The organism is Bartonella sp. CL71SXKL, assembly GCF_042194935.1.
Classification (GTDB): Bacteria; Pseudomonadota; Alphaproteobacteria; order Rhizobiales; family Rhizobiaceae; genus Bartonella.
Genome location: NZ_JBHINI010000005.1, coordinates 1 through 115,343, shown reverse-complemented (window position 1 = coordinate 115,343; position 115,343 = coordinate 1). Strand labels below are relative to the sequence as shown.

Below are 115,343 nucleotides of genomic sequence, written 5' to 3'. Positions count from 1 at the left end.
CCGTATCTCACAAACATGGCTTTAAGGCGCGCTTAGAGTTGGATATTGCGGGAAAGAATGGCACTGTGAGCCGCAAAACAGTTACAGTGAGACAAGGCGATGATCTGTATCGCGTTACGGGCGGGCGTGAGCTTTATAGGGGTTATATTGTTTCGGGTATCAATTGCATGGCGGGGGATGAAGCTGTTGAGTTTTCTGATACTGAAATTGTCAAATTTGGCCACGCCCTTGGTGATGTGAATACAATAGAGCTTAAACGCGCGCAAATTTATCGCACTATAGAAACACATTTAGATAAAGAATTGCGGCTTGCGCCTTTAGGGATTAAAGTTTTATCACTTTTTTTTATTGATGAGGTGGCTAAATATCGTAGCTCTGATGAAGAGCCAGCACTTTATGAGCGTATGTTTGAAGAATGTTATGAAGAGCTGTTGGCGAAAAAGAAATATGCCTCCTTGCGAACTAAGTTTGCACAAAATGTTCGAAACGTGCACGGCGGTTATTTCTCGCAAGACAAAAAAGGCGTCTATAAGGATACAAAGGGCGACAGCCAAGCTGATGATGACACTTATAACACGATTATGCGTGATAAGGAGTGGTTATTATCTTTTGCATGCCCCTTGCGTTTTATCTTTTCGCATTCGGCCTTGAGAGAAGGCTGGGATAATCCGAATGTGTTTCAAGTGTGTATGCTGATTGAGCAAAAATCGAATTTTACCGTACGGCAAAAGATTGGTCGCGGTTTGCGCTTGTGCGTAAACCAACACGGTGAACAGGTAGAAGATAAAGATATAAATGTGCTGCATGTCATGGTGAATGAAAGCTTTGCTGAGTTTGTGAGTACATTGCAAAAAGAATTAGAGGCGGATATTGGTTATAAACTTGGTACATTGCAGATGGAGCATTTGGTTGGCCGTATTTATGAAGATGTAAAATATGTGGCCGCTAAAGTGGAAGTATCGCAAGCACAAAAAATTGTTAAAATACTTGTTGCAAAAGATTTTATTGATGAGGCAGGTGTCGTTAAAGTAGATCAAGATTTAGTAGCGAGCGAATTTGATGCTATAGGGGCGGAGGAAATGCCACGCGAATTGCGTCAAGAAATTGTGAAAAAAACTGATGCGGGCGCGCTTATTAATGTTGAGACGCTGCAAGATCTGATTTATATGACAACTGTGACAGAAACAAAAATTCTGTCTTCGCAAGAGGCTGCTGATATATTGGTTGAGTTGCGTGAAAAAGCCTTGCTTACATCAGCAGGAAAAATCACAGATACATTAAAAGCGCAATGGGCGACTGGGACGTTAGATTTAAGTGAACGTTTTAGTAAAGGGCAGAAGCAGGCTGTGCTGCAGGCGCTAGAAGCGAGCCAAGCCATGCCGATTATTCGTAATGCTACGCGCGAGGTGCGGGTTAAGCTTAAAAAGCAAACAGTGGCTTCACCAGAGTTTTTGGCCTTGTGGGAAAAGATCAATAAAAAGACCACTTATCGTGCAAAGCTTGATCGCACAGAGTTTGTTGCCAAAGCAGTGGATGCAGTGGAAAAAATGGCGCCAGTTGCGCCCGCGCATTTGGTTTATCAGACAGCAGAGATAGAACTGGATAGTGCTGGTGTGACCTATGAAGAGCAGTTATTAAAGCAGAGTGCGCTTGATTATAGTTTTTGTGCACTGCCGAACATTGTACATTATTTGACCTTAAAGCTGAAATTAACCACAAAGACAATTATTGGTATTTTGACAAAGAGTGGTCGTGAGCATGAGTTTGTAAAAAATCCACAAGCTTTTTTAGAGCGCATAGAAGAAATACTCAATAAAACCCATGTTAATCTTACAATTGATGGCATTAAATATTTAAAGCTGGTCGGGCAAGAATATAGTGTGCAAGAGCTTTTTACCAGTGAAGAGCTTGTGGCAAATTTAGAGCGTACAGCTGTTGTGAGTGAGAAGAGTGTGTATGATCATGTGGTTTATGAAAGCAGTGTGGAGAAAGAGTTTGCACAAAGTCTTGAAAATGATCCTGAAGTCAGATTGTTTTTTAAACTACCAAGAAGTTTTAAAATAGCCACTCCCATTGGTTCTTATACGCCTGATTGGGCAGTTTTTTTAGAGCGAGATGGCGAACAAAAGCTTTACTTTGTGCTGGAGACAAAAGGGGCAAACAGCGAGTTTGATTTGCGACTTAAAGAAATACTGAAGATTAAATGCGGCAAAGCGCATTTTGCTGCACTGCAAACGAGCGTTGCGTTTAACGACCAGCCGGTGATAAATTGGCGTGAATATAAGCGTACTTTGCCCGAAGGGGCGCATGAGTTTCCAAGTGCTGCGGTGGTTGTTACAGAATGATTGGAGCATGAAATACTTAAGGGGGAGGGGAGAAAAGCTTTTTATATCAAAATAATAAATTGATAAAAGGTAGTTATAATGTACACTTCATGTTGAATTTAATTGTTTTCATTTAATACAGGAGGTAAAGTTATGAAAACTAAAGATATGTATAAACCACTGAAAAAAAATTAAACGGGTTGATGTTGCTGCGCTCAAAGCCCGAGCAAGTGAGCAGAAAATGGCTGCTTGAGGCGCTTCTATGAATTGAAGTTTGAAAATATACAAAGCTGGCGGTAAAAAAAGCTGCCAGCTTTATAGCTTTTGGATATATTAATGACGATAGATTATGAAGTTAAAAAGTTGCTCTATGGCTGTGGGGCAATGAGCGGGGTTCGGCTGATTACAGGTTCCTTCCATGCTTTTTTTTTCTTGTCTATGGGCGTTAGTATAGCACAGTTAGCCTTATTGCAAATTGTGTTTAGCGCGGCTATTTGTATTTTTGAAGTGCCTTGTGGGATTTTAGGAGATAAAATCGGCGTTAAAAAAAATGTTATCTTATCATGTTTCTTTTTTTCGCTCTTCTTCTTTTTATGTATTTACGCGCCTAATCTTTCTGTCTTAATTCCGGCAGAAATTATATATGCTTTAGGCTTTGCTTTATGCTCTGGCGCTGATAGCACATGGATTAAAGGCTTAATCGACGGCGGTGGATACAAGGGTAGTTTGATCTACCACCAAGTAAACGTCTATAAGCGGGAACTGACGGCATTCATGAATATGGTTGCTGGTGCGCTAGGTGTTCTTATTGTTTTGTGTATGGATAATTATCAGTCGGCATATTATTTTTGTTCTTTCGGGTTTCTCATGCTTGTATTCTTGTTTAGTCGGGTGACGGGGATAGGTATTGCATCCGCTTCGGATAGTCAGTCAATAGACTCGGGTTCTTTGTTGCATGCAACAGAAGCTTTTACTTATTTAGTTACCTCAAAAATCGGGTTATATTATATATTGATATGTGGTTTTATTGTTGCTGCATTGCAGCCAATATTTCATTTTTGGCAACCTTTTATTTTGGGACAGACAGGAGTATTAGACAATGCGATAGGAAAGACTAAAATTCTTATTCTTGGCCTGTGCTTTGTGTCTTATACTCTCGTAAAATACTTATTTAATCGCTTTGTAATTAAATATCTTATGCAAAAATATGCTCCTATGGCGATAACTTTGTGCTCACTCGTCCTAAGTGCTGTTGTTATGCTTGCTCTGCTTCTCGTTGCAAACAGTTGGGCTCCTATTATTTTATTCACCGTATTTCACAGTTTTTTTTCTGTTCCTATGACGCAGTTTGAAGCAGAGTTTTTTAAACATATTCAACAAAAGAATGCAAATACGGTTTTATCCATGGTTAGTTTTCTTGCGCGTATTTTTGGTATTTTAGCGCTTGTGCTGATTGGTTGGTTGGCAAATAATGTTTGTATAGAAGCAGCTTTTTGTTTTGCCTTGGTTTGTATATGTTTAATTATCCCGCTTAATTTGGCTTGGCTTTATACTGATAAAAAGTTAATAAAAAACGAAGAGGTCTGAGAGTGAAGATACAGTTGAATAGGGCCTTGCCTGTGACTTACATAAAGACACAGGAAAAAATAGTGTGTGGGTCATCTTATATGGATTGAGTCGAAATTAATAGCTGTCCATCGTTTTTAGTAGAGATGCTTACCGATTTGAATGCGCCAAATGATTGTGCGGCTATTAGCCAGAAATATCGCGAACGAGCATATCAAGAGGATATGATATTGATGTGTTGTTAAATGAATACTTCAGATTGGATTCGGAGGTGGACAAAATTATTATTTTTGGAGAGGGCAATCATTCATATGAAGTCTCTATAGTTTTGTGATGTGGACATGGTGCGTATAGTTATAGAATGCTCTCCTAGTGAGTGCTAGATGGTGCTTTTGCGTCCGTAAAATATTGTGCGTTGGTTGTTGAACTAAAGTTTCATAATTTTAGATCGTAGAGCGGTGGGGCATCGAGGTGTCTTATGTATCATAAACGCTCTTTTTTAATTGGTGTATAGGCACAATGGATTGTAAAAATGCTAATGCCTGTGTTTTTTGACAACTTGGTCGGCTTTGTTTTTTTACGTATGTAAGCAGCGAGTAAGCAAAGGTTAGCACAGGTGTATTACTTGCAGTACCAAAAAGTTTGATTAAAAATACTAAAAATGGATATACAAGACGAACAAACGGCTCGCTGAGGATCTTTTATCAATGACTGTAGTTGCTTGGGGGCATAATATTGTACAAAAAAACGCATGGCATAAAGTCCAAAAAACCAATAAAGGTGCATTGCGCTTCTTTTTTAAGAACTGGGCATCTCCTCTTACCTTAATGCGTTCTCATTATGCATCCTTTACACAAGACTTGCGATGGAAAGACTTTACGGAAAAAATCAATGTGTTTTGTTTAAAAGATCCGAGCTTAATATGCCCTTCAATATGGAAAGATATTTCACAATGTTTGTTGTGATGAAGCAATTGCTCTCTCTTGGCATGCCTCTGGCTGTTGGGTTTATCTTTCAGATGATGATTTCCTTCACAGATGCAGCGCTTGTAGCGCATTTAGGCGTGCAAGCCTTGAGTGGTACAATGTTAGCTCTGAGTATATTTAGTTTTGTTATGTTGTTTGGGCTAGGTATTATTACCGCGGTTGCACCAAAACTTGCGGAAAGTTTTCGTAGACAAGATAGATATGCATTAAAGGTATGGTTTGATCAAGGAATATGGCTTTCCCTTGTGATTGGAATGATGAGTGCGATCATTTTACTCAACACGAGGAATATTTTGTGTTTTCTCGGCCAAGATGAGACAATTGCCAATATAGCGCAGGAATATAATAGTGGTGCTGCTATAGGAGTGGTGTTTTTTTATCTTTATGTGAATAGCCGGGGATTACTGTCAGCAATTGGTAATCCAAAGCCCTTAACCTGGGTTATGCTTGCGGCTATCCTCGTAAATTTTCTTATCTCTTGGCTGCTTATTTTTGGTATAGGTTCTGCAAGCGGATTAGGTGTCTTTGGTGCAGGAATTGCGAGCAGTTTGATCCGTATTTTAATTGTTATTGCAGCAGCAATAATATTGTCCCGCAATTCTGCTTTTCATTCTTTTCGCTTTAATTATTTGAGACCAAAGTTAGAGATTTCACGAATAATAAAATTGCTGCGAGTAGGGCTACCCATTGGTATACGTATTCTTATTGCGGAGGGTTTTCCTTCTGTTATTGCATTTATGATTACGGCTTATGGGGTCGAATCTTTGGCCGCGCATACGATAGGGATGCGTCTCGATATGCTTATTTCTGTGGTGGCTTTGGGGATTTCCAGCGCAGCTGCGACAATAGCAGCGTGGTATAGAGCAGATAGGAATAATATGGCTCTAAAACAGCTGCGTATGAGTGTCACAGTTTTTGCTGTAGCTTATGTCTTATTTTTATCAGTGGTTGTTTATCTCTCTTATGAATTTATCCTTACAACCATCTTTAATATTTCTGAAGACAGCGTTGTTGTTTTCTCTTGGAAGTTGCTTCCGTTCATCTTATTGTCTTTTGCTTTTGGCACTTTAGGAGCTATGCTCAATGGCATACTTGTGGGTTTGCTTGATACGTTTTGGTCAACAATTGTTGTAGCAATAAGTTATTGGGGGTTAGGCCTATTTGGGGGAGCGCTAATGGCGCATTTTTTTGAATATGACTTTATTGGCTATTGGCTTGGCATGATTGGTGCAAGCTTAATCGTTTCTCTCTTTAATTATATGCGCGTGGGTTATTTAATAAAATGCAATCCTATGTTTGGGGCAGAGTGAGTGTTATAAAAGCGCTTGTAAAGCACTAGCTGTGAAGGCTTAGCTACTCACCATCCATAGAGGCTGTTTTTACTTCTATGGAGATAACAATATAGGTTACAAAACTTGCTTAATATTGAAAAGAAGTGTCTTTGATTGTAGCCTCAATATTATTTGTTGAGTTTTTAAAATAATATGGGTTTATTAAAATCATTCGGCTACAATTTAAGAGTAAGTTCGGTAGATTGGAAGAGTTTAATACCTTAAAAAATGACGAGAAAAAACGTGCTTATATTCATACGCCGTTGAGGAGGCATTTAAAAAAGTTGTTGTTTTTATAAGTCATTACCATTGTGATGCTAAAACGCATGCATTTGTCAAAACAATCGCAGACGCTAACGATGTTATTCTTGCAAGCCCTGTTTATCACGGGTCTTATTCAGGGGGATTGAAGAATGCTCTTGATAATTTAGAGTATAATGCTTTTGGGATAAAGTTTTTGGTCATCTCTCTCATGACAATATAACCCAAAATGCGCACTGCCCTGTGTATATTTGGTACCAATTGTGCATACGCTTTATGGACAGGCGCTGCAATATCAAGTTGCTTCGGCTAAAGATGATTTTGCGTTTGAGAATGAAAACCGCACACGGAGACTTAGCAGCGTAAATGTACGGGCTTGCTGCGCACATCTTGCTGATAAAATGTACAATAAGGGTGGAGGATATGATCAAAAATGATAGGAAATACCGTTATTTAGTCATTGGTGGTGCAGGAATATTGGCTCCCTTCGCCGGTTATTAGGGCTGAACAACGTGATTATCGCAGCGCGTTTTCGTTCTCATCAATCCAAAATTGAGTTATTTCAGACAAGGGCTAAATGTATATTTTGGAGATTATTATAAGCCATAGGCACAATTTTTAAAAGGGGTACCCCTCTGGACAGGCTTGAAATATTGCATATTATGGGGGGGCATTCGCTTGCACATGCATTTTCGTGTAGGTTGAGATTGAGCGGTTGGCCTTCTTACCGAAGCCTCTGCGTATTGTTCATGTTTTTGGTTCTAATGCAGAGGATAAAATAATCTCTGGATGTGCGCATCACAATGAGATTGATCCCATATCTGTAAAATTAGGTCGGAAAAGGCGATCATATGGCCGGCGGTGGTCAATGAGAAGAGTGTATATGATCATGTGGGGTTTATAAGAGTAATATTGAGAAAGAATTTGCGCAAAATTAATGATAATGCCTCCGAAGTAAAATTATTTTTTAAATTGCCAAGGAGCTTTAAAATCGTGGCGCTCATAGGCTCTTACACGCCGGATTTGGGGGTGTTTTAGAGTGAGATGGCGCGCAAAAGCTTTATTTTGTACTGGAAACAAAAGGAACGAATAGCGAGTTTGATTTGCGCCTTAAAGAAATGCTGAAGATTAAATGTGGCAAGGCGCATTTTACCGCCCTTGAGACTGGTGTGGTGTTTAACGAGGCACCGGTGATGAGTTGGCGCGATTCTAAGCGGGGGATGGTGGTAGAAAGAGTGGGGGGCTGTGGTAGGAGTGGGCGGCACGAATGACGCTGTCTTTAATTGCGTACCGCCAAGCTAATTTTGTGCTTTGCGAAATTAGCCAAGGCTTTTGGACGTACCGCGTAAAATCTTATGAATATCATGCAGAAGGCGCGCAGAAATGGGGGATTGCGTGTCTAGCTTCCCAATGCCGTAATTAAGTACAGCCACAAATGAGATAGCTCTTCAATATCATCAGTCGCACTGATACTTGTTCTTTATTTTCAAACAATAATAGGTCAGATGGTAACGATTATGTCCTTTCTATCTGAGAAAAGAGTAGCACCGCTTGCGTATATGCACGAGTAAAAGTCAATCAACATTGGTCTGAGGTAAAAACAGCCAATTATTTCTAATACACCTAAGGATTTCATAGCTTGCTCTAACGGTTTATATAAATCCGCCCTTTTAAAAGGTGGATTGGGTGGAAAATTTATTGGGATATAGGCTTTATGAATCTCTCGAACTAAGCTTCCTACTATGCAGGCCCTAAGGCGTGATTGCATATATGGTCGCATCTGTTGCTCGTTGTGTAGGCAGAGATCCTAAATTAGGAAAGGAGGGCTGGTCTTTTAATTACAAAGGAAGAATACGGCGCGTAAGTGCAGCAAAATGTATTTTGAAGAGCAGTAAAGGGGTGAGGCATTTGATGTCCAGCGGGTGACGGATTAACTGGAGTATAAGTAGGCATTGCTAGGGCGGAGTTTTTAGTTAAGAATTGCACTTCGTACGCTATAAGCTCTCTGCATCCTTCATATAGGCGTTGAGATCATCGCCCAATCAACGTAAAGGGGCTGTTTTGTCTTTAGCGCTTGTTTGGCTGCTTCTATAGTGCCGCTGGCTCTATCAGCCATTATGGTGATAATTTTCTCGTCCAAAGAACAGATCAATCGATTGCGTAATAGGGTATGTGTGCCTTTTTTGACCGTGTCTTTTTTAAAGCAGCTGTTACCTCGTGGCAGGGTTGGGTATGTCTATATGATCAGCCTGCCAAAGAAAAGGAAGCGTTATCGCGATAGCCACCAATAGTAGTCCAGCGATAAAGGCGGCAGCAAACTGCAATGATATAAAAGAACCAAGGACGCCGACCAAAAAGCTTCCGACCGGCATTCCAGCATAGCCTATCACCCGAAAAGCAGAATTAGCTCGCCCGAGAAGTTGCTTTGGTGTGAGGCGCTGCCTGAAGGCGGTAACACCAATAAACCATAAGCTTGCTCCAACGCCAGCGATAAAGGTGACGCCCCATACGACGACAGCACTTTTTGAAAAGGCTGGAATCAGCAGCAAGACAACCGTTCCTAAACCGTCAGTGAGAACAGCTAGGCGCACCGGTGCATAACGTATACGCGGCGCAAATAGGGCACCTGCCATTGTACCAAGCGCGTAGGCTGCAAACATTACGCCATATTGGCTGCTATGTAGGCCCAGATACCGACCGTCGGTAACGAAGAAGATGAACGAGGTTAGGAATGCTCCAAATACCACCGATAGAAAGAATGTGAGTAATGTAAGGGAGGTAAGATGCCGATTTGAAAAAATGAAACGAAAGCCGGCAATAATATAACGGAAAGTGATGTTTTCTTTATCAAGTGTTGGCGATGTCGGAACAGCACGGCGAGCGGTAAAAATCAATGTGATAAAAAGCACGATTAACAAGCCAAGAAATAGCAGTGTGCCATGCCCTAAAATGCTGCTTGTTATGACAGGGGCAAGAAAATAGGAGACCCCGAAATCTAAAAACAAGACAATTGAGTAGAAGGTCATCAATCGCTCTCCCTCCATGATAAGTGGTGGAATCGTCATTATATAAGCTTCGGCAGAAACGACGATGAATCCAGCAATGGTTGCATAGAAGAAAATTTGTTCGGCTGGAGCAATCTGTATCATGAGCAGTACGAACAGGACAATATGCAGTAGCATGAAGATGAGGAGAGCTGTGGTGGCAAGTTTTATTTTGTCGCAGCGATCAAGTAAAGCGCCTGCAAGGATGCCGAAAATTGGCCACGCTAATGAGAAGAGACCTTGCGCCCAACTTACTCCGACTACGCCATATCCAGATTGTCTTGCTAATAGCGGGATGGCAGTGCGCAAAGCACCGCTGAGTAAGGCGAGCAGACTAACGGTTAGGCAAAAATAGCGTATGTTCCTGTTGGTAAAAAGCGTGAACATTCTTTTCTCCTTAAGATGCCATACAGGTTTCCGCTGTTCCATCAAGTACGGCGGTTGTATTCAGCATGTTTGCGACATAGCCGTCCAAGATATTCCTATCTGCCTGAGGTAGAAGAAAATACATAAGGTTGGAATACCATTGCCAACCACGCTGAGTCAGCTGGAGATCGTTATCACTTTCTACGATGAGACCTGCACCTATGAGCTGTTGTAGGTTATTGTATACGAAAGAGGGGAGTGCGGTCCAGTCAATTCTTTCTTTTTTGGCATAACCGTTATAAGGTAGCCTCATACACAAAGCCTTGGAGGCTTGTTGCTCCGCTGATACCCAATTGTAGTATACTTTGGATTTGCCTTTAAGTTGTATGTCGGTAATGTATCCGCTTCGACTGGGATTGGCTCGTGTGACGAGTGAGCCGAGAATCGACATTGCTGACGCCCCGAAGCCAACCACATAATCGTCATGATAACCATGCAAATATTTGTGATAGCGGAAATAATTAGCTGAACTCGTTTTAGCGAGCGTTAGAGGAGTGTTATTGGCAATTTTGATATAGGAATGCCCATTACACGGCGCATAGCCGCAGCTGCGCATAACGATATCGCTAAATAATCGAAGCATTTGTCGATGCTGTAGGCTGGACGGTTTTAGCCCTTTTTGTGCGTAAGACTTATGCAGTTGCGACGTGATAGCCAGATTGTTGATTGCATAGAGGTTGATGGTTTCAGGATGAAGCTCTCTGGCTTGCTTCAAATCGTATAATCGTTCTTCGGCTTGCTGGCTGTGCATGCCATATAGTAGGTCGAAACCGACATGTCCCAATTATCTCTTGTGACCAAGCCATGGTATTGTTGATTTGTTCACGTGTTGAGGTGAGGTTAAACAATGATCGGAAACGCTCAATGAAACTCTGTATACCGAAGCTGATCCGGTTAACGCCGATCTCACGGGCAGCATAAAGTTTATCACGTGTGACGCTCTTCGGTTTGCTTTCCAGTGTAAATTCGGCTAAGGAAGAGAGCTCAAATTCAGCATGCAATACTTTTCCGATGTGGCGGATATTATCTGCGGACAAGAGTGACGGTGTGCCGCCCCCCTATATAGATGCTGCGGATGGGCCCTCTAAGCGAGCGAATGAAATTTCCTTTGGTTCTGATCTCTGTGGTAAGCGCTGACATATAAGATTCGATTTGCTTAACGTGCTTGTAGGCCCCTTTCTGAAAGGGACAGAAGGAACAGATGGTTTCGCAAAAGGGAATATGCAAATAAAGAGAAATGGTACGCGCTTGTGGAATCTGCTTACTTTGCGCTAGTTTATTAAAGTCTAGGTAATCGTAAAATTCATTTGAAATAGTGCGAAATAACGGATATGTGAAGTTGTAAATCGTCTTGAGTTGGTCGAACTTCACAAAAGGATGATCCACGAGTTGCATAGCTTACCTCCCCCAATTTCTTAATTCGCACTATATTATTGACGGGCGACTGGTGACCCAATCACCCGAGTGTATTACCAAAGATTTTCACGGAACATAATGAATCCCCCTTTTGTAGAAGTTATATGTATTATACATATAACTTCTTATATGAACAGGCGAGCTTGTTTAAGAGGCAATGTAAAGATAAAAATATAAAAGAACTTTCTCTTGCAGCCTTATGGTCTGATATTGTAATTGGTATCCTGTTTTACGTGGTCGGGCTATGAATGCCTAGGGCGAGAAAAAGCAGGGTATTTTAATGGACGTGCGGGGCATCATTGTTATGTTGCTGGGACTTGGAATTTGCGTCTGGTTATGAAATATCATTAGTGCAAAAAGATGATTTTAAAGGTAGATATATATTTTTTGATATCCCTGTAAAACTTCGAGAAGAGATAGAATTATCTATTAGAAAACATATAAATGTCCAGTGTGATAATATTATCGAATTACATGACATCATCGCTCTTGCCCGCCATTTTGACATATTGCCTAAAATCTCATTGAGATTGTGCCATGTACTGGCAAACGGGGGATAGATCGCGTTTTGGTATGACTGCGGCGGAGTCACGTGCCGCATTATCTTTGCTAGAATCCAATAGGATTAGGCTTAATGGGGCGCCTTTGCATGTGGGCTCTAATTTGAATTCGACTGAGTTAATAGTATCCACCTTAACTAAGGCTGGAAAGGATATTTACGCATTGAAGGATCAAAAAAGTTTTATCAGTCTAGGCGGGGGATATCCGACTTCCACAGCATTCTGCGATGCCGTGACGATCAATGACGAATACTCTCGTAAAATTTATGAGGCATTATCACAATTGGGTTGTGATTTACATAAGCTTACGGTAATTATTGAATCTAGGCATATTATATCTGAAGATTATGGTTATTTATTTTCTATAAGAGAGCAGAGTGGTACGAACTTAATTACAATCTGGGCTCTGGGGATGTGTACTCAATCTGCACAGTATCACTAGGTCATAAGTCAAAGTATGTGAAAGCAACTGATACAAAAAAAAATTACGATGGTGGAAGATCGACGATGAAGGACTTTAGTTCAAAGGAAATTGATATTATTGTGTTCTCATATCCTGATTTTTTGGCTTTTTAGATATAAATAACACACCTCCTAGTGGGCTGGAGACTATCAAATGTTGGATCACGCATGGCGCAATTAGCAAAAATTCCTATCTATTGGATTTGGTATGCTCTACTGGATTCTCAGCTCTAAATATTGTGTGCGAAGTGCAATGTCAAGCGGTGGAAATTGATATAAGTGCAGAGTTTGTACCATTCGCTCAGAACAAGGTTGATAGCTCTGTTATGCAGGCGATGGTTAAGTTTCATGTCGGAAATGCTGAGCGTATGTCTTATCCTGAAAATACATTTACGCATATTATGGCAGGGTGAGTGTTTGTAAGCACAGCTGTAAAGGCTACTCACCATGACTAGGGTGTTTACTTCTATGTGGATAACAATAGAGTTACAAAACTTGCTTCATATTAAAAGAAAAGTTTCCTTTCTTTTAATTAAGCATTGCGACAACCAAAAGGAAATTAAATATCTCGCCTTTATTATTCTCACCAATGTTTGCTTATATATGATTATTTGAATCGGAATTAGTTTACGTACAATATGGTATTTCTCGCTGTTTTATATAAGGAGAAGGTTAGCACCGATGTATCGCGTGCAATATCATTTTTTTCACTATGGTGATAGGATAGCTTGTTGAGCGTAAAGTTCTTTTACCTTGATGGATCTTATAGTATTATTCAAAATATCAGTTGATAAATTTTTTTCGTGTCGTTTATGCATGGGCTGATACAATAAGAATAGGACTTGATTGTTTTTAAAGTTGGTATGTTATGGATGTAAAAAATGGTAAACAAACGAAAAGTAAGAATTTTAAACCTGTTTCTCGTTTTCTCAAAAGTTTACGTGGTGTGCACAATTGGGAACAAGTTTCACAATGGCTTGCTTTCCGTAAGGTAGAGGATATTGAATGTATTACGCCTGATCAAGCAGGGGTACCACGGGGCAAGATGATGCTTTCTAAAAAATTTACATCGGAAACATCATTGGCATTGCCTTCAGCAGTTTTTATGGCAACAATTTCAGGGGATTATCCGGAAGATGGTCATGGTTTTGAATATCCTAAAGCAGATGGTGATTTACGCCTTGAGCCTGATCTTTCTACGTTAAGCATTGTTCCATGGGAAGATGCTCCTACGGCACAGGTGATTTGTGATCTTGTGTATCAAAATGGTCAGGTTGTGGATTACACACCACGCAATGTTTTACGAACGGTGGTTCACTTTTACACAAAAATGGGTTTAAGCCCTGTTGTTTCACCAGAAATTGAGTTTTATTTGGTACAAAAAAATCCCGATCCTGATTATCCGTTAGTTCCACCGGTTGGTCGTTCTGGACGTTCAATTGGTGGTGGACAGGGGTATTCCATTGCTGGTGTGAATGAATTTGATGATTTGATTGATGATATTTATCAATTTTCAGAGGCACAAGGATTGGAAATTGATACCCTCATTCATGAAGAAGGAGCAGGACAGTTTGAAATCAATTTACGTCATGGTGATCCTATTGAATTAGCGGATCAAGTTTTTATGTTTAAACGAACAATTCGTGAAGCAGCACTAAAACATAATATGTATGCAACTTTTATGGCAAAACCCATTCAAGGGCAGCCGGGTTCTGCTATGCATATTCACCAATCGGTTGTTGATAAGAAAACCGGTATGAATATTTTTACACAGGAAAATGGTGAAGAAAGTATCTGTTTTCGCCATTTTATTGGTGGATTGCAAAAACATATGCCAGGGGTACTTGTGATGCTTGCACCTTATGTGAATTCTTATCGACGTCTTGTTCCTGATAATTCGGCTCCTGTTAATTTGCGATGGGGATATGATAATCGTACTACAGCTTTTCGAGTTCCCCGTTCTGCTCCTCAAGCGCGGCGTGTTGAGAATAGACTTCCTTCATCAGATGCGAATCCTTATTTAGCCCTTGCTGCTTCTTTAGCGTGTGGTCTTATTGGTTTGCAACAAAAAATTGAGCCGGATGAGCCAGCGACAAATAATGTAAACGCTGATAATATTGAGTTGCCGCGTGGACTCATTGAGGCAGTCAATTTGTTTGAACAAGATACAGTGATACGTGCTATTTTAGGGGATGTGTTTGTCAGTACTTATGCTGCAATCAAACGCCAAGAATTTGAAACTTTTATGGAAGTAATCAGTCCGTGGGAGCGTGAATATCTCCTGCTGAATGTTTAAATTTTATGACGATGATTGATTATAATTCAATTTCTCCAGGAATTTCTTGGTATGAAGATGCTTTAAGAGAACGTCCATCGTATCCTTCTTTTTGTGAAAACAGACAGTGTGATGTGGTCATTATTGGAGGCGGATTTACGGGTCTTTCGGCTGCTTATCATTTAGCCAAAGCTGGAGTAGATGTTGTTTTATTTGAAGCATCACGTTTTGGTGATGGTGCTTCAGGGCGCAACGGTGGACAGCTGGGAACAGGGCAACGGCAATGGGTAGAAACATTAGAAAAAAAGTATGGTTTTGAGCGAAGTAAGGCTCTGTTTGATTTGGCAGAAGAAGCTAAAAGAGATATTTTAGCTTTATGCGCAATGCCTAATTGTCCGTGTGATTTGATAGGAGGACAGCTTTCTGTAACTCATAAAAGGCGTGAGCTTCTCTCTTATCAACGGCATATTGAGGCGATGCAGCGTTATGGCTATCACGCGCTTACTTTTATGGATAAGGCTGAAACATTTGAGCGACTTGGATCAACTTTTTATTGTGGTGGTATTTATGATGCGGATACCGGTCATATAAATCCCTTAAAATTGATTATTGGGTTGGCAAAAAGAGCACAAGATGCTGGTGCTAAGCTTTATGAGAAGTCACAAGTAACGACCGTAAGGCGCAAGGGAGCACATTGGAAAGTAATAACAGAAAAAGGCAGTGTAACAGCAGAGCATGTTTTACTTGCAACAAATGGGTATAAACTTGGTCTGGAGCGTTTTATTGAAAAAAATATTGTTTCTATTCGCTCTTATATTGGAGCAACGGACCCATTACCAAAGCATAGTTCAATTCTTATAGGGGGGGAATCGGTTGATGATTCCCGTTTTATGGTTCGCTATTTTCGCAAAAGCATTGATAATCGTCTCTTATTTGGTGGTGTAGAAAGTTATGATAATAAGCATCCTCTAAATTTAGATGAACGTATAAAACGGCAAATTGTTGAAATTTATCCTCAATTACATTCTATCAATTTAAGCCATCGGTGGGGAGCAACGGTTGCCATCACAGTTGAACGCATGCCTTATGTTCGCCAAATTTTTTCAAGGATGACTTATTGTGGTGGTTATTCAGGGCATGGCGTTATGCTGGCTCCTTTCGTGGGAAAATTATACGCAGAATGGTTAACTGGAAAATATGAACGTTTTTCCTATTTCCAAGACTTAAAGATTTCATCTTTTCCGGGGGGAAGAGTTTTGCGTTATCCGCTTATATTTTTAGCAATGCGTTGGTTTTCTTTATTGGATCGCCTTTAATGGAAACATTGCTTGAAATGAAGAAAATTAATGGCTTATTTAGTATCTGTCTGCTTTAATGATGAAAGCTTTTATAAGTGATATGGGATTTCATAATCGAATAGAAAAATAAACAAGTTCATGGTGCGTAAAATTATTCCAGTTTCTTCCTTTGATTGTATTGTTTTTGGTGGCAATGGTGATCTGGCGTTGCGCAAGCTTTTGCCGGCTTTGTATCATTGTCAGTGTGCTGGGCAATTCAGTGAGCCAACACGTATTATTGGGGTTTCGCGCACTTCCTTAAGTCGTGAAGAATATCAAAATTTTGTCCGCAATTCTTTAGAAAAACATATCCATCCAAAAGATCTAAATTCAACAGAACTCAATCGTTTTCTTGCACGTTTAACTTACGTTTCTGTTGATGTTTCCTCAAATCGAGGGTGGGAGGATTTAGCCCTCCTTCTGTCACAAGATTCAGCGGATATTCGAGCTTTTTATTTGGCTGTTGGTTCGTCACTTTTTGCTGATATTGCGATGAAGTTGGAAAAAAATGATTTGGTGACACCACAAACACGGATTATCATTGAAAAACCAATTGGTTGCGATGTAAAAACAGCGGTTTCACTTAATGATGTATTTGCAAGCGCCTTTAATGAAGAGCAGATCTTTCGTATTGATCATTATCTTGGGAAGGAAACTGTTCAAAATTTAATGGCATTGCGGTTTGTTAATACACTTTATGAACCGCTATGGAACTCCAATTATATTGATCATGTTCAAATAACCGTTGCTGAATCTTTAGGGTTAGAAGGGCGTACAGAATATTATGAAAGCACTGGTGCTTTACGCGATATGGTTCAAAACCATATGCTACAATTACTTTGTTTGGTTGCGATGGAAATACCATTTACCAACAGTGCTAATGCTGTGCGTGACGAAAAACTTAAAGTTTTACATTCTTTAACACCGCTTGATGTCCATAATGTAGGGCAGCATACTGTACGTGGGCAGTATCTTTCTGGTCTATCAAATGGTATATCTGTAGAGTCTTATTTTGATGATTTGGGAAGAGTGAGTAAGAGCGAAACATTTGTAGCCCTTAAGGTTAAGATTGATAACTGGCGTTGGGCTAATACGCCTTTTTATTTACGAACAGGTAAGCGCATGTTCACGAGAATGTCTGAAATTGTTGTGGTTTTTAAACCTATTCCTCATAATATTTTTAATGTGGATTTAGATGAAATTTTTTCTAATCGGCTTGTAATTCGTCTCCAACCTGATGAAGGTGTAAAACAATGGTTGATGATTAAGGATCCAAGTTATGGCGGTATGCGGTTTCGTCACATTCCATTAGACATGAGTTTTGCTTCCGCATTTTCTGAACGTAATCCTGATGCTTATGAACGTTTATTAATGGATGTTATTCGTGGAGATCAAACACTGTTTATGCGTCGTGATGAAGTTGAGGCTGCTTGGCGTTGGATTGATCCAATCATTGAGGGGTGGGAAGTAATAAAACAGCCTGTTCACAGTTATAATGCTGGTTCGTGGGGGCCGTCTGCTTCGATGAGCCTCATGGAACGTGATGGGCGTATATGGAACAATTTAGTTTAGAGCAATAAGTATGTATAGAATGAATATTGACCGTTTAGATTTTGAAACCCCTCAGACTTTAGCCTTGGCATTGGCAGATCGAGTAGCCGCAGAGCTTAGTGTATCTGTTCTTGAGCGCAAGAGAGCAGTTTTAGCGGTGTCTGGTGGTAAAACACCAGCATTGTTTTTTCATTATTTGTCAAAAGCGGATATTGATTGGCAAAATATTATTATCACTTTGGTCGATGAACGTTTTGTCCCTACACACGATGAACGTTCAAATGAACATATGGTACGGTGTCATTTGTTACAAAATTTTGCCGAAAAAGCACGTTTTGTAGGGCTTTATCATAAAGCAATTACTGCTGAACTTGCTGCTTTTTCAGCGGCGAGTCGTGTTAATACTTTGCCTAAACCCTTTGATGTTGTTGTTTTAGGAATGGGGCAGGATGGACATACGGCTTCTTTTTTTCCTGATGCTGATCGTTTAAAGCAAGCGCTTGATTTACGAACACAAGCACTTGTTTTACCCCTTCATGCTAAGAGTGCTGTTGAGCCAAGACTCTCACTAACTTTGCCAGTTATTATGCAATCTCGTTGTATTATTCTCCATTTTGAAGGTTTTCAGAAACGCGATTGTTTTGAAGAGGCTTGTCAAGACGGGTCTGAAATAGAAATGCCTATTCGGGCAATTTTGCGTAATTCCCCTCATCTCGTTCAGGTTTATTGGTCGCCTGCAGAAAATGAAATAAGTGAATCAAAATATGCGACACAAGGTGAATAAAAACGTAATCTCTCTCAATGAATGAGGGGCAGCAACAATGAAAGGGGGAGAGAAATATGGCACTTTCCAAGACAATTGCCACAGTTACACGAAGGATTTATGAACGGTCTCAATCAACACGAGAAATTTACTTAGATCGTATTGCAAAAGCACAAGTTCATCGCCCCAAACGGAGTTTTTTAGGATGTGCCAATCAGGCGCATGGCTTTGCTGCTTGTGGTGCAATAGATAAAGAGCGTTTGAAGGGAAATATTGTTGGGAATATTGGCATTATCACGGCATATAACGATATACTTTCAGCGCATCAACCTTTTGAAAAATTTCCTCACTTAATTAAAGAGTCGGCCCGTATGGTTGGTGGTGTTGCACAGGTTGCAGGTGGTGTTCCCGCGATGTGCGATGGTGTTACGCAGGGAAATGCGGGGATGGAGCTTTCCCTTTTTTCGCGTGAAGTAATTGCAATGGCGACAGCTATAAGCTTATCACACGATGTCTTTGATGCAGCATTGTATCTTGGGGTGTGTGATAAAATTGTACCAGGTTTATTGATTGGTGCACTAACATTTGGTCATTTACCAGGAATTTTTATAGCAGCTGGTCCCATGACGAGTGGTCAAGGTAATGATGAAAAAGCGAAGATACGTCAACTTTACGCGGAAAATAAAATAGATCGCCAAACACTTCTAGCATCAGAAGCACGTTCTTATCATGGGCCAGGAACATGTACATTTTATGGAACAGCTAACTCTAATCAGGTGATACTGGAGATGATGGGGCTTCATATGCCTGGAGCTTCTTTTATTAATGCTAATACACCGTTGCGTGATGCTTTAACAAAAGAAGCTACGAAACGTGTACTTGAAATGACAGATCTTGGTGATCATTATAGTCCACTTGGTATGATCATTGATGAGCGTTCTTTTGTGAATGCCATTGTAGGATTAAATGCAACAGGAGGTTCTACCAATCATGCGATTCATTTGATTGCTATGGCTGCTGTTTGCGGTATTAAATTGACATGGCATGATATTGCAGAAATTTCATCCGTTGTGCCTCTTTTAGCGCGCATTTATCCTAACGGTTTAGCAGATATTAACCATTTTTATGCTGCGGGGGGAATGGGATTTATTATTCGCGAGCTTATCGAGGCAGGCTTGGTCCATGAAGATGTTTCTACGGTTTTTGGTAAAGATCTCAATGCTTATGCAATTGAAGCAAAGCTTTCTGCTGATGGTCATGTGGTGCGTGAAGCGGCTCTTAAGGAAAGTGGTGATCATAAGGTGTTAGCAGGGTGGAGAAAGCCATTTCAGTCTGATGGTGGTCTTCGTGTTTTATCAGGAGATTTGGGAACAGCTATTATAAAAGTTTCCTCTGTTAAACCAGAGTATTGGCAGATTAAAGCACCAGTCTTTGTTTTTAATGATCAAGAGGAACTACAAAAATCTTTTAAATCTGGAGTGTTGCATAATAAAGACTTTATCGCTGTTATTCGCTATCAAGGACCAAAAGCCAATGGTATGCCAGAGCTTCATAAATTAACGACCATTTTAGGCGTTTTACAAGATCGCGGTCAAAAGGTAGCATTGATAACCGATGGGCGTATGTCAGGAGCGTCAGGAAAAATTCCTGCTGCCCTCCATGTGACACCAGAAGCAGTGGATAATGGCCCCATTGCACGTTTGCAGGATGGTGATATTGTTTTTCTTGATGCTCATGAGGGTAAATTAACTCTTTTGGAGGATTTAGCAAAATTTAACGCGCGACAAATCATACCTCCAGATCTTTCAAAAAACGAACATGGTGTTGGACGCGAACTTTTTCATGTTTTTCGTCAATCCGTTAATCGTGCAGATCAAGGGGCATCTGTTTTTATGACATGAAAAATGCAAAAATAATAAGCTGAATCATATACAATGAAACCATATACAAGGAATTGTTACAATTCTTAGAATTTTGGTATAGGCAGATTGTGTGATCGCGCAGCAGCTTTGAGTGTATTAACCATAAGCATGGCAATTGTCATTGGTCCAACGCCTCCTGGAACAGGGGTAATCGCAGCAGCTTTTTCTTTTACGTTTTCAAAATCGACATCACCAACAAGACGTGTTTTCCCTATACCTTTTTCTGGTGCAGCAACGCGGTTAATACCGACATCAATAACAATTGCACCATCTTTTATCCAGTCTTTTTTAATCATTTGTGGACGGCCTACAGCTGCTACTAGAATATCAGCGCTTCGACACACATCATCAAGGTCACGGGTACGACTATGGGCAATTGTCACAGTAGCATTAGCTGCTGTTAAAAGGGCAGCCATAGGTTTTCCAACAATATTAGAGCGTCCAACAACGACAGCATCAAGTCCAGATAAATCTTGCCCACAATGTTGTTCAATCATCATCATGGCACCAGCTGGAGTGCAGGGAATAATTGCATCTTCAAGTGCATTTGCCGCGAGTTTTCCTACATTAATATAATGAAAACCATCAACATCTTTTTGGAAAGCAACGGCTTGTGTTATGCGATTTGTATTCATATGAGCAGGGAGAGGCAGCTGTACCAAAATACCATGAATTTTGGGATCAGAATTTAATGTTGCAATAAGTTGAAGGAGTTCTTTTTCTTGTGTTTCTTTGGAAACGGCATGTTTGATTGAAAGAAACCCACATTCTTCGGCTTTTTTATTTTTTGAGGCGACATATACTTGACTTGCAGGATCATCTCCAACGATAATAACAGCGATACTAGGTTGTATATTATAGTGATGGCGGAGCTTTGCTGTTTCGGCCTTAACTTTCACAATAATCTCTTCAGCAAGTTTTTTTCCGTCGATAATATTATTCATTCAGAGATCCTTTCGGTAAGGCTGTTTGTTTTTTTGTAAAGCATTTTCTAATAATACGATAGAGTTTTATAGCAATATTCATATGCGAACAGTAAGAATGGTTTTATAATGTTGTGGATTTATAGTTTTGAAGACTTTTAAATAATTGCTTTATAAAGAAGCAGCAACATTGCTGTTTGAATAAATTTTGGATAAAGAACAAAAATAATGAAGATACAAAGTGGATATAGTGAATTATAGGGTTATAAAAACTTTTTATGATCATTTAAGTTTGTTTTTAATCTGTTATAGGGGGATAAGTATAGAGGGATATTGTGCGCATCAGAATAATAAAACTTTTGAGCGGAATTTTTATTACAATTATCTTTTTATTGGGAGTGGGGATTCTCGTTTTACCTTATCTTATCTCTACAGATGCGATTCGTATTCGTTTAGCGCAGGATTTGAGTGCATGGACGGGTTACAATGTGCAATTGCGTGATCCACCGCGGTTACATCTTTTTCCTTATCCTAAAGCATTTCTTTCTGGCGTTACTTTAACATCAAAAATGGATGATGTTGCGCCATTAATGGAAGCTGAATCAATAGAAGTTGATCTTTCTGTCGTCGATCTTCTTTGGGGACATATTTCTTTTTCAGAGACGCGGATTATGCGTCCTCAATTTGTTATGGAAAAGCCTGTTAAAACAATAGCAGATTTTTTTGATCGGTTTTCTCGCTCACAAGGTGCATTAGGGTTGGCAATACGTAATACGCGTGAAATATTAAAACATAATCCTGAACATCCAGAGATAGAGCAACTTTTAAAACAACCTTTTGGGCGGATTGTCATTAAAAATGGTGTTCTTGTGTATCACGATAGTTTTTCAGGAGCAGCAGAAAAAATAACAGGATTAAATGCAACTTTAGATTGTCCGAAATCAACTCAGGAAGTACGGTTACGCGCAGATGCGCGTTGGCGTGGAGAATTTACAAAGTTATCAATTGATGCTTCTCAAGCATTGTTGCTTCTTGCAGGAGGCAAAAGTCATATTAGGGCAAGTCTCAATTCTGTACGTGGGGGAATAACTTTTACAGGAAAGGCTCGGTTATCTGAATATTATATTTTTGACGGAAAAGTATCGATGCGTTCTCCTGGATGGAATCAGACATTGTCTTGGGTTGGTGGAAATCAGTTTTGGGGACATAAATTAAAAATACCCATTGTATGGGAATCTCATTTTTTAGCGCAGCCAATGCATATCCAAATGAACAATGTTACATTTACGATGGGAAAAGCCAATGCGCGAGGAGCTTTAAAACTCGATTTTCAAGATTATGTACCAAATGTCATGGGCTCTTTAGCTTTTGATAACCTAGACCTTAGCCTCTTGAGTTCAATATTTTTTTCAGGCAAAAAGAAAAATGCCTGCTTTGACATGAGAACTTTTGATCGTATTGGCGTGGATATACGACTTTCTGCGCCACAAGCTAAAATAGGAAATATTTCACTCACAAATTTAGCTGCTGCAATACAAATAAGAGATGGGCATGGTATTTTTGATCTTGGACATGCTAATATTTTTGGTGGATCCGTGCAAAGTAATATTGAAGTTACGTCAGCTGGACAGAGAGTGCGTATTGGAGGAAATATTTCAGGCGCTTCTATTGATATGCAGGAGACTTTAGAAACCTTGGGATTTATTCCATTTATACAAAGCAAAACGAATTTTACTGCAACGGTACGAACACTTGCTGATTCTTGGCCAGAAATTTTCACGAAAATGCAGGGTGAATTAACACTGAAGATGTCTTCTGGTCGGCTATTAGGGTATGATCTGAATGAATTACAAACAAGACTTTCAAATAAACAACAATTTCTTTTAATGAATAATGATACTTTTTCAACAACATTTGATCACTGGGATATTCAGACAAGCTTTTCAGAAGGTATGATGAAGGTGACAGAGTCATTAATGCGTACAGCAGACTTGAGCTTATCCATTCAAGGAACCATTGCAGCTGCTATTGCGCAAGGGAAGCAAAATGAACTGATATTACAGGCACAACTAGACAAAAACTATAGATCAGAAACTTTATGTAAAGACGTCCAATGTCTTGCTAATAGCCTTGCATGGCCTTTTACATTTTCTCTAAGCTCTAAAGGACAAAATCATGGTAATTTTTGGGTTACAAAAGACATTGACGCAGATTGAGTATCGTTTTTCATCTGTATAATATTCTATCCTATAATGGTAATTCGTTTTTTTGCAACTTAAAATTGTCTTTTAAATTTAAATCAGAGCTCCCATTATCGAAAGATTCTCTCATTTTAAGTCCGTTCGTCGTGAAGCAGTAAAAACCGTCCTCTCCGTCATAATAAATGTGGTTGATATAGATAAATGACTGAAGAGAAGAATAAAAATCCTTCTTATGGAATCTCTCAAATACAAGTGATTCATAATATTGATGCAAATCTCAGAAAAGTTGCTAAAAAACATTAAAATTTTAAGGAGGATGTTGGCCAGTGCTTATTGAATCGCAGAAGAAATACCATAGCCATCTTTGGTAATTGTATGCTTCCCGTCTGCTCCAACAGAACCAATTCCCACTGTAATCAAAATAAAGGCTAAGAGGGTTGTAATCGTAATAATTGTAGCTTTTTTAGCAGACATATTTTTCCTCCACGGATGCATCAATGACTGAATGCAAAGATGAATGGTGCATTATTTAAACTTTTATGAAAGCAGAATCACTTAAGGATCTATAAGTTCCTATTATTATCTCATAAAGCTAAAAAAACTCTATAATTCTTTAATATATTATAGTTCTATAGATATAATTTTTTCTTTTTGCTATATATTTTTCTTCATTTTCTCGATGACGATAGTGAGCTTTGGCAAAATTTTTATGCGCATAAATTATAAACTTAAAAGATTATTTATCAGACAGACATTGGCTTTGAATGAAGAAATAAAGATAGAGGGGGCACAAGCTTCTTATCTTGTGCATGTTTTGCGTATGAAAGAAGGAGCAGAAATTTTACTTTTTAATGGACAGGATGGTGAGTGGCTTGCTAAACTTATCGCTATTAAGAAAAAATTTGTTGTGGTTCAGCTTATCCATCAAGAAAGATTACAAACGACGCATTCCAATCTTATTTATTGCTTTTCTCCACTCAAAAACGCGCGGTTGGATTATATGGTGCAGAAAGCTGTTGAAATGGGGGTGTCGATTTTGCAGCCTGTTATGACGCATCATACGCAGGTTACGCGTATCAATATGGCGCGTATGGAAGCCAATGTTATTGAAGCTTCTGAACAGTGTGGAATTTTATCTCTTCCTGAATGCGTCTCTGCTCTATCATTAGCAGAACTTTTAGCACGGTGGGATAAGACACAGCCTTTATTCTTTTGTGATGAAGAGCATAAATCGCATAATCCATTAGCTTCTTTTAAAAAGCGTGACGTTACAACACCTGGTATTCTTATTGGACCGGAAGGTGGCTTTAGTGAAGAAGAGCGGAGCTTTTTAAAAAAACATCCTTTTGTGGTTCCAATATCATTAGGTCCGCGTATTTTACGCGCTGACACTGCCGCTGTTGCTGCTTTGGCTCTTCTTAATGCTACCGTGGGGGATTGGGCAATGGATTGAGAAATCTGTAAAATCATTCTAAACAATTCATTTAAGATGATGATACCAATTATAGGATACGATGAGTTATGGCGCTTGATATAACTGATGAAAGTGAAATTTATAACTTAGATTCTTTGGTTAGCTATTTCCAAGGGGGGTATAAAGCAGAAGATGATTGGCGCATTGGTACAGAACATGAAAAATTTCCGTTTTATAGAGATGGTTTTCACCCTGTTCCTTATGAAGGAGAGAGGGGAATCCGAGCGCTTTTAGAGAGGATGCAAAGCGCCTTAGGATGGAAACCTATTTTAGATGAAGAGAATATTATTGGGCTCGTAGGATCCGTTGATCAGGGAGCCATTTCTTTGGAACCTGGGGGACAATTTGAATTATCTGGTGCACCATTAAAATCAGTAGGCCATACATATTACGAGTTGATGGAGCATTTAACTCTTCTCAAAAAAATTGCAGAACCATTGGGTATAGGTTTTCTAGGTCTTGGAGCTAGTCCAAAGTGGACTTTAGCTGAAACGCCGCGAATGCCTAAATCACGTTATCAGATTATGACTGATTATATGCCTAAAGTGGGGTATAATGGTCTTAATATGATGTATCGCACATCAACAGTTCAGGTTAATCTTGATTTTTCATCTGAAAGTGATATGCGGCGAAAAATGCAAGTGTCCATGAAGCTACAGTCCATTGCAACAGCATTATTTGCAAGTTCACCTTTTACAGAAGGGCGCCCAAATGGCTTTTTGTCGTGGCGTTCTGAAATTTGGCGTAATACGGATAATCAGAGGACAGGCGTTCTTCCCTTTATATTTTCTGAGCGTTTTGGTTTTGTTGATTATGTTGAATGGGCCCTTGATGTTCCAATGTATTTTGTTGTGCGTGATGGTCGTTACTATGATTGTACACACATAACGTTTCGTCAGTTTATGAATGGAGCATTAAAAGGACAAGTTGCAAATTCAATTCCAAACATGGGAGATTGGATTAATCACTTATCAACGTTATTTCCTGAAGTCCGCTTAAAAAGATTTTTAGAAATGAGGGGAGCTGATTGCGGTTCTTGGAAGCGCATTTGTGCGTTGTCGGCTTTTTGGGTTGGGCTTCTTTATGATAGGGAAGCACTTAATGAGGCAGAGGCTTTGACAAAAGATTGGTGTTTTGAAGAAGTTTTAGAGTTGCGCCAACGCGTTCCTAAAGAAGGGTTAAGAACTCCTTTTCGTCAAACTATTCTTTTAGAGTTAGCACGTCAATCTCTCGCTATTGCTCGCAAAGGCTTAAAAAATCGCAAACAGTATGATACGAATGGTTTTGATGAAACAAATTTTCTTAATCCTCTAGAAGAGGTTGTTGCAATGGGACAAACAGATGCTGAAAAATTTTTGTCCCATTACTATTCTATTTGGAATGAGTCGGTAGAACCTTTATTTTTAGAATGTGCCTATTAAATTTGAAGCAAAGATACTTCCTACTTTTTTAAAAATGCATATAACCGTGGTGGTTCATTCACTCATTTGCTCTAGAGAGCATATCCTACCTTGCTTTTAACATTTCTCATAACGGAAAGGATACAATACAAAAATCTCTTGGGCAGTGTGATTTTTATACCCAATAATATCACGATATTTCCGTAATCGTAATGTTGTCCTTTTGTACTAAAGATAGTTCATAAGAGATAAAGCTTATTATCAAACATTTTTTATTCACTTGGCTCATCTACTTATGAATAGGTCTGAAAATAATATTTTTCACTTTTAAAAGGGATAAAAAAATATAATTTGCGGTTAATAGTCAATTATTATAATTCAATATACGATGCTTATATGAAAGAGCATTTTATTATACAAAAATTATGATATCAATCTTTCAGTGCGCTAAAAAGACAGTAGAAAAAATACCGATAGATCTATGTATGTATAACTCAAGCTTATTTTTATAGAAAAAAGAAATATATTATATAAATAGATAGAAATAAAGATGATAATATATAGAATGAATGTGTTAATTACATCATTAAATATTAATAAATAAAAATATTATCTTCATAGGGTTATATGAAATTATAAGCTATTCATAGATAAGAAATAACTATTTGTATGCAAAGGGGTTATTATATTAAAATACTATTATTCTTGATAAAGATGAAAGAGATAAAGAGATTGAGCTTGTAACGAATGAGTGTTTGAATACGCATAAAAATTCAAAAAAGAACAACATTTCTATAGCAGAATAATTTTTATCAGTATGAGCGCAATTTATTATAGACGATTAATTATCTCCCATATATTGTAAATTTACTTTAAAGCTTCTTTTAATGCTTTATAACTGTACTATTCATAAAATTTATAATATTTGTAGGCTTAAAGCCTCTCATTTTAATCATATACCCTCAGTCTTTTCCATTGTTTTCATTATCTAGAAATTTGTAACCGCCTTTGTTATGCTCTCACTAGGATAAGCAGCTTTAAAGTGCATCCGTAATGGCATCACGCCTCTGTAAACCAGCTGTTGTGTTTTCTTCTGTAGAATTTGTAAATAAAAGGGACTGTTTCTCATCACGATCAGTTACAGAGATTCAACGTTTTTATAAAGATACCGTGGAAAGCATTGACCTGTATCTATTGCATCTATATTAGGCAAATTCTTAGCTATCAACACAGAAAAAACGCTTCGTGCTCCTATGCCTATAATTTGTATTACTCTATTTTCTACTACTGGCACCATAGGGAATATATGTGGTATCTGAAAACTCCATCATTGAAGATACAACTATAATAAAGCCATTGTCGTGTAAAAGGGCGATACGAACTTTGCGTGAGGCATGCCTCTTCAAATTCAAAAACCTTCCTCTTATTAGTCCTTGCTTAATATTATAACTCCAACTTATCTTTTTTTGTATCTAAAATGACAAAATTATCTACAGCACGTGCACGTGTTGTTCGATCAGCATATGAATAGGTATCGTTAAAAGTTTTACTGCGCTATTATAAAAAGCAATCATATTATTTATATTTTCTGCTCAAGCTCCGCCCTTCAATGTTTTGACAACTCTTGCATTAAGACGTTTCATAAGAGGTATTTCTACTCCTTTCTTATACCTTTTTATCCACATACCTGCCCTGCTTGTGACGTGCAAGCAAATGATTTTGATTGATTCAAGATAAACAGGTTTGAAATGAGAGAATCTTATGTGATTCGGGACTCTCATTTAATATGCAAACAGTAAATTATAATTATAAATCAACATGTTGTCTTTCAAAACCTTTTTATGACTATAAAAAGAATTTTGAAAAATAAAAAAGCTTTCATTGAGAGCAAAGAAAGAATGTATAAAAGGTATTTTCAATAAAATAATTATACTTGAAGTGCTGATCAAAGCTATTGAGAGTGCAGTCCATAAAATGAGCAGAAGTAGCTTGTTGGTGTATTTTCTAGAAAAATCATGAATGTTCGATTGTTAATTCATCTTTTCTTGGAAAGCTCGCTTCAGTTCAAATAGCAAAAGAGAGTGGTAAGGACATTTATAGGATAAGATACGCTGGAATTATTCAGTATTAAGATGCAATGAATGTTGTTTATATTTTTCTTATTTAACTATTTTATAAGAGCATAAATTTAAAGAATAAGAAAATAATTTTATTTATTTTCTTTAAACAGTTATTAGTAGATAAAAAATTCTCTTTTAATCTATAAATTAAAAAAATAATGATTTTGTAAAAGCCTTGTAAGCTTTATAGATTAATTTTAAATATCATGCATTGATTTTGAATTATGCAGATTATTTATGTCAACCATAATAATAGTGAGCATAGACAATGACATTTAATTTTTTCGTCAATTTATTTCTATTTGTTATTTTTTTATTATTGGTTTCTCAAAGTAAGAAAATGCAATGGAGTCTTTCACTACGTGTTATGCTATGGCTTATCCTTGGCTTGATTTTTGGAAGTGTTTTGCAGTTTATTTATGGAGAGGGTGAAAGCACTTTATTGAAATCCGTTGAATGGTTTAACATTGTCGGTGAAGGCTATATTTTATTGTTGCAAATGATTGTTATGCCACTGGTTTTTATTTCTATCGTTTCAGCAGTTGCTCATTTACATTCTGTTTATGCTGTTGGAAAGATGAGTATAATAACAATTTCAATATTGCTTTTTACAACGGCTCTTTCAGCATTGGTTGGTGTGCTTGTGGTTAATTTTTTTGGATTAACAACCGAGGGTTTGGTGCATGAAGGGCAAAATGTTTCTGCTCTTCTTGAAGGTCATATTTCTAAACTTGGAGATATGAATATACCAAAGATGATTTTGTCTATGATTCCTAAAAATCCATTTGCTGAGTTGAGTGGAGCTAAACGTACGTCAATTATCAGTGTTGTTATTTTTGCGTCATTTTTAGGTGCATCGGTTCTTCTTTTAAAGAAAGATGAGCCAGAAAAAGGAGAAAAAGCGCTTTTATTTATTCAAGTGGCACAAGCTTGGATTATGCGGTTAGTCCGTATTGTGATTGCTTTGACGCCTTATGGTATTTTTGCACTTATGACGAAAGTAGGAGCAATATCGCGTATTGCAGATATTTTAAATTTACTGGTTTTTATTATTGCTTCTTATGTCGGTATTATTTTAATTTTTGGAATTCATGGTGTATTGCTTGGTATTTCTGGGATTAATCCCTTTCGTTTTTTCAAAAAGGTTTTACCAGTTTTAACATTTGCTTTTAGCAGTCGTTCAAGTGCTGCAAGTATTCCTTTGAATATTGAAGCGCAAACACAGTGGATAGGTGTACCACAATCCATTGCGAGTTTTGCAGCTTCTTTTGGGGCAACAATTGGACAAAATGGTTGTGCTGGTCTTTATCCAGCGATGCTTGCGACCATGATTGCACCCTCTATGGGTATTAATCCTCTTGATCCTACTTGGATTGCTACGCTTATTGGTGTTGTAACATTGAGTTCTATTGGTGTTGCTGGTGTGGGGGGAGGTGCTATTTTCGCTGCATTGATTGTGTTACCAATTATGGGGCTTCCTGTTACTTTGGTTGCTGTACTTATCTCTATTGAACCGCTAATTGATATGGGACGGACTGCTCTAAACGTGAGCGATTCAATGATAGCTGGAACGGTCACTAGTCAAATATTACGGACAACAGATAAAAGTATTTTAAAAAAATAATTTTAGGTTATATTTTTTTTGGCTGTAAAACATCTGTAAGAGATATTTGCGCTGAACCAGGTTGTAGGGGTTTTTGTTGGTTGGGATGAGGAGCCCAACCAGAGAGCCAGATGAAAGAAAAATGTGCACGAATACGTCCATCAGGATCACTAAATTGTTGTGCATAGATTTCAGCTGCGCGGAGAAAAAAACGTTTGGATACAGGGCGTCGTGAACGATTGATGAGTGCATTTTGCATTCCCATAGCTTTAAGATCGTGCATAAGGTCAAACATTGTATTATAACGTATTGTGATATCTTCAACGTCTGCTACAGGCAGGGCAAAGCCAACACGCTGTAAAAGAGCGCCTGCATCACGAATGTCGGCAAAAGGGTAGATCCTAGGGCTTGCTCCACCATAAATTTCACTTTCAGCTTGCAGCAGGCTTTCCCGCAATTCTCTTAATGTACCAGCTCCTGCCATAACAGCAAGAAATAAGCCATCTGGTTTAAGGGTATTTTTTATCTGGCTTAGAACACCAGGGGTATCATTGGTCAATTGTAATGAAAGAAGTGAAACAATAAGGTCACAGTAACTTTGAGGTAAATCAAGAAATTCTCGATGACGTAAATAGAATTTTTTATCATGGCTTTGATAAAGCGTATCGGTTTCAATGCGTTCTATGGAACAAACTTTTCCAGATTTCATTAAAGCTTGCGCAGCAAGGTCTGTATGGCTGTGTAAATCAAGAGCTAATGTAAAGAGGCGATCAACAGTGCTAAGGCGTTTATAGAGATCTTCTGCCATGTGAGAGAGTAAAAAGTCACATCCTTTTTTTGCTTTTTGAAAGGCACGTTTTCGGAATTGTTCAATGCGGTTATGATCAAAAATTAAAGGATGCGACATATTGTGGAACACTTTCGATCTATGAAAGAATATATTTTGAAAAGGTTCATTATTTGTGCAAGCTCTGTCAAGTTTATAATATGAAAGAAAATAAATTTATAGAAGGTAAGAGTTTTTAAAGGAATTAAAATTATAAATTGAGGAAATACAAAGGAACTTTTGTTCTGAGGGAAACTTGTAAAAGCCTAAATTTATAATGTTGTATTTTCGAGAAGCGGCGTTAAATAGCGGGGATATACTAAGTAAGTTCGTTGAACGCTTGAAAACGATGCTTTATCCACCAATTTGTCCTGGATGTAAGCAAAATGTTTCTACTTATGGTACGATTTGCTCCGAATGTTGGAAAGACCTTCAATTTATCACGAAACCTTATTGTCCTGTTATGGGGACTCCTTTTGTTTGTGATATGGGGGATGGTTTTCTTAGTGGTGAAGCACTCCGTAATACTCATCCTTTTTCACGTGTTCGCTCAGTCATTGTTCATAAAGGGCTTGCACGAACTTTAGTAACGCGCTTAAAATATGGTGATCATATAGAATTGGCATTATTTATGGCCAATTGGATGATGTTTGCTGGACGCGAGGTTATTGATGATTGTGATGTTATTATTCCCATTCCATTGCATTTTCGTCGTTTTTGGGAGAGGCGTTATAATCAATCTGCTGAGCTTGCACGTTATATTGCAGCATCACAAAAAAAGCTTTTAAAACCGAGTTGGCTTGTTCGTTGTCGGCATACCCGTCCGCAGGTTAGTCTTTCTTCAAGAGAGAGAAAACTTAACGTAAAAAATGCTTTTAAGGTTTCGCATAAAGTTAAAAAATATCTCAAAGGATGTTCTGTTTTGCTGATTGATGATGTATTTACAACAGGTGCAACAGTTACAGCAGCAGCTGCTGCATTAAAAGATGCAGGTGCACGACAGGTTGATGTGCTAACATTTTCGCGTGTTCTCAAAGAAGATTCTATTTTTCCCTCTTCTTAAGAGGAATTTAAAGTGAATATTATTAAAAAATATTGGAGGATAATACTATGAAAGAGATAATAATTTATACACGCCCTAACTGTCCTTATTGTACAAAAGCACGTGATTTGCTTAATAAAAAAGGCGTAAAGTATACAGATATTGATGCTTCCACATCCCTTCGCCAAGAAATGGTACAGCGTGCAAATGGACGTAATACATTTCCACAAATTTTCATAGATGATTATCACGTTGGCGGTTGTGATGATCTTTATGCTTTAGAGGCTGAGGGAAAGCTGAATTCTTTATTACAAGGCATATAATATTTGTAAATTACATATCCTTACGACCTTTTTGCGAGAAGGAGATAGTTAACACCCATGTCTTTTGAGCGATTCCAGCTGTCGTTTAAAGGGTTATAAGTAATACCTATCTCATCAATGACAGTCAGAGCGTTTTTTGATAAGAAATTTTTAAGTTCTAGAGGTTTTAGGAATTTTTTATAATCGTGGGTTCCTTTAGGAAGCCAACGTAGAATATATTCAGCGCCTACAATAGCAAGCCCCCATGCTTTCCATGTGCGGTTGAGTGTTGAGACAAACATCAACCCTTGTGGTTTCAACATTTTTGCTGTAGCTGCTATGAAGAGATTAACGTCAGCGACATGTTCAACAACTTCCATATTAAGGATAATATCAAATTTTTCTCCTTCATTGGCAAGTACTTCTGCTGTCGTCGTGCGGTAATCAATGGAAAGGTCATTTTGAGCAGCATGGGTTTTTGCGACTTCAATATTTGTTTGTGCAGCATCAACGCCTACAACCATAGCACCAAGACGTGCCATTGGTTCAGATAACAAGCCTCCTCCACAGCCAATATCAAGAATTTTCAAATTGTGAAAGGGCGTAAGTGAAGAAGGGTCACGATTAAACTCTAAACAGATTTTTTCTCTGATGTAAGCAAGGCGTGTTGGGTTAAATTGGTGAAGAGGTCGAAATTTTCCTTGTGGATTCCACCATTCTGTAGCAATACGTGAAAAGTGATCAATTTCACTTTGATCAATAGTTGTTTGTGTTTCATCGATCATGTTGCCTTCCTTTTATTTTTAATGATCAGGTCAAGTAGATTTTATACAAAGTCAAGAGAAATTAATATAATCATAATGAAACTTGCACAAATGATAGATATTCGCTATGTCGAGAAAATGGTTAGTTGATACAGCATCTAATTCTCATTACTGTTTGAGATAAGAGATGTAAAGGTAAGAGTGTTATTAATGGCGCGCATTGTCATGAAATTTGGTGGAACATCTGTAGCAAACATTGAATGTATTCATAATGTTGCACGGCATGTCAAAAGAGAGGTTGATGCAGGCAATGAGGTTGCCGTTGTCGTATCTGCGATGGCTGGTAAAACAAATGAACTTGTTCAGTGGACGAGTGATGCTTCCTCCATGCATAGAGATGCTCGTGAATATGATGTTGTGGTTGCTTCTGGTGAACAGGTTACTTCAGGATTGTTGGCTTTGACACTTCAAGAAATGGGGGTGAATGCACGTTCATGGCTTGGTTGGCAAATTCCTATTCATACAGACAATGCGCATGGCCGTGCACGTATTACTAATATTGATGGATCTTTTTTAATCGAGTGTTTTCAGGAAGGTCAGGTTGCCGTTATTGCTGGTTTTCAGGGGTTAGCTCCGGATAACCGGATTTCTACCTTAGGGCGTGGGGGATCAGATACAAGTGCTGTTGCTATAGCCGCTGCTGTACAAGCTGATCGCTGTGATATTTATACGGATGTGGATGGTGTTTATACAACGGATCCACGTATAGAACCGAAAGCGCGTCGTTTACCAAAAGTAGCTTTTGAAGAAATGCTAGAAATGGCTTCTCTTGGTGCAAAGGTTTTACAGGTTCGTTCTGTTGAATTAGCAATGGTTCATAAGGTTCGTACCTTTGTGCGTTCAAGTTTTGAGGATCCTGATGCGTTAGGCATGGAGGATTCAATAAGTTCTTCTGGAACACTTATTTGCGATGAGGATGAAATTGTGGAACAACAAAATGTTACTGGTATTGCTTTTGCCAAAGATGAAGCACAAATTTCCCTTCGTCGGCTTGCCGATCGTCCAGGGATTTCGGCAGCAATTTTTGGTCCCTTGGCTGAAGAACGCATTAATGTTGATATGATTGTGCAAAATATTTCTGAAGATGGCTCAAAAACTGATATGACTTTTACTGTACCATCATCAGATGTAGAAAAAGCCGTTACACTTCTTGAGAAGAATCGCAAAGAAATTGGATTTGATGTTCTCCAATTTGAAGGCGATCTCGCCAAGGTATCTGTGATTGGTATTGGAATGCGTAGCCATGCAGGTGTTGCCGCTACAGCATTTAAGGCTTTGGCTGAAAAGGGTATTAACATTCAAGCAATTACGACTTCAGAAATTAAAATTTCTATTTTGATTGATAGTGCTTACACTGAACTTGCGGTTAGAACATTACATGCTGTTTATGCTCTTGATAAGGGATAAGTATTTTTTAGTTTCAATAAAGTTTCAATAACATAAAGCTTTAATATATGTTAATAATTTTTGTTAAGAACAATTTATATTTTTAACTTAAATAGAATATTTAATACAGCAAAACTCTCTCATTTTAAACTTGTTCATGATGAATTTAAAAATGGTCACTTATACATTACAAGAGAAAGATGTTTGGGTAAAAAACTGTTTAAGAAGGGATAAAAAATATGCCGTCTATAAACGTTTTAGAGCCTATAGAGAGGGATGGAGAAGTCTTTACGATAAGCCTTAATGGAATAAGGAGCAGTGCGCAGTGTTTATTCAAAAGATGCATGTTGCATGAGGGACAGCCCCGTCAATACAGATTTAATATTATAAATCTTAGAGAAATTAGAGCTCATTAGATTAGTGATGGAATTACCAAAAGTAAAATTGGTGATGTATTTTCTATAGATGTTTAGTTTATCTTCAAATGATTGTTTATGACTTTATGTGTATCTTGAAAAGTTAATTTTTTCCATATTATGAGGCAATAAAAAAATCTATCTCTATAGACAATATTTATATTTACGCTATACGTTATAAAATTACTATATCTTATGCGTTTATAGCTTCTTCAGAAGTACTTTTCATAAAATTATGTAACTATAGATCAAAATTAATGATAATGTTACAAGTGTGTTGCTTTTATTAATTAAATTTTTTTCATGTCTATTTCTCTTTTTTGAATTATAATTAAGATTTTCAAAGTTTTTGATACCTCCATATGTTCTTTAGGTTAACTTTCTTCCTTTAACTACTTTATTATAAGTATTTTCTGTGTCATACTGCCAACCACGCATGAAATACATTCTTCCGTTTTTTCAGTATATCGTGCTAGTTTCTTTATCGTGTTTACATATTTTGCAAATGGTGGTCTTTGTAAGCAAAACTCTTCTTGTGAGAAATATAGCCATATTATTTTACTCTTTTTGTATTTTATGTGGCGTTGTATAAATTCGAAAGTCTCGGAAATATTGCTTTTTAAATTATCTGTGAAGAGTATTTTATGGTATCAAGAAATATAGAGCGAGCTCTTTAAACAAAAAGAAAATAAATATCAAATAAGAGCGGGAAAAGGGGAGAACAACGATATACATGCTCTATTTTTCCACCAATCATATGTTTTAGAATAGTCTAAATGACTAGGGTTTTCTTTTTTCCCGCGAGTTAATTACATAAACTAGAGTGCTTCCTATGGAAGCATGCTTCAAGTTTAATTCTTTCATGGAGTGAGACAAGTGATGTGTCGATGATAAAAAACGGGAATATTTTTATCCAAAAATAATGTGCTTTTAAGAAGATAAAAATTAAAGTTGTTTAGAATACCGGCAATAAAATCAATAACGAGGAGGGTGGTTTATTGGGAAAAATAAGCCATGGAATTACTTAACTGATTATTGAACTTTGCTTATTCTTATCTTTTTCTTATTATTAAACATAAGATATTGATTTATAATAATTAAATTCTTCTTTATAGTGAATCATAGTCCCAATAAAAAACAGCTTTTCTGAAACCACGAAGCCTTTATTGAAACAATTAAAACCATTTCTGTGTATATCATGAGTGGAGCTGGTACATGAGTAAAAGATTATTGAAGAAAGGAATAAAAATATCTCTTATGATTCCTCTCGAGTGTCAAAGGTTGTTGCAACATTAGAGGCTAGTAAATAGTATGATGACGTTAGTTTTCTCCTTCATAAGTGTAAAGATGAGGCGAGACAACGGATTTTACATTAAATATCGTCTGAATCGAACAAATGGGCAAAATTACTTTTTAGAATTTCTGCATAAAAATGTATTTTCAGTTAGTTTGTTAGGAACTATGAGAAATTCCTTTATTGCGCTTAATATAAATAAATCCATATCCCAGACCTATAAGGGCAGATAAACCAGAGCCACAAAGGACCCCAATTTTTGCCGCATCAAGCAGAATAATATCTTTAAAAGCGAGCATTGAAACAAAGATAGACATTGTAAAGCCAATTCCTGCTAAAAAACCAATGAGTAAAACACCTGTCCAGGTCATATGAGGGGGTAGGCGGCATAGTCCTGATTTTACAGCTATATAACTGGCAGTGATAATACCAAGAGGCTTACCGATGAAAAGACCAATGACAACACCCAGAACAATCAAGAATGATTTGTCAGAAGAAAGATCAAAGTTTGCAAAACTTACTCCTGCATTTGCGAAGGCAAAAACTGGCATGATAACGTATGCAACCCATGGATGCAATGCTTTTTGAACACGAGTTACTGGGGCAATCATGGCCCGTTGTCCTTTGCGCATCTTTTTTAATGCTGTTGAAATATGATGCAGATCTGTTTTTGTATTTTTTTCTTGAAGAATTTGCATAGCGTTACTGAGCATGGTGAGTGGCGCTACAAGAGTACGGGTAGGAAGAACGGGAGTCATCATCCCTAAGATTACGCCAGCAAGCGATGGGTGAACGCCTGTTGCCATTAAACCCCACCAAATGATTGCACCAGGTAAAATGTAAAGCCATGCTGATGCAAGCCCGATCCACTGAAAAAATAGTACCAAAGCAATACCCGCTCCTGCAATCATTAAACCGCTAGGATCAATGTTTGTTGAGTAGAAAAAAGCAATAATAAGAACAGCGATAATATCGTCAATAATCGCTAATGATAGAAGAATAATATGAAGATTAGAAGGAATTTTTTTTCCGAGAAGAGCTAGAATACCTAGAGCAAAGGCAATATCTGTTGCTGTTGGCACAGCCCAACCGCGCATATGTCCCTCGTTAAAATTGAAGATAAAGTAAATAATTGCAGGAACACAAACGCCCCCTATTGCAGCAACAATTGGTAAGATTGCTTGTTTAAAATCGGCAAGAGCACCTTCATGAATTTCTCGTCGAATTTCCATTCCTGCGACGAGAAAGAAAATAGTCATAAGGGCATCATTAACCCAGAAATGTAAATCCCATGAAAGAGTGAAATGACCCAAATTAAAGCCAAGAGGTGTATGCCAAAAAGATTCATAGAAAGCTGCATATTTAGAATTGGCAAAAATAAGTGCAGAAGCAGCAGCTAATAAAAGAACAACACCACTAAGAGCTTCAATATGGAGAAAACGCTCGATAGCAGAAAGCGCTTGATTGGTGACACGAGAAGCGCGATTAGGCAGGCGATTTGAAGATAAACCAGACATGAACAACTCCAAGCATCGACAATTTTAGATTCTATATTCTCTGTATAAATAACTCTGTATGATACCTTCTGTATCATATAAAAGAAAAAAGAGGAATAAAGTTCTTAATTTATAGACAAGATCATCATGTTTAAAGCACAAAATGTTTAAGGCGATGCTTCATTTTTAATAGTAAGATGTACTTTGCTTAAAGCCTTGGATAGATCATTTTGTAGAGCAGATTCGAGATCAACTATTGCGAGACCTTTATTATCTTTTGCTTTAATTTTCACGATCAATGTTTGTGGATTTTTAGCAAATTCTCCTAAGGATTTTGAAATTTTTTCTGCTTCGTCATGATTTTTTAGCAGAATTTTTGGGGTCTGCGTCATCATTAGATAGAAATCGTCATAAAGTTCCTTTTTAAGATCATGTTGGCTGTCATTAAGATTTTGCGCAAGATAAGAAAAAAGCTTATCAATGAAACCTGCATCAGTATATTGTATATCAATTTCATTGATGCCAAGATCTTGAGACGCAGCAATCATTATATTTTTCTGACCAGAAAAAAGCTTTTCATCAACATCAATAACCTTAGCCGATATATCTCCAGATCCAACGTCTTTCATATTGAAAGACATTGTATCAAGAAAGAGCATACGTTTTTTTTCATCGTAAGAAATATCAACTTTTCCTGAAACATTAAAGCGCTCAAAGTTCAGATTTTTAAAAAACTCTAAGTCTTTTTCATTCATTTTTTTAGGTAGAATGGAAAGGTTGTTGAGAGAAAGAAAAAGCTTTTTAGGGATAGGTTGTTTCCACAAACTTGGTTTGAATTGGAATGATTCGAGCGTTGCTTTCAACTGCGGTATATCAACGGTGATATTATCAACTTTGGCATCCGCTGAGGTAATGGCGAGCAGTATGTTTAGAAGAAGACCATTTTGTGCAACTTTTTCAGCGATTTTATTATTCTCTTTTCTTGCATTAAGATAAGCTTTGATTAATTTTTCAGGAGTTTGTTCAAGCGGTTTCATCTTTAAACCAGATGTTTTAAACTGCCCAAGGAAGAAAGAGCTATTTTTTTCTGCTTCTTCAAAAATATCAACACTTATATTATTCAGAGAAATGGGGCCAGTAACGGTTTTACCTTGATTGAGAGCATTGTTTTTTCCAAAAATGATAGAATAGGCATAGTTGATGTCGATATCATGGGCTTTTATTGTATCACTTTTAGCCATAAGTTGCATCTGTTTGGCACCATTTGCTACGACCGTTTTAAGATCCATATTTTTGATACTAACTGAACGGATATGGTTATTTCTAAAATCAGAAAGCTGGAAATTCTTGATTTCAACCGTTTCTGTTTGGTTATTTTTATTTTCTATAGAAAGTTGTATATTGGGAGCAATAATTGAGGAAAGCTCAATACGCATCATTGATTGTAAAAGACGTGATGTTATCGTTCTATCTTTTTCTTTTAGGGATACACTCCGAAGAGAAATTTGGGGAATTTGCACATGAATATTATTATGCTTTAAATCAACATTATAAAATGTAAAAGTTCCGGGAATAAAGGAAAGAGGAGGACGGGCAGAAATGGCACCAATTTTAAGTGATGTACCAGCTGGAACGGGTAATGTCACATTCTTCAAGTTGACTTTACCTAGAATGCTTACTTCAGATGTTTCGGCTTTTATGGCACGACGGGCTATTTCTTGTCTTACAAAACTGTCAAGATAGGGTTTTGCGATATAAAATCCACCAACAATTATAATTGCCAAGATAGCAACAAATCCAATAATGCAAGTGAGCCAATATCTGAGGTTACTTTGATACCCACTATTAAGATTGACCATTCTTTCTTCTTTCATTTTTATCACTCTGTGAATTGAGAGTGAAGATAAATTCTTTTAAGCAACGACAAAGGTTTAAATATAGCGTGTACCAGTTTCAACAATTATCTACGCTCTATATTAGAGTTATTCTCATCTTTTTTGCAATATAGCTTTATCAACTTTTATCAATTTTCTTTGGGTTCAGCACTTTATAGAAAAGCACGCATAATAAGGAGAGGTGAGTTTATGCGCATCATAATTTTTTATCACTTTAAAATTATCCTAAAATATTCCGATGTCTGCTTTTATCTTGCTGCTGTTTATAGGAATATTTAAAACATAAAAGATATGTTTTTGTTCATTAATTTAATGGGGAGAAGTGAGTGTTATGACAGAAAATCAAATAATGGCCTTTTCGATCATTGGTCTCATGATGGTTGTTTTTATTTGGGATCGATTTCGTTATGATCTTGTTGCTATTTGTACATTATTAATAGCTTGTGCCCTTGGTCTTGTTAGCCCGAAGGAAGCGTTTAGCGGTTTTAGTAATGATATCGTTATTATCGTGGGGAGTGTGTTTGTTGTCAGTACTGCTGTATCTCGCTCTGGTATAATGGAATTTATTATTCAACGGATATGGCCAGATGTGAAATCGGTGCGTCTTCAATTAGCTTTTTTGGTTCTTTCTGTTGTCGTATTATCAATGTTTGTTAAAAACATTGGTGCTTTGGCGATTATGCTTCCGATAGCTTTTCAGTTTGCACGTCGTTCTCAGGTTTCTCCTTCTGTCTTTTTGATGCCCATGGCCTTTGGTTCTTTGTTGGGAGGGCTTATGACACAGATAGGAACATCTCCTAATGTTGTTATTTCAGCGATGCAAGAACGTTTAGCAGGAACACCTTTTACTATGTTTGATTTTACACCAGTTGGTGCGGTTATTGCGACGGCTGGTGTTGTATATTTGGTCTGTTTTTATTGGCTTTTGCCTGTGCGTGTGCGTTCAGGTGTATCATTTGATGATGCCATTGATATCCGTAATTATGTTGCAGAAGTGCATATTCCAATAAATTCACCGATTGTGGGGAAAAATATTGTTGATTTGGTTAAGCCATCAAGTGGTGATGTGATGGTAATTCAAATTATCAGAAACAAAGTATCTATTTCACCATTACCAGATTTTGTTTTGTCTGAAAATGATATTATTTTGCTGGAAGGGTCACATACAGGGTTAGATAGCGTGATGAACTCTGCTCGTTTAGAGTTTTCTAAGGGGCGAACTATTGCTGCAGGTGATAAGGACAGTGACATTGATATTATTGAAGCAGTCATTACCCATAATTCACCTCTTATTGGTATTAGTGCGAAAGAGTTTTCCCTATTTGATCGCTATAATGTAAATTTACTTGCGTTAAGTCGTCAACATGAAAGGGTGCGGGGAAGACTTGATGATATTATTTTCCATCTTGGAGATGTGATTGTTTTGCAAGGACAGGATGCAATTATTCCCAATTTATTAAGAGAATTGAAATGCTTGCCCCTAGCAAAACGAAATATTGTGTTTGGAAATTTACGACATGGTTTCATCTCTTTAGCTGTTTTATTTATAGCAATTATTTTTACAGCTTTTCATATTGTTCCAGTTGCTTTTTCTTTCTTTTCTGCTGCTGCAGCAATGGTGATCTTTCGTGTTTTGCCCGCGCGTGATCTGTATCAGGCATTAGATGGTCCAATACTCGTACTATTAGCGGCTCTTATTCCAGTGAGTGAAGCGTTAGAGAAAACAGGATGTACGGATCTCATTGGTCAATGGCTGAGCCAATTGGCAATATTTTTCCCGCCATCTGGTGCTTTAGCGCTTATGTTGGTGACAGCTATGTTGGTTACGCCATTTTTGAATAATGCAGCAACAGTGATGATGGTAGCACCAATTGCGTCAAGTTTTGCTCATTCCCTTCATTATAAGCCTGAAGCTTTTTTGATGGCTGTTGCAATTGGTGCGGGATGTGAGTTTCTTACACCTATTGGACATCAAAGTAATATGCTCGTGATGGCGCCAGGAGGATATCGTTTTAGTGATTATCCACGTTTGGGTGCTCCATTGGCGGTGTTGATCGTTATTATTGCTGTTCCAATGCTTATGTGGGTTTGGCCCTTACAATAGGATATTTTTAGAAACTTTAAGGATCAATTACAAAAGGTTGTTAATCGTATGAAGATAAGTTGAAGGGATACACTTTATATAAAGAGCTTTAACTGAAGATTTGGAATTATACCACACTTTAATCATGGCGCTTCGGTATTTTTGATACAAATAAAAATTTATTTATTGGGTTTTAAGGGACTTTCATGGAAATTTACCTTTTTTCAAGAAGTGGTTTTTCTATTATAATTCTATAATCCAATACAACCAACGATTGCGGTTGAAGACTTTAAAAGATTATCTCGCTATATAATGGGGAGAAAATCTGCTTGAGATGATAGGCAATCATGATAAATATTAAGGCAGTGAATTTTTCATAAGACTCAATATATGTAAAAGCTGTAATATGTACAAACAGGGTGCTTATATCATTTTCGATTAAGACTGTTGCAAAAATCCGATTGAATTGGCTACATGTTGATTTAAAATAAATAAACGAGCAATTTAAAGATTTTTAGTTAATTAGGGCTACCATCTTTATCCATTTATGCGTAAAAGCACAGATAAAGTAACTTTTTTCAAGGTATGATATATGTCGTATGATAGTTTTATTGCTGAAGTGAATGCAGAATTTCGTCAGGAAAAGGCGCTTGCTTTTTGGAGACGGTATGGTTTTTCAATTATTGGAGCAGTTATTCTTTTTATATTCATGATAGTTGCTTATCAAGTTTATCATCATACGCAAATAAAGAAAGCTGGTTATATTGGTGATGCATTTGTAAAGAGTCTTGATCTTGCGAATACACGTGATTTTGATAAAGCGATAAAGCAATTAGAAACTGTTAAAACCTCTCATTTTGGGGGGTATCCTTTTCTTGCTCGTTTACGTGAGGCTTCTTTACTCATGGAGAAAGGTGATATTATTAAGTCAGTGGAGATCTTTGATTCTATTGCAGCGGATGAGAAAGCACCGCAGATTTTGCAGAAAGTTGCAAAAATTCGGGCGGCTTATATTCTGGTTGATACAGGGACATTAGCTGATGTTGAAAAGCGCATCAAAGATATGGCAAGTGATACCGATCCTATGCGTATGTCTGCAAGAGAAGCTTTAGGCTTAGCTGCCTATAAGGCGGATAAAATGGATGAGGCGGTTTATTATTTTAAAAAAAATTCTGAAGAAGGTGCTTTGGGTTCAAAAATAACAGATCGGGCTCGAATGATGCTTGAGCTTATACAAGCTGAGGGCAAGGCAAATAAGGAATAAATCGATGAGCCTTACCATTGCTATCATTGGTCGTCCCAATGTTGGGAAGTCGACACTATTTAATCGTTTGGTTGGGCAAAAATTGGCTTTGGTTGATGATAAGCCTGGTGTAACACGTGATCGGCGTATTCATGCGGCAAAACTTCAAGATCTACGTTTTGATGTGATTGATACGGCTGGGCTGGAAGAAGCAGGTGATCATACACTCGAGGGGCGTATGCGTTCTCATACAAAAGTTGCAATTGATGAAGCGGATCTTATTTTATTTGTATTTGATGCAAAGAGCGGAATAACACCAAGTGATTTAAATTTTTCTTCATTGGTTCGCAAATCAGGAAAGCCAATTGTGCTTGTTGCCAATAAGTCTGAGTCAAGAGCGGCAACAGGAGGAGAGTATGAGGCGTGGTCATTAGGTTTGGGAGAGCCGTGCCCAATATCGGCTGAACATGGTTTGGGACTTAGTGATCTGCGTGATGCAATTATAGATGCTGTTGGGTCAGAGCATGCTTTTGGCAACAACAAAGAAGAAAATAGGATGATACAGCCTGCATCTGTTGGTGATGATGTAAAGGATTTGGAAGAAGAGGAGCTTATTTACGATGAAAGTAAGCCCATTAGGATTGCGATTGCGGGGCGTCCCAATACAGGAAAATCCACTCTTATTAATAGTATGTTGAAACAAGAGCGATTGTTAACAGGACCAGAAGCAGGACTCACGCGTGATTCTATTTCTGTAGATTGGGAATGGCGTGGTCGTCATATTAAACTTTTTGATACTGCGGGTTTACGTCGAAAATCGAGAATTCAAGAAAAATTAGAAAAACTATCTGTTGCAGATACTTTGCGTGCTATTCGTTTTGCAGAAGTGGTGGTCATTGTTTTTGATGCAACGATACCTTTTGAAAAGCAGGATTTACAAATTGCTGATCTTGTGATTCGTGAAGGGCGTGTTCCAGTTATTGCTTTCAATAAGTGGGACCTTATTGAAAACAGTCAGACTACATTGATTGATTTGCATGAAAAATGTGCTCGATTTCTTCCTCAAGTTCGTGGTTTGAGAGCCGTTCCTTTATCAGGACAATATGGTCAAGGGATTGATAAACTGATGGAAAATGTCATGATGATGCACCGTGTATGGAATCGTCGCATTTCGACGGCTAAATTGAACCAATGGCTTGGAACTGTTGTGGCACATCATCCACCTCCTGCGGTTTCTGGACGTCGACTTAAGGTTAAATACATCACACAGGTTAAGACACGTCCTCCTGGATTTATGATTTCTTGCTCGCGTCCCAAAAGTATGCCACAGTCGTATTTGCGTTATCTTGTCAATGGGTTACGTGAAACATTTGATATGTCTGGTATACCCGTTCGCATATCATTACGAGCCTCTGATAATCCTTTTGCGACACGTTCCAAGAAGAAATGATAACTCTTTAATTTTTTGAGTGAATGAAATCTATACTTAAGAATCTTAAAAGTAAGTTTTTTCAATGATCTTTCTTTTCATAAAATTAAAATTTTATTTGCTAAAGTTTTAATTTTATTGATGATCATTTATTTGCATGTCATGAGAAGAGTGTGATAGGGAGTATTTAAGAAAGAGTACATAATCCTCTTAATGGGTTATTTAAGTGCAAGAATAGATGCAATATGAGGGTAGGGGAATATAATTATGATGCTTGTGTGAAAAGCAGTATTAGATTATCGTTTCATAAAAATAAAGATTATGAATAAGCGCTTTTGCTTACGATAGTTTTGTCTGAATAAAAAGCAAAAATACTTGCTAAATCTACCGATATTCAATTGTAAAGAGCGAAGTTCATAAAAGTGGATTAAAATTGTATAAAGTGGTATGGTAATCGTATTTAAATTTTATTGTGTTCTATTGGCTTAATCTATTTGAAATTTTAGATTTATTAATATCTTGTATTTAAAGGAACTTCTCTTAATACCCTCAAGCTCATTTCGTGATGGGGCCTGTAATGGCATATGTAAAATACTTTGCGAATAGGATCATATAGAAACCATTGATTATTATCATTTTCATAAAATAAAAAGTGCAAGTTTATTTGAATAAAAGGTGTAAACTAACGCTCTCATACTGTTTTTTAGCTTTCTATGTTCTCTTTCAAAACTAGGATTGATATAACATTGGGAGCCGGAAAATAAGATGGTATCAGTTGACACCTTTCGTTAAGCGTAAAAATGGTTGTTCTATGAGTTTTATATTATTCACGGGAACTTTTGTTATACATTCACGGGTGCTGTCGTGAAATCGGTTTAGGTGCTCAGAATATCTTTTTAAGAAAGCATGTAAATTGAAAAATACGTTATTTCTGCAATAAAATTTATACGATAACTTGTGATAGATTTCTTTTAGTATCTTGACGAATAAATTCGGGAACAATATGATGCACACGGTTTTATGAAATGTATTCTTACGTTGCTTTTTAATTAAGGAGCCAATGATGGCGATGGGCGAGAAACCCGTTATGAGCCGTAAGGAGGCTGAAGAGGAAAAGCAAGGAGAGTGTCTTCATTCAGAGGATTTGGAATGTCGTAGTAGGAATTTAAGCGTAGCTTTAGTGCGCAAGCAAGCATTAAAGAAGCGGGAGCATAAGAATAAGCGGGAAAAATCACAAGGAAGGATGGCAGGTGCAATTAAGCTTTCCAGTGAGTTTCTGGCAAGTGTTATAGTTGGTATTGTTTTGGGGTTGGGGTTTGATAAGTTAGCAGGTTCATGGCCTTGGGGATTAGTATTTTTTCTCTTCTTTGGGTTTGCTGCTGGTGTATTGAGTATTCTTCGGTCTGTGGGGTATGTTTCCTCCAGTCAATTAGGAAAAAAAGGCGCATTGCGCCAAAAACAAGATAAAGGGGCCAACGAGAGGTCCGATAAATGAGGTTGAAGTGACAACGCACGCTCCAGATCCTATTCATCAGTTTGAGGTTTCAAGGCTGATTAAGATTTCCATAGGAAATATGGATTTATCGTTTACAAATGTATCATTGTTTACAGTCCTTACGGTTGTTGTAACTTCTATTTTTCTCTTCATTTCGTCATCGAGTCGTGGATTGGTTCCAACGCGGATGCAGTCTCTTTCGGAAATGGCATATGAATTTGTAGCATCGACTCTGCGGGAATCATCTGGTGTGCAGGGGATGCAGTTTTTTCCTTTAGTTTTTTCTCTGTTTACTTTTATTTTAGTTGCTAACTTTATTGGTCTCTTTCCTTATTTTTATACGGTTACATCTCAAATCATGATCACGTTTTCGTTAGCAATGGTGGTGATTTTGACGGTGATTGGTTATGGCTTTTATAAGCATGGGGTCAGTTTTTTGAAACTGTTCGTTCCCAGTGGAGTTCCTGTTGTGGTTTTGCCTCTGGTGACAATGATTGAGGTTATTTCTTTTCTCTCCCGTCCAATTAGTCTTTCTCTTCGTCTTTTTGCGAATATGCTTGCTGGTCATATTACGCTTAAAGTGTTTTCTGGGTTTGTTGTTTCAATGATTGGGGTAGGACTCGTAGGTGTGGGTGGTTCGGTTTTACCGCTTATTATGACTGTAGCAATTACTGCACTTGAGTTTTTGGTCGCATTCCTTCAGGCTTACGTCTTTACGGTTTTAACTTGTATGTATCTTAATGATGCAATTCATCCAGGACATTAATAAAACTGGCGGTTATTCCGTCGAATAATGCAATTTCGCTTTAAAGGAGAATAACATGGAAATGGTGCTTGCAGCAAAATATATTGGCGCTGGTCTTGCTTGCTTTGGTATGGCTGGAACAGCTTTAGGACTTGGTAATATTTTTGGTAGCTATCTTTCTGGTGCATTACGAAATCCATCAGCAGCAGATAGTCAGTTTGGACGTCTCGTCTTTGGTTTTGCTGTAACAGAAGCTTTGGGAATTTTTTCATTGCTCATTGCTTTATTACTTCTTTTTGGGGTTTGATCATCATCAAAAGGGTATATCTGTTCTTGCATGAGGAAAGATTTACCCTTTTAGCTCTTAACCAGAGAGATGCCAGAGAGATGCCAGAGAGATGTCAGTCAGTTATCATCGGTTATAGAGGGCTTTAATAAGCTATTTAAAGGATGAAAGAAGATGTTTGTTTCAAGCGCTTATGCACAGAACACTGAAACGTCGATAGAACATATTAAAAAGGTGGCAGAGCATGCAAATCGTGTGTTTCCGCCTTTTGATTTTGTGCATTTTGGTTCGCATTTTTTCTGGTTGGCAATTTCTTTCGGTCTTTTTTATCTTTTTATCTCTCGTGTAATTGTACCACGTATTGGTGGTGTTATTGAAACACGGCGAGATCGAATCGCATCTGATTTAGATCAGGCAATGCGCATGAAGCAGGAAGCAGACATTGTCGTTGAAACTTATGAGCGGAAATTAGCAGAAGCGCGTTTGAATGCGCAGGCTATAGCGCAGGTAGCTAGTGAAGAATTAAAAGAAAAGGCAGAGCTTGAACGGAAAGAAATTGAAGAGAGTTTAGAGAAAAAACTCGCAGATGCTGAAAAACAGATAGCAAAAATTCGGGATAAAGCGATGCAAAATGTTGGTTCTATCGCTGAAGAAGTAGCTCTTGAAATTGTGAAAAAATTGATTGACGTTGATATTAGCAAAGAGGCTGTTCGTTCAGTTGTTAAAACTGCGGATTATTGAGGAAGACAAAGATGACTGATACTTTTTGGGCATTTGTTGGGTTAGTTCTTTTTTTGGCTCTTTTAGTCTATTTCCAAATTCCACAAAGGGTTATACACCATCTTGATGCGCGTGCAAAGCGTATCAAAGATGAACTGGATGAGGCTCTGCGTCTTCGTGAAGAGGCACAGGAAATATTAGCTGAATATCAACGCAAACATGCAGAAGCAGAAAAAGATGCGCAAGAAATTGTTGCAGCAGCAAAGCATGAAGTTGAATCTATTATTGCTGAGGCCCGTGCAAAAGCAGAAGAATATGTAAAAAACCGTAATAAATTGGCAGAACAAAAAATCGCTCAAGCAGAAGCAGATGCAATACGCATGGTTTCTTCATCGGCTATTGATTTGGCAATTTCTACAGCACGTACCCTTATTGCAAGGGAAATAGATTCTAACAAGGCAGATGAACTTATTAAAGAGTCTCTTGAGAAAGAATCGTTTATCAAAATGAAAACATATCTTAATTAATGATATTTGAGAGATAAAGAACACTCTCTTTGGTTGCATAATTTTCTCAGTATTAATTAATAAAAGTCATAAAAAAGAAAAATTTATCTTCATTGTTTTTACCAGTTAATAGGCTCTTTGATTTTAAAGGACAAGTTTTGAGAAGTTTGCAACCGATTGTGTAACAATGTGAGTGCGTTTGAGAAGAGCAAGACGGTTAGCACGAACATCAGGTTTTTTATCATTCACCAATACGTTTTCAAAAAATATATCAATCAATTTTCCAAGTGGCGCTAGCACACTGAGTGAAAATGATAAATTTGTTGCATTGATGGGAGCAAGAACCTTTCTTTCTACTTCACAGATTGCATGATAGAGCTGCTTTTCTTCTTTCTCGATAAAGAGCTCAGGATTAATTTCATTCGCTATTGTTGTGCTTTTTTGAAATTCATTTTCAAGAATATTGGCAGTACGTTTTACAGAGGCTACAAAGTTCATTCCATCATGGGTATTGATAAAAGCGATAAGCGATTCGACACGACGTGCAACCAATAAAAAATCATCAGAATCTTTATTTAAAACAGCTTCAAGGGCATCGTAACGAGCGCCTTCCTCTTTTAGATAGATTTTCAAACGGTCATGAAAAAAGAATAACAGATCTGATAAAATATATTCTGTTTTTTCTGGAAGCAGATTCTGCAATTGTGAATTTTCTCTTTGAGAGATTTCATGTTTATTTTTTTGTTGTAAGAAAAGATTCGTTGCTAACTGAAACAGTGGCATAAGATTGATTTTCCAATCTCGCGAAAGTACAAGCCTAATAATTCCCAATGCTGCTCGTCTTAACGCATAGGGATCTTTTGAGCCCGTTGGTTTTTCATTAATGAGCCAAAAGCCAACGAGCATGTCAATTTTGTCGGCGAGCATAACGGTTATAGCAAGTGGTTCTTGTGGAAGACGATCTGTTGGACCTTGAGGTTTATAATGGTCTTCGATTGCTACAGCTACGCGAGGATTTTCCCCTTGAAGAAGGGCGTATTTTTTCCCCATAACACCTTGTAGTTCAGGAAATTCTCCGACAATTTCTGTTTGCAAATCAGCTTTTGCAAGGATGGCTGCACGTTTTGCTAAAAGAGGATCTGTTTGTATCAAAGGGGCAATTTCTTGTGCGAGTGTAGCAATGCGTTCTACTCTTGCACCTTGCGTACCCAATTTAGCATGAAAAGTTACATTCAAATGATCAAGTCGCGCCATTCTTTGATCGAGAGGTTTTTTTATATCAAGTTCAAATTTTTTTATAGAAGATTCCAATTGTTGAAGATCAGGCAAATCACGCTGATCAGTTTGCCAAAAATGAAGTGCATCGGAAAGACGGGCACGGACAACCTTACTATTTCCTTTCGAAATTTCTTTGCCTTCATCATTTGCAAGAATATTAGAAACGAGAATAAAATGATGAGAAAGTTTTACGTTTTCTCCTTGTTTACGGGTGACAAAACATTTTTGATTGGCTCGAATGGTCAAGCGAATAATTTCTGGAGGAATATCAAGGAATGATTTTTCAAAATCACCCATCAGGATAACAGGCCATTCAACAAGACCAGCAACTTCTTCTAGGAGAGGATTATCTTGAACCAGTTCTAAACCGTTTGCAAAGCAGAGATTTTGGGCATCAGCTAAAATAATATTCTTTCGTCTCTCGGCATCCAGAATGACTTTATGGGTTTCAAGTTGAGTAACATAATCATCAAAGCGGCGCACTTGAAATGGCTTTCCATCACTTAAGAAACGATGACCATAAGTTAAATTATTGCTTTTAAGAGAACCAATTGTAAATGGAATAACATGTGTTTCACCAATTTCTGGTCCGAAGATACAAAGAATGTTTTGTAAAGGTCGAATCCACTTCAAAGTACCACTTTGTGCTGAATCTTTTCCCCAACGCATAGATTTCGGCCACGGAAAGTTGCGGATAATATCCGGTAAAATATCGGCAATAATTTCTTCTGCTGCTCGACCTTTTTTAACAATTTTAGCAATATAAAAATGACCTTTTTTATCATCATGTCCAATATGCGCTTCAGAAATATCGTTTAATCCTGTTGCACGTAGAAAACCATCAATTACATGCTGTGGTGATTTTATACTGGGACCTTTGCGTTCTTCATGGATATCTTTTGAGCGTGTGGAAAGTCCGCGTATGTCCAATGTTAGCCGACGAGGTGTCCAATATTCACGAGCAGCTTCATAGATCAATCCAGCATTCACAAGTTGATCTGTAACAGATTTTTTAAGATCAGCAGCAGCTTTTCGTTGCATACGTGCGGGGATTTCTTCACTGAAAAGTTCAAGAAGAAGATCAGACATTAGGCTTCTCCAGTGTATATTTGTCCAGCTTCTGTGAGTAAGAAGGCTTCCCCACAACGGCGCGCGAGATTACGAACGCGAAGAATGTAATTTTGTCGTTCGGTTACAGAAATAACGCCACGTGCTTGCAAAAGGTTAAAGATATGGCTCGCTTTAATACATTGATCATAGGCAGGAAAAACACAGCGATGGAATACATTTTCTTTATTTGGTTTTCCAGCATCAAGAAGTGCGCTGCATTCGCGTTCTGCATCGATAAAGTGCTGATGGAGCAGTTTTGTATCAGCAAATTCAAAATTATAATATGAGTATTCCTGTTCTGCCTGTAAAAAAATATCTCTATAACTTATTTTGTTTTCTCCCTCCAAACCATTAAAGTTAAGGTCATAGACGTTATCAACCCCTTGGATATACATCGCTAGACGCTCAAGACCGTATGTGAGTTCCCCTGAAACTGGAGCGCATTCAATGCCGCACACTTGTTGAAAATAAGTAAACTGAGAGACTTCCATTCCATCGCACCAGCATTCCCATCCGAGCCCCCAAGCACCAAGAGTGGGACTTTCCCAATCATCTTCAACAAAGCGAATATCATGCAGTTTTGTATCAAGCCCGATAGCTTGTAGCGACTTTATATAAAGTTCTTGTAGATTGAGCGGAGAGGGTTTGAGAAGCACTTGGAATTGATAATAGTGTTGTAAACGATTTGGATTCTTACCATATCGGCCATCTGTTGGACGTCGAGAGGGTTGGACATAAGCAACTTTCCAAGGGCGTGGACCTAGAGAGCGTAATGTTGTTGCTGGATGAAAAGTCCCAGCTCCGACTTCTATATCGTAAGGTTGCAAAATTGCACATCCATAGTATGCCCAATAGTTTTGCAAAGTTAAGATTAGTCCCTGAAAAGAACGTTTGGGGTTAAGATGTTCAGGCAGTTTCACGCTTTATACTCTTTATATTGGACTAAACAAAAAACCAAAGTAATTTTAGTTTCTCTATTTATTATTTCATGTGGTTTATGGTTAAGCATCATTTATTGCAAACCAAATTTCAACTTTTCTTGAATTTGTTCAGAATTTTCTGGTTTTCCGTCAATTGCGTGGTTCCATTGAAAGATTGCTTCACGTTTACGTCCAACTTTCCAATAGGCATCCCCTAAATGATCATTCAGTGTTGGGTCCTCAGGTTGTAATCTGACAGCATTTTCTAATATTTGCACTGCTTTATTATATTCTTTTAGTTTATAATAAGCCCACCCTAAAGAATCGAGAATATGACTGTTGTGAGCTTGCAAAGCAGAAGCTTTTTGCAGCATACGGAGCGATTCTTCAAGCTTCTCACCACGTTCCACAAGGGAATAGGCTAAATAATTAAGAACTTGCGGTTGGTTTGGGAAAAATTCAAGTGATTTTCGCAAGTCAATTTCTGCTTTTGGCCATTGCTTTAAACGTTCAAAAGCAATACCACGCTGATAAAAGAGTTTCCAATCGTCCTGCTGAAAGTTTTTTATCTTTGTAATAGCGTAGTCTAAAGTTTTAATGGCCTCAAGAAATTTATTGTCCTGCATATAAAAAGCAACGAGCGTTATCAAAATATTACGATCATTGGGAAATTTTTTATTTAACAATGTGAGTAATTTTATTGCTTCTTTGTAATTGTTGTTATTAGCAAGAAGGAATGCAAGATGAAGTTGTCCATCTTTATAATAAGGAGATTTAGGGGATAAAGCGCGATAAAGTTTAATTGCTTGATGTGGATCGTTCAATTTAGCAGAAATGTGTGCGAGCTGAAACAGTGTTGCGTCATTTTGAGGGTATAATGCGAAAGATAATTGCTTAAAAATACGTGCAATTCGCCCTGAGTTTTTGTAGTTGAGGGCTGTTCCAAAATTATATAATACCTCGGCTGCTCCTTGTTGAGGTGTTTTAATAACTCTCTCTAAGAAAGCATTTTTTTCAATTTTTTCTCGAAAGTTTTTAAGGACTTCGCGACCTGACAACATTTGTTCGCCATGCTGGATTGTTTGAAGAGCTTGGTTGCGCATACTATGGCGCAATTGGAATGAGGCATAGGCTATGATAATACGCTCATAAGTATTAGGAGCGATAAGAGTTCCCTGTTTGTTACTCAGTGCTTTAATGAAATATTTTTTTGCATCCTTTGGCCGTTCTGCAAGGTCGCTCATAAGTGCTAGATGATAAGATATAAAAAGGTCATACCAGACAGGACCTTTGAGTTTCTTAAGATCAGCGATTGCTTGAGATTTTTGTCCAGATCCAAATGTAATCCAAGCGCCGATGAGTTCAGGTATTGGATTATTGGACGTAGGAAGTTCTTTTAATTGGAGAAGAGTCTTGGCATTCTTATAGTCTTTTTTGATGAGACTTTCTACTGACAAAGTTAAGGAAACAAAGGGAGTTATAACATCGTTCTCTTTGAGTTTTTGGGCTTGTTGGACAGCTTCTTTAAAGTTTCCGACCGAGAGCATAGCTTCAAGGAGCTCTTTTTGTGTTTCAATGTTATCAGGTTGATAAACCAGTGCTTGTTTAAAATAATTGATAGCAAGTTCTGTTTTATTTTCATGATTTGCAACCCTTCCAGCTAAATAAGCACCTGTAAATGAGCTTGTATGAGTTGCTGCACTTATTTTACTGTAGGTGGGGGATGGCATCAGCATGATACCCACGATAAAAAGGGCAAAAAGTCGAGATACCGTTGCAGAGCACATGGAGCTAATCCTTTTCAAGATAATCAATTGATGGTGTTGTTTATAGATCATATCTCATTACTTTGTTGAGAAATACTGCGATTCTTGCAAAGAATTCAGTTTACGCGTGAAATACAAAATTCAACAGTCTCAACGAGAGCATTGTAAGCAAGATTTTCATTCATGGGAACAAGAGCATCAATTGCATATTTTCCATAGATGCGTGCTTGTTCTATTGTATCTGTGATACTATCATACTTTTCCATTAAGTGTTGCGCGTGTGCAAAGGATTCATCATTATTATTGCCATCTTCAAGCGCTTTTTTCCAGAAATCTTTTTCTACCATATTCCCACGCTCATATGCGAGAATAACAGGCATTGTGATTTTTCCTTCTCTAAAATCATCCCCTATATTTTTTCCTAAGTTTTGAGCACTACCGCTATAGTCAAGTGCATCATCAATTAATTGGAAAGCTAAACCTAAGGATGTTCCATATTCACGTAATGAAGAACGCTCTTTATTTCCATAGCCAGCAATAATGGGTCCTACTTCAGCGGCTGCTGAAAAAAGTGCTGCTGTTTTTGCATTGATGATTTTGAGATATTCTGAAGGGCTGGTTTTTATATTTTTTGCGGCAGAAAGTTGCATAACTTCTCCTTCAGCAATAATTGCAGCAGCGTTGGCTAGGACAGAGAGCGCTTCTATGGAACCGACATCGACCATCATTTTAAAGGCCTGGCCCAATAGGAAATCACCAACAAGTACACTTGCTTGATTCCCCCAAATCATCCGTGCTGTAGATTTTCCACGTCGTAAATTACTTTCGTCAATCACATCATCGTGTAGTAATGTTGCTGTATGCATAAATTCAACAGCTGTCGCGAGTTTTATATGCCCGTTACTTTGATAACCGAACATATGAGCAGAAGCGAGCGTAATCATTGGGCGTAATCGCTTTCCACCTGATGAAATAAGATGGTTAGAAATTTCAGGGATCATCTCAACCTCTGATTTTGCCATAGAGAGAATAAATTGATTTACGCAATCCATATCTTTTTGAGTAAGATTGACAAGAGATTGAAGAGAAATTTGATTATTTCTTATTTGTTTTAGTTTGATAGCTGCACTCAATGTGTTTACTCCTAGAGTATTGCAATGGACATATATAAAAATTACTTTATTTATTAGCATAAAGGGGGTTTGGTTTTGACTCAAGCTTTTGATGTCGTTTAAAAGTGTTAGCTTGGAATGTTATTGGCAAGAAATGTTCTTTAGCGAGTGTAATCTTATTGTTATGAAATAATAAAAAATTTAAAATAGCAGCTGAATGGCAAAAATGCAGTTTATAAAGATGAACATTAGGCTTTTAAATGAATAAAGCAGCGAATCAAATTGGTGAAACAATTGACAGTTTTCACCGCGGAAAATTTTATTTGGTTCAACCCCATAAATATGGTCATCGTTCTGGAATGGATGCGATGTTATTAGCTAGTTTGGTTCCAAGTGATTTAAAGGGCAAGGTTGTTGATTTAGGGGCAGGTGCTGGAGCTGCAGGGTTGGCTGTTGCTTCGCGTTGTCTGAAAGTTCATGTTACCTTAGTTGAACGTTCAGCTTTTATGGTATCTTACGCTCAAAAAACGCTTATGCTAAAACAAAATAAACAATTTGCTAGCCGAATTTGTTTGCTAGAAGCAGATGTTACCTTCAAAGGGAATGCCCGTATAAGAGCAGGTTTGATAGATAATAGCTTTGATTTTGCGATTATGAATCCACCTTTTAATAATCCCACCGATCGTAAGACACCTGATAAACAAAAATCTGAAGCACATGTTATGTCTGAAGCGATGTTTGATAACTGGTTGCGGAGTGCAGCAGCCATTGTTAAGCCAGGTGGATACTTAGGGCTCATTGCGCGTCCACAATCGCTGACAGATATCTTGCGTGCTTTAGAAGGGCGTTTTGGTGGTATTTGTATAATTCCTGTGCATGCACGTGCGAAAACAGCAGCAATTCGTCTTTTATTTTACGCAAAACGAGGAAGCAGAGCAGCTTTATCTGTTTTGCCGGCATTGGTTATACATGAAGGTAATGACCATACTTTTTCACCACGGGTTGATGCAATTAATAATGGATATATAAGCTTGTGGGAACTTTTCTAATAGTATCTTGTGTTTTTTAGTTTATTATTTAGAGTCCAAACTTTGTTATTAGGGAGGTTTGACTTTGGGTGAAGTTATATTTCTGCTTGTAATGTGGGGATTGATTGGCGCTTTTGGATATTATCGCGTTCTTCCTTTTTGTTGTCCTTTCCTATTTAATTGTTCTTAATTTATAAGGAGATTTTGTTTTGATGGATTTTATTAAAAGTTTTATTCCACGCCGTTTTTCTTCCGATAAACTTGAAATTCCTGTGGTGCGCCTTCAAGGAGCAATTATGGATTCATCAGCGTCTATATCTCGTACTCTTTCCCTCAGTAGGTGTGCAAATCTTTTAGAGAAGGCTTTCGGACACAAAAAGTCACCGGCTGTTGCACTTATTATTAATTCTCCTGGTGGTTCACCTGTACAATCGCGTTTTATCTTCAAGCGTATTCGTGATTTGGCAGAAGAAAAAAATAAAAAGGTTCTTGTGTTTATTGAAGATATTGCAGCATCCGGTGGTTATATGATTGCTTGTGCGGGGGATGAAATTTTTGCAGATCCTTCTTCAATTGTTGGTTCCATTGGAGTGGTTTCAGCTTCCTTTGGTTTTCCGGAACTTTTGAAAAAAATTGGTATCGAACGGCGTGTCTACACAGCAGGAAAGAACAAAGTTACATTAGATCCATTTCAGCCAGAAAAAAAGGCGGATATTGAGCATTTGAAATCTCTCCAACTTGAAGTGCATCAAACTTTTATCGATTTGGTTAAAGAACGGCGTGCTGAAAAATTATCAGATGATTCGAATCTCTTTACAGGAATGTTTTGGAGTGGAAAACAAAGCGTTGAGCTTGGTCTTGTTGATGGATTGAATGATGTACGTTCTGTTATTAAAGAGCGCTTTGGTAATGATGCAAAACTTCGACTTATTACGCCTCCAAAAAGTTTTTTAGGACCTAAAACGCCTTCAGGAGTGACGGCACATACGGTTTATACAGTCATTGATAGTGCATTGATGGCAGCAGAAGAGCGAGCACTTTGGCAGCGTTATGGTTTGTGATGGAAAGGATCATTCAAGCCAGAGAGATTTTTATCTAAAAACAGATGCTAGAAGAAAAAAGGCTTGAAATGATACGAATGAGAACATGTCGTTTGTTTTGTATGAGAACTCTTTATATTTATTGTTTTTTAGAAAACGATTAAGAATATTCCAAGCTGTTTATAGTGCTAGTGCTAAAAGTGTGGATAAAAGGGGGGAGTTTGTAAAAGAACCCTATACAGGTTAATATTACGTCATATGATGCCAAATGTACAAGCTTCGTTCCAAAGACATTCCTATTTATTTACACCTATTAAATTGAATTTAGCTCTACATGTTGTGGGGCAACGTGCTGATGGGTATCATTTAATAGAAAGTTTGGTTTATTTTAGTCTTAGCGGTGATTGTCTACACTATGCACCTTGTGAAAATAATCAGTTTGTTTTGACGGGGCCGTTTGCAAAAGGACTTGTTTCTCATTTAGATAATTTGGTTATTCGCGCACGGGACTTTATGCATAAGACTTTTCCGGAATGTGCTCAACCTGCTTTTTTTCGGCTTGTAAAAACATTACCTGTTGCTTCAGGCATTGGTGGCGGCTCAGGTGATGCAGCTGGGGTTATCAGCATGTTGCGTCAACAGTGGAATCTTGATTGCCCTTACGAAGAATTAGCAAAAAAGAGCTTAGTTCTTGGTGCTGATGTTCCCATGTGCCTTTGTGCATTAGAATATCAGCAGCCGCTTTTGGTCAAAGGAATTGGTCAAGAGATGATACAAATAAAAGGAGCCTGTTCTCTTGCAATAGTATTGGTTAATCATGGACAAGAGATTTCAACACCAACTGTTTTTAAAGCGTTAGAGAAGCGTCATAATCCTTCTTTAAAAATTAATACAGACGCTTTAAAAAGTGTTGATTCATTGGTTAAAGCTTTACAAGAAACGCGTAATGATCTTTTTTCTCCTGCATTAAAAATAGCACCTCAGTTAGCTGAAGTGTTATCTATATTAGATGAATGTGGGGCTCTTTTTTCCCGTATGTCTGGAACGGGAGCAACTTGCTTTGGCATTTTTAAAAATAAACAAACGGCGCAACAAGCAGCTCTTTTTATCAAATCAATGCACCCAAATTGGTTTGTAAAACCTATCATGACTTTAGGAAATATTTGATAAATAAATATAAAAGCTTTTATTTCATCATGATTTTATTATACATAATGAAAGAGGGGAACCAAAGAAATGTGTTTTTTATCTTTTGTGTAAGAGTTCGCAGAATATTTGAAGAGCCATTTAAAACTGTAATGCTTGCAAAAAATGATCAGGCTACAGAAATAGATGTATGTTTGTTATATGTGTGATTTATCAAAGATGTTTAATTTGCCGCTTCAACCAAATTTTTCGTGCGAATTGGATTTGCAAAAACAGGGTTTTTTTCATATAGCAGGTGTTGATGAAGTAGGACGGGGGCCTCTCGCTGGACCTGTGGTAACAGCAGCCGTTATCTTGGATAGAGATCGTATTCCTAATGGGTTAAATGATTCAAAAAAACTTTCTTTTTTCCAACGAAATAGACTTTATCATGAAATTTTGCAAAGTGCATTAGCGGTTTCAGTCGCCAGTCTTTGTGCTCGTACAATTGATCAATCTAATATTAGAAAAGCAACTTTAGAAGCAATGCGTCGCTGTATTATAGGATTAGCCATTCCAGCCCACTATGTCCTTGTTGATGGGCGTGATATTCCTTCTGAGTTGTCTTGTCCTGCAATGGCGTTGATTAAGGGCGATCAGCGTTCAGTTTCAATTGCAGCCGCATCTATTATTGCAAAAGTAACGCGTGATCGGATGATGGAATGTGCAGGACAAGTTTATAAAGGGTATGGTTTAGAGAAGCATGTAGGTTATGCAACGCTAGCGCATCGTACAGCTCTTGATAAATATGGACCAGTTATAGGGTTACATCGTTATAGTTTTGCACCACTAAAAGAGTGTAAAAAAGGTAATTAAAATCAGTGACTTATTACAAGAGTAAGGGGTTTTATAATCATTGATTCTATTATGTTTTTTGAGTGTCTATCCCTAACCTTTTTGAAGCTTTTTTATCACTTATTCCTATCTATTTTTTCCAGATATAGAATCAGATATTTCTAACATGGGCTTAACTCTTATTTGTTATTAACCGTATAGCGATGATATACGACAAGGGGCGGTAATGGCAATTGTGAGTTTTAAACATAAGGGCTTAAAATTATTTTGTACAACAGGTTCCACAAAAGCTATTTGACCAGATCATGTAAAAAAATTCGCGTTATCTTAACGGCTTTAACAAGTGCTACTACGCTTGAAATGTTGAGAGAGCCTGCCTTTAAAATGCACCATCTTAAAGGTGAACTTATAGAGTACTGTTCTATATGGGTGAATGGAAATTGGCGTGCTACTTTTCGCTTTATAGGAACAGATGTGGAGCTTGTTGATTATCAAGATTACCATTGATGAAAGGAATGAAAAAAAATGATGCACAACCCCGCACATCCGGGTAAAGTTCTGAAAGTAGCTTTCTTAGAAGAAATGGGGATAACAATACAAAAATTAGCTGATCATGTCCATATGACAAGAGCTTCTTTATCAAGAGTGATTAACGGACATGCTTCTATAAGTACCGAGCTTGCTGTTAAATTAGAATTAGCTGGTTTTAGTAAAGCAAAATTTTGGTTGGATATGCAAACAAACTATAATTTATGGCAAACAATGCAACAGGCACAACCACCTATTTCTCCTCTGGTTTCTGATACATCTCAAACGCCGCTTTGATTTCGTTAATAATTTTGATAGCAATTTAGTTTGTTAAGCGGTGCTTTGTGAGGCTAACTTTTTTGGAGCTTTTTGATTGCTTCAAGGGAAAGTTTTTACGGTCTGCACTCTTTGTATAAAGGGATGCCATTTTATCTTCGGTTCAACCAAAAAGCGCTTTCATTTGTGAAACCGTAGCACCAGCATTGGCAGTATGTTTTGCTGCTAATTTTTGCAATCCGTGCGCTGATTTTTTAATACCCGCCGCATTACATGCTTCACGAAAGAGGTTGCCAAAACTTTCTTTGATAAGCTTATTTCCACCTTTACCACAAATGAATGTTTCATCACCTATGGGACCAATTTTAAGGGTTGCCTCTAGTTCTGGTAAAACAAGCCCGTATAAAGAAGAAGGTTAATCCAGACGCGTTCATGTGTACCATGTGACCAACGGTGATAATATTTGTCTATGTCCTATTCTAGCCAAGGCAGTAATCCCTCGTTGTTAAGAGATTTTGGTGCTTTTATATTAAAGGCAGGATTTTTATTTAAAAGGGCATTATCAACCGCCCAATTAAAGAGACCGTTTAAAGAGGTCAAAAAATGTTTTGCTGCTGCGAGAGTATGTCGCCTTCTGTCTACGGCGTCAAGGATATGGTGTCTTTCTATACTTTTATATGCACGATCAGCAATATGTTTAGAAACATTATTCAGAATTCGATATTTAACTTTTTGAGTAGATTCTGATTGATTATGCCATTGCATGCTTTGTAAATACTGATGCAATAACCAATTGAAAGAGCCTTTTGTAAGTCTGGTTATTTTCTTGGAGATGCCATTTTGCACTTATTTAATAGCCAGTGTATATTTGCTCTGATGGAAATCAAAGGACTGTCATAAATTTTAGCATTTCTATAAATTTTAGCTTTTCCACTAATAAATGTAGCACCGGAAACTTGTGCATTGGCAAAAACACATGCGTTTTCATAAATATCAGAAATGTTATCAATATAAGCATCACCAAAAACCTTGGCATAACCATAGACTTTTGCATCATCACCTACCCAGCAATTACCATCATGACTTAGGTTGTCTTTTTTTTGTATAAAGCCCGCCAAGATCACCTGCTTTAACAGCATCAAAATCCCTTAAAGCACGAATTCGGTGAAGAGTTTTTCCATCAACCTCAGTTATTTCATCAGTCAGTTCATATTTATTTTCCATGGTTTATTTCCTTGATTTGCGTACAATCCACCCGTAGCGTGAATCATGCATTATTTAAAAGTTGTTAGGAATGGGGAGAGGGCTAGAGGTTGTAAATGCCCCCCATATGTAAAAAGTTTGTAAGTTTATTTTTTAAAATGTGCTTAATTTCATATTTCCAATCAGACAATTGAGTGAGAGCTAATGCGAGTTGTCCTCTATGACACATGCATACATTGGCTTCAAAACAGGTGATTGCAACACGCTTTTTTTTAAAAAAATTTGATATAATTTGTTTATTGCACAAGAATTATTCTTGAGAGTTGTATTTTGATAATCTTCAAAAAGGCGGTCATAATCTTTTTGTGTTTTCAAATTTCTTCGTTTTTCAGAAGCAATTCCAAGTTCAGGCATATGCATATATTCAATATTAATATTGCTTATAGCTTTCTCTAATTGTCTTTTCGAAAATCCGCGGTTTCTACTTATTGAATTTTTACGAACATCACACAAAAGTTTAATATTATTTTTGATCAGTTGATTGAGATAGTCTTCAGAGGATTTTCTTTCATAGCCAATGGTAAAAAAATAAAGCTCTCATCTTTAGCAGGCTGTATGATGATATGTTTGGTGTTACACACATTTAATTTCCTTAGTAAATGGGTGGGGGCTCTATGAGCGCCTCTTTCCAAAAGGATAAATCCTCTAGCGATTATCATAGTGTTGTGGAGCAATCAGGCATCAAAACCGGTGATGGCGGCTTTAATATCATTGTTAAAGACAAAACGACCCTAACGGGAGGTATCATTGTCAGCAGCGCACCGGCAGACAAAAACAACTTGATCACAGGAAGCATAAGCACCAGTGATATAACCAACAGTGCACATGCTCAAGCTAGCAGCCAAGGGTTTAGCATTTCTGGGAATGACACGATAAAAAACATTGCCAAAAATGCTTTAAGTCACGGCAAAGCCCATGATGGAGCGGAAGGATATACAAATCCGCTATCAGCGGTGCACCATCATCCTCACTGATACAACTGGACAGAGGGCGATGGGGCAAGATGCTGGACAAATCATTGGCTCTCTCTCTCAACCACAACACCGCAGCAGTCCACCAGGGCTGTCGCACCGATAGATGCCATATTGCTTGAGGGCATCGTTCATAATCGCTTAGACATGATCAATGATTTATCGGATGAAGGTCTTGGATACTGGGACAAAGTGCGCGAAATGACAAATGTCAAAGAGCATCCAGTAGGTGAGGTTGAGCATGATGAAAATGGCAATGTCCTCTATTTAACTGATGAAAATGGAGAACCTATATAAAGACAGTGGTGGAGAATATATTACTCTGTATCACTTTTTAAAAGCTGAAGATGAGCAGCCAGCATTTACAAGTTGGTTCTGATGGCAACAGGCGTATGTTCTAAAATGGCATTTTTAACACATCCGATGATGCTGCGTGTTATGCTGTCCAATTTGCTGACAATGATCATGGTCCCCTTTATTTTACATACTTCCCACAAACTAAAGACTGGGAAGTGGAAATAGGGATAGCGATTTTTCAGAAGCTTCTGGAAAGTAAACTTTTTTTGATTGACCAATTCAACCAAGAAATTCCAGGATACAATGTATCTTTATGGCAATACAGGATTGCATATTGATGCCCATAGTTGGGGCAGTTTGACAGGCTTTAATATGCTGAATTCTTTCAAACAAGAAGGTATGCACGGGATAGCCGACAACACGAATATCAATTTCTATAGACCAGCCTTTAATGTTTTAGTTGCATCTGGTCTGTTAGGTTATGTGAGTGATGGCAAACAAACTACTATTGGCTTTGATGGGAATAGATATGACTTTGTAAGCAGAATTATTGGTGTATACCTACGAGACAATACCTGCTGGTAGTAACGTTTGGAAAGAATGATTGAGAGTGGCTACAAATCCCATAAGTTCCCATACCTGTCTTGGAGATGCGGGCCAAGCATGTCGGTATATTTACGGCTCATCCAATCGAGTACAAGTCCCTTTAAGGAGGAACAAATGAAACAAACTCTAAAATTATTAAGCGCTGTAACTTTGTTCAGTATAGCCGGATGTCAATTTAACAAACCTCCTCTAGGAGAGGTGACAGCGTGGAAGAAACCAGGAGCAGATTTTACAGAGGTAGGAAAAGCCTTGTTAGAATGTGGAATGCCAACACCTTATTATACCGATCCAGAAAGCAGAAAGCTTAGTATCAATGCATGGGCAACAATTCATGCGTGTATGGTTCAATCAGGTTTCCATTATGAAAATGAACATGAGGGAGGATGGTGTTATACTTTTAGAGACGAAAACCTTCCCATTTGTCGTCCAGGCACTGTCATACCACAGCGAAGTGTCAAGAAGCGCTTAAATAGCCCTTATTGTAAAAAGCATTCAGAACAACTTGAATGCAAACCTTAAGTCGTGCTTCAGCAGAGAAAGCCTTGAATTTACACCAAATAAAGCTCTAGGTTGATGAGCTTGAGAAAGCCTTGTCCGTCCTTACGTGACAAGGTTTTTTTATGCCGCGTCGTTATAACGTTGCTGCTTTGCTTGCTCGATGACATTGATAAGATCTGATTGTAACCAACGGGATAAAAAACCAAATTTTAAAGGTTTTGGGAGAGAGCCATTGGTTACATGACGGCGGAATGTTGAAACACTCATATGAAGCAATTTTGCACTTTCACGGTCTGTTAAAAGAATATCATTTTCTGTCATAATAATTTCCTTTCACTATAAAAAAATGGTAACAAATCATAAGCATTTATTAACCATATTTTTGTTCATTTTTGAAGGTATTTTATTTATAGAAAACAATATTTTATCATATTTTTTCTGATGTGATAATTGATGTGATAAATTATGACTCTTATTGAGAAAGAATGAGAGACAAGAGAGTTAAAGTTATCCACAGATAATGGGGTTATTCACCCCATATCTTAAGATTGACCGGTGACATAAGCCGCCCATTTATCCATATAAACACGGCGCTGTTCTAGATAATCAGTACGACGATAGGCACGCTCTACTTTGCCGCCAACTGTATGACTTAGAATAGTTGCAGCGACTTCATAGGGAGCATCGGTTGTTTCAGCGAGCCAATTGCGTAAACTAGAGCGAAATCCATGGGGGCAGGCTTCAATTTTATTTTTTCTCATATACGTAGCCATACATTTCTCAGCGAGGGGACCACGACCTCTAGCAGAAAAAAAGAAATCATTACGAGAGAGCAAGCGCGCTTGTTTTAGAATTTCTAATGCTTCTGTTGATAGAGGCACGCGAAATTCTGTTGTAGCATCACGCCTTCCTTTCATATTCTCAGCAGGAATGGTCCATATATTCTCCTCAACTTGATCTTTATGAATATGACGTAAAGGATTGGTACGAACGCCTGTCAGAATAAGCAAACGCAAAGCCAGTTGTGTTATGGTTGATGCTTCACAGAGTGTTTTATAAAAAGCCGGAACATCATTCCAATCCATGGCTGGTAAATTTTGCGTTTTATGACGTTGTTTACCTAAGAGCGCGCGTGCTTTTTCTGTTACTTATAAATCAACATTCAATCCTAATGCAGCCGCATGTTTGAGACAAAGGTTGAGACGAATAAGAGCTCTATTAGCTGTTCCAGCTTTTGTATGCCAAATAGGGGCAAGAACATTGCGTATCTCTGTTTGTGTAATCTCAGAAACGGGAAGACAGCCTAGTTTAGGGAGAATATGAAGGCGTAATGGTAAAAACCAATCCTCATCTTTACCATCATTTTTTAATTCAGCTTTACGACTTTCAAAAGCATCCAACGCGATATCTTTTAAATAATGGAGATTACTTATTGCCTCACGCTTTTGTTTTTCACGTTCTTTAATAGGGGCACGCCCTTCACGAAGAACAGAACGCCACCCAGTTGCCAATTCACGAGCTTGTTTTAAAGAAACATCTCGCAACGCTCCCAAGCCCATTTCACGACGCCGACCATGAATGGTACAACGGTAAATCCATTGAGCACCTCCATCTTTACGCTTATGAAGTAACAAGCCGGCACCATCATTATATTTACCAGCTCGTGGGTGTTGCGACAGTCCTTGCATTAAGACGGTTCATAAGAGCCATTTTTAGTCCTTTCTTCTATAGTTTTTACCCATACGCTAGCCCCGCTTGTGATGTGCAAGCAAGCGGTTTTGATTGATTCAAGATAAACAGATTTGAAATGAGAGAATCCTACAGTATTAGTTTTTTCATTCAATATGAAAACAAAAAGTTATCCTTATAAATCAATGTGATGTAGCAGGATGAAGATGTTTATGCAAAGAATCTAAAAGTTTTTTTGCGAGTGTTTGAATAAGTCCTTTGTTTTTCTGAATTTTAGATACAAAATACTATTGCTAAAGTACTAAAAGTAGATCATGCTGGTAAATAGATGAGACTTTGATGATGGCGCTTGGTTTTAAAAAAGGCAATATTTGATTTCACTGTTTGCGCTGGCATTGATTTTGCAATAACAGATAATAGTTTATTGTATGCAGAATACTGTTATTTAGATTTTGATAAAAAGAAATTTATAAAGAATATTATCATTAACAGTTATGCGAAACTTTAATGAAAATGAATCCAACTTTAATACACATAATTTTAGTGTGATTTAGTTTACAAATGCTCATTGAATGCAAAATTAAAAGTTTAAGAAGCCTTATTTTCAAAAATTCTTTATTTTTTTGTGAGTGTGTCATTTTTGCTACAGATCTTTCAAAAAAGATGCTCTATATACATTTCATTTTGGATATTTGGAGAGATTTTATGAATACAAAACGTTTAATAACAGCGTCTATTTTTTCTTTAATTTCAGCGTCTACAGCACTAGCTGCTGATGTTATAATTCCTCATCAGCCAGCATCATCGACTTCTTCTACCATTATCGCGCCTACTTTTTCATGGACAGGTCTTTATTTAGGTGTTCAAGCGGGTGGTTTTTCGAGCAAAGCTGATATGGCTCTTGTTGGTCAAGAAAATAGTTTACCACTGGATAAAGAGTTCTCTCCTAAACTTTCAGGTTTTGCAGGTGGTTTTTATGCAGGTTCTAATATTGATCTCGGTGACAACTTTATTTTTGGTATCGATACGGATTTAATGATATCTGGAAAAAAACACACAAAGACAATTACCATAGGTGCAGCTGATAACACTACAGTAGAAAATGCAGTCGTAAGATCCCGCAGATCTGCAGAAGGTGTAACCACAACAGGAACACCAGTGTCACCAGTAGCAGGAACCCTAACGTCAAATACACCAATACAATCAACTGTCCAAGCGCAATCTACGCAGGCAAATTTAAATCAACAACCAAATCCAGGCGTAAGCCAATCAGGGAAAACAGCAACAACTGGCAATCCTAATTCTACAACAGTACAAGAAACAGTGAAAGTGGAAGGAAAAACATTAGGAGTTTCAAATCCAACATCAGCATCGTCAGCTGGACAACGAGGGTCCTCTAAGCCAGTGACAAAACCACAAACAGGCGCAGAAACAGCAACAATTTCTACATCTAAACAATCCTCCTCCAGCACAGAGACAAGAACACTGGTCCAGTCAGAGCTTTCGTTAGGAAGATCAGATACAGAAAACCAATCATCAAGAGTTGAGACAAAAAGAGCAGATGCGCCTGCAAAATCTGCAGAAACAACATCTATATTAGCGGGATCTTCACAAGTACAATCCATCTCAGCCACACCAGCAGTACAGTCAGCGGTGGCGGTACCTGCAAAATCAGTTGTAACAAAACTAACATTCTCTACCCCATCAACAGGAACAGAAGCAAGTCAGCCAGCAGTAAAAGCACCTACACCGGTACAATCTGGATCACAACCATCAGCAGTAGAAAGAACAGTACCGAGCGGGGGGACACTTTTACTCGCGAGATCAGGATCATCCTCTGGTTCAGAGACAAACGCTTCTAATGGAACAAGCGTAGCCCAACGGGGAGGTCATCATAGCTCTTTCCATGGTAGCGGAAATGCTAATTCGCGTGGTGCATCTCATGCAGGTGGGCATGGCTCTGGTGCTCATGCGCATGGTGCTAATCCACATGCTTCTAGTTCTCATGGTGGACGGAATATGGCTGGACACGGTGCACAAAGTACACAAGTGGTGGATAAAAACGATTCCAGTGTGTATGGTATAGAACAAATAAAAAAGATGGCTTCTGAACTTGGTCTTGATCAAGAGTATGAAGTTGAAACGTTAAGTCATACTTTCAAACAAAATTGGGGTGGTGCTACACGGGTACGTATTGGTTTTGCTGCTGATCGCTTTATGCCTTATCTTGCTGGTGGTATTGCTTATGGGCAATTCCAAGACACTGTATCAATATCCGTTAAGGATGAGGATGGAAGAGTCGTTTCTTCTAAGAACTTAGCTGATGAAACAAAAACCATGATTGGTTACACACTTGGTGGTGGCGTTGATTTCTCGCTTCTGGATAATGTGATTGTACGTGCAGAATATCGTTACTCTGATTTTGGTAAAAAGAAATTTGCAAAGGAAAAACTTGAAGTTAACTACAAAACCAATGATTTCCGTGTTGGTGTAGCTTATAAATTCTAATTTTTTAAAGAGTAAATTTCTAAGAGGCTCCACTGTCAGTGGAGCCTTTATTTTTTAAAAGATCACTTTTTGGTTTCTTTTCTTGTGAATTTCATGATAAAGCCCATAGAGTGTGATGATATATTTTCCTGATCGCTGCTTAATACGAATGATAAGCTCGGCTTTCCCTATAGATAAAAACCAGAGTTGCAGGGTTCAGGGAAGTTATGCAAAAATGAAATCGTAAAAGTGGACAGGGATATTTCACAATGGCTGTGAAAAATGAAACAATAGATTATTCAAAAACTCTTTATCTCCCACAGACAAATTTTCCTATGCGTGCAGGGCTTCCGCAAAAAGAGCTTGAATTGATGGCGCGTTGGGAAGATATGGGGCTTTATGCGCAATTGCGCCAACAAGCAAAAGATCGTCCATTTTATATTCTTCATGATGGTCCACCTTATGCAAATGGTCATATTCATATCGGGCATGCTTTAAATAAAGTTCTAAAGGATGTGGTTGTCCGTTCATTCCAAATGCGCGGTTTTAATGCAAATTATGTTCCTGGTTGGGATTGCCATGGGCTTCCAATTGAATGGAAAATTGAAGAAAAATATCGAGCACAAGGAAGAAATAAGGATGAGGTACCTCTTAACGAGTTTCGTCAAGAATGCCGTGAATTTGCACAGCATTGGGTAACCGTTCAAAGTGAAGAATTTAAACGCCTTGGTGTTGTGGGAGATTTTAACACGCCTTATACTACAATGGCTTTTCATGCAGAAGCACGCATTGCCAGTGAATTGATAAAATTTGCTATGTCAGATCAGATTTATCGTGGTTCCAAGCCAGTGATGTGGTCTGTTGTGGAGCGTACGGCCTTGGCAGAGGCTGAGATTGAATATCATGATCATGAATCAGAGGTGCTTTGGGTTAAGTTTCCTGTTTTTGAAGCAAATTCTGATGATTTATATGGTGCTCATGTCGTCATTTGGACAACAACACCGTGGACAATTCCAAGCAATCGTGCAGTGAGTTATTCTTCGCAAATTTCTTATAGTATTTACGAAGTTGAAAGTGCTGAAAATGATTTTGGTCCTCAAGTGGGAGAAAAGCTTCTTTTTGCAGACGCTTTAGCGATGAGTTGTGGAGAAAAAGCCAAACTTGTTTTGAAGCGTTTGCGTGTTATTTCTGCTGAGGAATTGAAAGCTCTTGTTCTTTCTCATCCACTCAAAGGTTTGGCTGGGGGGTATAACTTTAAAATTCCATTGCTTGATGGTTCACACGTAACAGAGAGTGCTGGTACAGGTTTTGTCCATACAGCACCAAGCCATGGGCGTGAGGACTTTGAAATTTGGAATGATTATAAGTCCTTACTGGAGCAAGCGGGGATTGATTCATCTATACCGTTTCCTGTTGATGATGCAGGGTTCTATACGAAAGATGTTCCAGGTTTAGGACCAGATCGTGAAGGAGGACCTGCACGTGTTATTGATGATAATGGAAAAATGGGTGATGCCAATAAAGAGGTCATTAACGCTTTAATTAAAGCAGATCGATTGTTTGCACGGGGGCGTTTAAAGCATTCCTATCCCCATAGTTGGCGTTCAAAAAAACCCGTTATTTTTCGCAATACACCGCAATGGTTTATTTCAATGGATAAAGATTTTGGGGATGGTTCAACTTTACGTAGTCGGGCTTTGGAAGCTGTTTCAAAAACGCGTTTTGTGCCGCCTTCTGGGCAAAACCGCCTAGCTTCTATGATAGAGGATCGTCCTGATTGGGTTCTTTCTCGTCAGCGTTCTTGGGGGGTTCCTATTTGTATTTTTGCGAATGAGGATGGTGTTATTCTAAAAGATGAAGGTGTGAACGAGCGTATTTTACGGGCTTTTGAAGCAGAAGGGGCAGATGCATGGTTTGCTGAAGGAGCACGTGAACGTTTTTTAGGTGAGCGTGCACATGAGCCTTGGGTACAGGTTTATGATATTTTGGATGTTTGGTTTGATTCTGGAGCAAGCCATAGCTTTGTGTTAGAAGGTCGGACTGATTTGAAATGGCCTGCTGATGTTTATTTTGAAGGTTCAGATCAACATCGCGGATGGTTCCAATCTTCTCTTTTGGAAAGCTGTGGTACGCGTGCTTGTTCTCCTTATAAAGCCGTGATCACACACGGTTTTACTTTGGATGAGAATGGTAAGAAAATGTCTAAATCTTTAGGCAATACGGTTGTTCCGCAAGAGATCATTAAAACATCTGGAGCTGATATTTTTCGTCTCTGGGTTATGACAACCGATTATTGGGAAGATCAGCGTTTAGGCAAAAAAATTCTTCAAACAAATGTGGATTCATATCGTAAACTACGCAATGCAATTCGTTGGATGCTAGGAACTTTAGCACATGATGATGGAGAAGAAATATCTTATGGTGCACTGCCGGATCTTGAAAAATTTATATTGCATAGGCTTTTTGAACTTGATCAGTTGATTAATCGCGCTTACGATGAATTTGATTTTAAAAAGATTATGCGTGCATTATTGGATTTTTCAATCATTGAGTTATCGGCATTTTATTTTGATATCCGCAAGGATTCTCTTTATTGTGATGCGCCTTCATCAAAAAAACGCAAGGCCTCCTTGCAGGTTGTCCGTGAGATTTTTGAGCGTATGGTAACATGGCTTTCTCCAATGTTGCCTTTTACTATGGAGGAAGCTTGGTTAGAGCGTTATCCAGAAAGCCAATCGGTGCATTTGGAACAATTTCGCTCTGTACCAGAAGAATGGCAAAACCAATCTTTGGCTGAGCGTTGGAAAAAAATTCGGCAGGTCCGTAAAGTTGTGACAGGTGCTTTAGAGCTTGAACGTGCTAATAAGCATATTGGATCCTCTTTAGAAGCTGCGCCTATTGTTTTTATTTCCAATCTGGTTTTACGAGAGGCATTAGAAAATGTGGATATGGCGGAGATCTGTATTACCAGTGCACTCACAATTAGGCAGGATACGATACCTTCCGATGCTTTTACTTTGAATGATGTTGAAGGTGTTGGTGTATATCCAGAGAAGGCATTAGGAAAAAAATGTGCTCGATCATGGCGTTACACACAAGATGTTGGGAGTGATCCAGCTTATCCGGATGTATCTGCTCGTGATGCAGCTGCTTTGCGGGAACTACAGATTCTTGGTAAGATTTAAAATTTTAAATCAAGGGAAAGGAGTACAAGTATATTTCTCATATTGATGAATATAGTTTTTTGTGGTACGAGAAAAATTCCGTTGTTTTATCTGCAGGGGGGAAATTTGTGTATGGACCGTTCTCTCATAAATAACGGGAATATTAATCAGCCATACACCTAGGGAATGGAATAGGCAGTGAGAAAACGTGAAGTAAAAATATTTCCAATAGGAATTTTAGGGATGTGCTTTGTTCTAACGGGATGCAATTTATCCGCTCCTACCTATGGTACTAATAAACCGGTTTCGATACAGTTTTTTGAAGATGTTGCTAATATTACTTCATTAACACCAACAAATAATAGCAGCCAGATTGTTATGAAACCTCATCCAAAACTTGTAATACCAAGCCCTAGTTCACGCAGATTTTTGCCGGTACCACAACAAGATAGATCTGTCAATGAAATGGCAGCATCGAAGAAGCATCAAGGAAATACTCCTTTTCCTCATAAAGGATCGTCAGTTAATGGCGCTGGTTCAGAAAACCCTTCACAGTTGAATGCGAAGCAACGACAGGAATATTTACGTCGTCAGAGAGCACAAGTTGGAAGTTCAAAATACCGTCGCTATCTCACTGAACCACCTTTAAGTTATCGCCAACCGGCAAAAACCGCACCTATTGGTCGATAGGGGAAAGACAAAATATTTAAAGTAAAGTATTTTTCCAATTACTTATGATACTAAGCTCTCATTCATGCACAGTTATAATGCTGTTGGAGGAGGGATGTTATTCTCATGAAATAGCAATATGACAACAGCATCGAGAGAGTCCTTATGCATTTCCTAACAAGAAATATTTCTCAAGTTCATTTTGCAACATCGTTCATGTGGATAGTATAACGTAAAATCTATTGTGCTCCACTATCTTGATGCTTAGGAAGGAGAAAGCTGATACCATCATTTTATTTTCCAGACTCCAGTTGCGACAATTCTTGCATTTGAGGGCCTTCATAAGAGACATTTTTAGTCTTTTCTAAAACGTTCTTTATACAGACGATAATCTCGCTTATGATGTGCAAGAAAGTGATTTTTATTGCTTCAATGTAATTTGAAAGAGAGTATATCTACGATATGTTGGAATTTATATTTTATTATACAAAATAATGAATTATTCTTATGAATGAATGTATCATCTAATAGAAGCAATATGCATGATTAAAAGAGAGAAAAATGCTTCGAAATAGCTTTTACTACATATGTCAGAAGAATTAATAGTTTTTTAAGAGTGAAAGTTATGGAAGAAGAATTGTTTTTAGTATCGCTTTTGTACAAAAAAATCTTTAAGTAATTGAGCAGCTTCTTTTTCTTTAAAACCAGAATAAATCTCAGGTTTGTGATGACAGGTTGGTTGCTGATAAAAACGTGGACCATTTTCTATAGCACCCCCTTTGGGATCATTTGTTGCGTAATAGAGACGACGTATGCGTGCAAATGAAATGGCAGCAGCACACATAGCACAAGGCTCAAGTGTTACATAAAGATCGCAATCAGGAAGCCTTTCATTTTGCAATGTTTCGCAAGCCATACGGATTGCGCGTATTTCTGCGTGTCCTGTAGGGTCATATGCAGATTTTATAAAGTTACCAGCGCGTGCAATGATAGCTTTTCCACGTGTAATGACAGCACCTACGGGAACTTCATCTTTTTTTGCAGCCTCTTGTGCTTCTAAAAGGGCTATTTCCATGGGCGTCAAAGTCATAATATTCTTTCTACTGAAGGTATAGAAAATCTAAAGGTTATCTCGATAAGGAATGCTATAGAATGAATAATTTATTACGCTTTTATAATGAAAAGAATACCTCTATTTTTTTTAAGAGTTTAAAACAAACTTGCAAGTCGGCAGATACATTATTGTCGTTAAAGGATAGAAAATGATCAATGATTATGCTACTTCATTTTTCAGGATAAGCGGTATGGTGCATGTGAATAATTTTCTGAACATACTTGCAAAGATTGGTTTGAAACGCAAATGAATGAAAATAATGAGAGTGAACGAATTGCTAAAAGGTTAGCGCGTGCAGGTATTGCTTCGCGTCGAGATGCAGAAATGATGATTGTTGCAGGTCGTATTTCTGTGAATGGTAAAGTCGTGACAACGCCTGCTTGTAATGTTAGCCGCTCTGATGTTATTAAAGTTGATGGCAAACCTTTACCTCCTATAGAACGAACGCGTTTATGGCTTTACCATAAGCCAGCAGGTCTTGTCACCACGAACCGTGATCCTGAAGGCAGACCTACAGTATTTAGTAATTTACCAAAAGGAATGCCGCGTGTTCTTTCTGTTGGAAGGCTTGACATTAACACGGAAGGTCTTTTGCTTTTAACCAATGATGGTGGCTTAGCGCGTGTATTAGAGCTTCCTGTAACAGGATGGGTCCGCAAATATCGCGTCCGTGCTCATGGAAGAGTAAAACAGAGTGCGCTGGATAACCTTAAAAATGGTATTGCGATTAATGGTATTTTTTATGGTTCGATTGAAGCATCAATTGAACGTGAACAAGGGTCGAATGTATGGCTTTCTGTTGCGTTGCGTGAAGGAAAAAATCGTGAAATAAAGAATGTTTTAGGGGCATTGGGATTATCAGTTAATCGATTAATCCGTGTATCCTATGGTCCATTTCATCTCTCTGATTTAGAAGAAGGAGCCGTGCAAGAGTTAAAAGGGCGGATGTTACGAGATCAGTTGGGGGAGCGTTTGATTATGCAAGCCAATGCAGATTTTGATGCTCCTATTCTGAAACCCTTTTCAAATTCTGCAGTTGTTGCAGAAAAGCAAAGCCAGAAAGATCTTTCTGTTGCAAATGATGGTTGGGTTTTCTCAAGTGAAAGGGCGATACGACGCCGACCAAGAGATGGTTCTGTTGAACATAGTCGCGCGCAATTAAGTACAAAGTCTCATGAGAATGTAAAGAAGGAGAAAAGTGAAGAAGGAAAAGCAGAGCGTTTTTTACCGCGTTCTCGCCGTGCTAATGTTTGGATGGCTCCTGGTGCGCGTCCCCAGAGTGCACGTAGAAAGCCTTCCTATAGTGAGGAGAAATCGCATGATCATAAGAGCGGTTTGGATGGTAAAAAATCCTTTCATCGAGGCAAGGAAAAACTAAAAGAAAGTCCGTCACACAAAGAGAAGAGGGGAAGTTTTGTTCAAAAACGTGGCAAAACATCTTATGATGAGACGCACCCCTTTGGTAAGAAAGATCGCTTTTTAAAGGATAAAGAGAACATGATAAAAGGTGGTCATGATGAACATTCTTTTGAGAGAAAGAAAAAATCGTTTGGTGGTGCTATGAAAAAATCTAAACCACATAGGGACGGTGCAAAAACTTCGAAGCGATTTGGAGGTCCACGTGCGGATCATAGGCGGTAAATTTGCTGGGCGTGTTTTGTTTTCGCCTGTTAATCAGTCGATTCGCCCAACGAGTGATCGTACACGTGAAAGCCTTTTTAATATTCTTTCTAGCCGTGAAGAAGAATTTTGGATCAATAAACGCATTCTTGATCTTTTTGCTGGTACTGGTGCTTTAGGCATCGAAGCACTTTCGCGTGGAGCAAAGGCGGCTGTTTTTGTTGAAAACTCGGTTGAGGGGCGTGGGTTGCTTCAAAAAAATATAGAAGCCTTTGAATTACAGTCGATAGGACGGATTTTGCGTCGTGATGCGACCAAACTTGGCAATATTGGCACAATGCTTCCATTTGATGTTATCTGCGCTGATCCTCCCTATAGCCGTTGTTTAGGTGAACGTGCTTTCGTAGAAGCTTTGCGAGGGGGGTGGGCAAAAGCTGATACACTCTTCATACTTGAAGAAAAGAAAGATACAATGATTCATTTACCTGATGTCTTTTATTTAGATGATGAGCGGTTTTATGGTGAGACAGCAATACGTCTCTATAAATTACGATCGCTTACATCTTGAGAAAGTTCTTGTTTTTATCCGATAGGATGAAAAAATGCTTCTTCACAGTTTTCTTCATTTTATATGGTTTTTAAAAGGTTAAGCAGAAAATCAATAAAAGATTCTAATGTTAAAGGAATTGATGAATTTTTATTAGCTTTAATACAGAAGGATGTTTTTTCTCCAATAGGATATATATTCCTCGATAATAGTTATGATCTTTTTTATCTAATTTCTTTCTGCCATACCTTAATCATCACATTTCATCAGCAGTTGAAAGCTTTAAGCTATGCAGTCTGCATTGATATCTTATATGATGCGTAACTTCTATTTTTGCTATTGTCTAAACTTAAAAAAGATATTTTGTTTAGTATTGAAAATATTGTTCATTTATCCTGAATATTTGTGTGTTTAGTTTAGTAATATCGCTTGTTGAGTTAATCATTACATATTAAGTAAATCTGAGAGTATTAAGTATCTTATCGTTGTGCAGCTTTAAGGATACTTTTTTATATTATTCTTTATCACTAAAGATAAGTAATTTGTAAAAAAGGGGAGATTATCGTGTTTAATTGGATATATAGTGAAGAGATTAATACAGAAGCAAGTGCTGAGCAAATTTGGGCTATATGGGAAGATGTGGCATCATGGCCTTGCTGGGATAGTGAACTTGAGTGGGTAGAACTTTCTGGTCCTTTCAAAGAAGGCGCTATAGGACGCATGAAACCTAAAAAGGGACCTACAGTAACTTTTACACTTGATAAAGTTATAAAAAATGTTTGTTTTTCTGATTATGCTAAACTTCCTTTTACACGTATGAGTTTTGATCATGAATATATTTGTTCAACAAAATCGGGTTCTTCAAATAACAAAATTCGTCATACTGTAACCATGTCTGGTTTATTTTCTCCTTTCTTTGGAATGATTATTGGGTCAAAAATTAAGTTACATCTTCGCGATGCAATGATTGAAATGAGCAGACGTGCTCTTACTGAAAACAAAAGCATCTCGTAAGGGGGGCATTTATAAAGAAGTTAATACCTTAAAAAAGGTGCAGAAATCTTAGCCTTGTTAGAATGAAATCAGTTATGAGTATATAGCAAATCGATGAGCTATGATCTGTTTTTTAGTTAGTCGTTGAAATCGTGTCAAATCATCTGAGAAAATTAATTTTGCACCAAAGATCTTATAAAAGCCATTGAATTTTATTCAATATATAAAAGCTTATAAGGCGCGCATTTTTACTGAAAATAAAGAAAGTTGTAGAAGCTTATTTCTGCTCTTGTGAATCTGTAGGTTGATATTGTCATGATATTTGCCAGTTTCTAATGTTGCGATAGTTTTTGATTTGAGAGCATTCATAAAAGACATTTTGACTCCTTCTTAAATAGTTTTTATTCATACGCCCCTTACTGATGATATGCTCGCAAATAGTTGTGATTGATTCAACATGAATAGGTTCGAAACGGAGAAAATTTAATGATATTTGATTCTTTTATGCAAATTACAAAATGATCAATTATGATTATAAATCAAAGTGTTTTTTTGATTAAAAGATTATAAGAATAGATAATTTCTTTGATTACTTTTCTAGAGAGTGCAGTTCTAAAAGGCTCTAGATGATAAAATAAAACCTCCCTTAATTTTCGTAAAAATTAATCTCGTATCGTTGTATGTATTTGGTTTAAATGTTTAAAAAGCGATTTTTTAAAATGCGCACAGATATCCCAGTTTCTGCAAATATTTTTGTATCTATTAAAACAATTATGAGCGATAAACTTGCCCAAATTAATTGGAAGAATATGCTTATTGTAGATTGAATTGAACAATAGATACAACATTGAGTTTTATATAAAAGTTTTATTGATTATCGTTTTATAACAATATTACGCTTCTTTATTTTTTAATGGAAGGAAAAGAGGAAGGAGTGTAGTTCTTAAATCAAAATCTATCCAGTATTTTGGGATTTTTGTTTCAGGAAAAAGAGTCTATTAAGTTATATCTGTTTAGTAACAAAATAACCAGTTAAGGATGAGGCATGAAAAATGAGATGCTCTTGATTAGACGCATTAGAAACGAGAGAGAATGTTATGATTATAACTTATTTCTGATAAATATAAAAAATGAGTTCTTTGTGATATCACGCTTATGAGAATAAAGAAGCTAATGACTGCTCATTTTGTTGAAGCAATAACGCAAGAAAAATTTTTTATTCCATTTATATTTTTTTGTTTACAAGATTGCCATCTTATTATGAGAGAGTTTATAGAAGCAAAGAAGTATACACAAATATAAGGCATTTTCTTGATTCTTGCTTGGAAATTAAAGAATGCTATAGGAATGAAGGAAGTTATTTGACTATCCAGAGGACATAAGGCTTGTGACTTAAGTCATTTTATACTTTTCGAATTTTTGAGGATTTTGGCTTAAATTCAAATGTTATTGTTAGGCCTTTTGTTAATTGCCAAATTTTCGGTTGATTTGATTGTCAGTACAGATTGGATTATCTAAAATGATAAGGGCCCATGAGAAATCTTGAAACTAAAGAGATTTTACGGCATATACAGCATATTACGTCTTTTCATAAAGAAGCTAAAAGGGAAATGATTTAATGCATTAAAAAAAAGAATGCATGAAATATGCATAATCTTATGAATAAACACACAAGAGTTATATTCTGATTTGTATAAATTTGTCAGAATGCTTATCAATGTAAATAATAAAATATTTTAGGGAGTCTATGATGACTGACAAAAACCAGATTGAGAAAGCAGTTTCGCTGGTTGAAGCAGCAAGGCGTTCTGGGGCAGATGCTGCTGATGCTGTTATTGTTCATGCTCATTCTACCAGTGTATCAGTTCGTTTTGGGAAAGTTGAATCGACAGAAGCAGCAGAGAGCAATGATTTTACTCTAAGGGTTTTTGTTGGAAAAAAAGTAGCAAGTGTTTCTGCTAATTTAGGATCTTATCCGCAAGAACTTGCGGAACGTGCTGTTGCGATGGCTAAAGCTTCTCCCGATAGTTTATTTGAAGGTTTGGCAGATAAAGAGTGTTTGGTTAAGCATCCTAAAGATCTTGATCTTTTTGATGATTTTGTACCTAGCAGTCATTTTTTAACAGAAGATGCTTTAAAAACGGAGGCAGCAGCTCTTGATATTAAAGGTGTAAGCAATTCTGGTGGCGCTGCAACAGCTTATGGCCGTAGTGGGTTTATTCTTGTGACCAGCGATGGTTTTTGTGGATCCTATCGCTCAAGTTGTTTTTCACGTTCTTGTAGTGCTCTTGCAGGTGAAGGAACACAGATGGAGCGGGATTATGATTATACAACAGCCTTACATTTTTCTGATTTAGAGGCAGCAGAAACTGTGGGAAAGAATGCAGGGCTTGGTGCAGTTCGACGTTTGGGTGCAGTTCGTGCGGCAACTGGGGGCGTTGATGTTATTTTTAATCCGCGTACGGCTCGTGGAATTGCAGGGCATATCGCATCTATGGTCAATGGAGCCTCTGTGGCTCGAAAAACGAGTCTTTTACAGAATTTCCTAGGTAAGGAAGTGATGAAGCCTAATGTTAATGTAACCGATCAACCTTTGCGATTACGTGGAAATGCTTCTCATCCTTTTGATGGAGAAGGGGTAGAGGGACAAACACTCAATATTATTGAAAATGGTATTTTAAAAAATTGGCTTCTTTCATCATCTACAGCACGTGAACTGGGACTTAAAACAAATGGACATGGTGTGCGTTCAGCATCATTAGTGCAGCCGACCAGTACAAATTTTGCTATTGAACCGGGTTTAGTATCGCCTTGCGATATGATAAAAGATTTGCGAAATGGATTTTATGTGACCGAATTATTCGGTCATGGCATTGATTTTATTACTGGTCAGTATAGTCGTGGGGCTTCCGGTTTTTGGATTGAAAATGGTGAAATTGCTTATCCGGTGAGTGAAGTAACGCTAGGCTCTGATTTGCTTCATATGTTAGCACATTTAACACCTGCCAATGATATTGATCGGCGTTATGGTACAGCAGCTCCAACATTATTAATTGAAGGGATGACACTTGCAGGAAAATAATACGCATCATTCTTCTGATTTAAATCTTTTGCGTGACGTTTGTCGAGAGGCAGGAGATTTAGCAATGCGGTATTTTGGATGCACGTTGGATGTCTGGATTAAAGAAGGTGATTCCCCGGTCAGTGAAGCAGATTTTGCTGTTGATCATTTCTTGAAAGAGAAGCTTCTAGGGGCACGTCCAAATTATGGATGGATTTCAGAAGAAACAAAAGATAATCGAGAAAAACAAGATTATTATGAGCGCTCTTTTGTTGTTGATCCTATTGATGGAACGCGTGGTTTTCTTTCTGGCAGTCCTTATTGGTGTATTTCGGTTGCCATTATTGAGAATGGGCGTCCTATTGTGGGCGTACTACAATGTCCGGCTCAAGGAGATGTTTATACAGCTGTAACGGGTGGAGGGGCAACATTAAATGGGATAAAACTTCCTCGTTTAGCCTTTCAGGTTCATCGAAAATATAAAATTTCACTTGATAAATCGCTCGCACAAAAATTACCAGATGATTTTCTCAATCAAGTTAGTCTTTACCATTATCTTCCTTCTCTTGCTTATCGTATTGTTCTTGTTGCTCAAGATGAAATTGATATCGTATTAGTTCGTCCAAATTGTCATGAATGGGATATTGCCGCTGCTGATCTTATTTTGCAGGAGTGTGGAGGGTGTTTTTTATCGCTTGATGCCTCTTTACTATCTTATGGAATTGAACCTTACCAATATGGACTTTTAATTGCTGGTAAAAATAATTGCTGTCAAGATATGATAGATGTTGTTCGTCAAACAAAGTTAGTTTAATCACGTAAAAGCATGCTAAAATAATCTAAATAATATAGAGGCACATATGACTGAAACCAACGAAAAAAAACAATATTTACATCTTGTATTTGGTGGGGAATTAAAAAATCTTAACAGTAATCAATTCAAGAATCCCGATGATTTAGATGTGGTTGGTATTTTCTCAGATTATAAATCCGCTCAAGAAGCATGGCAGGCAAAAGCGCAAAGCAGTGTAGATAATGCATTACAACGTTATTACATTGTAGATTTGCATCAGTTTCTTGATGCTGAGTTAGGCGATGCAGAATAAAGCTTGAATATTTGGTTATTATAGCCTGTAGATTGCTGCACGCTTTTGTTTAGTCGTCCTTTTCATAGGTACTTTCTTCGAGTAAAATAGAACGTCGTAAAAAAGAATATGCTTGTTGTTTAAAATTCATATGTTTTCTTAAAAAAAACATCTCTCAAGGCACCCAAACCCATTTCATAATAGTGTTCGTGCAAGGTATAAAATCCATTGTTGCACCACCATCTTTGCGCTTAATAAAAATGCAAGACAGTTCTATCAACCTATTTGCAACAGCAATATTATCATGACAGCGATCACTCGAAGTTTATGATTATATTGTGAATAGTCGCTCTGCTCTTGAATGGGTATGAGACATTAATGCGTTAAGATTAATACAAAGAGTAGCATTATTAATGATACGAATTACTACTCTATTGAGATTATTAGCACTCCCTACTTATCCATTGGAATTTTTTCAACGAGTTATTACTATAAGCTTAGAAACCATGAAAGTTGTTAGAAACTTACCAAAATTAGAAACTTAGAGAAACTGAATAGATTTATAAAGTTAACTTACCTCATAAGGGCTTCTTGAGTACTCGTTTAAAACTACAATCTATAAGTTAGTCATTTTGTGTTGATTATATACAATCTTAAAAGGAATAAGATATCATGCAACCTCCTGAAAAGAGAGGATTTAAAATTTTGAAAACTCTTATTTAAATTGCTGTAAGACTTTTAAGAAATTCTCTATTAAACAAGATTAGATTTTTCTGGATTACCTTTAAGAGATGATATCACAATTTAAAATGAGAACTCTATACCATTCAAAAGTTTTTTTTAAAGATTTGTTTGACATATTCATTTTATTGAAATGAAACAATAGAGATTGAGCTTCCTTTTAAACATATTTTATTTATATTAGGTTGTAATGTCTATATGGATTATTTTTTGAAAAATTGACAATACCTAACATATGTAAAAATAAGTTTTTTTCTCTAAAATACCAACGTGTACAATTCAAAGCCTCACTAAAATCATAAGAAGTATTTATTCAGTGAGCTGAAAAAATATGTCATAGGTTGTATGGTATTTATCATTTATATTTTCAAAATTATAATTGATTGAAAAATAGTTTTGTTATTTTTGAGTAAGATTTTTATAGGGTGCAGAATGAAGTGATAAAATTTAATTAAAAGAGATTTAAATAATGTGTATATGTTATTTTTATAGGAAAGTTTTAAAAAAAATATGGTGATAAAATTGCATTTTTTGTCCTTTATATATTGAATTTTCTCATGGATTAAGCGTTTTTTATTTAAGATATGGATGATATTAAAAAAATACGGAAGCAACCACTAGTGTTGATGAATTTTTTAACAAAATAAGCATATAGATATCTTAAAATAGCTGGATGAGGTGATTTTAAATGGTAGAATTAAAGGCACATACGGCTCTTTTAAGCTATCGGATAATTGGTTTTTGCTTATGTCCTGTTATTCCTTTTTATTTGTTCTTTCGTGCTATTCGTGGAAAAGAAGAGTGGTGTCGCAAAAAAGAGCGTTTAGGTAAAAGTTCTCATGTACGCCCCCAAGGTTCATTAGTTTGGTTGCATGCAGCAAGTATTGGAGAAACACTTGCACTTTTTCCACTTGTAAATTATATTTTATCATTGAAAATCAATGTATTAATGACAACAGGGACTGTGACCTCTTCTACTCTTGTGAAAAAACATTTTGGTAATAGGTTGATTCATCAATATGCTCCTTTGGATTTAGATTTTGCAGTGCGCCGTTTTATTAGTCATTGGAAGCCTGATCTCGTCTTGATTTGTGAATCAGAAATTTGGCCCCTTCGTATTAAAGAACTTGCAAAAATGCGTATTCCGCAGATTTTGGTTAATGCCCATATGTCTGAACGTTCTTTTAAAGCTTGGCAAAAACGACGCGTTCTTGCCAAACATATTTTTAAGGATATTGATTTGGCGATTGGTCAAAACGAAAGAGATGTAGCTTATTACCATAAACTTGGCGTAAAATCTGTTACGTTTTCTGGTAATCTCAAGGCTGATGTTTTTCTGGTTGAAAATCAAGCATTGCTTGCACGTTATCGTAATGCTATCGGCAATCGCCCAGTTTGGGCAGCTGTTTCAACGCATGAAGGGGAAGAGGAGATTGCTTTTGAGGTCCATAAGATTGTTAAAAATTATTTGCCAGATTTATTGACAATTATTGTGCCTCGTCATCCTGAACGTTCAGAAGATCTTATCAGAAAATGCGATAATAAGGGGTTAAGTTTTATTCGTAGGAGTAGAGATGCTGTTCCAAGCATGAATACCGATATTTTATGGGGAGATACCATTGGAGAAATGGGGCTTTTTCTTCGCTTATCGAAAGTTTCTTTCGTTGGTAAATCGTTATGTGGAAATGGTGGACACAATCCATTGGAATTGGCTTTACTTGGTTCCGCTATTTTGACAGGGCCCCATGTTTCAAATTTTCAAGAGATGTTCAAACAATTTCTAACGCATGATGCAGCATATATGGTTCAAGATACAAAACAGCTTGCTATTCAGGTGTATAAGCTTTTAACAAATGAAACATTGCGACAAGAAATGGTTGATAAGGCTCATGAAGTGGCGACAGGTATGGCAGGTGCACTTGAGCGCACATTAAAGATTTTAGATCCATTTTTACAACCCCTTGTAATACAAACAGGTTTACGTCAGCGTCAGGGTAGATATGCATATTAGCGCCCCCCATTTTTGGTGGAAAAATAAAAGCTTTTTGCGTTTTGTATTAGCCCCAGTTTCATGGGGGTATGGTTATTTTTCAAGTCGTTTTATGGCAAGACAGCCTCCCGTGATTAATCTGCCTGTTTTGTGTATTGGAAATTTTACATGTGGTGGTGCGGGTAAAACGCCGGTTGTTATTGCTTTTACCAAGGTGGCTAAAGAACTTGGTTTTGTACCTGGTATTGTATCTCGTGGTTATGGTGGATCAGTTAAAGGGGTACATCTTGTAAATGAGAAATATGATACTCCACACAATGTTGGAGATGAGGCACTTTTACTTGCACGGCATGCTTTTGTAGCTGTATCACCTAATCGTTATGCAGCGGCGCAACGGCTTAAGCAAGAGGGATGTAATCTTATTTTAATGGATGATGGATTTCAAAGTCGCCGTCTTTATATGGATTATGCGTTACTCGTTGTTGATGCGATGCGCGGTTTTGGTAATGGAGCTGTCTTTCCAGCAGGACCTTTGCGCGTACCATTAAAAACGCAGTTTTCTTTTATGGATAGTGTTTTATTGATTGGTCACTCCGATGTGCCTGATAATGTTGCTTTTCTTGTTTCGCGTACTGGAAAGCCTTTATATCGTGCTCATCTTAAAGCCAGTGCTTCTGATGAGGTTTCAGGAAAATCATTTTTGGCATTTGCCGGTATTGGCAATCCAGATAAATTTTTTAAATCTATTAAAGAATTGTCTGGTCATGTGGTGCAAACTTACATATATCCAGACCACTATTTTTTCACAGATGAAAATTTAAAAAGCCTTATACAAAAGGCTAAAATGCACAATTTATGGCTCGCAACAACAGCTAAAGATTATACCCGTATACAGACAATTCACACGCAAAAAGATTTGAAAAATCTTATTGTCTTTGATGTGAATGTCGATTTTGTTCAAAAAGACTTCTGTCGCATGGTTCTTGAGGAGGTCATGACCCGCTTTAGAAAACGTTCCCTTGAGTTTTCTTGTCTAAAAGGCAAAGGCTAAATTTATAGCTTTCAAAGGGTTATTTTTCTTTTGTTTTTAACAATTGCTTGAGATATGGGTTGCACTCAAGTTCACGCTGATAGGAGATTTCACAACTAGCATATGCTTCTTGGCGGTGATGATTCCAATATTTTAAATCATCTATAGGGATTTTTTGCCCGCTAACAGCACAAATAGTATAGGTACCATATTCTATAATGTCATATCCGTTATTAGAATAATGAATTTTTGCTTCGCGTTCACTATCGGAAAACATTATAACTCCTTTTTGCTTGATACAAGAGATTCAAGAAAAGTGCCATAAAATATATTATAAAGTCGAGAGTTAATTTAAAAATATTTTTCTTGTCAAAATGATGAAGAGTTTATTTTCTGCCAAAAAGCCGTTCTATATCTGCCAATTTGAGTTCAATATAAGTAGGGCGTCCATGATTACATGTACTTGTATTAGGTATTGCCTCCATTTGCCGTAATAGTGTGTTCATTTCTTCGGGGCGTAAAAGGCGCCCTGACCGTATTGAGCCGTGACAGGCCATCGTTGCTGCAACATAATCAAGCATTTCTTTTAAATTATTTGTTGTATCATACTCAGCGGCCTCATCTGCGAGATCTTTAATAAGGGCTTGGACGTTGATCTCTCCTAACATGGAAGGTGTTTCACGCACAACAATTGCTCCTGGTCCAAATGATTCTATTCCTAATCCAAATTTTTGCAAAGCATCTTTATGCGTTAAAAGACATGTTGCATCCTCTTCAGAGAGTTCTACAATTTCAGGAATAAGTAATAACTGTGAAGGAAGTGGTTTGGAATAAAGTGCATTTTTGAGTGCTTCATAAACCAATCGTTCGTGAGCTGCATGCTGATCGACAATGATCAAACTATCTTGTGTTTGGGCGATAATATAGTTTTTATGGATTTGTGCTCTGGCCGCTCCTAATGGATAAGATAACTCTTCTGATGAAGATGTAGTGCTTGGAATGTATGCATCCCCACTTGGTATATTTAAGCCCTCCATAATAGGAGCGGCATCTTCTTTTAAATCAAAAGAGCTAGTACTATCCAATGGTTTTTGGACCATTGAAGCGCTGGTAAAATGATGAGGCTGTGAACTGTAAGAAGAGGACAGGTGCGTGTTCTTAAAATTGCCTAATGGTTGTTGTGCCAATGATTGTTGTGTTTGAAATGCAGCAAGCATTGCTTCAGAACGGGTTGAGGTAGGACGAATACCAGATTGCTGCAATGCTTCACGAATAGCTCCAACAATCAAACCACGAATTAATCCCGGATCACGGAATCGTACATCAGCTTTGGCTGGGTGAACATTAACATCTACCTCAGCAGGTGGGAGATCAATAAAAAGAATAGCGACAGGATAACGATCTCGTGTCATGACATCAGCATAAGCACCTCGGATAGCGCCCCATAGAAACTTGTCACGCACGGGACGCCCATTAACATAAGCAAATTGATGAAGGCTGTTATTTCGGTTGAAAGATGGTAAACAGGCAAAACCTGTTAAGCGCACCCCTTCGCGTTCAGCATTCAGCGCAATGCTATTAGGGGCAAATTCTTTTCCCATAATTTGCGTAATACGTTGTAATTGTCCTTGAATATTATTTTCTGTAGCAGACAGTTCCATAGATGTTCTGTCTAATCCTGAAAGAGAAAAGCGGATATGTGGAAATGCAATAGCAATTCGCTTAATCATATCGCTAATAGCATTTGTTTCAGCCCGATCAGTTTTCATAAATTTTAATCGTGCCGGCGTGACAAAGAAAAGATCACGAACTTCAACAATTGTTCCAAGATTTGCAGCAGCTGGTTTGGGGCCTACAATTTTTCCTGCAGTAACGGAAATTTCAGCAGCGCTCTCAGCATCTTTTGTTCGTGAAATGAGTTTAAGTTTAGCAACAGAACCAATAGAGGGGAGGGCTTCTCCTCTAAATCCAAGGAAGCAGATATTGTGTACGTCATCGGTAATCTTTGAGGTACAATGGCGAGAAACTGCTAAAGTTAACTGATCTGCAGGAATTCCATAACCATTATCACTCACCTTTATAAAGTTTTTTCCACCATTTGCTGTAATAATTTCAATGCGTGTTGCACCAGCATCAATAGCGTTTTCAACAAGTTCTTTGACAACATTTGCTGGTCGTTCAATAACTTCACCGGCGGCGATTTGATTAATAATATTTTCGCTAAGATGGCGTATAATCATAATAAATTCTAACAGGAATCTTAAGGGTTCTATAGAAAATTATGATAACATCATTTGCGCGACATTCAAGAACAAGAGAGCTGAGAGGTATTATTTTTACAATACCTCCTATTTTATTTTATGTTAACAAATCAGTTGGAAAAAACATAAAAATAGTTTTTATCACTTTAAAATAGCTTGCACCGATTTATCATCTAGGTCAAAAAAGAAACAATGTAAAAAGGGAAGGCAATATATATGGCGCGTATAAGCGGTATTTTAGCAGATAGTGATATACAAGCTTTGATTGAGAATAACGTTCTCAAGGCTCAGTATCCATTTGATAGATCTCAAATACAACCAGCAAGCCTTGATCTTCGTTTAGGGGAGAAAGCTTATCGTATACGTGCTTCTTTTATGCCGGGATCTGATACAAAAGTTTTGGATAAGCTTGAACGGTTAAAGTTGCATGAGTTTGATTTACGAGGTGGAGCCGTTTTGGAAACGGGGTGTGTTTATATTGTTCCTCTTTTGGAAAGTTTAGCGTTACCAGAATTTTTATCTGCTGTTGCCAATCCCAAAAGTTCTACAGGCCGATTAGATATTTTTACACGTGTCATTACGGATAATGCTCAAGAGTTTGATAAAATTTGTGCTGGTTATCATGGTCCACTTTATTTGGAAATTAGTCCACGCACATTTCCAATTTTGGTGCATACAGGCTCACATTTATCACAGCTTCGGTTTAGAAAAGGGCAAAGTTATTTAAATGAAATAGAGTTGCACACTTTGCAAAGGCAAGAAACACTGATATCGGATGATTTTCCTAATATTAGTGTTGGTGGTATTGGTCTTTCCATTAATTTAAAGGGAGACGAAAACGGGCTTATAGGTTATCGTGGTAAACATCATACAAGTGTTATTGATATTGATAAACGTGCTGTTGCCCACGTTTTAGATTTTTGGGAACCTCTTTTTGATCGTGGTCAGAGAGAGTTGGTTCTTGATCCTGATGAATTTTACATTTTAGTTTCACGAGAGTCTGTTCATGTGCCTCCGCTTTATGCCGCAGAAATGACTCCTTTTGATCCTTTAGTTGGTGAGTTTAGGGTGCATTATGCAGGCTTTTTTGATCCAGGATTTGGGCATAAGGAGGCGGGTGGAAAAGGAGCAAGAGCGGTTTTAGAAGTGCGGAGCCATGAAGTTCCTTTTATCTTAGAGCATGGTCAAATTATTGGCCGTTTGGTCTATGAACATATGCTTAATCGACCATCAACCCTTTATGGACATGATGTTGGATCACATTATCAAGCACAGGGTTTAAAGTTGTCCAAGCATTTTAAATGAGTTGGGAACCACGAATTTTGATAACATGTATGCAGAAAGCGTATTTTAGATAAAAGAAAAATTTATCCTTCATAAAACCGGCACTATGCATTTTATTTTCAGTTTTCAAAGTTATGGTTTTGTATTTGAGAGGGTATGAGAGGCATTTTTACTTCTTTTTTAAAGAGGTTTTATCTATACAAACTCCATTTATGATGTGCAAAAGAATAGTTTTGGTTATTTCATCATGACAAAATCTACAATGAAAGAATTTTACTATATTCAATATGTTATTCATATTTATTATTATAATAAATCAATAGGTTAATAAAATTCAATATAACAGTAGCGTATTCACTTTTCAAAGTAAATATGCGAGATTGGATGCTACACTTGGCGCCATTTTTCTAGAGCTTAAATGACCAGTATATTTTATTTCGTATAAAAATTATCCTTAAGAGCCAATAAATAAGTTTTTCACTACAGTTTAGTAACAATTTTTTTAAACATTGTTCTAATTTTAGTAACTCATTTATAGCCTCAAGATATAATATTGCTAGAAAATTATTCAATTAAATATGAAGAGCTTCTATTAGTATGAACATTAAAAGTTTTTTTATGCTTTATGTGAATTAGACACTGTATATTTTTATAAACTTTCATGAACAAGTAACAGGTCTCAGTTTTGAATATTGATATAAGAAGATTTATGGATGTATGCGACAGCTTTATTTACAGTATTAATAAAGGATTTTTTCATCTTTTGGAGGAGGTTATGGTTTATACTTAATGACACTCTATATTCTTAATAACTGATAATGTAAGGACCTTTGGAGGGAGAAACGACTTTAAATTATAACTAATTAAGCTACGGAGCAATCGCTTTCGAAGAGGTATTGGTTTAACGAGAGTATAACATTTCAATTGCACATGAACGATATATGAGTAGATACGTTATTAATGATACTACATACTGTGAGATTTTAAATTTGGATAAGAGAAATAAAGACGTTGTTTTTATCAATTAGTTTTTTTAGAAAGTTGCAATCTCTGTTACTTCTATCTATTCAATAGAGCGTTTTGGGAGGATGTCGAATAGGTAGGTATACGGATTCGCTTTTATGCGTTTTAGGATGTCTTCTTTTTTTATTTAGGAACAATGGTGCCATCAATGATTATTTCTTCAACACTTGATTATCGTAAAGCAGCAAAGCGTCGTCTTCCTCCCTTTCTTTTTCACTATATTGATGGTGGGGCTTATGCTGAAGAAACGATGCGACGTAATTGTACAGAACTTCAAGCACTTGCACTGCGTCAAAGGATTCTAAGGCAAGTTGGTGAAGTTGATCTTTCAATCAAGCTTTTTGATCAGACACTTGATTTACCGATTGTACTTGCACCTGTTGGGCTAACGGGCATGTATGCACGTCGTGGAGAAGTAAAAGCAGCGCGTGCCGCAGCGGCAAAAGGGATTCCTTTTACTCTATCCTCTGTTTCAGTTTGTCCCATTGCGGAAGTACAAGAGGCGGTTGGAGATGCATTTTGGTTTCAACTTTATGTTCTCAAAGATCGAGGTTTCATGCGTGATGCACTAGAACGGGCTTGGTTGGCTGGTGTACGCACGTTGGTTTTTACAGTTGATATGCCAATTCCTGGTGCACGTTATCGTGATGCGCATTCGGGAATGTCTGGTCCTTATGCTGGTTTACGTCGTTTTTTACAAGCTTTGACTCATCCATATTGGGCTTGGAACGTTGGTGTTATGGGGCGCCCTCATGATCTTGGAAATGTCTCCACTTATCTCAAAAAGAAAATTGCATTGGATGATTACGTTGGTTGGCTTGGTGCAAATTTTGATCCATCAATTGGTTGGCATGATCTACAATGGATTCGCGATTTTTGGAAAGGAAAAATGATTTTGAAAGGTATTCTTGATCCAGAAGATGCGCGAGAAGCAGTAAAATTTGGTGCGGATGGTATTGTTGTTTCTAATCACGGCGGACGTCAGCTTGATGGTGTATTATCAACAACACGAGCGTTGCCTGCAATTGCGGATGCTGTAAAGGATCATTTGACTATTTTAGTGGACTCAGGTGTTCGTTCTGGTCTTGATGTTGTACGCATGATAGCACAAGGTGCGGATGCTGTTATGATTGGTCGTGCTTTTGTTTATGCGCTTGCAGCAGCAGGTAAGAAAGGTGTTATGCATCTCCTTGATCTTTTTGCTAATGAAATGCGGGTAGCTATGACACTGACCGGTACTCAGACAATCAAAGATATTACACGCAAAAGTTTAGTGAATATAGATGTTTTTAAGTAACGAAATCAATATGTTATAACTTATTTTAGAAAAAGAAAGTCTTTTTATAGAGGAGCATAATTATATACTTTACAAATATGTTGATAGTTAAATTTAAATAGAAAAGATCAAGAAGCTCCTCTATAAAATCACAGAAAATACTAAGTAACTACAATAATACTAAGTAACTACAATAATATTAACGCAAAAATCTTAATAATAATAAACACAAAAAAAATACTAATAACATTGCATACATCTTTTATTTACGTTATTAACAGCTCATTCTATGGATAAAAAGGAACAAGCGCTGATATTAAAGGCAAAACAACTGTTGATATAGAAAAAATAGATATAAATAATGCTGTGAGCATTTTTCCCTCCTATATATAAAAACATAATATATTAATCACTCTTTTTCCACATTAGCATAAAATATAAACCTCATTTAGTTTTATTTTAATATAGAATAATATTAATTATGATATATAAATAAAATTATTAAAAATGTCAATATGTATTTATTGTAACATTTAATTATAATAAAATTGGATCAATATAAATAATGTTTCTATAATATATATATTATTTATATTAATTTTATTGAATAATATATTATAAGGATATGATATTGTTTTTATGGAGTACGTTTTTAAGCAATGAAAAAAATACCTGTACTATCTTTAAAAAAAGCTTGTTTACTGAGAGCAAGACTGCGTGAATTAATGTGCTTTTCTTGCATACTCAATGATTTATGATGTTTTTGAACTGGCGAATATATTAGGAAGCAGTTGAATATTTTTTTGTATAGTATGTCATTTCTAACACTATTTATGTGTTCTAGATTTATTTCATAATTTGTTAAAAATATCCAGTTTATTTTTATTACAGATGGGGTCGTTGTGTATTCATAATGATACAAATTGGCATAGAATGTTTTGTTCCATAATCGATTTAACAATTACATCTCCAAGCTTCTCCATGGATACTATGCTCTTCACAGACAACAACAGATTGGTGAGATTGGCATAACTCTAGCACAGATATATTATCTCAAAGTTGAATTGTTGGCACACTTGTAATTATTGGGATAACTTCATGTTTTTTGAAGCTCTTCAGTAATATAAAGACAAATCTGAACAGTTTTTTCAGTAGCAAGTAAGAGAACATCTTTTCCTTTTTTTAACAGAAGTTTTGCTGATATCAATTTTTAAAGCATTTTTATGAATATTCATAACAGCACGCTTTCCTAAACCTATATAAACGGGTACAAGATTACTCAGATTAGCAGTTTCCATTTGATCCAATTACTCTCATAAGTAATTGGATAATATTTACTATATCGCTGAATAAAAAATAAAAGTTTTTCTCTCTTTCAAGAGAGGATGGGTTGTCATCTAGCCAATAGGGATAGTTTGCGAGCAATTTGTTCGATGCAAGATAATTTAAATTGCAGTTACTTTTTATCACTTGAAGCTGTGAAAAGAAGGCGAAGATAGATGAAAGAATGTAAAAAATGATGGATACATTTTAGGATAAAAAATTATAATCCTGTTAATTCCACACCTGTTGCAGCTGATATTGGTGGCAAAAGAAATTTTACCAAAAAATTATCAAAATTATTGAGAACATTCTTCATAGCAAGTAAAATAAGCCTTTTTGTTAGTATGGGTGGGATTTTCTTTGAGCTGAAATTGATTCTATCCCCTGAAATCAGCAATAATCTCTTAGGTTATGGCGTAAACTTTTTGGGGATGTTTCAACACCACTATCGTCCTTTTATGAAAAATGTTAGCATTTCAGATGAGCAGTTGTGAGGAATTTCAACGTTTAATACAGCAAGCTCCAGAAACTCTCACGGATTTAGACGGGCTTCAAGATTTTTATATTTACAGCGATTAAGTTTTTGAGAGAAAGTAAATCGTACGATGAGAGGTGAAACCCATCGTAGCGCGCGGGGGCTTAAGCCCTTACAATTTGAAGGCGTGCTAAAACTTATTTTCCTCTGTTTAGCAGGTGTTAGCATTGAACATTTAAACTGGTCTATTTTTATTGTGCGTTATGATCGTCTAAAAATCTTGTTCTATCTTTTACCACTTTAATTGTGGTTCTGAAGGTTATAAAGAAAGGATTTTTTATAAGCGAGAGGATTATCAGCCGATGTCTAAGCTGTTTGCATAAATAAAGGGGAGTTTTTTGTCTTTAAGCAATATGCTAGAAATTCAAAAAACTTTAGTTAACTTCATAAAAGAGATTACACCATCTTATACAGATTGCTCTGCAAATAACACAATTGCTGGTAAGGAATGGGGCATCACCAATTTTGATTTCTAAAAAAGAAACAATACGTATTAAATAGTCTTTAACTTTACAGACTTTTTAAGAATCCTTTCAGAACCTTTTAAAAAAAGTGAATTGATAGAAGATTTTCTATCAAAATATAGCAACTTTTCTAACAAGTTACGAATAAATCTAAAAATATATATTAAATATAAAAAACAGTGCGATATGCGGGCTGTCTGGGCTTTAGAAATAAGAATCAAAGCGTATAAAGATGCATAGAGGTGAGATTGAGACATATCATTTTTATGATTCAATAAAAAAATTAAAGAAAAAATTCTATATCAAAAATTGAAGGTAGTTTAAAAGGTGGACGGGCAATGCATGGAAGGATGAGCGAGAAGGTGAATTAGGTGAGGGCGATTTATAGATTATCAGTATCTTTGTAAAAGTACCTTCTCAAGATAAATATTGTGATAAAGTAAGATTGTGGTTGAGTGTCGAAAAGATAATACGCGCTCTTAATTTTTCCGTTATACACATCAAAATAAACGCCATGAAAGGCACGGTCCTATTACAAACTTTCTCTAAGAGCAGTACATGAGTTTGCAAGATATTACAGTGATATTTTAAAAGAAGGATTTTATTTCAGGAAGAAATTGTCTTAAAATAGCAAAGCAATATTTTCCAAGAAATTGCCAGGCCAATTTTGAAAGTAAAAAAGCTAAGTTAAAAAATAAAAGAAAAAATGGTTGTTGGTTTTCTCTACTGGAGTTGCATGTTATTTCCCACATAGGAAATTTACCTATAGAAAAATTAACAGCCAAGATCATTCACAATGTGTTCCCGCCACTTTAGCATGAAAAAGCAGATATAGTGCGAAAGTATTTGCCTTATCTTCAACATCATTATTACAATTAGAAAGCTGAAGCAACGTCATTTACAAATCACATAAAGCCTATACCATTATTCATTATATAGTTCCGTAGATTGCTTTTCTTCAAGCATGCCGGCTCCTAGATATTATTTTTGTTGAAAACAGAACCTTTGTGTATGATCAGTTCTTTGAACGACGATAGTAGTGCTATCCATAAAATCTTTTCTCATCTTCTTTTGATAAGATAACAAAGATGCCCTTAGAATACATCAATAGACTCAATCACTTTATACAAATATAACCTTGTTGAATCCTTTCGCTTCAACTCAGACATCTCCGTCACTCTAATTAAATCCAATCGACCACCAGAGCGTTTTTATCCTTTAAGTTCTTTTACTTTTAATCTGAATATATCGACCTCTTTCAAATCTTTTCATTGATTAATCTTTCAGAGGAATTGTATCCTTAGCACTTTATTTTCCGTTTATGCCTCCAACCACATAGACCAGCACCTTGTTCATTATGTTTTAAATATCTCTCGCCAAATTTGGACTAATCACATTGATATCTTGTCGATTCAAATAAATTGGCAGCCATCCAATACAAGAAGTTCATTCATTCGTCGCGCAGCCAGTTAGAAAGCTTAGTGCGCACATCAGCATCACTTTTCTATTAATTTCATTTTCTATCTCAAGCCGTGTTGTCGCTATCTTGAAAGCTTCCTTTGTTTGCTTTTGCTTCTCAACTTTTTTCCCAAGAAAAAAGGCTTTGACTAAAGCTATAAGAAAAGCTGCTATGATCGCTGACCTCACCGTCAGATATTTTTTTCCATATGAATAACGCTTTTGTCTTTTTCATATGAAGCATTTTGTGGGGTGTTCGGGTCCAATGGTATCACCTTTGTCTGGTGTTGTATTGGCTACGTTTCCAGCAGCGTCTTAAGCAAATCAATCAAGCTATTGAAATCTTTTTAGAGGCAATAGCACAAGAGACAAAAAAGATTTTGACAAAAAGCCGCTTGAAGATATAGGAAGCTCTCTCCTCCTAGCCCCCCAGCCCATTTACATAACATAAAAAAGAGAAAGGCAATGAAATGATATTTGATGATGGCGATAGATATGTAACAATCCGTGAATGTGCACAGCTTTTTAGTGTATCCACAACAACGATTCGCCATTAGATGCCTCAGGTGTATTTCCAAAGCCATGCAAGCTAGGGAGAGCAGTAAGGTGAAGGAAAAAAGAGATTTTAGAATTCACTTCAACGAAAAATAAGGAGAAAATAAGAACAAATTAGGTAAAATTATATAAACTGTAGAAGGTGGTCTAAAAGGTGGTCTGAAAATGGCCATTTAAAGAAAAAATCTATATATTTCAATATGTTTAAGAAACAAAATGGTGCCGCATGCCGGATTCGAACCAGCGACCCCATCATTACGAATGATGTGCTCTACCAACTGAGCTAATGCGGCATAGGTTTGTAAGTCAATGAAACAAAACTAATTTGAGGGTAATAGCTAAAAGTACGTATAAAAGCAAGAATGCATTTTTTCAATAATTTATAAATATGATAATAATTTGAAGGAGAAGTATGTAAAAGTCAGAGGAAAGTATTCTTTGACCTTAATGCTATAAAATGCTTTCCAATTTAGATAACACTTAAATTAAGAAGCTGGGAATGTAGATCTTTAGGATGAAAAATGGTGTCAAGATATCTTAGTAAAGATAAAAACATTTTCTGGTTCTTGAGAAAGAAATTTGTTGCATAAGTGATTGGGAAAATAAAGATCATCATAAACCCTTTATAATGTGCAAATAAGATGAGTAGAATTAGTTTAAAAGTTACTTCTCATTTTTATGGGAAGAAAAAGGGAGGAGGATTAATAAAATTAATCACGTTTTTTTATTTAAGAGGGAGTAAAAATCATGTCGGATGAAGATCGGCTGATAGAACTAGAAATGAAGCTAGCTTACCAAGAAAAATTCATTGAAGAACTTTCTCGAGAGGTAATTAATCAATGGAAAAGTTTGGATGAGATATCTAAAAAGTTGATATTTTAGCGAGACGATTTTCAGATTTAAAAGAACAGAGTGTTACTGAAGCTGTTATCTTACCATTTTCTCAATAGGGAGAAGGTGCGAAATATTTTTTATCATAATTGCAATTATTTACAGATGAGTTTTTATTTCACGCATTTTGTTAGACTTGTAGAATAATTTTTATAAGCTTCTTCATTAATTCTAATAAGTTCTAATCTTATAAGGAGAGCTGATATTAGAAGACGTTTTTTTATATGTGGTTTCTAGTACGAAAATTAAGAAAAGTTTTTGTAGAGTATAAAGAAGCAGCCATAGAAAAATATATGAACTGCAATATTTTAAGTTTTTTCTGTACAGAGTTTTCTTATAGGTGGGAGGTAGATTTATTCGCTAATTTTTTTAAATTGATACAGATGAAGTGATGTTATCGTTATCTATAGAAATCATAAGTGAGCGTCTATATTTATAATAAAGCGTTTTAATTTGTTCTGATGATCAAGTGATTTTCAGTTGTTTTATAGAGTGAGGGGTTTTAAGCGACATCGATTATGTTATAGGACAGAGAGCTCTAGAAGTTTTTTTCAAGATCAAATGTACTCTTCGTTATATGTATATGATATTTTGTGAAAAGGCTTTTGTTTTTCGTAATTTAAGATACAAAATACTATTGCTAAAGCACCAAAGATAGACCATGCGGGTAAATAAGTGAGAGTAATGCAAATTGAGGACAGAAAATCAGGCATTACCTTGCATAGAGATTGATTAAGGTGATAGATATCTGTTTGCAGAAGGTTTATTAAAATTTTATTAAAGGGGGTTGTTGTCCAATGTGATGTGATTACAGAGTGTGCGTTATCAATGACCAATGCTATAATGGTTAGTGTAACGAAAATGAAGGACATTAATTTAAATAAAGGGTGGAGCATATTTTTTCTTAAAACTTCAACGGGACATACGTATAATGCACAAAAAAATGAGGAGTTGCATTATGATGAGAAAATAAGTTTACGTTTGTTTTGTGTTTTTTGAAAGAGGTGCCTAATTTTTCAATAAAAGTTGAGGTTAAGTTCAACAAAAGTAGTGAGGCATGATGTCTGAAAAAAAGCACGAGGAATTGAAGCGTAGCCTTCAAAATCGCCATGTTCAAATGATTGCTTTGGGTGGCGTTATTGGGACGGGACTTTTTTATGGGTCAACCGAGGCAATTCAATTAGCTGGTCCCTCAGTTATTTTATCTTATCTTGTCGGCGGGCTTATTATGTATTTCATTATGCGAATGCTTGGTGAAATGTCAGTAGAAGAACCGTCTTCAGGAGCATTTAGTTTTTTTGCTTATAAATATTGGGGGAGATTAGCTGGTTTCATAACAGGTTGGAATTATTGGTTTCTTTATATTCTTGTGAGCATGGCTGAACTTACAGTGATAGGGTTTTACCTTGATCATTGGATTTTGATTGATCATTGGAAGACATCTTTCATTGTTCTTTTATTTGTTACATTTGTTAATTTGTTTAATGTTCGTTTTTATGGAGAATTTGAATTTGTTTGCGCTTTGATCAAAGTGGCTGCTGTTATTGGTATGATTATTTTGGGAATTTTTCTCATTGTCACTGGACTAGGGGAAAATCAAGCGAATATTCATTATCTTTGGGACCATGGCGGTTTTTTCCCTTATGGAGCAGTAGGGGTTGTTTTAGCAACTTCTGTAGTAATGTTTTCTTTTGGAGGAACGGAGCTTATTGGTATTGCTGCTGGAGAAGCATCTAATCCACAAAAAACAATTCCAGCGGCTATTCGTCAAGTTATGTGGAGGATTATAATTTTTTATATTGGTTCTATCAGCGTTATTATGATAATCAGCCCTTGGAATATGATTGGAAAAAATGGTAGTCCTTTTGTCACAATTTTCGAGACTATAGGAATTCCTGCTGCTGGTCATATTTTGAATTTTGTGGTGATTATGGCTGCTATTTCTGTTTACAATAGTGGCATTTATTCTAATGGCCGTATGCTTTATAGTTTAGCTGTACAAAAAAATGCACCACATATTTTTAGTAAACTGAGTGCTGCTCGTGTTCCTTATATTGCTATCCTTTTTTCATCATTATGTACGGCGTTGATTGTCGTTGTTAATGCTCTTGTTCCTGATAATAGTTTCATGCGGATCATGGCTCTTGCAACTGCAGCAGCAGTGATTACTTGGGCTATTATTGTTATTGTTCATTTGAAATTTCGCAATGCATATAAGAACAGAAAGGGCGATTTTATTTATGCATTTGGTTTATATCCTTACGCTAACTATCTTTGCCTCAGCTTTCTTGCTTTATTGTTTTGCATTATGTTTGTCAGTGGTTTTGGGCAAAATGGATTGATGACTCGACTTTTTGATATGATAGGAATAAGCGTGCCTTTTCTTGAAACATATATTCCTGTACAGATGCCTGATATGAGTTTGGCAGTCATTATTATTCCTCTATGGTGCTTGTTATTACTTTTAGGTTATAAACTGAAACGATAGAGAAAGAAGAGCTAATAAAAGGGATTGATTGGAATAAACTTTGGGGATTATAAAATTTGATGAGGTAACACAAGTTTTTGGTGATTTGTGTGTTTTAAGAAATATTACTGTACAGCTTACCGAAAGACGAATTGCTATTATAGGTGCGAATGGTTCTGGAAAAAGTACATTTGTTCGTCTTATTAATGGGCTCCAATTACCATCTCATGGTTTTGTAAGCGTTGATGGGCTTGATACAAAACGCGATGCAAAAGCAGTAAAGCGTAAAGTTGGATTTGTTTTTCAAAATCCAGATAATCAGATTGTTTTACCATTAGTTGAAGAGGACTTATCCTTTGGTCTCAAAAATTTAAAGCTTAATAAAGATGAAATTAAGGAGCGTGTAGATGAAATTTTACAGCGCTATGAACTTCAAGATTTCAGAAATCACGCTGTCCATTTATTAAGTGGTGGGCAAAAACAACTCGTTGCTATTTCCGGTGTAGTTGCAATGAAACCAGACTATATTATTTTTGATGAGCCGACGACATTACTTGATTTGCGAAATAAGCATCGCGTTACGCAAGTGATAGAAGAATTACCACAAACTGCAATAGTTGTATCGCATGATTTAGAGTTTTTGAAAAAGTTTGATAGAGTGCTGGTTTTTGATAAGGGGGAGATAGCAATTGATGATGTACCTTTTGTTGCTATAAAGGAGTATATAAGAAGAATGTCATGATCGGTTTATATATTCCGAGGGATACATTTATTCATAGGTTAAGGCCTGGAGTTAAGTTATTATTTCTTACGGCGTGTGGAACTTTTATAATAATGGTTTCTTCCATAGCGCTTCTTGGTTTATTTTTGTTGTTTGTCATCTTATTCTATAGAGTCGCCAAGATCCCTTTCAAAACTGTGATAAAGCAATTTAAATCGATGGGATTGCTTTTAGTTCTTCTATTTGTATTTCAAACTATTTTTAGCGGTTGGCTTACGGGGGTTGAGGTCATATTACGTCTTGTTATCCTCTTTTCTTTATCATCAGTTATTTCATTCACAACAAAAGTGTCAGATATGGTGGATGCAATTGAAGCAGGCCTCCAGCCCTTTCGTTGTTTTGGTATAAATCCATCAAAAGTGAGTATGGTTATCTCTATGGCGATCAGGTTTATTCCTCTTTTGAGTGAAAAGTTTAATGAGGTACATGAAGCACAGCAAGCACGGGGACTTAATACTAACATTGTTGCTCTTGCGATACCTTTAATTATACGGACCATAAGAATGGCGTCAGAAGTGGCTGAAGCATTGGAAGCGCGTTCTTATGATGCTGATACTATTGATACAGCATCTCGTAATAATCAGAGTTTTTATAGTAAAAGAAGAATTAAATGAATACAAAAGATTTAGTTTATATTGCTTTATTTGCCGCTATTTATGCTATTTTGGGCCTTTTCCCTTCTATTTATCTTCCTTTTCTTCTAGGGGTACCTGTTACAGCTCAATCGATGGGACCGATGCTAGCAGGGTCTATACTTGGGGCAAAAAGGGGTGCTTTAGCGTCACTCCTTTTTCTTGTTCTTGTTGCGATTGGATTACCTCTGTTGTCTGGTGGTCGTGGTGGAATCAGTGTCTTTTCAGGGATTGCAAGTGGTTATTTAATAGGTTTTCCATTTGCCGCATTTTTTATTGGTTTAATGGTAGAGTTGTTTTGGCAGCGGTTAAATTTTATAACATTATTTATGATAAATACTTTTGGTGGCATTGGGATAGTTTATTCTTTTGGGGTTCCATGGATAGCGTATATGACCAAAGTTTCTTTACTGAATGTTTTAATGGCTTCATCAGTTTTTTTGATAGGCGATTGTTTAAAAGCGTTGATTGCATCCTTTATTGCACTCGCGATTAAAAGATCTGTTCCTCTCATGCATTCAAAGCATAATAATTAAAATAAATGTATTATTTTGTTATGCTGTTGTTATATAATATTCGTATATCACTATTATTGAATTTAACTATAGTAATTTATGATATAATTAAACATTGTAGAATCTAATATGATTTATATAAGTAATATTATTAAAATAAATTATTATAATATTTTTCTCTATATCTAAGGCATTTAAAGTGTACTTTTATAAATCTGATACTTTTTATTAATTGTACAACAATAACGAAAGCTTTTCCCTAGTGAAGGAATAATTCAGTGAATACAAAGGATTTGGTTTATATTGCTTTATTTGCCTCTATTTACGCTGTTTTGAGTCTTTTTCCTCCTATTTATCTTCCTTTTTTGCTGGGTGTCCCTATTACAGCTCAGTCTATGGCTCCGATGTTAGCAGGCTCTATACTTGGAGCAAAAAGGGGAGCGTTAGCATCACTTCTTTTCCTTGTTCTTATTGCGATTGGTTTACCTCTATTGCCTAGTGGTCGTGGTGGAATTAGTGTTTTTTCAGGAGTTACAAGTGGTTATCTGATTAGTTTTCCATTTGCTGCATTTTTTATTGGCTTTATGGTAGAATTATTTTGGCAGCGGTTAAATTTTATAATATTATTTGTGATAAATACTGTGGGTGGCATTGGGATAGTCTATTCTTTTGGAATACCATGGGTAGCGTATATGACACAGGTTCCTTTGCTGACAGTTTTAATAAGTTCATTAGGTTTTTTGGTTAGTGGTTTCTTGAAAGTGCTGATTGCATCCTTTGTAGCGTTGACCATAAAAAAAACCGTTCCTCTCATTCATTCGGAAAAAGGGGCAATTTTGTACTGAAGAACAAGTTTTGCCAAATGTATGTAGATTAAAAAGCATCACGGAATACCATTCTGTTTTGTCTACTTTTTATTGGTATTTTTATCTGTATAGCTCTCAAAGGTAGCCATACGAAAGTTGAATATTTCGGCACCCAAATTCATTTTTTTGCTTTCAGGAGCAGCCCCTACATAGCCAATTAATATCATTTTATTCAACAGGCTTGTAAGTTTTATTCGATTTGCATACTATATGCATAAAGCCTTAGAATAATTTATTATTTTTTTAATATTTTTAGTTAATTAATCACTAATTTTAAAAGTGTTAAATTATATTAATTGTATAAAAACATGGATAATTTAGTGTTCATCTAAAAACTCTTGATGTATATAGTGCCCTTATAAATGTATTAATATAAGGTATAAAAATGAGATTTGAATGGAATGAAGCTAAAACAAAAAGTAATCTTAGAAAGCACCGTGTAAAGTTTTGAAATAGCTGCATATGTTTTTTCTGATCCATTCTCCATGGCTAAACAAGACCGTATTGAAAATGGAGAGTATGGTTAGCAAGCTTTATGGCTCATGGATGTTTTTTTATTACTATTCGTAGCGCATATTGTCCATGACGATAAAAATGGCATAGAGGTAATCCGTATTATTTCAGCACGGCGAGCCAATTTGAAAGAGAGGAAACTTTATAAAGAAGAAAGTTCGTTATAAAATTGAGGTAGGTAACTTATCACCTTTGACAGATGAACAGAGAGTTGAAGTTGATAAACTGGCTGTAATGCCGGACAATGCAATTGATTATAGAGATATTCCGTCACTCAATGATGCGTTCTGGAAAAATGCCGTTCGCAATCCATTCTATAAACCACCCAAAACTGTTACAACAGTGCGTGTGGATTCAGACGTTCTAGCGTGACTTTAAAAGTCAAGGGAAAGGATATCAAATGCGTATTAACGCCATTTTACGTGATACTATGCTTCGTTCAATGCACTGATTTCTCCTCCACTTAAAAGCCGGGAAGGGGGAGCCCATATTCTAAAAATCTAAGCAGCTTTCACTGCAGAGTTCTCTAAAATTCGTATTGCTTTTGCAATTAAAATTGTATAGCTTTGATCTTTAACTAACTAATTCTAAACAATAAAATATATTTTTGATATACCACCTTCTCGTGGCCACTAAGATAACTTGGGAAGCACCTGCCATCTGATAAGACTATAGACATTGTGATTATGTTAACTTTATGAATACCATTAACTTTCTTTCTTATAAATATAAAATAGATCCAGCCTCAGAATTAGTTAATATCAATGATGCTGATAAATTTTTATAGGAAAGAAGATACGATTTTAACCGTGATAATCAATGTGTTACCTTAATAATTGAAAAGTTTTCTGTGAACTCGAAGATCTGCTATTGGATTTATGTTTTAACGGGAGAAAATAGTCCTTATAACCCAGAAGTGATTGATTCTGAAAACGACTTTCAGAATATTCCTAACCCACGTCCTAGAAAATATGTTGAACAGAATAAGCAATATTTTGGAATTTTGATTCCTATAGAGTTTACTCTTTTTTCTTCAAATAAAGAGTTAAACAAATTCTTGCAGCTACACTACAAAAAATCTTTTCCCCCGAAAACGATTGATATCTCACCTGATATTGTTGGTAAGGAAGAGTTCGAAAAAAAATTGCTTTTAATTAAAGAAATAAAACTGAAATATACACAACCAAAACAATTAGATTTTTTTGCAATGCAATCAGAAGACAACTTGCTAAAGATGGCTAAACTTTTGTTAGGTGAATTTCCCACGGATGATTATTCTGAAATGGAACTTGACTTGGGTATCAAATTTAAAGAAAAAAATAATTTAAAGAATTATTTTTTGAATCTTTTTAAAAAATATAAATTAAATCCAGCATTTAAAAACATAAGTTTTGTTGGAAAGACACATAATAATTTTGATATAATCTTTAATACTGAAACTTTTCAACATAAATTTGCTATTAAAACAAGTAAAAATGATAATGGTATGTATAATGAAGGTCATATAAAAGAAAAATTAAAGCATGAAATCGTAAGTTTTACTGTATCTCTTTAATAGAGCACTGTAGCGTGTAAATAGATATATTTATTAAACTGCGTGTACGCAACATAAGGAAGAATACACAGACTAAAAAAAAGTACCAAATTATAATATTTGAATATCCAAGAGCAATATCTAAGTACCAAAGTACGGTATCCAATGAAAAAGAAAACTTGTGCTCCACGTACTTAGAAATGACAGGCAAAGAAACAGTTTCTTTATAACTACTTGGGAAAATTAAAACGACAAGCGCTAAAATTATTAACTTTAGGAGACTGTGCATATACTGATGTAACTCACATGTTAATGTCTTCCAACCTGTTGTATTGCCGCATTTATATTGTGGGTTGTTTTGCAACTCAGAAGGGATATTAGAATTGCATAAAATTGCAAAAACAGTTGTTACGATCACCAAAGAAATAGACGCGAATGTCAAAATACCCTGAATAAAGTCAAGATTTTTTCTTATTCCTAAAAAACATACAAATATAAAAATTATAACGCCAAACAAGGCTTTTCTCTTCTTATCTGTAAACATATTTATTTCCTGTGAAAAAATTATGATCTCAATTTCTTAAATTATTTTCTGATATAAAAACACAAACTACCTTTTAGTCTTTTTAGCATTTGCTTTTCTTTTAATAGCAATGTCTTCTATTGCATCCAGTTGCTTTTAATATTTTAGTTAACCTCGTCTATGATTTATCTATAGTTGATGATAGCTTTAAACACAGAGCTCCATAATCCCAAACTCTTGCTTGCATTTTGATACCCAAATCCACCTTTCAACAAAGCCCATCGCACTGGCAACCCTTTCATACAGATTAAAGAAAAGCTCTGTTATTTCAAAAGTACACGAAAGGGAATCATAATTGCCGCAACATTTTTTGCGCTGATGCTGGCTACTCATGTTTTAAAAAACAAATATTTTGAAATTCGCGTATCCTAAAATCCTTAATTTGTATTAATGGATTTATTTACTTTATAAATTTGATACTATAGAGCTATTTTAGCTTCTAGAAATATATTGTACATTAAAAAAACTTTTTAATCACTCTTTAAATGCATATCCAATCCAAAAATGATCAGCACTTTTCACTATTTTGCTACTTTTTAGAAATCTATTTTAAACTCTCCTATCATTAGTTCATGAAGAGTTTTGGTGCGTGAAAGAAGGTCTTTTTCAATCTCTTCACAATACTTAGAAAAATCTGTTGCTCTTGGAATGATTTTTTTAGACATGCTTTCTACGTTGCTCTGCAAAATGCGTTTTAAGGACTCTTTCAAAATCAATAAGGAAATATCTTTGAGTTCAGTTTGATAAGCTTGAGAAGAGGTATTATAGTCCATATATTTTCGCATGTGGAAGCTACCACAAGAGAACAAGCGAAAAGTATTAGAGATATCATCATTTGAAGCTTTTACAGCAATAAACCTGTGAAGCCATATGCAAGTCTCAAGTGCATTTTCTTCATTCGGTTTTTGTTTTTAATTTTCCATACGACACACGGCTATTTCAGGCTATTACTTTGGGTTGATTAAGATTTGTAAGGAAAGTTGATTGGCTAGCAGTTAAGGCTGAGTTTAAAGACTGGGATTATAAAGCCCAAGGGCTGAAAGAAGCCGGTGCGGCTATCGTGGCATTGGCTGTCACGGGGGCGCGGTTACGGGCGGAGCAGCCTTGGGTGCTGCCAGTGCCATTACCGGTGCATTGGGGCTTGGCTCGAGCACCGCCATGAATGCGGTGATACAGGCAGGTGTCCAAGCATTGATTGACAAAAGCGCTGTGGCTTTTGTCAATAATCGCGGCAATATTGCCGGCGCCTTGCATGAGCTTGGCTCTTCAAAGAATGTTCCCAGCATTGTCTCATCGATGTTAATGGCGGGCTTAACCAGTCAAATAACGGAAATGGCAGGTGTTGGACAATCTTTGCCAAAAACCGCTCCTTTTGTCGATCGTATCGCCCGTGAAGCGGAAAAGAACCTGATCAAAGCCGCCATTGGCACAGGCGTTCAAATGGCTCTTGAGGGTGGTTCTCTTGACAAGAACTTTTTTAACAATCTGCGCATCGCCCTGTCTGATACGGTTGGCAAATCGTTGGCAGAAGAAATTGGTACCGCCAAGGCAGAAGGCAAAATAGACACGGTCACACAGATCGTTGCCCACGCTGGTCTTGGCTGTTTAAAAGGCGCGGTTGCGAGTGGCGCTTGCTCTGCCGGTGCTATCGGCGGGGCCTGTGGGCGAAGCCACTGCTATGCTCCAGTTTAAACTGTGGTCCCCCAATTTTATACAAAAAGAAATAGCAGCATTGGATGGTCGTATTCCAACGGCAGAAGAACAAGCGCGTATAAATGCAAAGATTGAAGCACAGTTTGCTGACTTTAGCGATCATGCCATTGATGTCGCACGGGCTGTGGGGGCTTTGCTGCTGCCCTTGCTGGTGGTGATGTCAATAAATACTGGCGCGGATGCCGCTGGAAATGCTGCGGAGAATAATTTTCTTCCTGCGGTAGCAGCATTAGCAGCATTCATTGTGTCGCTTACACCAGAAGAGTTGGCAGCTCTGTCTCTTTTTATGGCTGGCGGAGCAACTGTTGTTGGATCCTCTAGCAATAAGACGGCTATAACGGATTTCTTTGGCTATTTGTTTGCATTGAAAAATGCAGAAGAAGACAGCGAAAAAACAAACCAAAACTCAAAAGAAGAAAAAAATAAAAATTCTCAAACGGGCAATGAAAATCCACAAAACAATAATGATGATAATGATGGAAAGGGTAAAAGGCTTGGACAAGTCAGGAAGCATCATGAAAAAAAAACGCGATGAGAAAAAACAAGAATTAAATGATGAGGGATGTAGAACATGCAAAACAGAAATAGTATTCAAAACTAAGACGGATAAGGGGGTAGTAAGATCTCGTGCGGATATCGTTTATATAGAGAATAGTAAAATAAAAATTGGCGAGGTAAAAACGGGGAAGAATGCTAAATTAAGTGAACAACAAAAGATTTTGAAAGAGGCATATAAAGAAGGAAATGCTGAGTCCACAAAAGGAAAATTTATAAAATTTTTTAAAGAGAACAAAGAGTTCTTAGAGGCATATCAAGAATCTTTCAAAGATTTTAAAGGAAGTGGCAAAGAATTAAACCAAGCTAGTAAAAAATAGGTTAAAGAACAATTGAGTAATAAGTTAGACAAAACAGACATTAACGTTTTTCATTATCTAGGACTTTTTGAATGAAAGTGAATAGCGATGCGAACTAAAGACGTGACAGAGATTTTAAAAACGCTTGGCTGGGAACCTTATCGTGCTGAAGATGGTAGTATGTTTGCGCATTATCATCTTCCCGATCGCATTGTAGGCATTAGTTATGATGTTGTAGATTATGGAGAGGATGGGGGAAAGTTTCGGCTATCGGCTAATCTTACCACTGCTGCTTATTGCCTTGCTTGGGAATATGCTAGTGGTGAAGTATCACAGGATAAGTATGAAGATACGCTGTTTTCTGCGAAAGAGGATTTCGATGTTACAGCTTCAGATCTCTCAGAAAGCCATGTTAAGGAATCTTTAAATAGGGTTATCGCTTGGGCGAAAGCACAAGATATTGAACAAAAATTACGTGAAAAAGCAGCCAATCATTCTGCTGTTGCAGAAGCATTACTTGGTGATATTGAGGCTTTAAAAAGTTCTAAGTTTACACCCCAATTACATGTACCAGAATTTTCAGATTACAAAACAATAGGGTGGATTGAGCGCCTCATTCTTTTTGTGCAAGCTTATAAAAACGGGGAGTTAGATGACACTTTAGCGCGTAAAAAACCTAAACAGAGGTCGATGAGTCTTACAGCAGCAACTCGCATTTTTAAAATTCAAGGGTGGTTTTCCACAGAGCTTGGGAAAATGTGGTTGGTTTTGCCGGATCGTTTTATTAAGTTAGATTTTGGCTTTGTACATCTCTATGATCAGTATAATGTTCATCTCGAAGCTGAAATATCTAATGAAAAGATTTCTGTAGCTTGCGAATATATTCACTATAGGAGAGAATATAATTGGATACGACCTACGGATATTTATAAGTCTTTTAACACGATAGGAGGAGGGATTTTTAGTGGTTTTGATAAAGGAATTGATATTTGTGTAGAGACATTGAATGAGCAAGAGCTTATCAAAGTCTCTGAGCGGGTGATACAGTGGGCACGTGCCCAAGATTTACAAGCATCAATAGAAAGCAAAACACGTGTTCAAAAGTATAGCTATTATCCAGCTGTGATTTGGCATTTGGCTTGTTTAGCATTGACAGGTCAAATTGATGTCCTAAAATCCTATCAAGATTCTATCGCAGAGGGTAAGCTACCTGACCATTTGCAAAATCTTGATAAAGAACTGGAGGGGTATGTTAACCATGCCGTTAAATTTTCTGAAAAACATCTGAAAATCCTTAATGAGCGAGAGTCAGCAGAAGCACATCTCAGTCCACAAGTTTTGATTACTTTCAATAAAGTTACAGAGCAATTAAAAGAAATGGGTTGGACAGTTTATCGTGATAAAAACTACAATCGCAATGCTTATTTTGTAAGTAAAGACCGTATCATCAATATAATGTATAACCTTCAAAGTGATGAAGAAGAGCCGATTGTTGCATTTAAGGCTTCCCTTTCAACACTTAGTTTTTCTACGGCTCATAGAGAGATTTTCTATAATATGCCTCAATATATAGCCCTCAAAGAAGCAGAAGAATTTTATACAGTTTCTAGTACTGAATTGGCTGAAGGCAAGCTAAAACAGATCAGTGCGGATGTTCTTGAATGGGCTGATCGGCAAAATATTAATCAAATCATTTATGATTATGCGGCTTTGCCAACAAACAGTGAACTTGATCTTGTAGCGCGTCACCTTATTGCGCTTGTTTTGATTGGGGATGTTGAAAAGCTCAAATCTTATAAGGAGAATTTTAGAAAGGGAAATCCTTTAGGTTTTGTGGAAGAAATCTCAAAATATAGAATTGATAATCTCCTCACTCTTGCACGGGGTTATCGAGCAGGTTTTCCTAAAAATGCTCCGATTTTAAGCTTGGATCCGCAAACAGCATCTGTTGCTTCCAAAACTATTGCTGTTGAGGCTACAGAGGAAGCGGATGAAGTGGATGACACTGATGATCATCTCACCATGGAAAGTGCTCATGCACTTTTAAAAAGCTTAGGCTGGTCAACCGAGAAAATCAATGAGAATGACCATATGGCAAGCTATCAATTGGCTGATCGTGAAGTAGATATTCTTTATAACGACGAAATTGCCAAAGACTACCCGCAATTTGATAGCGCCTTTATGATTAGCACGGGCATTCTTTCCACCGCTTGTAAATTCATTGATCCTACCCACACGGAAGATATTCCAGATATACAGCTTAATTTTGAAGCAAAGGGGTTAGAAATCTTTGAACCAGAAGTCACTGCGGATCGCTTAAAGAAAGCACTTGATGATGCGCTAGAATGGTCAGTCAAAGACATTGACCTTTCTAAAAGACTTCGCTCTGATTATGGCACTGCTCCTTGGCAACAAGATGCAACATCTAAAGCAGATAATACGGATTATGCTTTACTTCATCTTGGCGCTCTTGCTTTATTGGGTGATGTTGAGACCTTACAATCTTATCAGAAAAGCTTTACGGCAGGTGATCACCTAGGCTTTGACGAGAGCATCAACAAAACCCACCTTGAACGTGCATTAGCTTTAGCCAAAGAAGTAGCAAAGGTGAAGCAAGTGAGCTACGCTTTGATTGAACGGGTAGCAAAAGATTTTGATGATCACTCAGAGCTTTCTAGCGAGGAATAACCTCGCTCTTGGAAGGAGAGTTTATTTAAGTCTATTTAGAACAAAGAATAAATTGATTATTTTGAAAAAATCGAGGGGATTATGAATCATGAAATGGATAAAGAAAAAAAGTATGGGGGCAGCTGAGCCGGTGGAATTTAAAAGTCAAAAAGTTTATCAGGAAGATGAACTGTTTGAGCCCGAAACAGTTTCTTCTTGGAAAGAAGAAGGACAGATAGTAACGGGTACAAATGTGGAAAGAATGGTATCAGGAAGAGCACCTATTGGAGTCGATTTTAGACCTATTATGTTACATCCTGTGACACAAGAACAAGATAGTCCTCTCGTTGAGGTTCTCTACTCATTTTATCAAGGCAGGAGTTTGCTTGCTCCTACGAATCCAAAGACAAATTTTATCAGAAAAGTTATTTGTTGGATTTCAAAAAAAAATTCCTAAGTAGGAAAAAAAGAAAAAGTAATTATTGCAAATATTGGAGTAATGTCCCTAAAAGGCGCTCTCTAAACTTTAATGATCACCTCCTTTAATTCCATCATATATTGTAAATGCGAGATGATTGTACAGAGACAGATGAGAAAAGAGCTCCGTCAAGAACATATCTCTTATGATTTTATCAATCTCATCTCAATTCCATTGGCTATAGTAGAAAAAGATTGATCATTAGGAACACTCATTATGAGTAAAAACACGCTGTGACTTATGGAGAAAAATTTATGAAAAGTTATACTTTATCAGATGTTGCACAATATGTTGATATGCATAGTCATGTTATTAATCTTGGTACTCAAGATAATGCCCCTGATGATGTACGGATTAAAACAGCTGAGAACACTCTTGGTTTACAATTTACCTCTTCCTATAAGAATTTTTTAAAAAATTATGGAGGAGGAGAAATTGGAGGTGAAGAAATATTCAGTATTTATGAAATCTGTGCAGGTATTCCTGCTGGTGATATTGTTTACCGAAATTTGCTCGATAGAAGAGATGGCTTTACGGACCCCAAACAACTTGTTATCTGCACAACTGATTTTGGTGAAACCTTTTATTTTGATTATACGCAGTTTAGGGATGGTGAATGCCCTCTCTATCTCAAGTATACATCTGAAGATTCCGAATATTACGCAAGTAATTTTTATGAATTTCTCTGCAAAAGAATTAAAGAGTATGCAGGGGAAGATTCATGAAAACTTATACCTTAGATGATGTTATACAACTAGTTGATAAATAGGATAATTGTAATTTATAGACTGTTATGAAAACATCTCAATAGAAACTGATCATTATAGAGATGAGAAAAATCCCTTTTAATAGACCGTGTCAGTTTTGTCAGTTCTTTTTAGAGCTTATATTATTTTTTTTAAATGAGAGAAAATTAAAAACATTATATTTCAATATGTTATAATTTTAATGATGCAACCTTTATTAAAAGACAACCCATAAATTCAATTCATAATATATATTTGTCAGTTATGTGTCAGTAAATTGAACTGACAAAATAGATTATTTTAGTGAGTGATTAAAACGTGCTTTATGAAAAGCGTATGAAAGTAAAAACTGATTACGTTATTAAAATCCCTTTAATGAATTTTTATCAATTTATTTAAATAGATAACCTTATGATTTTAGTGAGTGATTAAACCACGTCTTAAAAAAACATGTGATCCTTTAAAGCCTTTCAAAAGAAACGGTTTATGATCATAAAAATGCTATTAAGACTATTATGGTTATGAGTTTAGGGGGGTATGGGGGTTTTGGGGGGTCTTTTTACCCCCCCCTTTATATATATTTTTCAATCCAAAATAAAAGTTATTATATTTCAATAAGTTAATCTTTCAAATAAACAACCTATATTAAACATAACACATAAATACAATTTTTAATATATATCTAAGAGGGTTTTGTAGGTGTTTTGGGGGTTTTAAAAACAGACAAAACCTATAAGTAATATAAGAAAATGAATATACATAACTCTCTTTAAACAAAGCTTTTGAAAAGCATAAAGCTATCATTTTAGATAACGGTATAATCTTTTAAAGGCAATCCAAATAAGAGTATCTAAAAGTGCAAATGATTTCTTTTTAGAATAACGCATATAAACACTCCTTTTAAAGATTGTATCTAATCAACTTAACAAGAGAGGTATAGATTATGGTTATAAGACTCTATACCCCTTGTGAGTTAGCAAGCCAAGTCTATTCAATTTCTTTAATTTCTAGTTTTGGTAGGTTCTTAACGATTTTCATTGTCTCTAAACTTACGGTAATAACCCTCTGAAATAACTCTAGAGGGTAGGCAGGGTTGCCAATGGTTTCAACAGCATAGCGATTGGCATCATTAACAATACCACTCTTTTTATCAGTCTTTACACATTGACGCCCCATAACCCATTCAAGAGCGGGTTTACCATTAACGATATACTCATAAGCTTCAAGAGGGATATCTGTTATTGTGATATTGTTATTATAAATAACAGTTGATTTATCTTTCTCTTTACCTGCTTTTGCGAATTTCATTTCAGTTACATAATAAAACTTTTCTGGATTAGAGATCTCTGTTTGTTTTGGATTACCTTTTTTAAAGGTTACTGGATAAGGCTCTACAGTTTCATAATTCACGTGCAAATGACCCAGTTCACGTCCTGCTGTCACAAACTTCCAAAAATCATCAGCACTCTTTACACAAGGGATACGAGGCAATTCTTTAGAAAGGTTATCAGCATAACGGGCGCGGTAATCTTCCGAATGCAAAATTCCATAAACGTAATAGAATAGATCATCTTTAGTGATAGTTTCATTAGGATAAGCCATTTTAAAATATGCTAATCCTTCATCCGTAATGGCATCACGCCTCTGTAAACTAGCTGTTGTGTTTGCTTCTGTAGAGTTTGTAAATAAATGGGATTGTTTGTTGTTTTTATTCTTTGAAATTGTAGTCTCTTCATAAAAATATCTTGGAAAGCATTGGCTAGCAGCCATAGCATTAACATCAGGTAAATCTTTTATCATTAGGGTAGAAAAACCATTTACTCCTATACCTGTAATTTGTATTACCTTATTTTCGACTACTTGCCCCATCGGAAATATACGAGGCATCTGGTAAATCATTTCATTAAAGATACGATTATAATAAAGCCACTGTTGCATAAATGGACGATACAAACTTTGCTTAAGGCATGTCTCTTCAAATTTAAAAACTTTCCCTTTTGCTAGCTCTTGTTTAAGTGCACGACTCCAACTTATCTTTCTCTCATCTGTATTGACGAAGTGGTCTATAGATTTTGCACGTGTTTTATGATCAGCATGCGGATAGATATCATTAAAACGTTGTACTTCGCTATTATAGAAGGTGATCATGTTATTCATGTTTTTCGCTAAGCATTCACGACTTGAATTGTATGTCCAAACGTCACGATTAGTTTTTAAACCACAAGAATAAATTTCAAAAAGTTTTTTATTATTTTCCTTCTTCTTCTTATTATTACTCTTATTACCTAAAGTTAGAAAATTAGCAAAACTGTCATCCCGTTGATTAATCCAATCGCCATGCTCGTTTGGTGTAATGAGTTGCCAGCCTTGTTCATGGGTAATACCATCAATACTGCAAAATTCGTCAAGGATCTCAAGTTTCCTTTTAGTTGTAAGATTACTACCAATGTCGTGATAGTAAATTTTACATGATTCAGTCACATTAGGATTTTTGATAAACAAGGTTACAGCAATACCAGTCATACTTCCGTTGCCAAAAACATTCTCTCCTTCTTGAGCGTTATTTTTATTCATCATATTTTTACGAATATCCCCTCGTAAATTAAGCACATAAATGCTCGTAAACTCTTTGGCTAAAGATTTTCGCAAACTGTCCATTGTTGGCTTGTCTATGTAACCAGAACCAGAAACAAAACCAATTACCCCAGCATTATCAATACGGTCACTAGCCCAACGAATGGCACGAATATAACTATCATAAAGTCTATTAATATTATTTGCTTTTGAATGAGCAGCATAAGTTTCACGAATACGGTTATCTAATATGGGGTAAGGAGTATTCTTTGCATTATCATTTTCGCTTTTTTGTCCTACTGAATAAGGCGGGTTGCCAAAGATAACTTTAATATCCAGTTTCTTTTGATGTTCTAAATATTCACTGTTTTCTTTGAATAATTTTTGCAGAAGGCTTTTCTCTTCAAGCATGCGGAATGTATCGGTTAAGCCAATATGTTTGAAAGGAATATATTCACCTTTCATGATACTATGATAGGTCGATTCAATGTTAATCGCTGCTATGTAATAAGCGAGTAAGACAATCTCATTGGCATGGATATCATTTCGGAACTTATATTCCATATCCTCTGGTTTGATCAGTTTAGATTGTAAAAGCCGTGTGATAAAGGTCCCCGTTCCAGTGAAAGGGTCAAGAATAGACACACCACGTGACCCCAAGCTTTTGCCAAACTCATTACGCAACACATCATCAACAGAATGAATGATAAAATCAACAACCTCAACGGGCGTATAAACAATCCCAAGCTTATCCGTGGTTTTCTTAAATGCCTTGGCAAAAAAACTTTCATAAAGTTTGATAATAAGATTCTGTTTTGTATGAGTTTCGGTGATACCTGCTGTACAGAATGTGACACTTTTGTAGAATTTATCAAGATCTTTCGTTTTCTCTTCGATATTGGTTTTATCCAGTTCCGTTAAGATCTTATCCATTGCTTGCGAAATGGCATTGTTCTGTACAAATTCATTACCGTCAAATAAAGCTTCAAATACGGGACGCGTGACAAGATGTTGTGCTAACATCTCAATCGCTTCCTCTTGTTTAATATCGCTGTTTACGTTGTTTTGTAATTCCTTATGGAACGCATCAAAGGCATGAAAGGCTTCACTTGTTTCATCAGCAAGCAGGTTTTGAAGGTGCGTGATATGGTTTTGAGCAATCTCAGCAACATTGTTCGCCCAAATGCCCCAATAATCCGTGATTTTAAAACTATCCAGAAAAATGGCTTTGACAAAATCAAAAAATTCAGAACGGCGGAATAAGTCTCCTTGTCCTCCAGATACCGATTGAGATTTGCTTTCTGCTGTTCCAATGCTATGTCCAGAACTTTCTGCTTTTGATGGTATCGAGATCTCATCAACCGTTGTGGTGAGTTCTTTTAATTCATCGGCTCGTTTAATCTCTATAATCTCAATCGTATGGCTGCTATCTTGTCCTAAAGACATCTGATTAATTGTCCGAGCAAGCCTTTCATCATGAGAATGTAAAGCATGCAAAACTTGCCAAACAACACGGTATCTCTTATTGTTTTTTAAAGCTTTTTTGGCTTCTAAGTGTGAAGGAATGATAATGGGTAAAATGATATAGCCCGTTTTCTTATTTGGAGCACGGCGCATCACACGCCCCACCGCCTGTATCACATCCACTTGGCTATTGCGTGGGTGTAAGAACATGATCGCATCAAGAGCAGGGACATCAATCCCTTCTGAAAGACACCGAACATTGCTTAAGATCCGACAAACATTGTTCCCAGCATCTCCTTTAAGCCAATCCAGTTCCTCATTGCGTTTTTTGACGCTTTGCGTTCCGTCAATATGTCTTACTTCACAGTTTAGAAAGGGAACGGTTTGAAGGAAATCATCAATATGAGATTTGATAATTTTATTAAAGAGCTTTGTTATATATTGAGAGGTATTGATATCTTTGCAAAAAGCTAAAGCACATTGCATGGGCTCTGTATCATCATCATCAACAGCGGCTTGCTTATCTATTTTGGTCAGGGCTCTATAACAGCCAATAATTTTTGCCGCATCATCTAAATCAATTTCACGGTTTTCATTGGCAATAATCTCCTGTATGGCTGGTGTGATATAGGTTTCATCAATGCCTAAGACCACAATTTTGTAAGGGGTTAACAGTTCATTATCAACAGCTTCTGCGAAGGTATAATGATGGAGTTGTTTTCCAAAAAGTGCTTCATCATCCATAGAGGCGAGAACGGCATTGATCTCATCAGCCCGCCTTTTGGCAGTATCACTAAAGATACGCGGCGTTGCTGTCATATACAGCCGTTTTTTACCACGAATAATGCTGTTATCATGAACCTTGATAAATTCAGATTCATTGTCTTCACTTCCCAATGAAGCACCAGTGGTACGGTGTGCTTCATCACAAATGATTAGATCAAATTCGGGTAAACCATGCTCTTTTTGTGCATCCGAAATCACTTGGATAGAATGATAAGTTGAAAAGACCACCGTCATTGCGTCTACTAGGTTTTCACAAGCTTCTTTAGCAAGGGCTTGTGCATCCGTGGTAGCAGGGAGAACAAGGTCTGATGTTTCCATGCCAACAATATCATCTTGGTTTTTACGACGCTTGCCTACTTTTGTATCCGAACACACCGCAAAAGAACGCAACGGGACTTGTGCATCGGCTGTCCATTCACGGATCGTTTGCGAGACTAAAGCAAGAGAAGGCACCAGAAACAACACACGCTTGCCTTTTCCTGCTATGTGTTCTGCTATCTTAAGGCTTGTGAAAGTCTTCCCCGTTCCACATGCCATAATCAGCTTGCCACGATCTGCTTCTTTTAACCCTTCACAGACTTTCTTGATGGCTTCTTCTTGATGGGGACGAGGCTCTTTTGTTGATTTCAGAAGAACTTCTTGTTTTGTTGCAAATATTTGCCAATCTATCCGACTGTTTTCCATATGACGAAGGTCAATACGATAAACGGGTATCGCTTGTCCTTTAATCATGGCATTCACATTGTCACTTAATTCCACTTCTGTGGTATCAACGAGAAGACGATATTTAAAGATGTCTTTTCCAGAGGCAGCGATAAAGCTATCAATATCTTTTTTACTGATCTGATGGTCAGCTTTATAAAATTTACATTGAATAGCCACATATCCCTCTTGATGACGAAGCTTTCCCACCAGATCAATGCCGATATCATTTTTATTCCAACCTTCACGCTCTTCAGCCCATTCATAATAGGTTTCTACCTTTTCATAGCGTCCATAATGAAGAGGGTCATGCATAAGATAAGCCATGACAAGATTTTCAAACAATGTTCCCAATTCACGAGGTGATTTTGCTTGTTGACGATAATATTCTAAGAGAGAGCGTAAAGAGACATGTTCATGATCAGAATGATGAGGGCGAAGCATAAAGAATAAACTCCATGACAATATATTCTATTGATTAATTCTCTTCAAAAGAATCAAAATGAAGCTTATTAAATCCATTTTGAATGAATAGTGTGAAAAATTCGGAAAATGCTAAAAAGCGGATAAATTTTTTTCAAAAGTTTTTTTTAATGCTGTTTATCCACAGCCCATGACATGGGATAAGATCAGCAAAATAGTGAAATTTGCTGTTTATTTGATGTGTTAATTGACCTGTTAATCAAGACAAATGCACCATGGACTTTAAAACATCAGAATGAGTATTTTGATAGGTTTTATGAGTCACTAAAATAATCTAGTTTGTCAGTTCAATTTACAGACACAAACTGACAAATATATATTATTGATTGTATTTAAGGTTGTATTGTCGATATAGGTTGTATCGTTAAAATGCTAACATATTGAAATATAATGTTTTTAATTTTTTATCATTTAAAAAAATAAAATAGGCTCTAAAAAGAACTGACAACACTGACAGCACTGGACAAAACTCTTCTGTTCAGATCGCTCAGATCATTGTCTTTGGAGAAAAGTTCTTTGATGAAAATGCCATTAAATATAACTTATTAGAAAATCAAGACTTTGTTTGCTCGCCACATTTGGCGAGCAAAGGCAGGAAAAAGAGTTTTGCGTAATTGTCTTGAAAGGCTCTCAAAGAGATTTCTTATTGTTTGCTATGATGGTTTTTGACGACAGGATGTGCTTGATCGCATGATGTCTCGTTTATATGCGTGTTGAGTGGCTTAGAGGAGCTGGAGAGTGAATTTATCTCTAATTATTGATAAATATATTGTAGCATTAAACTGGGGATATTGATGTATTAACCATTGACGGGCTAAACAGTTTTGTTTAGAGGTCTTTTTACATAAATGTGGGGGAGAGATCTTCAGCAGTTAAAATAAAGCAGTTTTGGGTGTCACTTTTTTGGTCACAAAGGCATGTGCTTTTGTTAAAAGCGTCATAGGGCAGTGGCTGTTTTGAGTGGACTTGTTAGAGGTTCCATGAAGTTCTTTTAAACAATGCTTCATGAATAGTGCAAAGCGGGGCAATCTGTATTGTTTTGTGTATTTTTACGCCAAAGTTCTCTTTTGAGAATTTTTCGTGCCATTGTTGTTTTCTTTGGCTTGTTTACAGGTGTAA

General features: G+C 36.9%; 93 protein-coding genes, 1 tRNA gene and 9 pseudogenes (1 of these 103 running past the window's edge). 74 read left to right on the top strand and 29 right to left on the bottom strand.

Annotated elements, in window-relative coordinates; translation table 11 throughout:
- From ACFILA_RS04255 to ACFILA_RS04220, 8 genes are all read left to right on the top strand, one after another.
- Positions 1-2,345, top strand: the 3' portion of a protein-coding gene (locus tag ACFILA_RS04255) for a DEAD/DEAH box helicase family protein (RefSeq protein ID WP_375630996.1). The gene continues 853 nt to the left of window position 1, outside the view; 2,345 of the gene's 3,198 nt are visible here — the last part of the coding sequence; its start codon lies off the left edge, out of view; its stop codon occupies positions 2,343-2,345.
- Positions 2,346-2,660: 315 nt separating this feature from the next.
- Positions 2,661-3,911 (top strand): MFS transporter, encoded by a 1,251-nt coding sequence (locus ACFILA_RS04250; protein WP_375660718.1) that lies wholly within the window; start codon positions 2,661-2,663, stop codon positions 3,909-3,911.
- Between the two features lie 931 nt (positions 3,912-4,842).
- Positions 4,843-6,186, top strand: a complete 1,344-nt coding sequence (locus ACFILA_RS04245; protein WP_375660726.1) for an MATE family efflux transporter — start codon at positions 4,843-4,845, stop codon at positions 6,184-6,186.
- A 316-nt stretch (positions 6,187-6,502) separates the two neighbouring features.
- Positions 6,503-6,691 (top strand): NADPH-dependent FMN reductase, encoded by a 189-nt coding sequence (locus ACFILA_RS04240; RefSeq protein WP_375612108.1) that lies wholly within the window; start codon positions 6,503-6,505, stop codon positions 6,689-6,691.
- Between the two features lie 28 nt (positions 6,692-6,719).
- Positions 6,720-6,905, top strand: a complete 186-nt coding sequence (locus tag ACFILA_RS04235) for a hypothetical protein (protein WP_375660717.1) — start codon at positions 6,720-6,722, stop codon at positions 6,903-6,905.
- 424 nt (positions 6,906-7,329) lie between these two features.
- Positions 7,330-7,506, top strand: a complete 177-nt coding sequence (locus ACFILA_RS04230; RefSeq protein WP_375637525.1) for a hypothetical protein — start codon at positions 7,330-7,332, stop codon at positions 7,504-7,506.
- A gap of 65 nt (positions 7,507-7,571) precedes the next feature.
- Positions 7,572-7,739: a hypothetical protein gene (locus tag ACFILA_RS04225; protein WP_375637524.1), complete on the top strand. Its 168-nt coding sequence runs from the start codon at positions 7,572-7,574 to the stop codon at positions 7,737-7,739.
- Positions 7,736-7,891 (top strand): hypothetical protein, encoded by a 156-nt coding sequence (locus ACFILA_RS04220; RefSeq protein WP_375643330.1) that lies wholly within the window; start codon positions 7,736-7,738, stop codon positions 7,889-7,891. The genes ACFILA_RS04225 and ACFILA_RS04220 overlap by 4 nt, the downstream gene beginning before the upstream one ends.
- Before the next feature lie 787 nt (positions 7,892-8,678).
- Here the strand turns inward: ACFILA_RS04220 and ACFILA_RS04215 are convergent.
- Positions 8,679-9,899: an MFS transporter gene (locus ACFILA_RS04215; protein WP_273790373.1), complete on the bottom strand. Its 1,221-nt coding sequence runs from the start codon at positions 9,897-9,899 to the stop codon at positions 8,679-8,681.
- A 10-nt stretch (positions 9,900-9,909) separates the two neighbouring features.
- Positions 9,910-10,689 (bottom strand): hypothetical protein, encoded by a 780-nt coding sequence (locus tag ACFILA_RS04210; protein ID WP_375660716.1) that lies wholly within the window; start codon positions 10,687-10,689, stop codon positions 9,910-9,912.
- A 260-nt stretch (positions 10,690-10,949) separates the two neighbouring features.
- Here ACFILA_RS04210 and ACFILA_RS04205 point away from each other — a divergent pair, with 260 nt between their 5' ends.
- From ACFILA_RS04205 to edd, 10 genes are all read left to right on the top strand, one after another.
- Positions 10,950-11,075 carry a hypothetical protein gene (locus tag ACFILA_RS04205; RefSeq protein ID WP_375660715.1) on the top strand — a complete coding sequence of 42 codons (126 nt, stop codon included), beginning with the start codon at positions 10,950-10,952 and terminating at the stop codon, positions 11,073-11,075.
- Positions 11,076-11,570: 495 nt separating this feature from the next.
- Positions 11,571-11,705, top strand: coding sequence for a hypothetical protein (locus tag ACFILA_RS04200; RefSeq protein ID WP_375660714.1), 135 nt, complete (start codon positions 11,571-11,573; stop codon positions 11,703-11,705).
- Positions 11,705-11,914: a hypothetical protein gene (locus tag ACFILA_RS04195; RefSeq protein WP_375660713.1), complete on the top strand. Its 210-nt coding sequence runs from the start codon at positions 11,705-11,707 to the stop codon at positions 11,912-11,914. The genes ACFILA_RS04200 and ACFILA_RS04195 overlap by 1 nt, the downstream gene beginning before the upstream one ends.
- Positions 11,892-12,356: a hypothetical protein gene (locus tag ACFILA_RS04190; RefSeq protein WP_375660712.1), complete on the top strand. Its 465-nt coding sequence runs from the start codon at positions 11,892-11,894 to the stop codon at positions 12,354-12,356. Before ACFILA_RS04195 ends, ACFILA_RS04190 begins: the two co-directional genes overlap by 23 nt.
- 136 nt (positions 12,357-12,492) lie before the next feature.
- The gene (locus tag ACFILA_RS04185; protein WP_375637537.1) at positions 12,493-12,789 is read left to right on the top strand and encodes a class I SAM-dependent methyltransferase; all 297 of its coding nucleotides are present in this window, start codon (positions 12,493-12,495) and stop codon (positions 12,787-12,789) included.
- Between the two features lie 455 nt (positions 12,790-13,244).
- The gene (locus tag ACFILA_RS04180) at positions 13,245-14,672 is read left to right on the top strand and encodes a glutamine synthetase family protein (RefSeq protein WP_273790377.1); all 1,428 of its coding nucleotides are present in this window, start codon (positions 13,245-13,247) and stop codon (positions 14,670-14,672) included.
- An 11-nt stretch (positions 14,673-14,683) separates the two neighbouring features.
- Positions 14,684-15,967, top strand: coding sequence for an NAD(P)/FAD-dependent oxidoreductase (locus tag ACFILA_RS04175; protein ID WP_375637536.1), 1,284 nt, complete (start codon positions 14,684-14,686; stop codon positions 15,965-15,967).
- Between the two features lie 120 nt (positions 15,968-16,087).
- Positions 16,088-17,560, top strand: coding sequence for a glucose-6-phosphate dehydrogenase (gene zwf / locus ACFILA_RS04170; RefSeq protein ID WP_375660711.1), 1,473 nt, complete (start codon positions 16,088-16,090; stop codon positions 17,558-17,560).
- A 10-nt stretch (positions 17,561-17,570) separates the two neighbouring features.
- The gene (gene pgl, locus ACFILA_RS04165) at positions 17,571-18,323 is read left to right on the top strand and encodes a 6-phosphogluconolactonase (RefSeq protein ID WP_273790379.1); all 753 of its coding nucleotides are present in this window, start codon (positions 17,571-17,573) and stop codon (positions 18,321-18,323) included.
- Positions 18,324-18,379: 56 nt separating this feature from the next.
- A complete protein-coding gene (gene edd, locus ACFILA_RS04160; RefSeq protein WP_273790380.1) occupies positions 18,380-20,203 on the top strand; it encodes a phosphogluconate dehydratase in 1,824 nt (607 codons plus the stop codon).
- A gap of 65 nt (positions 20,204-20,268) precedes the next feature.
- Here the strand turns inward: edd and folD are convergent, their stop codons facing one another.
- Positions 20,269-21,168 carry a bifunctional methylenetetrahydrofolate dehydrogenase/methenyltetrahydrofolate cyclohydrolase FolD gene (folD, locus tag ACFILA_RS04155; protein WP_273790381.1) on the bottom strand — a complete coding sequence of 300 codons (900 nt, stop codon included), beginning with the start codon at positions 21,166-21,168 and terminating at the stop codon, positions 20,269-20,271.
- Between the two features lie 314 nt (positions 21,169-21,482).
- Here folD and ACFILA_RS04150 point away from each other — a divergent pair, with 314 nt between their 5' ends.
- Positions 21,483-23,363 (top strand): AsmA family protein, encoded by a 1,881-nt coding sequence (locus ACFILA_RS04150; RefSeq protein ID WP_375637517.1) that lies wholly within the window; start codon positions 21,483-21,485, stop codon positions 23,361-23,363.
- A 315-nt stretch (positions 23,364-23,678) separates the two neighbouring features.
- Here ACFILA_RS04150 and ACFILA_RS04145 read toward each other — a convergent pair whose 3' ends face one another.
- Complete coding sequence (locus ACFILA_RS04145) at positions 23,679-23,822, bottom strand: hypothetical protein (RefSeq protein ID WP_273790383.1); 144 nt, start codon at positions 23,820-23,822, stop codon at positions 23,679-23,681.
- 235 nt (positions 23,823-24,057) lie between these two features.
- Here ACFILA_RS04145 and ACFILA_RS04140 point away from each other — a divergent pair, with 235 nt between their 5' ends.
- Both ACFILA_RS04140 and ACFILA_RS04135 read left to right on the top strand, forming a co-directional pair.
- The gene (locus tag ACFILA_RS04140; protein WP_375631008.1) at positions 24,058-24,801 is read left to right on the top strand and encodes a 16S rRNA (uracil(1498)-N(3))-methyltransferase; all 744 of its coding nucleotides are present in this window, start codon (positions 24,058-24,060) and stop codon (positions 24,799-24,801) included.
- 68 nt (positions 24,802-24,869) lie between these two features.
- A complete protein-coding gene (locus ACFILA_RS04135) occupies positions 24,870-26,243 on the top strand; it encodes a glutamate--cysteine ligase (protein ID WP_273790385.1) in 1,374 nt (457 codons plus the stop codon).
- 985 nt (positions 26,244-27,228) lie between these two features.
- Here the strand turns inward: ACFILA_RS04135 and ACFILA_RS04130 are convergent.
- A pseudogene (locus ACFILA_RS04130) lies at positions 27,229-27,814 on the bottom strand (type ISP restriction/modification enzyme); the annotation flags it as partial.
- Positions 27,815-28,610: 796 nt separating this feature from the next.
- Between ACFILA_RS04130 and ACFILA_RS04125 the strand changes: the two are divergent.
- Entirely contained in the window at positions 28,611-29,966 is a 1,356-nt protein-coding gene (locus tag ACFILA_RS04125) for an L-cystine transporter (RefSeq protein ID WP_375637515.1), read from the top strand.
- Between the two features lie 7 nt (positions 29,967-29,973).
- On the opposite strand, the gene ACFILA_RS04120 is transcribed toward ACFILA_RS04125, so the two are convergent.
- Entirely contained in the window at positions 29,974-30,852 is an 879-nt protein-coding gene (locus ACFILA_RS04120) for a methyltransferase (RefSeq protein ID WP_375631010.1), read from the bottom strand.
- A 196-nt stretch (positions 30,853-31,048) separates the two neighbouring features.
- Here ACFILA_RS04120 and ACFILA_RS04115 point away from each other — a divergent pair, with 196 nt between their 5' ends.
- Positions 31,049-31,834 (top strand): ComF family protein, encoded by a 786-nt coding sequence (locus ACFILA_RS04115; protein WP_375660710.1) that lies wholly within the window; start codon positions 31,049-31,051, stop codon positions 31,832-31,834.
- A gap of 47 nt (positions 31,835-31,881) precedes the next feature.
- Positions 31,882-32,136: a glutaredoxin 3 gene (gene grxC / locus ACFILA_RS04110; protein WP_273790389.1), complete on the top strand. Its 255-nt coding sequence runs from the start codon at positions 31,882-31,884 to the stop codon at positions 32,134-32,136.
- 20 nt (positions 32,137-32,156) lie between these two features.
- On the opposite strand, the gene ubiG is transcribed toward grxC, so the two are convergent.
- Positions 32,157-32,900: a bifunctional 2-polyprenyl-6-hydroxyphenol methylase/3-demethylubiquinol 3-O-methyltransferase UbiG gene (gene ubiG, locus ACFILA_RS04105; RefSeq protein ID WP_273790390.1), complete on the bottom strand. Its 744-nt coding sequence runs from the start codon at positions 32,898-32,900 to the stop codon at positions 32,157-32,159.
- Positions 32,901-33,089: 189 nt separating this feature from the next.
- Between ubiG and ACFILA_RS04100 the strand changes: the two genes are divergently transcribed.
- Positions 33,090-34,346 (top strand): aspartate kinase, encoded by a 1,257-nt coding sequence (locus ACFILA_RS04100; RefSeq protein ID WP_375660709.1) that lies wholly within the window; start codon positions 33,090-33,092, stop codon positions 34,344-34,346.
- A gap of 1,847 nt (positions 34,347-36,193) precedes the next feature.
- Here the strand turns inward: ACFILA_RS04100 and nhaA are convergent.
- Together nhaA and ACFILA_RS04090 are read right to left on the bottom strand one after the other, a co-directional pair.
- The gene (gene nhaA, locus ACFILA_RS04095) at positions 36,194-37,552 is read right to left on the bottom strand and encodes a Na+/H+ antiporter NhaA (RefSeq protein WP_273790392.1); all 1,359 of its coding nucleotides are present in this window, start codon (positions 37,550-37,552) and stop codon (positions 36,194-36,196) included.
- 146 nt (positions 37,553-37,698) lie between these two features.
- Positions 37,699-39,405 (bottom strand): hypothetical protein, encoded by a 1,707-nt coding sequence (locus ACFILA_RS04090; RefSeq protein WP_375637514.1) that lies wholly within the window; start codon positions 39,403-39,405, stop codon positions 37,699-37,701.
- A gap of 352 nt (positions 39,406-39,757) precedes the next feature.
- Between ACFILA_RS04090 and ACFILA_RS04085 the strand changes: the two genes are divergently transcribed.
- From ACFILA_RS04085 to ACFILA_RS04050, 8 genes are all read left to right on the top strand, one after another.
- On the top strand, positions 39,758-41,530 hold the full coding sequence (locus tag ACFILA_RS04085) for an SLC13 family permease (protein WP_375660708.1): 1,773 nt from the start codon (positions 39,758-39,760) through the stop codon (positions 41,528-41,530).
- Between the two features lie 571 nt (positions 41,531-42,101).
- Positions 42,102-42,773, top strand: coding sequence for a tetratricopeptide repeat protein (locus ACFILA_RS04080; RefSeq protein ID WP_273790395.1), 672 nt, complete (start codon positions 42,102-42,104; stop codon positions 42,771-42,773).
- 4 nt (positions 42,774-42,777) lie between these two features.
- Positions 42,778-44,202, top strand: coding sequence for a ribosome biogenesis GTPase Der (gene der / locus ACFILA_RS04075; RefSeq protein WP_273790396.1), 1,425 nt, complete (start codon positions 42,778-42,780; stop codon positions 44,200-44,202).
- Positions 44,203-45,244: 1,042 nt separating this feature from the next.
- Entirely contained in the window at positions 45,245-45,676 is a 432-nt protein-coding gene (locus tag ACFILA_RS04070) for an AtpZ/AtpI family protein (RefSeq protein ID WP_375631017.1), read from the top strand.
- A 7-nt stretch (positions 45,677-45,683) separates the two neighbouring features.
- Positions 45,684-46,442: a F0F1 ATP synthase subunit A gene (locus tag ACFILA_RS04065; RefSeq protein WP_273790444.1), complete on the top strand. Its 759-nt coding sequence runs from the start codon at positions 45,684-45,686 to the stop codon at positions 46,440-46,442.
- 55 nt (positions 46,443-46,497) lie between these two features.
- Positions 46,498-46,728, top strand: coding sequence for a F0F1 ATP synthase subunit C (locus ACFILA_RS04060; protein ID WP_005773968.1), 231 nt, complete (start codon positions 46,498-46,500; stop codon positions 46,726-46,728).
- A 153-nt stretch (positions 46,729-46,881) separates the two neighbouring features.
- Positions 46,882-47,448, top strand: a complete 567-nt coding sequence (locus ACFILA_RS04055) for a F0F1 ATP synthase subunit B (protein ID WP_273790398.1) — start codon at positions 46,882-46,884, stop codon at positions 47,446-47,448.
- 11 nt (positions 47,449-47,459) lie between these two features.
- Complete coding sequence (locus tag ACFILA_RS04050) at positions 47,460-47,954, top strand: F0F1 ATP synthase subunit B (protein WP_273790399.1); 495 nt, start codon at positions 47,460-47,462, stop codon at positions 47,952-47,954.
- Between the two features lie 123 nt (positions 47,955-48,077).
- Here the strand turns inward: ACFILA_RS04050 and glyS are convergent, their stop codons facing one another.
- The 4 genes from glyS to ACFILA_RS04030 form a co-directional block, all read right to left on the bottom strand.
- Positions 48,078-50,300 (bottom strand): glycine--tRNA ligase subunit beta, encoded by a 2,223-nt coding sequence (glyS, locus tag ACFILA_RS04045; protein WP_375660707.1) that lies wholly within the window; start codon positions 50,298-50,300, stop codon positions 48,078-48,080.
- Positions 50,300-51,241 (bottom strand): glycine--tRNA ligase subunit alpha, encoded by a 942-nt coding sequence (locus ACFILA_RS04040; RefSeq protein ID WP_375660706.1) that lies wholly within the window; start codon positions 51,239-51,241, stop codon positions 50,300-50,302. Before ACFILA_RS04040 ends, glyS begins: the two co-directional genes overlap by 1 nt.
- Positions 51,242-51,333: 92 nt before the next feature.
- Positions 51,334-53,028, bottom strand: a complete 1,695-nt coding sequence (locus ACFILA_RS04035) for a tetratricopeptide repeat protein (protein WP_273790402.1) — start codon at positions 53,026-53,028, stop codon at positions 51,334-51,336.
- Between the two features lie 95 nt (positions 53,029-53,123).
- A complete protein-coding gene (locus tag ACFILA_RS04030) occupies positions 53,124-54,200 on the bottom strand; it encodes a polyprenyl synthetase family protein (RefSeq protein ID WP_375660705.1) in 1,077 nt (358 codons plus the stop codon).
- A gap of 179 nt (positions 54,201-54,379) precedes the next feature.
- On the opposite strand from ACFILA_RS04030, the gene ACFILA_RS04025 reads away from it, so the two are divergent.
- The 6 genes and pseudogenes from ACFILA_RS04025 (at position 54,380) to ACFILA_RS04000 (ending at position 58,992) form a co-directional block, all read left to right on the top strand.
- Positions 54,380-55,168, top strand: a complete 789-nt coding sequence (locus tag ACFILA_RS04025; RefSeq protein ID WP_375631021.1) for a tRNA1(Val) (adenine(37)-N6)-methyltransferase — start codon at positions 54,380-54,382, stop codon at positions 55,166-55,168.
- 191 nt (positions 55,169-55,359) lie between these two features.
- Positions 55,360-56,208, top strand: coding sequence for a S49 family peptidase (locus tag ACFILA_RS04020; RefSeq protein ID WP_273790405.1), 849 nt, complete (start codon positions 55,360-55,362; stop codon positions 56,206-56,208).
- Between the two features lie 237 nt (positions 56,209-56,445).
- Entirely contained in the window at positions 56,446-57,354 is a 909-nt protein-coding gene (locus tag ACFILA_RS04015; RefSeq protein WP_273790406.1) for a 4-(cytidine 5'-diphospho)-2-C-methyl-D-erythritol kinase, read from the top strand.
- 165 nt (positions 57,355-57,519) lie between these two features.
- Positions 57,520-58,188 (top strand): ribonuclease HII, encoded by a 669-nt coding sequence (locus ACFILA_RS04010; protein WP_375658100.1) that lies wholly within the window; start codon positions 57,520-57,522, stop codon positions 58,186-58,188.
- Positions 58,189-58,393: 205 nt separating this feature from the next.
- Positions 58,394-58,674 (top strand): annotated as a pseudogene (locus ACFILA_RS04005) (type II toxin-antitoxin system RelE/ParE family toxin).
- A gap of 18 nt (positions 58,675-58,692) precedes the next feature.
- Positions 58,693-58,992: a HigA family addiction module antitoxin gene (locus ACFILA_RS04000; RefSeq protein ID WP_273790446.1), complete on the top strand. Its 300-nt coding sequence runs from the start codon at positions 58,693-58,695 to the stop codon at positions 58,990-58,992.
- 53 nt (positions 58,993-59,045) lie between these two features.
- Here ACFILA_RS04000 and ACFILA_RS03995 read toward each other — a convergent pair.
- From ACFILA_RS03995 to ACFILA_RS03980, 4 genes and pseudogenes are all read right to left on the bottom strand, one after another.
- Positions 59,046-59,838 (bottom strand): annotated as a pseudogene (locus tag ACFILA_RS03995) (phage integrase central domain-containing protein); the annotation flags it as partial.
- On the bottom strand, positions 59,790-60,089 hold the full coding sequence (locus ACFILA_RS03990) for a hypothetical protein (RefSeq protein WP_375637538.1): 300 nt from the start codon (positions 60,087-60,089) through the stop codon (positions 59,790-59,792). The gene ACFILA_RS03990 and the pseudogene ACFILA_RS03995, both read right to left, overlap by 49 nt.
- On the bottom strand, positions 60,049-60,195 hold the full coding sequence (locus tag ACFILA_RS03985) for a hypothetical protein (RefSeq protein WP_375658099.1): 147 nt from the start codon (positions 60,193-60,195) through the stop codon (positions 60,049-60,051). The genes ACFILA_RS03990 and ACFILA_RS03985 overlap by 41 nt, the downstream gene beginning before the upstream one ends.
- A 180-nt stretch (positions 60,196-60,375) precedes the next feature.
- Positions 60,376-60,687 carry a DUF488 family protein gene (locus ACFILA_RS03980; protein WP_375660704.1) on the bottom strand — a complete coding sequence of 104 codons (312 nt, stop codon included), beginning with the start codon at positions 60,685-60,687 and terminating at the stop codon, positions 60,376-60,378.
- A 161-nt stretch (positions 60,688-60,848) separates the two neighbouring features.
- On the opposite strand from ACFILA_RS03980, the gene ACFILA_RS03975 reads away from it, so the two are divergent.
- The 4 genes from ACFILA_RS03975 (at position 60,849) to ACFILA_RS03960 (ending at position 62,627) form a co-directional block, all read left to right on the top strand.
- The gene (locus tag ACFILA_RS03975) at positions 60,849-61,208 is read left to right on the top strand and encodes a hypothetical protein (RefSeq protein WP_273790409.1); all 360 of its coding nucleotides are present in this window, start codon (positions 60,849-60,851) and stop codon (positions 61,206-61,208) included.
- Positions 61,209-61,319: 111 nt separating this feature from the next.
- Positions 61,320-61,502 carry a hypothetical protein gene (locus ACFILA_RS03970; protein WP_273790410.1) on the top strand — a complete coding sequence of 61 codons (183 nt, stop codon included), beginning with the start codon at positions 61,320-61,322 and terminating at the stop codon, positions 61,500-61,502.
- A gap of 270 nt (positions 61,503-61,772) precedes the next feature.
- Positions 61,773-62,087 (top strand): hypothetical protein, encoded by a 315-nt coding sequence (locus ACFILA_RS03965; protein WP_375660703.1) that lies wholly within the window; start codon positions 61,773-61,775, stop codon positions 62,085-62,087.
- A gap of 135 nt (positions 62,088-62,222) precedes the next feature.
- A complete protein-coding gene (locus ACFILA_RS03960) occupies positions 62,223-62,627 on the top strand; it encodes a hypothetical protein (RefSeq protein WP_375660702.1) in 405 nt (134 codons plus the stop codon).
- A gap of 99 nt (positions 62,628-62,726) precedes the next feature.
- Here ACFILA_RS03960 and ACFILA_RS03955 read toward each other — a convergent pair whose 3' ends face one another.
- Both ACFILA_RS03955 and ACFILA_RS03950 read right to left on the bottom strand, forming a co-directional pair.
- Positions 62,727-62,927: an AlpA family transcriptional regulator gene (locus ACFILA_RS03955; protein WP_004860538.1), complete on the bottom strand. Its 201-nt coding sequence runs from the start codon at positions 62,925-62,927 to the stop codon at positions 62,727-62,729.
- A 221-nt stretch (positions 62,928-63,148) separates the two neighbouring features.
- A pseudogene (locus ACFILA_RS03950) lies at positions 63,149-64,316 on the bottom strand (tyrosine-type recombinase/integrase).
- A 684-nt stretch (positions 64,317-65,000) separates the two neighbouring features.
- On the opposite strand from ACFILA_RS03950, the gene ACFILA_RS03945 reads away from it, so the two are divergent.
- The 3 genes from ACFILA_RS03945 to ACFILA_RS03935 all read left to right on the top strand — a co-directional run bounded on the left by ACFILA_RS03945 (position 65,001) and on the right by ACFILA_RS03935 (position 70,636).
- Positions 65,001-66,803 (top strand): outer membrane beta-barrel protein, encoded by a 1,803-nt coding sequence (locus ACFILA_RS03945; RefSeq protein WP_375660701.1) that lies wholly within the window; start codon positions 65,001-65,003, stop codon positions 66,801-66,803.
- A 248-nt stretch (positions 66,804-67,051) separates the two neighbouring features.
- A complete protein-coding gene (ileS, locus tag ACFILA_RS03940) occupies positions 67,052-69,967 on the top strand; it encodes an isoleucine--tRNA ligase (RefSeq protein WP_375660700.1) in 2,916 nt (971 codons plus the stop codon).
- 177 nt (positions 69,968-70,144) lie between these two features.
- On the top strand, positions 70,145-70,636 hold the full coding sequence (locus tag ACFILA_RS03935; RefSeq protein ID WP_375643350.1) for a hypothetical protein: 492 nt from the start codon (positions 70,145-70,147) through the stop codon (positions 70,634-70,636).
- Positions 70,637-71,258: 622 nt separating this feature from the next.
- Here the strand turns inward: ACFILA_RS03935 and ACFILA_RS03930 are convergent.
- Complete coding sequence (locus ACFILA_RS03930) at positions 71,259-71,705, bottom strand: nucleoside deaminase (RefSeq protein ID WP_273790416.1); 447 nt, start codon at positions 71,703-71,705, stop codon at positions 71,259-71,261.
- Between the two features lie 270 nt (positions 71,706-71,975).
- On the opposite strand from ACFILA_RS03930, the gene ACFILA_RS03925 reads away from it, so the two are divergent.
- From ACFILA_RS03925 to ACFILA_RS03915, 3 genes are all read left to right on the top strand, one after another.
- Entirely contained in the window at positions 71,976-73,370 is a 1,395-nt protein-coding gene (locus tag ACFILA_RS03925) for a pseudouridine synthase (protein ID WP_375660699.1), read from the top strand.
- Entirely contained in the window at positions 73,351-73,917 is a 567-nt protein-coding gene (gene rsmD / locus ACFILA_RS03920) for a 16S rRNA (guanine(966)-N(2))-methyltransferase RsmD (RefSeq protein WP_375631031.1), read from the top strand. Before ACFILA_RS03925 ends, rsmD begins: the two co-directional genes overlap by 20 nt.
- A 543-nt stretch (positions 73,918-74,460) precedes the next feature.
- Complete coding sequence (locus tag ACFILA_RS03915; protein WP_375643351.1) at positions 74,461-74,910, top strand: hypothetical protein; 450 nt, start codon at positions 74,461-74,463, stop codon at positions 74,908-74,910.
- A 210-nt stretch (positions 74,911-75,120) separates the two neighbouring features.
- Here ACFILA_RS03915 and ACFILA_RS03910 read toward each other — a convergent pair whose 3' ends face one another.
- Positions 75,121-75,267, bottom strand: coding sequence for a hypothetical protein (locus ACFILA_RS03910; protein WP_273790420.1), 147 nt, complete (start codon positions 75,265-75,267; stop codon positions 75,121-75,123).
- 1,372 nt (positions 75,268-76,639) lie between these two features.
- Between ACFILA_RS03910 and ACFILA_RS03905 the strand changes: the two genes are divergently transcribed.
- The 5 genes from ACFILA_RS03905 to lpxK all read left to right on the top strand — a co-directional run bounded on the left by ACFILA_RS03905 (position 76,640) and on the right by lpxK (position 82,817).
- Positions 76,640-77,971, top strand: coding sequence for a TldD/PmbA family protein (locus tag ACFILA_RS03905; protein WP_375660698.1), 1,332 nt, complete (start codon positions 76,640-76,642; stop codon positions 77,969-77,971).
- Positions 77,958-78,764 carry a 3'(2'),5'-bisphosphate nucleotidase CysQ gene (locus ACFILA_RS03900; RefSeq protein ID WP_375658090.1) on the top strand — a complete coding sequence of 269 codons (807 nt, stop codon included), beginning with the start codon at positions 77,958-77,960 and terminating at the stop codon, positions 78,762-78,764. Before ACFILA_RS03905 ends, ACFILA_RS03900 begins: the two co-directional genes overlap by 14 nt.
- A 46-nt stretch (positions 78,765-78,810) precedes the next feature.
- Positions 78,811-79,056 carry a DUF4170 domain-containing protein gene (locus tag ACFILA_RS03895; RefSeq protein WP_273790423.1) on the top strand — a complete coding sequence of 82 codons (246 nt, stop codon included), beginning with the start codon at positions 78,811-78,813 and terminating at the stop codon, positions 79,054-79,056.
- Between the two features lie 1,408 nt (positions 79,057-80,464).
- Entirely contained in the window at positions 80,465-81,787 is a 1,323-nt protein-coding gene (gene waaA / locus ACFILA_RS03890) for a lipid IV(A) 3-deoxy-D-manno-octulosonic acid transferase (protein ID WP_375660697.1), read from the top strand.
- Positions 81,777-82,817, top strand: coding sequence for a tetraacyldisaccharide 4'-kinase (gene lpxK / locus ACFILA_RS03885; RefSeq protein WP_273790425.1), 1,041 nt, complete (start codon positions 81,777-81,779; stop codon positions 82,815-82,817). The genes waaA and lpxK overlap by 11 nt, the downstream gene beginning before the upstream one ends.
- A gap of 19 nt (positions 82,818-82,836) precedes the next feature.
- Here lpxK and ACFILA_RS03880 read toward each other — a convergent pair whose 3' ends face one another.
- Complete coding sequence (locus ACFILA_RS03880) at positions 82,837-83,073, bottom strand: DUF2093 domain-containing protein (RefSeq protein WP_273787833.1); 237 nt, start codon at positions 83,071-83,073, stop codon at positions 82,837-82,839.
- Between the two features lie 109 nt (positions 83,074-83,182).
- Complete coding sequence (gene mutL / locus ACFILA_RS03875; protein ID WP_375660696.1) at positions 83,183-85,036, bottom strand: DNA mismatch repair endonuclease MutL; 1,854 nt, start codon at positions 85,034-85,036, stop codon at positions 83,183-83,185.
- Between the two features lie 237 nt (positions 85,037-85,273).
- On the opposite strand from mutL, the gene ACFILA_RS03870 reads away from it, so the two are divergent.
- The 4 genes and pseudogenes from ACFILA_RS03870 to ACFILA_RS03855 form a co-directional block, all read left to right on the top strand.
- The gene (locus ACFILA_RS03870; protein WP_375643358.1) at positions 85,274-86,362 is read left to right on the top strand and encodes a 2'-deoxycytidine 5'-triphosphate deaminase; all 1,089 of its coding nucleotides are present in this window, start codon (positions 85,274-85,276) and stop codon (positions 86,360-86,362) included.
- Positions 86,363-87,512: 1,150 nt separating this feature from the next.
- Positions 87,513-88,661, top strand: a complete 1,149-nt coding sequence (lldD, locus tag ACFILA_RS03865) for an FMN-dependent L-lactate dehydrogenase LldD (protein WP_273790428.1) — start codon at positions 87,513-87,515, stop codon at positions 88,659-88,661.
- Positions 88,662-90,568: 1,907 nt separating this feature from the next.
- Entirely contained in the window at positions 90,569-90,742 is a 174-nt protein-coding gene (locus ACFILA_RS03860) for a hypothetical protein (RefSeq protein ID WP_375631037.1), read from the top strand.
- A 591-nt stretch (positions 90,743-91,333) separates the two neighbouring features.
- A pseudogene (locus ACFILA_RS03855) lies at positions 91,334-91,775 on the top strand (integrase); the annotation flags it as partial.
- Positions 91,776-92,412: 637 nt separating this feature from the next.
- On the opposite strand, the pseudogene ACFILA_RS03850 reads toward ACFILA_RS03855, so the two are convergent.
- A pseudogene (locus ACFILA_RS03850) lies at positions 92,413-92,615 on the bottom strand (hypothetical protein).
- Positions 92,616-92,890: 275 nt separating this feature from the next.
- Here ACFILA_RS03850 and ACFILA_RS03845 point away from each other — a divergent pair.
- Positions 92,891-93,093 (top strand): annotated as a pseudogene (locus ACFILA_RS03845) (helix-turn-helix transcriptional regulator).
- Positions 93,094-93,192: 99 nt separating this feature from the next.
- Here the strand turns inward: ACFILA_RS03845 and ACFILA_RS03840 are convergent.
- Positions 93,193-93,268, bottom strand: a tRNA-Thr gene (locus tag ACFILA_RS03840).
- Positions 93,269-93,722: 454 nt separating this feature from the next.
- Here ACFILA_RS03840 and ACFILA_RS03835 point away from each other — a divergent pair.
- The 6 genes from ACFILA_RS03835 to ACFILA_RS03810 all read left to right on the top strand — a co-directional run bounded on the left by ACFILA_RS03835 (position 93,723) and on the right by ACFILA_RS03810 (position 99,106).
- On the top strand, positions 93,723-93,857 hold the full coding sequence (locus ACFILA_RS03835; RefSeq protein WP_273790429.1) for a SlyX family protein: 135 nt from the start codon (positions 93,723-93,725) through the stop codon (positions 93,855-93,857).
- A 1,069-nt stretch (positions 93,858-94,926) separates the two neighbouring features.
- Positions 94,927-96,354, top strand: coding sequence for an amino acid permease (locus ACFILA_RS03830; RefSeq protein WP_375631049.1), 1,428 nt, complete (start codon positions 94,927-94,929; stop codon positions 96,352-96,354).
- Between the two features lie 40 nt (positions 96,355-96,394).
- Positions 96,395-97,075, top strand: a complete 681-nt coding sequence (locus ACFILA_RS03825; protein WP_273790432.1) for an energy-coupling factor ABC transporter ATP-binding protein — start codon at positions 96,395-96,397, stop codon at positions 97,073-97,075.
- Complete coding sequence (locus ACFILA_RS03820) at positions 97,072-97,728, top strand: energy-coupling factor transporter transmembrane protein EcfT (RefSeq protein ID WP_273790433.1); 657 nt, start codon at positions 97,072-97,074, stop codon at positions 97,726-97,728. The genes ACFILA_RS03825 and ACFILA_RS03820 overlap by 4 nt, the downstream gene beginning before the upstream one ends.
- Entirely contained in the window at positions 97,725-98,282 is a 558-nt protein-coding gene (locus tag ACFILA_RS03815) for a biotin transporter BioY (RefSeq protein WP_375660695.1), read from the top strand. The genes ACFILA_RS03820 and ACFILA_RS03815 overlap by 4 nt, the downstream gene beginning before the upstream one ends.
- 257 nt (positions 98,283-98,539) lie before the next feature.
- Complete coding sequence (locus tag ACFILA_RS03810; RefSeq protein WP_375660694.1) at positions 98,540-99,106, top strand: biotin transporter BioY; 567 nt, start codon at positions 98,540-98,542, stop codon at positions 99,104-99,106.
- 21 nt (positions 99,107-99,127) lie between these two features.
- Here ACFILA_RS03810 and ACFILA_RS03805 read toward each other — a convergent pair.
- Positions 99,128-99,306 (bottom strand): annotated as a pseudogene (locus ACFILA_RS03805) (single-stranded DNA-binding protein); the annotation flags it as partial.
- A 363-nt stretch (positions 99,307-99,669) separates the two neighbouring features.
- On the opposite strand from ACFILA_RS03805, the gene ACFILA_RS03800 reads away from it, so the two are divergent.
- From ACFILA_RS03800 to ACFILA_RS03790, 3 genes and pseudogenes are all read left to right on the top strand, one after another.
- Complete coding sequence (locus tag ACFILA_RS03800) at positions 99,670-99,807, top strand: hypothetical protein (RefSeq protein ID WP_375637499.1); 138 nt, start codon at positions 99,670-99,672, stop codon at positions 99,805-99,807.
- Positions 99,785-100,091: pseudogene (locus tag ACFILA_RS03795) on the top strand (BrnA antitoxin family protein). Before ACFILA_RS03800 ends, ACFILA_RS03795 begins: the two are co-directional and overlap by 23 nt.
- A gap of 399 nt (positions 100,092-100,490) precedes the next feature.
- Positions 100,491-101,195 (top strand): hypothetical protein, encoded by a 705-nt coding sequence (locus tag ACFILA_RS03790; RefSeq protein ID WP_375660693.1) that lies wholly within the window; start codon positions 100,491-100,493, stop codon positions 101,193-101,195.
- Here the strand turns inward: ACFILA_RS03790 and ACFILA_RS03785 are convergent.
- Together ACFILA_RS03785 and ACFILA_RS03780 are read right to left on the bottom strand one after the other, a co-directional pair.
- On the bottom strand, positions 101,179-101,718 hold the full coding sequence (locus ACFILA_RS03785) for a hypothetical protein (protein ID WP_375637497.1): 540 nt from the start codon (positions 101,716-101,718) through the stop codon (positions 101,179-101,181). The two genes, ACFILA_RS03790 and ACFILA_RS03785, sit on opposite strands and share 17 nt — an antisense overlap.
- A 575-nt stretch (positions 101,719-102,293) precedes the next feature.
- Positions 102,294-102,542, bottom strand: a complete 249-nt coding sequence (locus ACFILA_RS03780; RefSeq protein WP_375631044.1) for a hypothetical protein — start codon at positions 102,540-102,542, stop codon at positions 102,294-102,296.
- A gap of 319 nt (positions 102,543-102,861) precedes the next feature.
- Between ACFILA_RS03780 and ACFILA_RS03775 the strand changes: the two genes are divergently transcribed.
- The 6 genes from ACFILA_RS03775 (at position 102,862) to ACFILA_RS03750 (ending at position 108,194) form a co-directional block, all read left to right on the top strand.
- Complete coding sequence (locus ACFILA_RS03775; protein ID WP_375660692.1) at positions 102,862-103,449, top strand: DUF637 domain-containing protein; 588 nt, start codon at positions 102,862-102,864, stop codon at positions 103,447-103,449.
- Positions 103,382-104,005 (top strand): hypothetical protein, encoded by a 624-nt coding sequence (locus ACFILA_RS03770; protein WP_375660691.1) that lies wholly within the window; start codon positions 103,382-103,384, stop codon positions 104,003-104,005. The genes ACFILA_RS03775 and ACFILA_RS03770 overlap by 68 nt, the downstream gene beginning before the upstream one ends.
- Positions 103,986-104,345 carry a hypothetical protein gene (locus ACFILA_RS03765; RefSeq protein WP_375660690.1) on the top strand — a complete coding sequence of 120 codons (360 nt, stop codon included), beginning with the start codon at positions 103,986-103,988 and terminating at the stop codon, positions 104,343-104,345. The genes ACFILA_RS03770 and ACFILA_RS03765 overlap by 20 nt, the downstream gene beginning before the upstream one ends.
- Positions 104,346-104,432: 87 nt before the next feature.
- Positions 104,433-107,012, top strand: a complete 2,580-nt coding sequence (locus ACFILA_RS03760; protein ID WP_375660689.1) for a DUF6990 domain-containing protein — start codon at positions 104,433-104,435, stop codon at positions 107,010-107,012.
- Positions 107,013-107,100: 88 nt separating this feature from the next.
- Positions 107,101-107,448, top strand: coding sequence for an HNH/ENDO VII family nuclease (locus tag ACFILA_RS03755; protein ID WP_375660688.1), 348 nt, complete (start codon positions 107,101-107,103; stop codon positions 107,446-107,448).
- Between the two features lie 275 nt (positions 107,449-107,723).
- A complete protein-coding gene (locus ACFILA_RS03750; protein WP_375660687.1) occupies positions 107,724-108,194 on the top strand; it encodes an SMI1/KNR4 family protein in 471 nt (156 codons plus the stop codon).
- 1,008 nt (positions 108,195-109,202) lie between these two features.
- On the opposite strand, the gene ACFILA_RS03745 is transcribed toward ACFILA_RS03750, so the two are convergent.
- Positions 109,203-114,185, bottom strand: a complete 4,983-nt coding sequence (locus tag ACFILA_RS03745) for a DEAD/DEAH box helicase (RefSeq protein WP_375660686.1) — start codon at positions 114,183-114,185, stop codon at positions 109,203-109,205.
- Positions 114,186-115,343: the final 1,158 nt, after the last annotated feature.

Bases quoted from the DNA above. Each gene is read 5' to 3' on its own strand.
- ACFILA_RS04250 (WP_375660718.1), top strand. From the start codon at position 2,661: ATGACGATAGATTATGAAGTTAAAAAGTTGCTCTATGGCTGTGGGGCA.
- ACFILA_RS04245 (WP_375660726.1), top strand. From the start codon at position 4,843: ATGTTTGTTGTGATGAAGCAATTGCTCTCTCTTGGCATGCCTCTGGCT.
- ACFILA_RS04220 (WP_375643330.1), top strand. From the start codon at position 7,736: ATGACGCTGTCTTTAATTGCGTACCGCCAAGCTAATTTTGTGCTTTGC.
- ACFILA_RS04215 (WP_273790373.1), bottom strand. From the start codon at position 9,899: ATGTTCACGCTTTTTACCAACAGGAACATACGCTATTTTTGCCTAACC.
- ACFILA_RS04210 (WP_375660716.1), bottom strand. From the start codon at position 10,689: ATGCACAGCCAGCAAGCCGAAGAACGATTATACGATTTGAAGCAAGCC.
- ACFILA_RS04205 (WP_375660715.1), top strand. From the start codon at position 10,950: ATGTGGCGGATATTATCTGCGGACAAGAGTGACGGTGTGCCGCCCCCC.
- ACFILA_RS04190 (WP_375660712.1), top strand. From the start codon at position 11,892: ATGTACTGGCAAACGGGGGATAGATCGCGTTTTGGTATGACTGCGGCG.
- ACFILA_RS04180 (WP_273790377.1), top strand. From the start codon at position 13,245: ATGGATGTAAAAAATGGTAAACAAACGAAAAGTAAGAATTTTAAACCT.
- ACFILA_RS04175 (WP_375637536.1), top strand. From the start codon at position 14,684: ATGATTGATTATAATTCAATTTCTCCAGGAATTTCTTGGTATGAAGAT.
- zwf (WP_375660711.1), top strand. From the start codon at position 16,088: ATGGTGCGTAAAATTATTCCAGTTTCTTCCTTTGATTGTATTGTTTTT.
- pgl (WP_273790379.1), top strand. From the start codon at position 17,571: ATGTATAGAATGAATATTGACCGTTTAGATTTTGAAACCCCTCAGACT.
- edd (WP_273790380.1), top strand. From the start codon at position 18,380: ATGGCACTTTCCAAGACAATTGCCACAGTTACACGAAGGATTTATGAA.
- folD (WP_273790381.1), bottom strand. From the start codon at position 21,168: ATGAATAATATTATCGACGGAAAAAAACTTGCTGAAGAGATTATTGTG.
- ACFILA_RS04145 (WP_273790383.1), bottom strand. From the start codon at position 23,822: ATGTCTGCTAAAAAAGCTACAATTATTACGATTACAACCCTCTTAGCC.
- ACFILA_RS04140 (WP_375631008.1), top strand. From the start codon at position 24,058: ATGCGCATAAATTATAAACTTAAAAGATTATTTATCAGACAGACATTG.
- ACFILA_RS04135 (WP_273790385.1), top strand. From the start codon at position 24,870: ATGGCGCTTGATATAACTGATGAAAGTGAAATTTATAACTTAGATTCT.
- ACFILA_RS04125 (WP_375637515.1), top strand. From the start codon at position 28,611: ATGACATTTAATTTTTTCGTCAATTTATTTCTATTTGTTATTTTTTTA.
- ACFILA_RS04120 (WP_375631010.1), bottom strand. From the start codon at position 30,852: ATGTCGCATCCTTTAATTTTTGATCATAACCGCATTGAACAATTCCGA.
- ACFILA_RS04115 (WP_375660710.1), top strand. From the start codon at position 31,049: ATGTTGTATTTTCGAGAAGCGGCGTTAAATAGCGGGGATATACTAAGT.
- grxC (WP_273790389.1), top strand. From the start codon at position 31,882: ATGAAAGAGATAATAATTTATACACGCCCTAACTGTCCTTATTGTACA.
- ubiG (WP_273790390.1), bottom strand. From the start codon at position 32,900: ATGATCGATGAAACACAAACAACTATTGATCAAAGTGAAATTGATCAC.
- ACFILA_RS04100 (WP_375660709.1), top strand. From the start codon at position 33,090: ATGGCGCGCATTGTCATGAAATTTGGTGGAACATCTGTAGCAAACATT.
- nhaA (WP_273790392.1), bottom strand. From the start codon at position 37,552: ATGTCTGGTTTATCTTCAAATCGCCTGCCTAATCGCGCTTCTCGTGTC.
- ACFILA_RS04090 (WP_375637514.1), bottom strand. From the start codon at position 39,405: ATGAAAGAAGAAAGAATGGTCAATCTTAATAGTGGGTATCAAAGTAAC.
- ACFILA_RS04085 (WP_375660708.1), top strand. From the start codon at position 39,758: ATGACAGAAAATCAAATAATGGCCTTTTCGATCATTGGTCTCATGATG.
- ACFILA_RS04080 (WP_273790395.1), top strand. From the start codon at position 42,102: ATGTCGTATGATAGTTTTATTGCTGAAGTGAATGCAGAATTTCGTCAG.
- der (WP_273790396.1), top strand. From the start codon at position 42,778: ATGAGCCTTACCATTGCTATCATTGGTCGTCCCAATGTTGGGAAGTCG.
- ACFILA_RS04070 (WP_375631017.1), top strand. From the start codon at position 45,245: ATGGCGATGGGCGAGAAACCCGTTATGAGCCGTAAGGAGGCTGAAGAG.
- ACFILA_RS04060 (WP_005773968.1), top strand. From the start codon at position 46,498: ATGGAAATGGTGCTTGCAGCAAAATATATTGGCGCTGGTCTTGCTTGC.
- ACFILA_RS04055 (WP_273790398.1), top strand. From the start codon at position 46,882: ATGTTTGTTTCAAGCGCTTATGCACAGAACACTGAAACGTCGATAGAA.
- ACFILA_RS04050 (WP_273790399.1), top strand. From the start codon at position 47,460: ATGACTGATACTTTTTGGGCATTTGTTGGGTTAGTTCTTTTTTTGGCT.
- glyS (WP_375660707.1), bottom strand. From the start codon at position 50,300: ATGTCTGATCTTCTTCTTGAACTTTTCAGTGAAGAAATCCCCGCACGT.
- ACFILA_RS04035 (WP_273790402.1), bottom strand. From the start codon at position 53,028: ATGTGCTCTGCAACGGTATCTCGACTTTTTGCCCTTTTTATCGTGGGT.
- ACFILA_RS04030 (WP_375660705.1), bottom strand. From the start codon at position 54,200: ATGCTAATAAATAAAGTAATTTTTATATATGTCCATTGCAATACTCTA.
- ACFILA_RS04025 (WP_375631021.1), top strand. From the start codon at position 54,380: ATGAATAAAGCAGCGAATCAAATTGGTGAAACAATTGACAGTTTTCAC.
- ACFILA_RS04020 (WP_273790405.1), top strand. From the start codon at position 55,360: ATGGATTTTATTAAAAGTTTTATTCCACGCCGTTTTTCTTCCGATAAA.
- ACFILA_RS04015 (WP_273790406.1), top strand. From the start codon at position 56,446: ATGATGCCAAATGTACAAGCTTCGTTCCAAAGACATTCCTATTTATTT.
- ACFILA_RS04010 (WP_375658100.1), top strand. From the start codon at position 57,520: ATGTATGTTTGTTATATGTGTGATTTATCAAAGATGTTTAATTTGCCG.
- ACFILA_RS04000 (WP_273790446.1), top strand. From the start codon at position 58,693: ATGATGCACAACCCCGCACATCCGGGTAAAGTTCTGAAAGTAGCTTTC.
- ACFILA_RS03985 (WP_375658099.1), bottom strand. From the start codon at position 60,195: ATGGAAAATAAATATGAACTGACTGATGAAATAACTGAGGTTGATGGA.
- ACFILA_RS03975 (WP_273790409.1), top strand. From the start codon at position 60,849: ATGAGCGCCTCTTTCCAAAAGGATAAATCCTCTAGCGATTATCATAGT.
- ACFILA_RS03960 (WP_375660702.1), top strand. From the start codon at position 62,223: ATGAAACAAACTCTAAAATTATTAAGCGCTGTAACTTTGTTCAGTATA.
- ACFILA_RS03955 (WP_004860538.1), bottom strand. From the start codon at position 62,927: ATGACAGAAAATGATATTCTTTTAACAGACCGTGAAAGTGCAAAATTG.
- ACFILA_RS03945 (WP_375660701.1), top strand. From the start codon at position 65,001: ATGAATACAAAACGTTTAATAACAGCGTCTATTTTTTCTTTAATTTCA.
- ileS (WP_375660700.1), top strand. From the start codon at position 67,052: ATGGCTGTGAAAAATGAAACAATAGATTATTCAAAAACTCTTTATCTC.
- ACFILA_RS03930 (WP_273790416.1), bottom strand. From the start codon at position 71,705: ATGACTTTGACGCCCATGGAAATAGCCCTTTTAGAAGCACAAGAGGCT.
- ACFILA_RS03925 (WP_375660699.1), top strand. From the start codon at position 71,976: ATGAATGAAAATAATGAGAGTGAACGAATTGCTAAAAGGTTAGCGCGT.
- ACFILA_RS03910 (WP_273790420.1), bottom strand. From the start codon at position 75,267: ATGTCTTTTATGAATGCTCTCAAATCAAAAACTATCGCAACATTAGAA.
- ACFILA_RS03905 (WP_375660698.1), top strand. From the start codon at position 76,640: ATGACTGACAAAAACCAGATTGAGAAAGCAGTTTCGCTGGTTGAAGCA.
- ACFILA_RS03895 (WP_273790423.1), top strand. From the start codon at position 78,811: ATGACTGAAACCAACGAAAAAAAACAATATTTACATCTTGTATTTGGT.
- waaA (WP_375660697.1), top strand. From the start codon at position 80,465: ATGGTAGAATTAAAGGCACATACGGCTCTTTTAAGCTATCGGATAATT.
- lpxK (WP_273790425.1), top strand. From the start codon at position 81,777: ATGCATATTAGCGCCCCCCATTTTTGGTGGAAAAATAAAAGCTTTTTG.
- ACFILA_RS03880 (WP_273787833.1), bottom strand. From the start codon at position 83,073: ATGTTTTCCGATAGTGAACGCGAAGCAAAAATTCATTATTCTAATAAC.
- mutL (WP_375660696.1), bottom strand. From the start codon at position 85,036: ATGATTATACGCCATCTTAGCGAAAATATTATTAATCAAATCGCCGCC.
- ACFILA_RS03870 (WP_375643358.1), top strand. From the start codon at position 85,274: ATGGCGCGTATAAGCGGTATTTTAGCAGATAGTGATATACAAGCTTTG.
- lldD (WP_273790428.1), top strand. From the start codon at position 87,513: ATGATTATTTCTTCAACACTTGATTATCGTAAAGCAGCAAAGCGTCGT.
- ACFILA_RS03860 (WP_375631037.1), top strand. From the start codon at position 90,569: ATGAGAGGTGAAACCCATCGTAGCGCGCGGGGGCTTAAGCCCTTACAA.
- ACFILA_RS03835 (WP_273790429.1), top strand. From the start codon at position 93,723: ATGTCGGATGAAGATCGGCTGATAGAACTAGAAATGAAGCTAGCTTAC.
- ACFILA_RS03830 (WP_375631049.1), top strand. From the start codon at position 94,927: ATGTCTGAAAAAAAGCACGAGGAATTGAAGCGTAGCCTTCAAAATCGC.
- ACFILA_RS03820 (WP_273790433.1), top strand. From the start codon at position 97,072: ATGATCGGTTTATATATTCCGAGGGATACATTTATTCATAGGTTAAGG.
- ACFILA_RS03815 (WP_375660695.1), top strand. From the start codon at position 97,725: ATGAATACAAAAGATTTAGTTTATATTGCTTTATTTGCCGCTATTTAT.
- ACFILA_RS03800 (WP_375637499.1), top strand. From the start codon at position 99,670: ATGGATGTTTTTTTATTACTATTCGTAGCGCATATTGTCCATGACGAT.
- ACFILA_RS03785 (WP_375637497.1), bottom strand. From the start codon at position 101,718: ATGTTTACAGATAAGAAGAGAAAAGCCTTGTTTGGCGTTATAATTTTT.
- ACFILA_RS03780 (WP_375631044.1), bottom strand. From the start codon at position 102,542: ATGCGAAAATATATGGACTATAATACCTCTTCTCAAGCTTATCAAACT.
- ACFILA_RS03765 (WP_375660690.1), top strand. From the start codon at position 103,986: ATGAAAAAAAAACGCGATGAGAAAAAACAAGAATTAAATGATGAGGGA.
- ACFILA_RS03760 (WP_375660689.1), top strand. From the start codon at position 104,433: ATGCGAACTAAAGACGTGACAGAGATTTTAAAAACGCTTGGCTGGGAA.
- ACFILA_RS03755 (WP_375660688.1), top strand. From the start codon at position 107,101: ATGAAATGGATAAAGAAAAAAAGTATGGGGGCAGCTGAGCCGGTGGAA.
- ACFILA_RS03750 (WP_375660687.1), top strand. From the start codon at position 107,724: ATGAAAAGTTATACTTTATCAGATGTTGCACAATATGTTGATATGCAT.
- ACFILA_RS03745 (WP_375660686.1), bottom strand. From the start codon at position 114,185: ATGCTTCGCCCTCATCATTCTGATCATGAACATGTCTCTTTACGCTCT.